This is a genomic window from Stenotrophomonas sp. 112478_Sma, from assembly GCF_056479905.1.
The window spans coordinates 2,692,663-2,806,016 of sequence record NZ_CM151072.1 but is presented as its reverse complement, the minus strand read 5'-3'; the positions used below and the strand labels follow the sequence as shown (position 1 = coordinate 2,806,016).

General features: G+C 66.7%; 102 protein-coding genes, 1 tRNA gene and 1 pseudogene (2 of these 104 only partly in view). 48 read left to right on the top strand and 56 right to left on the bottom strand.

Annotated features, from left to right (window positions below; genetic code table 11):
- The 5 genes in view from ACZK08_RS12835 to ACZK08_RS12815 are tightly spaced (at most 30 nt apart) and all read right to left on the bottom strand, a layout consistent with a single transcriptional unit that may run on beyond the window.
- On the bottom strand, positions 1-553 hold the 5' portion of the coding sequence (locus tag ACZK08_RS12835) for a YggN family protein (RefSeq protein WP_065182912.1). It extends 59 nt beyond the left edge of the window; 553 of the gene's 612 nt are visible here — the first part of the coding sequence; it begins with the start codon at positions 551-553; its stop codon lies off the left edge, out of view.
- A gap of 30 nt (positions 554-583) precedes the next feature.
- Positions 584-1,468: a DUF4097 family beta strand repeat-containing protein gene (locus ACZK08_RS12830; RefSeq protein ID WP_065182911.1), complete on the bottom strand. Its 885-nt coding sequence runs from the start codon at positions 1,466-1,468 to the stop codon at positions 584-586.
- Positions 1,469-1,490: 22 nt separating this feature from the next.
- Positions 1,491-2,516 (bottom strand): ABC-2 transporter permease, encoded by a 1,026-nt coding sequence (locus ACZK08_RS12825; RefSeq protein ID WP_065176060.1) that lies wholly within the window; start codon positions 2,514-2,516, stop codon positions 1,491-1,493.
- On the bottom strand, positions 2,513-3,403 hold the full coding sequence (locus ACZK08_RS12820) for an ABC transporter ATP-binding protein (RefSeq protein ID WP_065176059.1): 891 nt from the start codon (positions 3,401-3,403) through the stop codon (positions 2,513-2,515). Before ACZK08_RS12820 ends, ACZK08_RS12825 begins: the two co-directional genes overlap by 4 nt.
- Entirely contained in the window at positions 3,403-3,762 is a 360-nt protein-coding gene (locus ACZK08_RS12815; RefSeq protein ID WP_053515392.1) for a GntR family transcriptional regulator, read from the bottom strand. Before ACZK08_RS12815 ends, ACZK08_RS12820 begins: the two co-directional genes overlap by 1 nt.
- Before the next feature lie 614 nt (positions 3,763-4,376).
- Here ACZK08_RS12815 and ACZK08_RS12810 point away from each other — a divergent pair.
- From ACZK08_RS12810 to ACZK08_RS12790, 5 genes are all read left to right on the top strand, one after another.
- Positions 4,377-4,964, top strand: coding sequence for a glutathione peroxidase (locus tag ACZK08_RS12810; RefSeq protein WP_053515396.1), 588 nt, complete (start codon positions 4,377-4,379; stop codon positions 4,962-4,964).
- 96 nt (positions 4,965-5,060) lie between these two features.
- A complete protein-coding gene (locus tag ACZK08_RS12805) occupies positions 5,061-6,038 on the top strand; it encodes an FKBP-type peptidyl-prolyl cis-trans isomerase N-terminal domain-containing protein (protein ID WP_065182910.1) in 978 nt (325 codons plus the stop codon).
- Positions 6,039-6,061: 23 nt separating this feature from the next.
- A complete protein-coding gene (locus ACZK08_RS12800; protein WP_065182909.1) occupies positions 6,062-7,411 on the top strand; it encodes a UDP-glucose dehydrogenase family protein in 1,350 nt (449 codons plus the stop codon).
- Positions 7,404-7,643 (top strand): SlyX family protein, encoded by a 240-nt coding sequence (locus tag ACZK08_RS12795; protein WP_053515402.1) that lies wholly within the window; start codon positions 7,404-7,406, stop codon positions 7,641-7,643. Before ACZK08_RS12800 ends, ACZK08_RS12795 begins: the two co-directional genes overlap by 8 nt.
- 15 nt (positions 7,644-7,658) lie before the next feature.
- On the top strand, positions 7,659-8,327 hold the full coding sequence (locus ACZK08_RS12790) for a DUF2058 domain-containing protein (RefSeq protein ID WP_053515404.1): 669 nt from the start codon (positions 7,659-7,661) through the stop codon (positions 8,325-8,327).
- Between the two features lie 60 nt (positions 8,328-8,387).
- On the opposite strand, the gene metH is transcribed toward ACZK08_RS12790, so the two are convergent.
- From metH to ACZK08_RS12775, 3 genes are read right to left on the bottom strand one after another with little or no spacing between them, the layout of a single operon-like run.
- Positions 8,388-11,072 (bottom strand): methionine synthase, encoded by a 2,685-nt coding sequence (gene metH, locus ACZK08_RS12785; protein ID WP_065182908.1) that lies wholly within the window; start codon positions 11,070-11,072, stop codon positions 8,388-8,390.
- A gap of 57 nt (positions 11,073-11,129) precedes the next feature.
- A complete protein-coding gene (locus ACZK08_RS12780) occupies positions 11,130-12,221 on the bottom strand; it encodes a homocysteine S-methyltransferase family protein (protein ID WP_065176054.1) in 1,092 nt (363 codons plus the stop codon).
- 13 nt (positions 12,222-12,234) lie between these two features.
- Positions 12,235-13,164 carry an ArsR/SmtB family transcription factor gene (locus ACZK08_RS12775; protein WP_053515410.1) on the bottom strand — a complete coding sequence of 310 codons (930 nt, stop codon included), beginning with the start codon at positions 13,162-13,164 and terminating at the stop codon, positions 12,235-12,237.
- A gap of 152 nt (positions 13,165-13,316) precedes the next feature.
- Here ACZK08_RS12775 and ACZK08_RS12770 point away from each other — a divergent pair, with 152 nt between their 5' ends.
- Both ACZK08_RS12770 and ACZK08_RS12765 read left to right on the top strand, forming a co-directional pair.
- Complete coding sequence (locus ACZK08_RS12770) at positions 13,317-14,465, top strand: acyl-CoA dehydrogenase family protein (protein WP_053515412.1); 1,149 nt, start codon at positions 13,317-13,319, stop codon at positions 14,463-14,465.
- Between the two features lie 126 nt (positions 14,466-14,591).
- A complete protein-coding gene (locus ACZK08_RS12765; protein WP_053515414.1) occupies positions 14,592-14,879 on the top strand; it encodes a hypothetical protein in 288 nt (95 codons plus the stop codon).
- Positions 14,880-14,958: 79 nt separating this feature from the next.
- Here ACZK08_RS12765 and ACZK08_RS12760 read toward each other — a convergent pair whose 3' ends face one another.
- From ACZK08_RS12760 to ACZK08_RS12750, 3 genes are read right to left on the bottom strand one after another with little or no spacing between them, the layout of a single operon-like run.
- Complete coding sequence (locus ACZK08_RS12760) at positions 14,959-18,132, bottom strand: multidrug efflux RND transporter permease subunit (protein ID WP_053515416.1); 3,174 nt, start codon at positions 18,130-18,132, stop codon at positions 14,959-14,961.
- 15 nt (positions 18,133-18,147) lie between these two features.
- Positions 18,148-19,407 (bottom strand): efflux RND transporter periplasmic adaptor subunit, encoded by a 1,260-nt coding sequence (locus ACZK08_RS12755; RefSeq protein ID WP_053515418.1) that lies wholly within the window; start codon positions 19,405-19,407, stop codon positions 18,148-18,150.
- Complete coding sequence (locus tag ACZK08_RS12750) at positions 19,407-20,063, bottom strand: TetR/AcrR family transcriptional regulator (protein ID WP_053515419.1); 657 nt, start codon at positions 20,061-20,063, stop codon at positions 19,407-19,409. Before ACZK08_RS12750 ends, ACZK08_RS12755 begins: the two co-directional genes overlap by 1 nt.
- A 251-nt stretch (positions 20,064-20,314) precedes the next feature.
- Between ACZK08_RS12750 and ACZK08_RS12745 the strand changes: the two genes are divergently transcribed.
- The 3 genes from ACZK08_RS12745 to ACZK08_RS12735 all read left to right on the top strand — a co-directional run bounded on the left by ACZK08_RS12745 (position 20,315) and on the right by ACZK08_RS12735 (position 27,261).
- Positions 20,315-25,291: an NAD-glutamate dehydrogenase gene (locus tag ACZK08_RS12745; protein ID WP_065182907.1), complete on the top strand. Its 4,977-nt coding sequence runs from the start codon at positions 20,315-20,317 to the stop codon at positions 25,289-25,291.
- Positions 25,292-25,496: 205 nt separating this feature from the next.
- Positions 25,497-26,270: an NAD kinase gene (locus ACZK08_RS12740; RefSeq protein ID WP_053515423.1), complete on the top strand. Its 774-nt coding sequence runs from the start codon at positions 25,497-25,499 to the stop codon at positions 26,268-26,270.
- A 46-nt stretch (positions 26,271-26,316) separates the two neighbouring features.
- The gene (locus ACZK08_RS12735; protein WP_053515425.1) at positions 26,317-27,261 is read left to right on the top strand and encodes a 5'-nucleotidase; all 945 of its coding nucleotides are present in this window, start codon (positions 26,317-26,319) and stop codon (positions 27,259-27,261) included.
- 75 nt (positions 27,262-27,336) lie between these two features.
- On the opposite strand, the gene ACZK08_RS12730 is transcribed toward ACZK08_RS12735, so the two are convergent.
- From ACZK08_RS12730 to asnS, 12 genes are all read right to left on the bottom strand, one after another.
- A complete protein-coding gene (locus ACZK08_RS12730; RefSeq protein WP_053515427.1) occupies positions 27,337-27,888 on the bottom strand; it encodes a DUF2939 domain-containing protein in 552 nt (183 codons plus the stop codon).
- 41 nt (positions 27,889-27,929) lie between these two features.
- Positions 27,930-28,910, bottom strand: coding sequence for an aldo/keto reductase (locus tag ACZK08_RS12725; protein WP_053515428.1), 981 nt, complete (start codon positions 28,908-28,910; stop codon positions 27,930-27,932).
- Complete coding sequence (locus ACZK08_RS12720) at positions 28,910-29,596, bottom strand: DUF2461 domain-containing protein (protein WP_053515430.1); 687 nt, start codon at positions 29,594-29,596, stop codon at positions 28,910-28,912. Before ACZK08_RS12720 ends, ACZK08_RS12725 begins: the two co-directional genes overlap by 1 nt.
- Positions 29,593-31,032 carry an exodeoxyribonuclease I gene (gene sbcB / locus ACZK08_RS12715; protein WP_065176050.1) on the bottom strand — a complete coding sequence of 480 codons (1,440 nt, stop codon included), beginning with the start codon at positions 31,030-31,032 and terminating at the stop codon, positions 29,593-29,595. The genes ACZK08_RS12720 and sbcB overlap by 4 nt, the downstream gene beginning before the upstream one ends.
- Positions 31,032-32,399, bottom strand: a complete 1,368-nt coding sequence (locus ACZK08_RS12710) for an FAD-dependent oxidoreductase (protein WP_065182905.1) — start codon at positions 32,397-32,399, stop codon at positions 31,032-31,034. Before ACZK08_RS12710 ends, sbcB begins: the two co-directional genes overlap by 1 nt.
- 31 nt (positions 32,400-32,430) lie before the next feature.
- Positions 32,431-33,705 carry a kynureninase gene (kynU, locus tag ACZK08_RS12705; protein ID WP_053515435.1) on the bottom strand — a complete coding sequence of 425 codons (1,275 nt, stop codon included), beginning with the start codon at positions 33,703-33,705 and terminating at the stop codon, positions 32,431-32,433.
- A gap of 170 nt (positions 33,706-33,875) precedes the next feature.
- Positions 33,876-34,397, bottom strand: a complete 522-nt coding sequence (locus ACZK08_RS12700) for a 3-hydroxyanthranilate 3,4-dioxygenase (protein ID WP_065182904.1) — start codon at positions 34,395-34,397, stop codon at positions 33,876-33,878.
- A gap of 19 nt (positions 34,398-34,416) precedes the next feature.
- Complete coding sequence (can, locus tag ACZK08_RS12695) at positions 34,417-35,079, bottom strand: carbonate dehydratase (RefSeq protein ID WP_053515439.1); 663 nt, start codon at positions 35,077-35,079, stop codon at positions 34,417-34,419.
- Positions 35,080-35,149: 70 nt separating this feature from the next.
- Complete coding sequence (locus ACZK08_RS12690; RefSeq protein WP_065182903.1) at positions 35,150-35,788, bottom strand: FMN-binding negative transcriptional regulator; 639 nt, start codon at positions 35,786-35,788, stop codon at positions 35,150-35,152.
- 10 nt (positions 35,789-35,798) lie between these two features.
- Complete coding sequence (locus ACZK08_RS12685) at positions 35,799-36,113, bottom strand: hypothetical protein (protein ID WP_053515443.1); 315 nt, start codon at positions 36,111-36,113, stop codon at positions 35,799-35,801.
- Between the two features lie 7 nt (positions 36,114-36,120).
- A complete protein-coding gene (locus ACZK08_RS12680) occupies positions 36,121-36,420 on the bottom strand; it encodes a hypothetical protein (RefSeq protein WP_053515445.1) in 300 nt (99 codons plus the stop codon).
- A 32-nt stretch (positions 36,421-36,452) separates the two neighbouring features.
- On the bottom strand, positions 36,453-37,847 hold the full coding sequence (asnS, locus tag ACZK08_RS12675) for an asparagine--tRNA ligase (protein ID WP_065182902.1): 1,395 nt from the start codon (positions 37,845-37,847) through the stop codon (positions 36,453-36,455).
- A 127-nt stretch (positions 37,848-37,974) separates the two neighbouring features.
- Here asnS and ACZK08_RS12670 point away from each other — a divergent pair, with 127 nt between their 5' ends.
- From ACZK08_RS12670 to zipA, 6 genes are all read left to right on the top strand, one after another.
- Positions 37,975-38,313 carry a HesB/IscA family protein gene (locus tag ACZK08_RS12670; protein ID WP_053515449.1) on the top strand — a complete coding sequence of 113 codons (339 nt, stop codon included), beginning with the start codon at positions 37,975-37,977 and terminating at the stop codon, positions 38,311-38,313.
- Between the two features lie 205 nt (positions 38,314-38,518).
- Positions 38,519-38,956 carry a 30S ribosomal protein S6 gene (rpsF, locus tag ACZK08_RS12665; RefSeq protein WP_053515451.1) on the top strand — a complete coding sequence of 146 codons (438 nt, stop codon included), beginning with the start codon at positions 38,519-38,521 and terminating at the stop codon, positions 38,954-38,956.
- Positions 38,957-38,967: 11 nt separating this feature from the next.
- The gene (rpsR, locus tag ACZK08_RS12660) at positions 38,968-39,198 is read left to right on the top strand and encodes a 30S ribosomal protein S18 (RefSeq protein ID WP_002804494.1); all 231 of its coding nucleotides are present in this window, start codon (positions 38,968-38,970) and stop codon (positions 39,196-39,198) included.
- Positions 39,199-39,302: 104 nt separating this feature from the next.
- Positions 39,303-39,752 carry a 50S ribosomal protein L9 gene (gene rplI, locus ACZK08_RS12655; protein WP_053515452.1) on the top strand — a complete coding sequence of 150 codons (450 nt, stop codon included), beginning with the start codon at positions 39,303-39,305 and terminating at the stop codon, positions 39,750-39,752.
- Positions 39,753-39,987: 235 nt separating this feature from the next.
- A complete protein-coding gene (gene smc, locus ACZK08_RS12650) occupies positions 39,988-43,491 on the top strand; it encodes a chromosome segregation protein SMC (protein ID WP_065182901.1) in 3,504 nt (1,167 codons plus the stop codon).
- A gap of 46 nt (positions 43,492-43,537) precedes the next feature.
- On the top strand, positions 43,538-44,278 hold the full coding sequence (gene zipA / locus ACZK08_RS12645) for a cell division protein ZipA (RefSeq protein ID WP_053515456.1): 741 nt from the start codon (positions 43,538-43,540) through the stop codon (positions 44,276-44,278).
- A 76-nt stretch (positions 44,279-44,354) separates the two neighbouring features.
- Here zipA and ACZK08_RS12640 read toward each other — a convergent pair whose 3' ends face one another.
- Entirely contained in the window at positions 44,355-45,485 is a 1,131-nt protein-coding gene (locus ACZK08_RS12640; RefSeq protein ID WP_065182900.1) for a pyridoxal phosphate-dependent aminotransferase, read from the bottom strand.
- A 192-nt stretch (positions 45,486-45,677) separates the two neighbouring features.
- Here ACZK08_RS12640 and ligA point away from each other — a divergent pair, with 192 nt between their 5' ends.
- From ligA to ACZK08_RS12600, 8 genes and pseudogenes are all read left to right on the top strand, one after another.
- Positions 45,678-48,116 carry an NAD-dependent DNA ligase LigA gene (gene ligA / locus ACZK08_RS12635; RefSeq protein ID WP_478452217.1) on the top strand — a complete coding sequence of 813 codons (2,439 nt, stop codon included), beginning with the start codon at positions 45,678-45,680 and terminating at the stop codon, positions 48,114-48,116.
- Between the two features lie 52 nt (positions 48,117-48,168).
- The gene (locus tag ACZK08_RS12630; RefSeq protein WP_053515463.1) at positions 48,169-48,654 is read left to right on the top strand and encodes a GNAT family N-acetyltransferase; all 486 of its coding nucleotides are present in this window, start codon (positions 48,169-48,171) and stop codon (positions 48,652-48,654) included.
- Complete coding sequence (gene epmA / locus ACZK08_RS12625; RefSeq protein ID WP_065182898.1) at positions 48,651-49,607, top strand: EF-P lysine aminoacylase EpmA; 957 nt, start codon at positions 48,651-48,653, stop codon at positions 49,605-49,607. Before ACZK08_RS12630 ends, epmA begins: the two co-directional genes overlap by 4 nt.
- Positions 49,608-49,746: 139 nt before the next feature.
- Positions 49,747-50,475 (top strand): DUF3011 domain-containing protein, encoded by a 729-nt coding sequence (locus ACZK08_RS12620; RefSeq protein WP_081284455.1) that lies wholly within the window; start codon positions 49,747-49,749, stop codon positions 50,473-50,475.
- Between the two features lie 47 nt (positions 50,476-50,522).
- Positions 50,523-51,587, top strand: coding sequence for an S-methyl-5-thioribose-1-phosphate isomerase (gene mtnA / locus ACZK08_RS12615; RefSeq protein WP_065176042.1), 1,065 nt, complete (start codon positions 50,523-50,525; stop codon positions 51,585-51,587).
- A 247-nt stretch (positions 51,588-51,834) separates the two neighbouring features.
- Positions 51,835-54,549, top strand: coding sequence for a DNA gyrase subunit A (gyrA, locus tag ACZK08_RS12610; protein ID WP_065182897.1), 2,715 nt, complete (start codon positions 51,835-51,837; stop codon positions 54,547-54,549).
- Between the two features lie 132 nt (positions 54,550-54,681).
- Positions 54,682-57,206, top strand: a pseudogene (locus tag ACZK08_RS12605) (membrane-bound PQQ-dependent dehydrogenase, glucose/quinate/shikimate family).
- Positions 57,207-57,294: 88 nt separating this feature from the next.
- Positions 57,295-57,789, top strand: coding sequence for an REP-associated tyrosine transposase (locus ACZK08_RS12600; RefSeq protein ID WP_231107798.1), 495 nt, complete (start codon positions 57,295-57,297; stop codon positions 57,787-57,789).
- Between the two features lie 15 nt (positions 57,790-57,804).
- On the opposite strand, the gene ACZK08_RS12595 is transcribed toward ACZK08_RS12600, so the two are convergent.
- Positions 57,805-58,197: a DUF3037 domain-containing protein gene (locus ACZK08_RS12595; protein WP_065176040.1), complete on the bottom strand. Its 393-nt coding sequence runs from the start codon at positions 58,195-58,197 to the stop codon at positions 57,805-57,807.
- Positions 58,175-58,951 carry a HipA family kinase gene (locus tag ACZK08_RS12590; protein WP_065182894.1) on the bottom strand — a complete coding sequence of 259 codons (777 nt, stop codon included), beginning with the start codon at positions 58,949-58,951 and terminating at the stop codon, positions 58,175-58,177. Before ACZK08_RS12590 ends, ACZK08_RS12595 begins: the two co-directional genes overlap by 23 nt.
- Positions 58,952-59,172: 221 nt before the next feature.
- Between ACZK08_RS12590 and ACZK08_RS12585 the strand changes: the two genes are divergently transcribed.
- The 3 genes from ACZK08_RS12585 to ACZK08_RS12575 all read left to right on the top strand — a co-directional run bounded on the left by ACZK08_RS12585 (position 59,173) and on the right by ACZK08_RS12575 (position 62,947).
- On the top strand, positions 59,173-59,502 hold the full coding sequence (locus tag ACZK08_RS12585) for a hypothetical protein (RefSeq protein WP_065176039.1): 330 nt from the start codon (positions 59,173-59,175) through the stop codon (positions 59,500-59,502).
- 125 nt (positions 59,503-59,627) lie between these two features.
- A complete protein-coding gene (locus ACZK08_RS12580) occupies positions 59,628-62,090 on the top strand; it encodes a S9 family peptidase (RefSeq protein WP_065182893.1) in 2,463 nt (820 codons plus the stop codon).
- 101 nt (positions 62,091-62,191) lie between these two features.
- Positions 62,192-62,947, top strand: coding sequence for a hypothetical protein (locus tag ACZK08_RS12575; protein ID WP_231107797.1), 756 nt, complete (start codon positions 62,192-62,194; stop codon positions 62,945-62,947).
- A 123-nt stretch (positions 62,948-63,070) separates the two neighbouring features.
- Here the strand turns inward: ACZK08_RS12575 and ACZK08_RS12570 are convergent, their stop codons facing one another.
- Complete coding sequence (locus ACZK08_RS12570; protein WP_065182916.1) at positions 63,071-64,054, bottom strand: hypothetical protein; 984 nt, start codon at positions 64,052-64,054, stop codon at positions 63,071-63,073.
- A 138-nt stretch (positions 64,055-64,192) separates the two neighbouring features.
- Here ACZK08_RS12570 and ACZK08_RS12565 point away from each other — a divergent pair, with 138 nt between their 5' ends.
- Together ACZK08_RS12565 and ACZK08_RS12560 are read left to right on the top strand one after the other, a co-directional pair.
- Positions 64,193-65,155: a DUF2268 domain-containing putative Zn-dependent protease gene (locus ACZK08_RS12565; protein WP_065182891.1), complete on the top strand. Its 963-nt coding sequence runs from the start codon at positions 64,193-64,195 to the stop codon at positions 65,153-65,155.
- Positions 65,156-65,185: 30 nt separating this feature from the next.
- Complete coding sequence (locus tag ACZK08_RS12560) at positions 65,186-65,977, top strand: SGNH/GDSL hydrolase family protein (protein WP_478452214.1); 792 nt, start codon at positions 65,186-65,188, stop codon at positions 65,975-65,977.
- 45 nt (positions 65,978-66,022) lie between these two features.
- Here ACZK08_RS12560 and ACZK08_RS12555 read toward each other — a convergent pair whose 3' ends face one another.
- Complete coding sequence (locus ACZK08_RS12555; RefSeq protein ID WP_065176034.1) at positions 66,023-66,568, bottom strand: thioesterase family protein; 546 nt, start codon at positions 66,566-66,568, stop codon at positions 66,023-66,025.
- A gap of 68 nt (positions 66,569-66,636) precedes the next feature.
- Between ACZK08_RS12555 and ACZK08_RS12550 the strand changes: the two genes are divergently transcribed.
- Both ACZK08_RS12550 and ACZK08_RS12545 read left to right on the top strand, forming a co-directional pair.
- Entirely contained in the window at positions 66,637-67,218 is a 582-nt protein-coding gene (locus ACZK08_RS12550) for a TetR/AcrR family transcriptional regulator (protein WP_065182889.1), read from the top strand.
- Between the two features lie 44 nt (positions 67,219-67,262).
- Complete coding sequence (locus ACZK08_RS12545) at positions 67,263-67,643, top strand: VOC family protein (protein WP_065182888.1); 381 nt, start codon at positions 67,263-67,265, stop codon at positions 67,641-67,643.
- Between the two features lie 154 nt (positions 67,644-67,797).
- Here the strand turns inward: ACZK08_RS12545 and ACZK08_RS12540 are convergent, their stop codons facing one another.
- The 6 genes from ACZK08_RS12540 to hutI form a co-directional block, all read right to left on the bottom strand.
- On the bottom strand, positions 67,798-69,906 hold the full coding sequence (locus tag ACZK08_RS12540) for a TonB-dependent receptor family protein (RefSeq protein ID WP_065182887.1): 2,109 nt from the start codon (positions 69,904-69,906) through the stop codon (positions 67,798-67,800).
- Between the two features lie 154 nt (positions 69,907-70,060).
- On the bottom strand, positions 70,061-71,494 hold the full coding sequence (locus ACZK08_RS12535) for a serine hydrolase domain-containing protein (RefSeq protein ID WP_065182886.1): 1,434 nt from the start codon (positions 71,492-71,494) through the stop codon (positions 70,061-70,063).
- A 139-nt stretch (positions 71,495-71,633) separates the two neighbouring features.
- On the bottom strand, positions 71,634-73,301 hold the full coding sequence (hutU, locus tag ACZK08_RS12530) for a urocanate hydratase (RefSeq protein WP_478452212.1): 1,668 nt from the start codon (positions 73,299-73,301) through the stop codon (positions 71,634-71,636).
- The gene (hutG, locus tag ACZK08_RS12525; protein ID WP_065176028.1) at positions 73,298-74,152 is read right to left on the bottom strand and encodes an N-formylglutamate deformylase; all 855 of its coding nucleotides are present in this window, start codon (positions 74,150-74,152) and stop codon (positions 73,298-73,300) included. Before hutG ends, hutU begins: the two co-directional genes overlap by 4 nt.
- Positions 74,149-75,690, bottom strand: a complete 1,542-nt coding sequence (hutH, locus tag ACZK08_RS12520) for a histidine ammonia-lyase (protein WP_065182884.1) — start codon at positions 75,688-75,690, stop codon at positions 74,149-74,151. The genes hutG and hutH overlap by 4 nt, the downstream gene beginning before the upstream one ends.
- Positions 75,687-76,910 (bottom strand): imidazolonepropionase, encoded by a 1,224-nt coding sequence (gene hutI / locus ACZK08_RS12515; protein ID WP_065176027.1) that lies wholly within the window; start codon positions 76,908-76,910, stop codon positions 75,687-75,689. The genes hutH and hutI overlap by 4 nt, the downstream gene beginning before the upstream one ends.
- Positions 76,911-76,977: 67 nt before the next feature.
- On the opposite strand from hutI, the gene ACZK08_RS12510 reads away from it, so the two are divergent.
- Both ACZK08_RS12510 and hutC read left to right on the top strand, forming a co-directional pair.
- Complete coding sequence (locus ACZK08_RS12510; RefSeq protein ID WP_065182883.1) at positions 76,978-78,348, top strand: formimidoylglutamate deiminase; 1,371 nt, start codon at positions 76,978-76,980, stop codon at positions 78,346-78,348.
- A gap of 27 nt (positions 78,349-78,375) precedes the next feature.
- Positions 78,376-79,104: a histidine utilization repressor gene (gene hutC, locus ACZK08_RS12505; protein WP_053515504.1), complete on the top strand. Its 729-nt coding sequence runs from the start codon at positions 78,376-78,378 to the stop codon at positions 79,102-79,104.
- A 24-nt stretch (positions 79,105-79,128) separates the two neighbouring features.
- Here hutC and ACZK08_RS12500 read toward each other — a convergent pair whose 3' ends face one another.
- The 3 genes from ACZK08_RS12500 to ACZK08_RS12490 all read right to left on the bottom strand — a co-directional run bounded on the left by ACZK08_RS12500 (position 79,129) and on the right by ACZK08_RS12490 (position 81,218).
- Complete coding sequence (locus ACZK08_RS12500) at positions 79,129-80,133, bottom strand: restriction endonuclease (RefSeq protein ID WP_053515506.1); 1,005 nt, start codon at positions 80,131-80,133, stop codon at positions 79,129-79,131.
- A gap of 237 nt (positions 80,134-80,370) precedes the next feature.
- The gene (locus ACZK08_RS12495; protein ID WP_053515508.1) at positions 80,371-80,862 is read right to left on the bottom strand and encodes a phasin family protein; all 492 of its coding nucleotides are present in this window, start codon (positions 80,860-80,862) and stop codon (positions 80,371-80,373) included.
- A gap of 80 nt (positions 80,863-80,942) precedes the next feature.
- A complete protein-coding gene (locus ACZK08_RS12490; protein ID WP_053515509.1) occupies positions 80,943-81,218 on the bottom strand; it encodes a polyhydroxyalkanoic acid system family protein in 276 nt (91 codons plus the stop codon).
- A 124-nt stretch (positions 81,219-81,342) separates the two neighbouring features.
- On the opposite strand from ACZK08_RS12490, the gene ACZK08_RS12485 reads away from it, so the two are divergent.
- From ACZK08_RS12485 to aroA, 4 genes are all read left to right on the top strand, one after another.
- On the top strand, positions 81,343-82,146 hold the full coding sequence (locus ACZK08_RS12485; protein WP_065176024.1) for an FHA domain-containing protein: 804 nt from the start codon (positions 81,343-81,345) through the stop codon (positions 82,144-82,146).
- Positions 82,147-82,308: 162 nt separating this feature from the next.
- Positions 82,309-83,394 (top strand): 3-phosphoserine/phosphohydroxythreonine transaminase, encoded by a 1,086-nt coding sequence (serC, locus tag ACZK08_RS12480; RefSeq protein ID WP_053515512.1) that lies wholly within the window; start codon positions 82,309-82,311, stop codon positions 83,392-83,394.
- A 52-nt stretch (positions 83,395-83,446) separates the two neighbouring features.
- Positions 83,447-84,643: a prephenate dehydratase gene (gene pheA, locus ACZK08_RS12475; RefSeq protein ID WP_065182882.1), complete on the top strand. Its 1,197-nt coding sequence runs from the start codon at positions 83,447-83,449 to the stop codon at positions 84,641-84,643.
- A 75-nt stretch (positions 84,644-84,718) separates the two neighbouring features.
- Entirely contained in the window at positions 84,719-86,035 is a 1,317-nt protein-coding gene (gene aroA, locus ACZK08_RS12470) for a 3-phosphoshikimate 1-carboxyvinyltransferase (RefSeq protein ID WP_053515516.1), read from the top strand.
- A gap of 122 nt (positions 86,036-86,157) precedes the next feature.
- On the opposite strand, the gene ACZK08_RS12465 is transcribed toward aroA, so the two are convergent.
- On the bottom strand, positions 86,158-86,727 hold the full coding sequence (locus ACZK08_RS12465) for an energy transducer TonB (RefSeq protein WP_065182881.1): 570 nt from the start codon (positions 86,725-86,727) through the stop codon (positions 86,158-86,160).
- A 119-nt stretch (positions 86,728-86,846) separates the two neighbouring features.
- Positions 86,847-87,485 carry an energy transducer TonB gene (locus ACZK08_RS12460; protein ID WP_053515537.1) on the bottom strand — a complete coding sequence of 213 codons (639 nt, stop codon included), beginning with the start codon at positions 87,483-87,485 and terminating at the stop codon, positions 86,847-86,849.
- A gap of 113 nt (positions 87,486-87,598) precedes the next feature.
- On the opposite strand from ACZK08_RS12460, the gene serS reads away from it, so the two are divergent.
- On the top strand, positions 87,599-88,879 hold the full coding sequence (serS, locus tag ACZK08_RS12455; RefSeq protein WP_065176021.1) for a serine--tRNA ligase: 1,281 nt from the start codon (positions 87,599-87,601) through the stop codon (positions 88,877-88,879).
- Positions 88,880-88,982: 103 nt separating this feature from the next.
- On the opposite strand, the gene ACZK08_RS12450 is transcribed toward serS, so the two are convergent.
- A complete protein-coding gene (locus ACZK08_RS12450) occupies positions 88,983-89,333 on the bottom strand; it encodes a ligand-binding protein SH3 (RefSeq protein ID WP_065182880.1) in 351 nt (116 codons plus the stop codon).
- A 237-nt stretch (positions 89,334-89,570) separates the two neighbouring features.
- Positions 89,571-90,158 carry an FMN-dependent NADH-azoreductase gene (locus ACZK08_RS12445; protein ID WP_053520354.1) on the bottom strand — a complete coding sequence of 196 codons (588 nt, stop codon included), beginning with the start codon at positions 90,156-90,158 and terminating at the stop codon, positions 89,571-89,573.
- Between the two features lie 126 nt (positions 90,159-90,284).
- On the opposite strand from ACZK08_RS12445, the gene ACZK08_RS12440 reads away from it, so the two are divergent.
- Positions 90,285-91,277, top strand: a complete 993-nt coding sequence (locus ACZK08_RS12440; RefSeq protein ID WP_053520355.1) for a LysR family transcriptional regulator — start codon at positions 90,285-90,287, stop codon at positions 91,275-91,277.
- Positions 91,278-91,382: 105 nt separating this feature from the next.
- A tRNA-Ser gene (locus ACZK08_RS12435) sits at positions 91,383-91,472 on the top strand.
- A gap of 5 nt (positions 91,473-91,477) precedes the next feature.
- On the opposite strand, the gene ACZK08_RS12430 is transcribed toward ACZK08_RS12435, so the two are convergent.
- A complete protein-coding gene (locus ACZK08_RS12430) occupies positions 91,478-91,705 on the bottom strand; it encodes a hypothetical protein (RefSeq protein WP_081284464.1) in 228 nt (75 codons plus the stop codon).
- Between the two features lie 84 nt (positions 91,706-91,789).
- Between ACZK08_RS12430 and ACZK08_RS12425 the strand changes: the two genes are divergently transcribed.
- Positions 91,790-92,188, top strand: a complete 399-nt coding sequence (locus tag ACZK08_RS12425) for a hypothetical protein (protein WP_065183054.1) — start codon at positions 91,790-91,792, stop codon at positions 92,186-92,188.
- A gap of 233 nt (positions 92,189-92,421) precedes the next feature.
- Here the strand turns inward: ACZK08_RS12425 and ACZK08_RS12420 are convergent, their stop codons facing one another.
- Genes ACZK08_RS12420 through ACZK08_RS12410 form a run of 3 tightly spaced genes read right to left on the bottom strand, consistent with a single transcriptional unit; the run spans position 92,422 to position 94,665 of the window.
- On the bottom strand, positions 92,422-92,937 hold the full coding sequence (locus tag ACZK08_RS12420; RefSeq protein ID WP_155761068.1) for a hypothetical protein: 516 nt from the start codon (positions 92,935-92,937) through the stop codon (positions 92,422-92,424).
- A gap of 13 nt (positions 92,938-92,950) precedes the next feature.
- Positions 92,951-93,478, bottom strand: coding sequence for a hypothetical protein (locus tag ACZK08_RS12415; protein ID WP_128989615.1), 528 nt, complete (start codon positions 93,476-93,478; stop codon positions 92,951-92,953).
- A complete protein-coding gene (locus ACZK08_RS12410; RefSeq protein WP_478452208.1) occupies positions 93,475-94,665 on the bottom strand; it encodes a PAAR domain-containing protein in 1,191 nt (396 codons plus the stop codon). The genes ACZK08_RS12415 and ACZK08_RS12410 overlap by 4 nt, the downstream gene beginning before the upstream one ends.
- A 516-nt stretch (positions 94,666-95,181) precedes the next feature.
- Here ACZK08_RS12410 and ACZK08_RS12405 point away from each other — a divergent pair.
- The gene (locus ACZK08_RS12405) at positions 95,182-95,589 is read left to right on the top strand and encodes a hypothetical protein (RefSeq protein WP_065183051.1); all 408 of its coding nucleotides are present in this window, start codon (positions 95,182-95,184) and stop codon (positions 95,587-95,589) included.
- A gap of 109 nt (positions 95,590-95,698) precedes the next feature.
- Positions 95,699-96,130 carry a hypothetical protein gene (locus ACZK08_RS12400; protein ID WP_196768769.1) on the top strand — a complete coding sequence of 144 codons (432 nt, stop codon included), beginning with the start codon at positions 95,699-95,701 and terminating at the stop codon, positions 96,128-96,130.
- Here the strand turns inward: ACZK08_RS12400 and ACZK08_RS12395 are convergent.
- On the bottom strand, positions 96,127-96,771 hold the full coding sequence (locus tag ACZK08_RS12395; protein WP_065183049.1) for a hypothetical protein: 645 nt from the start codon (positions 96,769-96,771) through the stop codon (positions 96,127-96,129). The genes ACZK08_RS12400 and ACZK08_RS12395 overlap by 4 nt on opposite strands.
- A gap of 169 nt (positions 96,772-96,940) precedes the next feature.
- Between ACZK08_RS12395 and ACZK08_RS12390 the strand changes: the two genes are divergently transcribed.
- Genes ACZK08_RS12390 through ACZK08_RS12380 form a run of 3 tightly spaced genes read left to right on the top strand, consistent with a single transcriptional unit; the run spans position 96,941 to position 101,021 of the window.
- The gene (locus ACZK08_RS12390) at positions 96,941-97,993 is read left to right on the top strand and encodes a DUF6932 family protein (RefSeq protein WP_065183048.1); all 1,053 of its coding nucleotides are present in this window, start codon (positions 96,941-96,943) and stop codon (positions 97,991-97,993) included.
- Between the two features lie 59 nt (positions 97,994-98,052).
- Positions 98,053-98,817, top strand: coding sequence for a Fic family protein (locus ACZK08_RS12385; RefSeq protein WP_065183047.1), 765 nt, complete (start codon positions 98,053-98,055; stop codon positions 98,815-98,817).
- The gene (locus ACZK08_RS12380) at positions 98,817-101,021 is read left to right on the top strand and encodes a peptidase domain-containing ABC transporter (protein ID WP_065176244.1); all 2,205 of its coding nucleotides are present in this window, start codon (positions 98,817-98,819) and stop codon (positions 101,019-101,021) included. The genes ACZK08_RS12385 and ACZK08_RS12380 overlap by 1 nt, the downstream gene beginning before the upstream one ends.
- A 111-nt stretch (positions 101,022-101,132) precedes the next feature.
- On the opposite strand, the gene ACZK08_RS12375 is transcribed toward ACZK08_RS12380, so the two are convergent.
- The 6 genes from ACZK08_RS12375 to ACZK08_RS12350 all read right to left on the bottom strand — a co-directional run bounded on the left by ACZK08_RS12375 (position 101,133) and on the right by ACZK08_RS12350 (position 107,662).
- Positions 101,133-101,690: a hypothetical protein gene (locus ACZK08_RS12375; protein ID WP_065183046.1), complete on the bottom strand. Its 558-nt coding sequence runs from the start codon at positions 101,688-101,690 to the stop codon at positions 101,133-101,135.
- 107 nt (positions 101,691-101,797) lie between these two features.
- Positions 101,798-103,075, bottom strand: a complete 1,278-nt coding sequence (locus ACZK08_RS12370) for an HlyD family secretion protein (protein ID WP_080375280.1) — start codon at positions 103,073-103,075, stop codon at positions 101,798-101,800.
- Between the two features lie 48 nt (positions 103,076-103,123).
- Positions 103,124-104,413, bottom strand: a complete 1,290-nt coding sequence (locus tag ACZK08_RS12365; RefSeq protein ID WP_461288420.1) for a retropepsin-like aspartic protease — start codon at positions 104,411-104,413, stop codon at positions 103,124-103,126.
- A gap of 68 nt (positions 104,414-104,481) precedes the next feature.
- Positions 104,482-105,036: a hypothetical protein gene (locus ACZK08_RS12360; protein ID WP_478452207.1), complete on the bottom strand. Its 555-nt coding sequence runs from the start codon at positions 105,034-105,036 to the stop codon at positions 104,482-104,484.
- Positions 105,037-105,672: 636 nt separating this feature from the next.
- Positions 105,673-106,992 carry a retropepsin-like aspartic protease gene (locus ACZK08_RS12355; protein ID WP_081284461.1) on the bottom strand — a complete coding sequence of 440 codons (1,320 nt, stop codon included), beginning with the start codon at positions 106,990-106,992 and terminating at the stop codon, positions 105,673-105,675.
- A 49-nt stretch (positions 106,993-107,041) separates the two neighbouring features.
- Entirely contained in the window at positions 107,042-107,662 is a 621-nt protein-coding gene (locus ACZK08_RS12350; protein ID WP_053517857.1) for a hypothetical protein, read from the bottom strand.
- A gap of 268 nt (positions 107,663-107,930) precedes the next feature.
- On the opposite strand from ACZK08_RS12350, the gene ACZK08_RS12345 reads away from it, so the two are divergent.
- Together ACZK08_RS12345 and ACZK08_RS12340 are read left to right on the top strand one after the other, a co-directional pair.
- On the top strand, positions 107,931-108,620 hold the full coding sequence (locus ACZK08_RS12345; protein WP_065183042.1) for a hypothetical protein: 690 nt from the start codon (positions 107,931-107,933) through the stop codon (positions 108,618-108,620).
- Complete coding sequence (locus ACZK08_RS12340) at positions 108,617-109,039, top strand: hypothetical protein (protein ID WP_053517859.1); 423 nt, start codon at positions 108,617-108,619, stop codon at positions 109,037-109,039. Before ACZK08_RS12345 ends, ACZK08_RS12340 begins: the two co-directional genes overlap by 4 nt.
- 54 nt (positions 109,040-109,093) lie before the next feature.
- Here ACZK08_RS12340 and ACZK08_RS12335 read toward each other — a convergent pair whose 3' ends face one another.
- The 4 genes from ACZK08_RS12335 to ACZK08_RS12320 form a co-directional block, all read right to left on the bottom strand.
- Complete coding sequence (locus ACZK08_RS12335; protein WP_065183041.1) at positions 109,094-111,235, bottom strand: TonB-dependent siderophore receptor; 2,142 nt, start codon at positions 111,233-111,235, stop codon at positions 109,094-109,096.
- A 102-nt stretch (positions 111,236-111,337) separates the two neighbouring features.
- On the bottom strand, positions 111,338-113,041 hold the full coding sequence (locus ACZK08_RS12330) for an ATP-binding protein (RefSeq protein ID WP_065183052.1): 1,704 nt from the start codon (positions 113,039-113,041) through the stop codon (positions 111,338-111,340).
- A gap of 89 nt (positions 113,042-113,130) precedes the next feature.
- Positions 113,131-113,316 (bottom strand): hypothetical protein, encoded by a 186-nt coding sequence (locus ACZK08_RS12325; protein WP_065176251.1) that lies wholly within the window; start codon positions 113,314-113,316, stop codon positions 113,131-113,133.
- A gap of 4 nt (positions 113,317-113,320) precedes the next feature.
- A protein-coding gene (locus ACZK08_RS12320) for a hypothetical protein (protein ID WP_053517863.1) crosses the window boundary here: on the bottom strand, positions 113,321-113,354 show its final stretch. The gene runs 206 nt beyond the window's last position; only the last 34 of its 240 coding nucleotides appear in the window; its start codon lies off the right edge, out of view; the stop codon is at positions 113,321-113,323.

Below are 113,354 nucleotides of genomic sequence, written 5' to 3'. Positions count from 1 at the left end.
TGCTGGCGTAGGGCTTGAAGGCCGGCAGTTCGCGGGCAAGCGCCTGCTGGCTGGCCAGCATCGCCGGCAGGCGGTCGCAGATGCGCTTGGCCTGCGCTTCGATCTTGGCGGCCTCGGCGTTGATCCGCTTCTCCACGCCTTCGCTGTCACCGCTGAAGATACCCTTGAGCGCTTCACCGGCAGCGCTGGCACCGAGCTTGGCACCGGCCAGGCCGACATTCATCCCGTCCGTCGCGATGGCGACCACGTGACCGCGGTACTCCAGCAGCTGGCGGCGCTGCGCGTCGTTGGTCGGCACATCCTTGCCGCCGATCAGCAGCTGTCCGTCCGGCGTGATCTCCGCGCGCGGCTGATTGTCGGCGGAGATCTTGATGTTGCCCTCAGTGATCTCCCTGCGGGCCTCATCCATGGCTTCCTGGACTTTTCTGCCAACGCCGCTGGAGGTTTCGGCGACGCTCTTGCCGACACTGGTGTCGGGCGCGGAAGACGTGCCACCGCAGGCGATCAGCGGCAGGCACAGCAGGGTGGCAGGCAGCAGGCGCATCAGGTTCATGGCATTCCCCTCGAATCGGTGGGTTGGGATTTACTTGTTGCGGGGCAGGGTGACCCTGCCGCTGACGTTGCGGTGCACGACGTCGCCGCTGCCGCTGTGATCGACGGTCAGGTTGCCGCGCACGCCATCGACCTCGACGTCGCCGGAGCCATGGCTGCGCACGTGCACATCGCCGCCGATGTCACCCAGGTCGATGCCCCCCGAGCCCACCACGCCGATCTGCACGCTGCCCTGCACGCGCTTGAAGTCGACGTCGCCCGATCCGACCGTGTCCAGACGTGCGTTGCCACGCACGTCGCTGATCGTGAGGTCGCCGGATCCGACCGTGCCGATGATCGCGTCGCCCCCGATGTTGCGCGCCTTGACGTCACCCGAGCCGAGCGACAGCAGGTTCAGTGCGCTGCCACCGTCGATCTCAAGGTCGCCGGAGCCGACGGAGGCATGGATGGTGCCGCGGGTGCCGCGCGCAACGGCGTCGCCGGAGCCGACATCCACGCTCAGTGACTGCGCGTTGTCGATGCTGGCGTCGCCGGAGCCGACCTTGAACTGCAACGGCAGGTTGTCCGGCACGCTGCCGCGGATGTCCAGCCAGGCGTAGAAGTTGCCCAGGTTCAGGCCGGCACGGCTTGCGCGGCGCAGGCTGACCACCAGCTTGTCGCCTTCCCGGCGCTGGTCCAGCACCAGCTGGTCCAGCAGATCCTGGCTGGACGCGCAGGCACGGCCGTCGAGCTGACCGCCTCCACTGCGGGCGGTCACCTTCAGATCGAACTGGTTCACCTCGAACACCACCGCCTTGGCACCGGCCGCGTCCAGCTTCAACGTGCGTGCAGCGGTGAACTTGCAGTTGGGTGCATCGGCGGCCAGGGCCGACAGCGGCATCAGCAACAACGCGGTACAGGCGAGCAGGGAACGCATGGGTGGTGGCTCCGGTAAGGGGTCAGATTTCGCCGGCGCGGCGGCGCAGGCGGATGGCAAGGAAGATGAAAAGCGCGCCGAACGCAGCGCCGATCCACAGTCCCGGCATCGCCAGCGACTTCAGCTGCGCGACCGGGCCCATCAGCGCGGTGACCGATTCCAGGTCCGCACGCGAATCCTGCAGGCCGGTGCGGTAGATCAGGTCCATGCCGGGTACGCCACTGAGCAGCAGGCGACCGACGACGTTCTGCCAGAACCAGCCGCTGGTGAGCCCGAACAGGGTCATGACCTTGGTAGTGGAGACGATGATCCCGGCGAACAGCGGCAGCATCACTGCCCACAGGAACGGCTTGGACTTGGCCCAGGCCGAGCACAGCAGCAGCCAGCCGGCGGTCGGCAGCGCCCACAGGACATAGACCGGAATCCAGGACAGGTGGCCGGCGGCCAGGGTCAGCGGGCTGGCCGGTCCCCAGATCAGGTTCATCGGGCTGCCACCGTGCAGCGCGGCCACCAGGCTGATGATGGCGAGGAAGCCGAACATGGTCAGGATGCCCGCGACCACTGCGATCAGCGGGGCGATCACCAACGCGCTGATCACCTTGGAAAGCACGGTCTGGGTATCGGACAGTGGCAGCGATTTCCAGAACAGGATGCTGCGATCGCGGCGATCGTCATACAGCGCGCCAAGGCAGTAGAAGAACATCACGAACGCCAGCACCAGGAATGGCCAGGCCGAACTGAGCACCAGGGTCAGGTCGAGGCCGTTGCCCAGGTCGGCCATGTCCTTGGCACTGATGTTGCGGGTCAGCAGCGCCAGGTCCAGGCCGTTGATGTTCACGTCCTCGCCATCGATGTGCAGATTGCCGTCGCGCGCAGCCCGATGCAGGGCGAACAGGCCGAAGGCGATGCCCACACCGCTCATCAGCAGCGACACCACGCCGGCAATCAGCGGCGCATAGAGGAACCCGCCACGGTTCTCCCAGTACTCACGCTTGAGCAGCCAGCGCAGCGTGCCGGCGGGGCCGACGGGATGATTGACGGCGTTCATGCGTAGGTCCCCTTCATGACAGCGACGAACAGATCAGCCAGGCCCGGGCTGCGGGTCTCGCCGAGGGAGGTGAGCTGGTCACGCGGCACGCCGTCATACAGCAGCACGGTCTTGCCGAAGGCCAGGGCGCGCTCGTCGATCGGCTTGAGCGCACGCGCGGTATCGAGCTGCTCGGCGTTGACCAGCAGCTCGGTGTAGCGTTGGCCGACATCGTCCATCTCTGCGTCGAGCACGATGCGGCCGTCGCGGATGAACATGACGTCGCTGAGGATATGCTCGATCTCTTCGACCTGGTGGGTGGTGACGATGATCGTCTTCTGCTCGTCGAAGTAGTCCTCCAGCAGGCGCTGGTAGAACTCCTTGCGGTACAGGATGTCCAGGCCCAGGGTCGGCTCGTCGAGCACCAGCACGCGGGCGTCGATGGCCATCACCAGGGCCAGGTGCAGCTGCACGATCATGCCTTTGGACAGTTCGCGCACGCGCTGCTTCGGCTGCAGCTTGGTGTTGGCCAGGAAGCGCTCGCAGCGGGCGCGATCGAAGCGTGGATGCACGCCGGCGACGAAGTCGATGGCCTCGCGCACCTTCAGCCAGCGGGGCAGCACCGCGACGTCGGCGATGAAGCAGATGTCCTTCATCAGCTCATCCCGATGCAGGCGCGGGTCGCGGCCGAGCACGCTGAGGTCGCCTTCCACCGTGGTCAGGCCGAGGATGGCCTTCAACGCGGTGGTCTTGCCGGCACCGTTGGGTCCGATCAGGCCGATGATCCGGCCCGCCGGAATGGTGAAGCTGGCATTGTCGAGCGCGACCGTGCTCTTGTAGGCCTTGCGCAGGCCGCGGGCGGTGATGACCGCGTCGCTTGCAGCGGTACTGGTGAGGCTGGCATTCATCAGACTTTCCCCTGGGTCAGCAATTCGTCGAGGCTCAGCCCCAGGCGCTGGATGCGCTCCAGGACGGCCGGCCATTCTTCATTGAGGAAGCGCTCGCGCTCGCTGCTGCGCAGCTGCGTGGCCGCCTGCTCGGTCATGAACATGCCCAGGCCCCGGCGCTTCTCGACCAGGCCTTCGTCAGCCAGTTCCTGGTAGGCGCGCGAAACGGTGATGGGGTTGAGCTGGTAGTCGGCGGCCACCTGGCGCACCGAAGGCAGGGCATCGCCCGGCTTGAGGATTCCGTCGAGCATCATGGCGATCACGCGCTCCTTCAGCTGGCGGTAGATGGGAGCGCCGTCGCTCCACTGGATGTCGCTCATGGTCAGCTCCGTGGGGTCAGCGGCTGTGCGAACGAGAAATACGGCATGGACAGGGAGCTGTGCAGCCGACGCGGGGGGGAGGGTGAAGCTTCCGGCGTCCCGGCCGTGGGAGTGGGCGCGTCCTGCGGGGTATCGGACAAGGAGGGGGCAGTGGGCGCGCGTGGCGAAGCCAGCCACGCCATCACGAGCAGGGTCGAAACGGCGGTGATCGCGGGAGCGGTGACGTTGCGATGCATCCGGGTGTTCATGGCATTCCCCCTGTCTCAGGTGACTGGTGTTGTATGCAACTATAACACCGGCACGCCGACGTGCAACCCCCGACATGACCCAACTGATGGCAGGGGGTGTCATGGCACAGACGAAATCCCGCAATTCATTGATTTTATTGCTAAATGATGCTTGGTGGGTGCGGGGCCATTGCGTCATTTCCATTCAGCTGCGTCGATGCTATGTCAAGCAACGGGCAGCGTCTTGCCCCGTGGGCGTTGTCGCCAATCCGCGCAAAGCGCCGGGGCGGTCGCACGGCCGGGTGCCCCCGGGGCCGGTGCTATAGTTCGGCCGATTCCCGGCCGCTCCCGGCCGGGCCCTGTGAATGGCCACCGCGGACCGCTCCGATGCCCCTGCCGACCGTCTTCCCGCGCCGCCTGCGCGGTCTTTCCCTGCTGACCCTGCTGGCCGGGCTGGCCCTTCCCGGCCTCACCCTGGCCGCCGATCTGCTGGATGTGGACTACCGGCCCCTGGCCGGCAAGCAGCAGGTCAACCTGCAGCAGCGCTATCACGGCCAGGTGCTGCTGGTGGTCAATACCGCCAGCAAGTGCGGGTACACGCCGCAGTACGAAGGCCTGGAAGCGCTGCAGCAGCGCTATGCACGCCGCGGGTTCGCGGTCCTCGGCTTCCCGTCCAACGATTTCAAGGGCCAGGAACCCGGTGACGAAGCGCAGATCCAGGAATTCTGCACGCTGACCTACGGCGTCAAGTTCCCTATGTTCGAGAAGGTCCACGTGGTCGGCGCGCAGGCCACCCCGCTGTACCAGCGCCTGACCGCGGCAACCGGCGTGGCGCCGGGCTGGAACTTCCACAAGTACCTGGTCGGCCGCGACGGCAGGGTCATCGCCCAGTTCGCCAGCAAGGTCACGCCGGATGATCCGCAGTTGATCGCGGCCATCGACAAGGCACTGGCCGCGCCCGCCGCCACGCGTTGATATCCGGCACGGATGCCTCGACATCGACGGTATGCGTGCGACAATGTTTCTTTTCGCGCCGACGTCGGCGCCCAGTCACTTCCAGGAATGCAGCGAATGAAGATGGGAATGCGCGGCGCAGCGGCGTCGGTTCTGATTCTGGCGATGGGCACTTCGGGTGTCGCTCTGTCGCAACAACCGGCGGCCCCCGCAGCCGCCAAGGAGACCGCAACCTTGAATTCCCCCAAGCAGAAGCTCGGTTACGCCATCGGCCTGGATGTCGCCAAGTCGTTCACCCCGATCGCCGATGAAATCGACGTCGCTGCCCTGCGCACGGCCGTGGAGCGTTCGTTCGAAGGCCTGCAGCCGCAGATCACCCAGGAGCAGGCCAAGGCCACCGATGCCGCCCTGCGCCAGGTCGTGATGGCCCGCAGCGGCCAGCAGGTGCCGGGCGTTGCGCCGGGCTCGCAGCCGCCGAAGGTCGATCGGGTGAAGGTCGCACAGATGATCGGTTCCTACTCGGTGGGTCCGTCGCTGGCACAGCTGAAGGACGACATTGACGTTGCGTCGCTGTTTGACGCAATCAGCACTGGTCTGAGCAAGGGCCAGCCGAAGATGACCGAGGCTGACGCCACGGCCACCATCCAGGCGTTCATGGGCACCAAGCAGGCCGAAATGCAGGCCAAGGCCGCCCAGGCTGCACAGACCAACCGTCAGGAAGGCAATGCATTCCTGGCCAAGAACAAGACCCAGCCGGGCGTGGTGACCACGGCCTCGGGGCTGCAGTACCAGGTGATCCGCCCGGGCAGCGGCGAGCGTCCGCTGCCGACCAGCAAGGTGCGCGTGAACTACGAAGGCAAGCTGCTCGACGGCACCGTCTTTGACAGCTCCGCCAGCCGTGGCCCGGCCGAGTTCGGCCTGGACCAGGTGATCAAGGGCTGGACCGAAGGCGTCGCGCTGATGCCGGTCGGCTCCAAGTACCGCTTCTGGATCCCGGGCGAGCTGGCCTACGGTGAGAACGGCACCCCGGGCGGCCCGATCGGTCCGAACGCCACGCTGACCTTCGACGTCGAACTGCTGGGCGTCCTGCCGTAAGCCACCACGGAGCCTGCACGGACATGCGCGTTGCGATTTTCGGTACCGGTTACGTCGGCCTGGTGACGGGCACCTGCCTGGCCGATGTCGGCCACCAGGTGATCTGCGTCGATATCGACCAGAGCAAGGTCGATGGCCTGAACCAGGGCATCATCCCGATCTATGAGCCGGGCCTGGAGCCGATGGTGAAGGCCAACCACGCTGCGGCGCGGCTGGCGTTCACCACTGATGCGGCCGCGGCGATCGCGCATGGCCAGGTGGTGTTCATCGCCGTGGGCACACCGCCGGACGAGGATGGCAGCGCCGACCTGCAGTACGTGCTGGCCGTGGCCCGCACCATCGGCCGGCACATGAGCGTGCCGACCGTGGTGGTCAACAAGTCGACGGTGCCGGTCGGCACCGCCGACAAGGTCCGTGCAGCGATCACCGACGAACTCGCGGCGCGCGGCGCCGACATCGCCTTCGATGTGGTCTCCAACCCGGAGTTCCTGAAGGAAGGCGACGCGGTCGCCGACTGCATGCGACCGGACCGCATCATCATCGGTGCCACCAGCGACGAGTCGGTGGCGGTGATGCGTCGCCTGTATGCACCGTTCAACCGCAACCACGACCGCGTGGTGGAGATGGACGTACGCTCGGCCGAGCTGACCAAGTACGCCGCCAACGCGATGCTGGCGACCAAGATTTCGTTCATGAACGAGATTGCCAACATTGCCGAGCGTGTCGGCGCCGACGTCGAGCAGGTCCGCCAGGGGATCGGCTCGGACCCGCGCATCGGCTGGCATTTCATCTATCCGGGCGCCGGTTACGGTGGCTCGTGTTTCCCCAAGGATGTGCAGGCGCTGGCCCGCACCGCCCAGCAGAGCGGCCTGGAGCCGAAGCTGCTGAACGCGGTGGAAGCGGTCAACGATGCGCAGAAGGGCCACCTGTTCGCCCTGGTCCAGCGCCACTACGACAAGGGCGAGGACGAGGGCGTGCGCGGCAGGACGTTCGCCGTGTGGGGGCTGGCCTTCAAGCCGAATACCGACGACATGCGCGAGGCCTCCAGCCGCCGCCTGCTGGCGCAGCTGTGGGAGGGTGGGGCGACCGTACGTGCGTTCGACCCCGAAGCCATGCACGAAGCCCAGCGCATCTTCGGTGAGCGCGATGATCTGGTGTTCTGTGACAGCGCCGATGACGCGCTGCAGGGCGCCGATGCGTTGATCGTGGTGACCGAATGGAAGCAGTTCCGCAGCCCTGATTTTTCGATGCTGCGCGAACGGCTGAAGGACGCGGTCGTGTTCGACGGCCGCAACCTGTACGACCCCGCCGAGGTCGAAGCGGCGGGCCTGGCGTACTACGGCATCGGCCGGGGGCGTTCACTGCATGTCTGAGCTGCCGACCGAACGCGAGCAGGCGCTGGAAGCGCGCCTGGTCGAGCTGGAGATGCGTGTGTCCTTCCAGGAACACGCGCTGGCCGAACTGAGCGACGCACTGGCCGATGCCCGGATGCAGGGCACCCGCAACGCCGATGTGCTGCGCGTGCTGCTGGAAGACCTGGGCAAGGTCCGCAACGCACTGAATTCCTCCGATCCGGCGAGCGAACCGCCGCCGCCGCACTACTGATCCATACCCTTATCTATGAGCGATACCCTCCGCGACCAGTTGCTGGGCCTGGGCTTCAAGCCCGCGCCCAAGCCCGAGCGCAAGAATGATGGCCCCCGCCGTGATGGCCGCCCGCAGGGCAAGGGCGGCAACGGCAATGGAAAGCCGCAGGGCGCAGGCAAGGGCGAGCACACGCCCGGTGAGCGTCGCGGTCCCGGTGGTGCGCCGGGCAAGCCGGGGCAGCACCGTGGACAGGGCCCGCGCAGGCCGCGCAGTGCCGAGGAGATGGATCTGGCCAAGGCCTATGCCATCCGTGCCCAGAAGGAGAAGGAAGAGCGCATCGAAGCCGAGCGCCTGAAGCAGGAGGAAGCGCGCCAGCGCCGCGAGGCGAAGGCGAAGCTGGAAGAACTGCTGAAGGACAAGGGCCTGAATGACGAGGCGGCCGACATCGCGCGGCACTTCCCGTATGGCGGCAAGATCAAGCGGATCTATGTCACCGCGGCACAGCTGACCGCGCTCAATGCCGGCGAGCTGGGCGTGGTGCAGCTCAATGGCCGCTATCTGCTGGTCACCGCCGAGGTGCTGAACCAGGCCGAAGCCGTGTTCGCGGCCTCGGTGGCGCTGAAGGTCGATCCGGATGCCCCGGCCGAGGACGATCCCTACGCCGATCCGCAGTACCAGGTGCCGGATGACCTGGTCTGGTAAGCCTGCACCGCAGTGATCGGAAACGCCGGGCAATGCCCGGCGTTGCTGTTTCTGCGCGGTCTATTCGGGATCGTAGTCGAGGTTGGATGCAAGCCAGCGCTCGGCCTGGGCGCGATCCACGCCCTTGCGCCGCGCGTAGTCGCCCACCTGTTCGCGGCTGAGGCGGCCGACCACGAAGTACTGGCTCTGTGGATGGCTGAAGTAGTAGCCGGAGACGGCCGCGGTGGGCAGCATCGCGAAGCTCTCGGTCAGCGTCATGCCCGCGTTGGCTTCCGCCTGCAGCAGATCGAACAGGCGGCGCTTCTCGCTGTGCTCCGGGCACGCTGGATAGCCGGGGGCGGGCCGGATGCCGCGATACTTCTCGTCGATCAGCGCATCGTTGTCCAGCGCTTCGGTGCGGTCATAGCCCCAGAACTCGGTGCGCACCCGCTGGTGCAGGCGTTCGGCCAGTGCTTCGGCGAAGCGGTCGGCCAGGGCCTTGAGCAGGATCGCGTTGTAATCGTCGTGCTCGGCTTCAAAGCGCGCGACATGGGCATCGATGCCGATACCGGCGGTGACCGCGAACGCACCGATCCAGTCCTGTCGCCCGCTGTCGGCCGGTGCGATGAAATCGGCCAGGCAGAAGTCGGGGCGCTCGGCCGGCTTGTCGACCTGCTGGCGAAGGAAGTGCAGGGTGGTCTCGCCCTGTGGATGCTGCACGCGGACATCGTCACCGACACTGTTGGCCGGCCACAGGCCGAACACCGCCTTGGCGGTCAGCCACTTCTCCGCGACGATGCACGCCAGCATCGCCCGGGCGTCGCGGTACAGCTCGCTGGCCTGGGTGCCGACGATCTCGTCAGTGAGGATGGCCGGAAACTTGCCAGCCAGTTCCCAGGCCTGGAAGAACGGCGTCCAGTCGATGTAATCGACCAGTTCCGACAGGGGATAGTCTTCGAACACATGCAGGCCGGGCTGGTTCGGAACCGGGGGCACATAACTGTCCCAGCCGCCCTGGAATTTCTGGCCGCGCGCGTGCTCCAGCGAGACCAGCCGCTTGGCATCGCCACGGTTGCGGTGACGGGCGCGGATCTCGGCGTAGTCGGCTTCATTGGCAGCAACGAAGCCCGCGCGCAGGTCGCGCGAGATCAGCGACTGGGCCACGCCCACCGCGCGCGAGGCATCCTTCACCCACACCGTAGGGGCATGGTAGTGCGGGTCGATCTTCAACGCCGTGTGCGCGCGCGAGGTGGTGGCGCCGCCGATCAGCAATGGCAGGTCGAATCCCTGGCGCTGCATCTCGCGGGCGACATGGCTCATTTCCTCCAGTGACGGCGTGATCAGCCCGGACAGGCCGATCAGGTCGGCCTTATGCTCGCGGGCCGCATCGAGAATCTTCTGCGCCGGCACCATCACGCCCAGATCGACCACCTCGAAGTTGTTGCAGGCAAGGACCACGCCGACGATGTTCTTGCCGATGTCGTGCACATCGCCTTTCACGGTGGCCATGATGATGCGGCCGTTGCTCTTGGCGGTGTCACCGCTGCGGGCCTTCTCCGCCTCGATATAGGGCAGCAGGTAGGCCACCGCCTTTTTCATCACGCGGGCCGACTTCACCACCTGCGGCAGGAACATCTTGCCGGCACCGAACAGGTCGCCGACGACGTTCATGCCATCCATCAACGGCCCTTCGATCACGTCCAGTGGACGGCTGGAGGCCTGCCGTGCCAGTTCGGTGTCCTCTTCCACGAACGCATCCAGCCCGTGCACCAGGGCGTGGGCCAGACGCTGCTCGACCGGCTTGGCGCGCCAGGCCATGTCTTCGCTTTTCACCTTGCCCTTGCTGCCCTTGTAGCGTTCGGCAATCTCCAGCAGGCGCTCGGTGGCGTCGGGGCGGCGGTTGAGGATCACGTCCTCCACGCGCTCGCGCAGGTCCGGCTCCAGTTCGTCATAGATCGGCATGGCACCGGCGTTGACGATGCCCATGTCCATGCCGGCGGCGATGGCGTGGTACAGGAAGACCGAATGGATCGCCTGGCGCACCGTTTCGTTGCCACGGAACGAGAACGACACGTTGGAAACGCCGCCGGAGACGTGGCAGTGCGGCAGGGTCTGCTTGATGATGCGCGTGGCTTCGATGAAGTCCACCGCGTAGTTGTCGTGCTCCTCGATGCCGGTGGCGACAGCGAAGATGTTCGGGTCGAAGATGATGTCCTGTGGCGGGAAGCCGATCTCATCGACCAGAATGCGGTAGGCGCGCGTACAGATCTCGACCTTGCGCGCACAGGTGTCGGCCTGGCCGCTTTCGTCGAACGCCATCACCACCGCTGCCGCGCCGTAACGCAGCACCTTGCGCGCGTGTTCGCGGAACAGGGCCTCGCCTTCCTTCAGCGAGATCGAATTGACCACGCTCTTGCCCTGCAGGCATTTCAGGCCGGCTTCGATCACGCTCCATTTGGACGAGTCGACCATCACCGGAATGCGGGCGATGTCGGGCTCGGACATGATCAGGTTGAGGTAGCGGGTCATCGCCGCCTCGGAGTCGATCAGGCCCTCGTCCATGTTGACGTCGAGGATCTGCGCGCCACTGGCCACTTGTTGCCGGGCCACGTCCACGGCCTCCTCGTAGCGGCCTTCCTTGATCAGCTTGCGGAACTGCGCGCTGCCGGTGACGTTGGTGCGCTCGCCGACGTTGACGAACAGCAGGTCCGGGGTGATGACCAGCGGTTCCAGGCCGGACAGGCGGGTGGGGCGGACAGGCGTCATGGCAGGCAGTGGCTCAGCAACGGCAGGGCGGGAAGTGCGGAACGGTGGCGGCGACGTTCATGCCGCCTGGTCCTGGCGGTCCGGCAGGACACGCGGTGGCAGGCCGGCCACCGCCTGGGCGATGGCACGGATGTGGTCGGGGGTGGACCCGCAGCAGCCGCCGACCAGGTTGAGCAGGCCATCGCGGGCGAAACCGCGCAGGGTCGCCGCCATTTCTTCGGGGGTCTCGTCATACTCGCCGAAGGCATTGGGCAGGCCGGCATTGGGATGCGCGCTGACATGGCAGTCGGCAACCTGCGACAGCGTTTCGACATGCGGGCGCATCGCATCGGCACCCAGCGCGCAGTTCAGGCCGATCGACAGGGGCCGCGCGTGTGCCAGCGAGGCGTGGAAGGCTTCGGCGGTCTGGCCGGACAGGGTGCGGCCGGAGGCATCGGTGATCGTGCCGGAGATCATCACCGGCAGGCGCGCACCGCGCGCATCGAAGGCTTCCTCCACCGCATACAGCGCCGCCTTGGCGTTGAGCGTGTCGAAGATGGTTTCGACCATGAGGGTGTCCGCGCCGCCGTCGATCAGGCCATCGATGGCTTCGCGGTAGGTGTCGCGCAGCTCATCGAAACTGGTGTTGCGGAAGCCCGGATCGTTGACGTCGGGACTGATCGATGCGGTGCGGCTGGTGGGGCCAAGCACGCCGATCACGAAGCGCGGCTTGCCGGGCGTGGTGGCTTCAACGGCATCACAGCAGGCGCGGGCCACGGCGGCGCCGGCCTTGTTCAGTTCGTACACCAGATGCTCGAGGTGGTAGTCGGCCTGGCTGACCGAGGTGGCGTTGAAGGTATTGGTTTCCACCAGGTCCGCGCCGGCTTCCAGGTAGGCGGTGTGGATGTCGGCGATGACCTGCGGCCGGGTGAGCAGCAACAGGTCGTTGTTGCCCTTCAGATCGTGGCCCTGCGGCGCGGCGTGGTCGCAGCCCGGCCCGTGCAGGTGATCGTAGCCATCGGCGAAACGCTCACCGCGGTAGTCGCCTTCCTGCAGGCCATGGCGCTGGATCATCGTGCCCATCGCTCCGTCGATGATCAGGATCCGCTCGCGCAGCGCGCCCAGCAGGGCATTGGCACGTTCGGGGTGCAACCAGGGCAGGACGGGCATGATGATTCCGGACTTAGGGCTTGTTGGCGATCAGCGAGATCACTTCGAAGTGCGGCGGCCGCTTCTCGCGGGTGACCGTCTCCAGGCTGGAAACCTGCAGGCCGGCCTTGTCGACGAACTTCTTCAGTTCCTTGTCGCTGAAGCCCAGGTTGACGTGACCATAGGCTTCCACCGCTGCCTTGTGTTCGTGGCGCGCCAGGCTGCACAGCAGCAGGCGGCCGCCCGGGCGCAGCACGCGCGCGGCTTCGGTGACGGCCTGCGCCGGCTTGCTGGCATAGGTCAGTGCGTGCATCAGCACCACCAGGTCGAAGCTGCGGTCCTTGAAGGGCAGGGCATGCATGTCACCCTCGCGCACTTCCACATTGGGCAGGCGGCGCAGGCGTTCACTGGCAGCGGCCACCACGCGCGCGCTGGTGTCGATGCAGATGTAGCGCTTGGCATGCGGTGCCACCAGTTCGGCCAGCACGCCGTCGCCGGACGCGATATCGAGCACGTCGCCGGTTTCCAGCAGGGGCAGGGCGGTACGCGCCAGCGCCTCCCAGGTGCGGCCCGGAGAATAGTGACGTTCCATGTCGCCGGCCACGCTGTCGGCCCAGTTCTGGTCCGCGGCGCGGCTGGCCAGCACGGCGGCGACCCGTTCAGCGTCCTGTCGCAGCAGTGGATCGTCGCTTCCGTTGCTCAAGGCATGCCACAATGCGCGCTGCGCCGGATCCAGCTGCGCTTCGTCGAAGCGGTAGTAGGCCGACACGCCGGCGCGGCGGTCGCGGACCAGGCCCGCTTCCTTCAGGCGCGCCAGGTGAGTGGACACGCGCGGCTGGGCCAGCCGGGTGATCGCCGAAAGCTCGGCCACGGTCAGCTCTTCCTGCTCCAGCAGCGCCAGCAGGCGCACCCGCGTCGCATCGGCGAACACCTTCAGGCGGGTTGACCAGTCTTCCAGATCCATGAATATCTACCTATCGCGATATAGAGATATATTCGCTGGATCGGCCGCCGTGGTCAAGTCGGTGGCGTATGGAAACTCCCCGGGCCCCGGTACAATCGGCACACCTGGGCGCGCGCTGCGCGCCCATAACCTCATGTACCCGGGAGGGTGTTGTGGATTTCAGCTTTACTGAAGAGCAGTTGATGCTGCAGGACGTGGCGCGGCGCATCGCGCAGGAGAAGATCGCCCCGAGCGCGGAGCATCATGACCGTACCGGCGAGTTCCCGCTGGAGAACATCCGCCTGCTGGGCGAGAACGGCCTGATGGGCATCGAGGTACCGACCGAATACGGCGGCGCCGGCATGGATCCGATCGCGTATGTGCTGGCGATGGTGGAGGTCGCCGCTGGCGACGCGGCCCATTCGACCATCATGTCGGTCAACAATTCGCTGTTCTGCAACGGCATCCTGACCCACGGCAGCGAGGAGCAGAAGCAGAAGTACGTGCGCGCCATCGCGGAGGGCGAGGCCATCGGTGCATTCGCCCTGACCGAGCCGCAGTCCGGTTCGGATGCGACCGCCATGCGTTGCCGCGCGGTCAAGCAGGCCGACGGCACCTACGTCATCAACGGCAAGAAGAGCTGGATCACCTCCGGCCCGGTGGCCCGGTACATCGTGTTGTTCGCGATGAGCGAGCCGGACAAGGGCGCGCGTGGCATCACGGCTTTCCTGGTCGACACCGAAAAGGCCGGCTTCGGCCGTGGCAAGACCGAGCCGAAGCTGGGCATCCGTGCCTCGGCGACCTGCGAGATCGAATTCAACGATTACGTCGCCCAGCCGGAAGACGTGCTGGGCCAGGAGGGCGAGGGCTTCAAGATCGCCATGGGCGTGCTCGATGCCGGGCGCATCGGCATCGCATCGCAGGCCATCGGCATCGCCCGTGCCGCTTATGAAGCGACGCTGGAGTATGTGAAGGAGCGCAAGGCGTTTGGCGCGCCGATCGGTACTTTCCAGATGACCCAGGCCAAGATCGCCGACATGAAGTGCAAGCTGGACGCAGCCCTGCTGCTGACGCTGCGCGCGGCATGGGTGAAGGGCCAGGGCAAGCGTTTCAGCAATGAAGCGGCCATCGCCAAGCTGACGGCGTCGGAAGCGGCGATGTGGATCACCCACCAGGCCGTGCAGATCCATGGTGGCATGGGCTACTCCAAGGAAATGCCGCTGGAGCGCTACTTCCGCGATGCCAAGATCACCGAGATCTACGAGGGCACCTCGGAGATCCAGCGCCTGGTGATCGCCCGCAACGAGACCGGGCTGCGCTGAGTCGAAACGGCTGCGCCGCTGCAACAGCGGCGCAGCCGGTAGATCCATGCCCTGCATGCACGGGCCTGTTGGTCGGGCGATGCCGATCTGTTCCAATGCAGGGCCTTTTTTACAGGTTCTGCAGAGATGATCTATCGAGGTTGGGGAATCCTGACACTGGTGACGCCGATCGCAGCGATCCTGCTGCTGGCTTACCTCTTCCCGCACGATGGCCCCCGGGGCAACATCCCGCTGCCCCAGGTGCTGCTGGGGGCAGGCATTGGTGCAACCGTGAACGTGCTGCTGGGCTTGTGGCTCAACCGTACTCCCCGGCAGAAAGGGGAAACTGCGCCCCACCACTTCTTCTTCGTACCCATGCAATGGGCCGCGCTGGTTCTGCTGGCGGTGTGCGTGGCGGTCGCGCTGCTGCGCTGATCTGCTCTGGCATCCCCCCGCGATAAACAAAAAAGGCCCCGGATCGCTCCGGGGCCTTTTCGTTGCAGCGCAGGGTGGATCAGCGATCCGGACGATGCGCTGCTTCACCCTCACGCTGGCGGCTGAGGAATTCCTTCGACGGCTCGTCCAGCTTGTCGCCGAGCATGCGCCGCACGACCACGAAGAACACCGGGATCATCAGCAGGCCGAGCAGGGTGGCGAACAGCATGCCGCCGATCACGCCGGTACCGATGGCGTGACGGGAGTTGGCGCCGGCGCCGCTGGAGATCGCCATCGGGATCACGCCCATGATGAACGCGAAGGACGTCATCAGGATCGGGCGGAAGCGCAGGCGTGCCGCCTCGATGGTGGCATCGCGCAGGTTCTTGCCCGCCGCACGCTGCTCCACCGCGAACTCCACGATCAGGATCGCGTTCTTCGCCGCCAGGCCGATAACGGTGATGAGGCCGATCTTGAAGAACAGGTCGTTCGGCAGGCCACGCATCATCGACAGGCCGATGGCACCGAGCACGCCCAGTGGCACCACCAGCAGCACCGCCACCGGGATCGACCAGCTTTCATACAGCGCCGCCAGGCACAGGAACACCACCACGATGGACAGTACCAGCAGCAGCGTCGCTGCGTTGCCGGCCAGGATTTCCTGGTAGGACATGCCCGACCAGTCGTAGCCGAAGCCGGCCGGCAGGTCGTTGTTGACGATGCTCTCCATGGTCTGCATCGCCTCACCCGAGCTGGTGCCCGGCGCCTGCGAGCCGACGATGTTGATCGCCGAATAGCCGTTGTAGCGGCTCAGTGACGGCGATGCGGACACCCATTCGGACTTGACCACGGTGCTCAGCGGGATCATCGCGTTGGTGCCGTCGGCGTTGGTGGTCAGGCTGGAGGGGCTGTAGAAGCTCTTCAGCGACTCCTGGCCGGTGCGGTACGGGCCATCGGCCTGCATGGTCACGCGCTTGATGCGGCCTTCGTAGAAGAAGTCGTTGACGTACACCGGCGCCAGCATCAGCTGGATGGTGCTGTACACGTCCGACACCGACATGCCCATCGACTGCGCCTGCACGCGATCCACGTGCAGCTGCAGCTGCGGAGCGTTCTCCAGGCCGTTCGGACGCACGCCAACCAGTGCTTCAGGCTTCTGCGCCGCCTGGCCAAGCAGGATGTTGCGGGCCTGCGTCAGCTGCTCGTAGCCGGCACCACTACGGTCCTGCAGCCACATGTCGAAGCCACCGAACTGGCCCAGGCCCTGCACTGTCGGCAGGTTGACCACGAAGATCTGCGCTTCCTTGATGCCGTAGAACGCGCCGTTCATGTTCTGGATGAACTCCGGCGCGGTGAACTCGCGTTCTTCCCACGGCTTCAGGCGGATGAAGCCCATGCCCACGTTCTCGCCGGAACCGACGAAGCTGAAGCCGGCCACCTGCAGCATGCCTTCAAAGCCATCCTGCTTTTCCAGAATGCCGCGCATCTGCGCGAACACCTCGTTGGTCTGGCCCTTGGTCGAGCCCGGGGGCAGCTGCACGATTGCCAGCGCATAGCCCTGGTCTTCTTCCGGCAGGAAGCTGCCCGGCATGCGCGTGAACAGGAAGCCGCACAGCGCGGTCAGTACCACGAACAGGATCATCCAGCGCGGGGCATGGCGCACCGCCGAGGTGATGTGGCCCACGTAGGTGTGGCTGATCTTGTCGTAGTACTTGTTGAAGGTGCGGTAGACGATGTTCGGGTTGTCGTTGTGCGTCGGCTTCAGGAAGGTCGCGCACAGCGCCGGGGTGAAGCCCAGCGCCAGGAAGGCCGAGAACGCCATCGAGATGGCGATGGTCAGCGCGAACTGCTTGTAGATTTCGCCGGCGGCACCGCCCTGCAGTGCGGACGGGATGAACACCGCTGCCAGCACGACGGTGATCGCCACCACTGCGCCGGTGATCTGGGTCATCGCCTTCTGCGTGGCCGGCTTCGGTGCCAGGCCTTCCTCGCTCATGATGCGTTCGACGTTCTCGATCACCACGATGGCGTCGTCGACCACGATGCCGATCGCCAGCACCATCGCGAACAGGGTCAGCTGGTTGATCGTGAATCCGATCATCCACATGCCCAGGAAGGTACCCAGCAGGGCGACCGGGATGACCAGGGTCGGGATCAGGGTGGCGCGGAAGTTCTGCAGGAAGATCAGCATCACCAGGAACACCAGCAGCACCGCTTCGAACAGCGTCTTGACCACTTCCTGGATCGAGATCTTGACGAAGGTCGTGCTGTCGTACGGCGAGAACCAGGTCACGCCGGCCGGGAAGCTGGGCTGCAGTTCGTCCATCTTGGCGCGCACCGCATCGGCCACGTTCAGGGCGTTGGCGCCCGGCAGCAGCTGGATGGCGAAGGCACCGGTCGGCTTGCCGTTGTACTGGGTGTCGAAGCCGTAGTTGTTGGCACCGAAGGCGACGCGGGCGATGTCCTTGAGCAGCACGCGCGAGCCATCGGCATTGGCGCGCAGGATGATGTTCTCGAACTCCTGCGGCGAGCTGAAACGTCCCTCAGCCGACACGGTGGCGGTGAAGTGCTGGCCTTCCGGCGACGGGTCCGAGCCCAGCGCACCGGCGGCGAACTGCACGTTCTGCGCACGCACGGCAGCCAGGACCTGGCTGGCCGAGAGACCATAACCCTGCATCTTCTCCGGGTTCAGCCAGATGTTCATGGCGTACTCGGAACCGAACTGCTGGGTGCTGCCGACGCCGGGAATGCGCGAGACCTGGTCGAGCACGCGCGAACCGACGATGTCGTTCAGCGCGTCACGGTTGATCGCCGCCGTATCCGACTGCAGGGCCACGACCATCAGGAAGCCGGCATTGGCCTTGGCCACCACCACGCCCTGCTGGGTCACCTCCGACGGCAGTCGTGGCGTCGCCAGCGACACCTTGTTCTGCACCTGCACCTGGGCGATGTCCGGATCGGTACCGGTCTCGAAGGTGAGGGTGATCTGCGCGCGGCCATTGGACGAGGACGAAGAGCTGAAGTACAGCAGGTGATCGATACCGGTCAGCTGCTGCTCGATCACCTGGGTGACCGATTTTTCGGTGGTGTCCGCGCTGGCGCCCGGATAGGTGGCCGAGACGGTCACCTGTGGCGGAGCGATGTTGGGATAGGACTCCACGCCCAGGTTGAGGATCGCGATCACGCCGCTGAGCGAGATCAGGATCGCTACCACCCAGGCGAAGACTGGATGTTCGATGAAAAATTTAGGCATGACGGAAGGTTCCCGTTACTGCTTGTTCGAGTCGGTGGCGGCCGGCGCGGCCTTGTCGGCTGCGTCGGTCTGGGCCGGAGCCTTGTCGGCGGCAGCGGCGGGTGCGGCCGGGCCGGCACCGCCGGCCGCGGGCTTGCCGGCGGCGTCCTGCCCCGGGGTCCAGGGCTTGGCGACGGCCGGGCTGCCTTCCTTGACCTTCTGCACGCCGGCCACGATCACCTTGTCGCCGGCGGCCAGGCCATCGCTGACCAGCCAGTTGCCGCCCTGTGCGCCTTCGGTCTTGACGTTCTTGCGCGCCACCTTGCCATCGGCACCGACCACCATCACGTAGCCGCCCGTGGTGTCGCGCAGCAGCGCCTGCTGCGGCACCAGGTAGGCATTGTTGCGCTCGCCGAGGTTGGCCTGGAAGCTGACGAAGGCTCCCGGCAGCAGGATCTGCTGCGGATTGGGCAGCAGCGCACGCAGCGACACCGCGCCGGTGGCCGGGTCGACCGTAGTCGAGGAGAAGTCGAGGGTTCCCGGCTCGCTGTAGGTGCTGCCATCGGCCAGCTTCACGTTGACGGTGGCCTTGCCGTCGCCGGCCAGGGCCAGGGCGCCCTTGGCCTGCTGCGCGCGCAGCTGGGTCAGCTCGTCCACGCTGAGCGAGAAGTTGACGTACAGCGGATCGAGCTGGTCAACGGTGGTCAGCAGGGTCACGTCGCCCTGGCCGACCAGTGCGCCCTCGGTCACCTGCTGCTTGTTGGCCACGCCGCTGATCGGCGCGGTCACTTCGGCGTAGCCCAGGTTGATCCGCGAGGAGGTCACCGCCGCTTCGGCCTGCTTGACCGCGGCCAGCGCAGTGCGCTCGGCCGATTCGGCGTTGTCCAGGTCGGACTTGGAGACGAACTGCTGCGGTGCCAGCGAGCGGGCACGATCGGCCGCCACCTTGGCGTTGGCGTAGGTGGCGCGCGCCGACGCCAGCTGGGCCTCGGACGCGTTCAGCGAGGCGCGCAGCGGTGCCGGGTCGATCAGGAACAGGGTCTGCCCCTGCTTGACCTGGGAGCCTTCCTGGTAGACGCGCTTGAGCAGCACGCCCGGCACGCGTGCGCGGACATCGGCACTGCGGAACGGCGACAGGCGGCCGACCAGCTCGCGCTGCAGCGGCAGGGTCTGCGGCTTCGCATCGATCACGCCCACCTCCGGCGGCGGGGGTGTCTGCTGTTCCGGTTTCTTGCAGGCAGCCAGCGCGACAGCAACGGCGCACGTCAAGGCAAGGGTGCGGAGTGGGGCGGTCATCAGGAGGAACTCCGGGGTTGGTTTGTAGACGGGGCCGGCGACGGTTGCGGCGCAAACGCGCGCAGGAAGCTGTCGACGGAGAACTCTGCCCAGCGCCGACGCAGGAGCGCGTCATCACGATGGGGGGTATGGAAGCGCTGTTTGTCGAAATCCTGACCGGCGATCATGCTCAGCAGCAGTTCGGCCATGAAGTGCGGGTCGTCATGCCGGAGCAGGCCACGCCTGCAAACGGTTTCAATCCATTCAGAAAGATGAAGTGTCAGCGCGCCAGCACCATGCCGGTACAGCGCCCGGGCCTCTTCGGGGAACTGGGCGGCATCTGCAGCGATCAGCCGGCAGGCCTGGCCGACATGCGGTTGGTTGAAATGCTCCAGGAAGTCGATGGCGAACTGCAACAGGCTGGCACGCAGGTCGTCACTGCGGAGTGCACGCAGCATTGCCCCCGTCGCGTGTCCCACATGCCGCTGCATCACCCGCCGCAGCAGTTCCTGCTTGCTGCCATAGCGCGAGTACAGGGTCTGCTTGGAGCAGCCGGCCTGCTGGGCCACCGCATCCATGCTCATCTGCATGCCCTGCCGGGCCAGCAGTTCGCGCACGGCATCGAACACGCGCTCATCGCGCGCATCGAGGGCAACGGGGAAGTAGGCCGGGTTCACGCGGTGGACTATACCGTCCAGTTCAGGATTGTGGAATCGAAACGACGTTCCCGCGTGTGTCTTCCGGTAACACGCTTTGCCGATCCTGTCGGCAAGGCGGCCGCCCCCCGCTCGCTCCGTACCTGGGCGAACTGAATAGGCGTCTAAACCGCAGCAAACCCGAATCTGCTTATTCCGTCCTGCAGCAAGGCCTTTTCGCGCGGGAGGGCTACAATTTCATTTTCCCAACTGAGCAAGCGCATCGCTCTGCCATGAAACCGCAAAAAACCGCAGCCAAGACCGTGAAAAACAAGACCAAACCAGCTGAGTCGGAGGTCGCAGTGACCGCTGGTTTCTCCCTGGAGCCGGTATACACGGCCTTGCGCAAGCGTTACCCGGCGGCCGCCCAGGCCGAAGCAGTGGCGTTTGCCGCTGACTTCTACAAGCGCATGGAGGCGGACGAGTTCCCGCACCACAGCGCTGAAGAGTGGGCCGCGCTCGCGGCCGAGACGCTGGAGTTCGCCCGTGCCCGCAAGGCCGGCAAGGCCAACGTGCGCGTGTTCAATCCGACGGTGAAGGCGAACGGTTGGGAATCGCCGCACACCGTGCTGCAGATCATCAACGACGACATGCCGTTCCTGGTCGATACCGTGACCATGTCACTGGCCGAACAGGGCGTGGGCGTGCACGTGCTCGGCCACCCGGTGCTGCGCTTCACCCGCGACAAGGCCGGCAAGCTGGTCAAGGTCGGCGAGGGCGAGGCCGAATCGGTGATGCTGCTGGAGATCGACCGCCAGCCGGCCGATGCCATGGCCGCCATCGAGCAGGCCATCGGCAAGGCGCTGGACGAAGTGCGGGCGATCGTGCGCGATTGGCAGCCGATGAAGGACAAGGCACTGGCACTGGCCGACGATCTGGGCAGCCGTGCGCTGCCGGTCGACGATGCCTCGCGCAGGGAAGCGCAGGAGTTCCTGCGCTGGGCCGCCGACAACCACTTCACCTTCTTCGGCTACCGCGAGTACCGCGTCGAGAAGCAGGGCAAGGAAGACGTGCTGGCGCCGCTGAACGAGACCGGCCTGGGCCTGATGCGCGGCAAGGACAAGTCCGCCGCACGCCCGGTCAAGACGCTCGCCGCCCAGGGCCTCAACGCCACGTCGGGGCTGAAGGACGCGCTGATCCTGACCAAGACCAATGCGCGCTCCCGCGTGCACCGCGCCGGCTACATGGACTACATCGGCGTGCTGGAATTCGACGCCAAGGGCAGGATCATCGGCGAGCAGCGCTTCCTCGGCCTGTTCACCTCCAGTGCCTACAACCGCCGTCCGTGGGAAATCCCGCTGGTGCGCCAGCGCCACGAATACGTGATGAAGCAGTCCGGCCTGGCCGCGTCCAGCCACAGCGGCAAGGCCCTGCGCCACATCCTGGAAACCCTGCCGCGCGAAGAACTGTTCCAGTCCAGCGAGGACGAACTGTTCCGCACCGCGATGGGCGTTCTGGGCCTGCAGGAGCGCGTGCGCAGCCGCCTGTTCCTGCGCCGTGACAAGTACAGCCGCTTCATCTCCGCGCTGGTCTACCTGCCGCGCGAGCGCTTCAACACCGACGTGCGCCTGCGCATCGAGGCGATGCTGAAGGAAGCGCTGCATGGCGAGTACGTCGACAGCTCGGTGGTGCTGGGTGAATCGCCGCTGGCGCAGGTGCATCTGATCGTGCGCCCGAAGCCCGGCGAGATGCTTGACGTGGATACCGCCGAACTGGAGCGCAAGCTCGCCCAGGTGCTGCGCAACTGGCAGGACGACCTGCGCGAAGCGCTGGTGGCCCGTCATGGCGAAAGCGAAGGCCTGCGCATCGCGGCCCGCATCGGCAAGGCACTGCCGGCCGGCTACATCGAAGACAACAGCACCGCAGTTGCCGCCAACGACGTCAGCCAGCTCGACGCGCTGACCGGTCCGGACGATCTGCGCCTGAGCCTGCAGGCGGTGCCGCGCGAAAGCGGCGATGGCCTGCGCCTGAAGCTGTACCGCCAGCTGGACGACATTCCGCTGTCCGACGCGCTGCCGATGATGGAGAACATGGGCCTGCGCGTGATCGCCGAGCGCCCGTACCGCCTGTCGGTCGACAACGCTCCGGTATACGTGCAGGACTTCGAGGTCGAATCGACGGCCGGTGCGATCGATGCCGCCAGCGTCGACGAAGCATTCGGCGAAACCTTTGCCCGCGTCTGGCACGGTGATGCCGAGAACGATGGCTTCAACCGCCTGGTGCTGGCCGCCGGCCTGCACTGGCGCCAGGTCGCCATGCTGCGCGGCTACTGCAAGTATCTGCTGCAGACCGGCGTGCCGTTCTCGCAGGCGTACGTGGAAGGCACGTTCGCCCGCTATCCGCTGCTGGCGCGCCTGCTGGTCGAACTGTTCGAAGCGCGCTTCGATCCGGCCACCGGCCACGAGAGCAAGGACGACATCGCGGCCGGCCAGGCCCAGCTGAAGGCCCACTTCGATGTGCTGGCCGCCGGCGACGAGGCCACCCTGAAGGTGCTCAAGACTGTGGTCGATGCCCGCAAGGGTGACCGCGACGCGCAGATGCAGGCCGCGCGCGATGCGCTGCTGAAGCTGATGGACCGCGTGTCGAGCCTGGACGAAGACCGCATCCTGCGTTCGTTCATGGGCGTGATCGATGCCACCCTGCGTACCAGCTACTACCAGACCGACGCCAATGGCCAGCACGGCCATGTGATCAGCTTCAAGTTCGACTCGGCGCTGGTGCCGGACCTGCCGAAGCCGCGTCCGTACCGCGAGATCTTCGTCTACGGTCCGCGCGTGGAAGGTACCCACCTGCGCTTCGGCGCGGTGGCCCGTGGCGGCCTGCGCTGGTCGGACCGTCGCGAAGACTTCCGTACCGAAGTGCTGGGTCTGGTCAAGGCGCAGATGGTCAAGAACACCGTCATCGTGCCGGTCGGTGCGAAGGGCGGCTTCTTCGCCAAGACCCCGCCGGTGAACGGCGACCGCGACGCGATCTTCGCCAACGGCGTGGCCTGCTACAAGCTGTTCATCCAGGGCCTGCTGGACATCACCGACAACATCGTCAACAACAAGATCGTGCCGCCGGTGGATGTCGTGCGGCACGACATGGACGATCCGTACCTGGTGGTGGCCGCCGACAAGGGCACGGCGACCTTCTCCGATATCGCCAACGGCCTGGCCATCGCGCACGGCTTCTGGATGGGCGATGCGTTCGCCTCCGGTGGTTCGGTGGGGTACGACCACAAGGGCATGGGCATCACCGCGCGCGGTGCATGGGAGTCGGTCAAGCGCCACTTCCGTGCGCTCGGCCGTGACAGCCAGAGCCAGGACTTCACCGCGGTCGGCGTCGGCGACATGTCCGGCGATGTGTTCGGCAACGGCATGCTGCTGTCGCGCCACATCCGTCTCGTCGCGGCATTCGACCACCGCCATATCTTCCTTGACCCGAACCCGGACGCGGCGACCTCGTTCGTCGAGCGCGAGCGCATGTTCACCGTGCCGCGTTCGAGCTGGGCAGACTACGACGCCAAGCTGATCAGCAAGGGCGGCGGCGTGTACCCGCGCAGCCTGAAGTCGATCGAGATCACCCCCCAGGTGCGTGAAGCGCTGGGCCTGGACGAGAACGTCAAGGCGCTGTCGCCGAACGACCTGATGAGCGCGATCCTGAAGGCACCGGTGGACCTGCTGTGGAACGGCGGCATCGGCACCTACGTGAAGGCCGCCAGCGAGCAGCACAGCGATGTCGGCGACCGTGCCAACAACGCACTGCGCGTGAACGGTGGCGAGCTGCGCTGCAAGGTGGTGGGCGAGGGCGGCAACCTCGGCATGACCCAGCTGGGCCGTATCGAGGCCGCGCAGGCCGGCGTGCTGCTCAACACGGACTTCATCGACAACTCGGCCGGCGTGGATACGTCGGACCATGAAGTCAACATCAAGATCCTGCTCAATGATGTGGTGCGGGCGAAGAAGCTGACGGTCGACCAGCGCAACAAGCTGCTGGCCTCGATGACCGATGAAGTCGCGGACCTGGTGCTCAACGACAACTATCGCCAGAACCAGGCGCTGAGCCTCATGGAGCGGATGGCGGTCAAGCGCCTGGGTTCCAAGCAGCACTTCATCCGCACCCTGGAACAGCAGGGGCTGCTGGATCGGCAGATCGAGTTCCTGCCGTCCGATGCCGAGCTGTCCCAGCGCAAGGCGCGCGGCCAGGGCCTGACCCGTCCGGAGCTGTCGGTGCTGCTGTCCTACTCCAAGCTGGTGGCGTTCAACCAGCTGCTGGAGTCGGATATTCCGGAAGATCCGTACCTCTCCAAGGAGCTGCTGCGCTACTTCCCCACACCGCTGCAGAAGAAGTACGCCGATGCGATGGAGCGTCACCGCCTGAAGCGCGAGATCATCGCCACGGCGGTGACCAACCAGACCATCAACCGCATGGGCGCAACGTTCCTGATGCGCATGCAGGAAGACACCGGCCGCTCCATCGCCGAGGTCGCCAAGGCCTACACCATCAGCCGCGAGACGCTGGATGCGCGCGCGCTGTGGGCGCAGATCGACGCCCTCGACGGCAAGGTGCCGGAGTCGGTGCAGATCGACGCGCTGGAGGTGATCTGGAAGCTGCAGCGTTCGTTCGTGCGCTGGCTGCTGTCGCGTCCGGGTGCGATGCCGGGCATCACTGAAGCGGTCAACCGCTATCAGGGCCCGTTCAACGACATCCGTGTCGCGTCGGGTGTGCTGCCGGACTCGCAGCGTCCGACCTACGAGGCGCTGGTGGCCGAGTGGAAGGAGAAGGGCCTGCCGTCCGCGCTGGCACAGCAGCTGTCCGAGCTGCACTTCCTGGAACCGGCGTTCGACATCATCGAACTGGCCCGTACCCGCAAGCTGAAGCCGGTGGACGTGTCCAAGGTGCACTTCCGCCTGGGCGATGCCCTGCAGCTGCCGTGGCTGTTCGAGCAGGTCGATGCACTGGAAGTCAACGGCCGTTGGCATGCGGTGGCACGCGGCGTGCTGCGCGACGAGCTGGCCGCCAACCATCGCAACCTGGCCGGTCAGGTGCTCGCCACCAAGGGCGGCAGTGCCGAGGCCAAGGTGGCTGCATGGATGGGCCGCGATGACAACAGCCTGCGCTTCACCCTGGCAATGCTGGCGGAACTGGCCGAGCAGAAGACCCTGGACTACCCGACCGTCTCGGTCGCGGTCCAGCGCCTGGGCCAGCTGGCCGCACACGGTGCGTGACTGATGTAGTGCCGGGCCACGCCCGGCCTGCGTGAAACGGAGCGGCCCCGCGAAAGCGGGGCCGTTCTGTTTCTGGCCATTGGCGATTCGCCGGGCATGGCCCGGCGCTACCGGGGGCGCGGAACTGGGTAGCGCCGGGCCATGCCCGGCGAGCGTAGCGGCGCTCGGTTATGCTCTCCCTCACGCCTTCCCCCCGGATCCACCGATGAGCGACACCCCCCGCATCGCTTTCCTGGCAAGCACCACCGAAGCTGCGCAGATGGCCCGCGCGGCCATGGTCGCGCGCTTTGGCGACCATGCCCCCGAGCAGGCCGACGTGCTCTGCCCGCTGGGCGGTGATGGCTTCATGCTGCAGACGCTGCATCGTCATGGCCACCTGGGAAAACCGGTGTTCGGCATGAAGCTGGGCACCGTAGGTTTCCTCATGAACCAGTACCGGGGCGACGACGACGTCAATGCACGCATCGCCCGCGCGGAACCGGCCAACCTGCGTCCGCTGGAGATGGTGGCGCTGACCGAATCGGGCACCAGCACCGGTTCGCTGGCGTACAACGACGTGTCCCTGCTGCGGCAGACCCGCCAAGCTGCGCACATCGGCATCGACCTCAATGGGCAGGAGCGGGTGGCCGAACTGATCGGCGACGGCGTGCTGGTTGCCACGCCCGCAGGCAGCACCGCCTACAACTATTCGGCCCACGGACCCGTGCTGCCCTTGGGCTCGCACACCATCGCGCTGACGCCATTGGCACCGTATCGCCCGCGACGCTGGCGTGGTGCCATTCTCAAGGCGGATACGGAGGTGCGCTTCCGCGTGCTGGACCCCTACAAGCGACCGGTCAGCGTGACCGCCGATTCGCACGAGACGCGCGACGTGGTCGAGGTGACCATCCGCGAGTCGCGCGACCGCCGGGTGACATTGCTGTTCGACCCGGAACACAATCTGGAAGACCGGATCCTGAGCGAACAGTTCGTTTTTTGAGGACAATAGGTTGCCGGTCGCGTCGACCGCCAGAAGGACCCCACCGATGGGTGACAACTCCCCCCGTTTGCTGACCGTCGCGGTGACCTCGCGCGCCCTGTTCGATCTCGAGGAAAGCCACGCGCTGTTCGAGACCGATGGCGTGGCGGCCTATGCGGAGTACCAGCGCCAGCACGAGGACGACATCCTCGGTCCCGGCGTGGCCTTCCCGGTGGTGCGCAAACTGTTGGCGCTGAACCAGGGCGCCAGCCCGGAGAACCCGCGCGTCGAGGTGATCCTGCTGTCGCGCAATTCGGCCGATACCGGCCTGCGCATCTTCAATTCGATCCAGCACTACGGCCTGGGCATCATCCGTGCCACCTTCACCGCCGGTGAGCCGACCTGGCCCTACGTGAAACCGTTCGGCACCGATCTGTTCCTGTCGGCCAATCCGGAGTCGGTCCGCAGTGCGCTGCGCCACGGAATCGCCGCTGCGACGATCCTGCCCAAGCCACCCGGCGAGACCGCTGCGGCCGCCGCGGACCAGATCGACACCGGCCGACCGTCCGGCCAGCTGCGCATTGCCTTTGACGGTGATGCGGTGATCTTCGGTGATGAAAGCGAGCGCATCTCGCGTGAACAGGGGGTCGAGGCATTCGGCCGCCACGAGCGCGAACGTGCGCGCGAACCGCTCAGCGGTGGCCCGTTCCGCGGCTTCCTGTCCGCGCTGCACACGCTGCAGGAGGTGTTCCCGGCCGGTGACAGTGCGCCGATCCGCACGGCGCTGGTCACCGCCCGCTCTGCGCCCGCGCACGAGCGGGTGATCCGCACGCTGCGCGAATGGGGCGTGCGCCTGGACGAGGCGCTGTTCCTGGGCGGCCGCCACAAGGGGCCGTTCCTGCAGGCCTTCGGTGCCGACATCTTCTTCGATGATTCGCAGCACAACATCGACAGTGCCCGCGAACACGTTGCCGCGGGCCATGTGCCGCACGGTGTCGCCAACGAGGGATGACGCGGTAGCGCCGGGCCACGCCCGGCGAGCGTAGCGGCACCTGTAGGAACGCCGGGCCACGCCCGGCGTTCTGCATCATGGGGTGCCGGCCATTCCCAACTGCACGTCAACCACTTTCCAGCGCAGCCCTTGCGGTTCCAGCACGACCTTCAACGGTGGTTGGCCCGGGCCGCGATCAACGTCGACGACGAAGCGGTCGAACGCTTCGAAACGGTGGCGGGCGTTCTTCAAAGGCCGTGCCGGTTCGGTCGCCGCGAAGGCATCTCCGCCCTGCAGCTCGTTGCGCCCACGCTTCCACAGCACATGGCCCTGCAGCATCGCACCGATGCCGGTCGGGGTCATCAGGGTGTCCACCGCTGCGCCCCCAAGCTGGTCGCCCAGGCCGTAGAGCAGGGCGCCGAACGGACTGCTGGCCACATCGGGGCCGGCCTGGCGCACGAGGTAATCATTGAGTTGCGCACGCAGGCTGACGCGCACGCGCGGAAAGTCGACGTAGCGTTCCAGTGCGGCGGTATCGCGCTGTTCGATGGCCTTGGACAGACCGTGTATGGTCAGGTAGGGGCCGCCGAACCACACGCCGGCCAGGGCAATCACCAACAGGACCACGATCGCAGTGAGCTTCTTCATGCCGCCAGACTGCCGCAAGTGCGGCCGGGCGGGGTGAAGACTCAATGACTGGGCGAACCGCTGCCGTCGCCATAGGCCGCGACCAGGCGTTGCCGGTCGGCGGGGCGCAGTGCTTCGGGTCGCGTGGCCAGCACCTCCTCCAGACTGCCGACGCGGGTAGTGCCCAGGATGCCGGCGGCCACGCCGGGGTGGCCCAGAACGTAGGCAAACGCAGTCTGGGCCGGACGCTGGCTGTCGATCGCCGCAATGGCCCGGCGCATCGCACGTGCGCTGCGCATCAGACGGCGGCTGCTGGGCTTGAGCCACGCGCGCGCCAGGTACCAGGCATCGGCCAATCTCGGCCGGCGAGGCTGGCTGGGCAGCAGGTGGCCCTGTGCGAGCACGGTGCCTGCCAGTACGCCGATTCCGGCCGCATGCAGCTGGTCGATCAGCGGCGCACGATCCTGCTGCAGCGCGTTGTAGTCCAGCAGGACCACGTCGAATGCCTGTGGATGCGCAAGCATCCAGTGCAGCGTCGAGGCTGAGTGGGTGTTGATGCCGGTGGCGCGGATCAGGCCACGTTCGCGCAGGCGCTGCAGCGCATCGAGCAGATCGTCGTTGATGTCGTGCGCGGTGGCGCCATGCAGCTGGTAGATGTCCAGGTAATCCAGGCCAAGGTTGCGCAGCGAGGCTTCGCAGCTGGCGGTGATGGCCGCAGGCGAGAAATCGCGCTGTTCTGCGCCACTGATGCCGGCCTGTCCGGTCAGTGTGCCGCCCTTGCTGGAGATGACCAGTGACTCACGCGGGTAGCGGGCCAGCAGCGGTCGCAGGATGCGGCCCAGGCGCGGTTCGGCATGGAAGCCGGAGTAGTTGTGGCCGGTGTCGAACAGGTTCACGCCCTGGGCCAGCGCGTGCTCGACGATCGCTGCGGCGGCATGCTCGGCAAAGCGGCGATGGCCCCAGAAGCCCGAGCAGCCCAGCCCGACCGGCGATACGGACAGGCCGGTGCGGCCGAGCGGGCGGCGTTGCCGGGCCAGTGGCATCAGAACTCCAGATCCAGTGCTGCGCACAGATAGTCGACGAAGGGGCCGAGCGCGGCCAGGTCCTTGCCGAGCGTGGACAGCAGGCGCGGCCCGGTCATCGTCTCATCGTCCAGCGAGCGCCACATCACCCAGTTGCGATGCTTGAGATCGTCGATGAACTCGAAATCGGCGGGGAAGCCACGCGGCGGCCTGACCAGCTTCTCGCTCTGCTCGAAATCGAAACGCCGGCGCAGGGCGGGTGCATGCGCTGCGGCCTTCCAGCTGCCGGGGTTGTCCAGGATGAAATGGCGCACGCGGCGCTGGGTGTCCGGTTCGGGGTGCCACAGGCCGGCACCGACGAAGCTCTCGCCCGGCTGCAGATGCACGTAGAACGACGGAGCGGCCACTTCGCGGCGGCGTTCATGGAACAGGCGTGCGCCCTGCCAGGTCTTGTACGGCGATTTGTCGTTTGAAAAGCGCGCATCGCGATGGATGCGGAACAGCGAACCACCGACGCCACGGGTATCGGCACGGAAATGCGCGCTGACCTCGGCCAGCGCGGGCTGCAGGTCGCCCAGCAGGCGCAGGAACGGCTGCCGTACATGGTCTTCGTACTGCTGGCGATGGTCGTTGAACCAGGCCTTTTCATTGTGCCGCGCAAGGCTGCGCAGGAACCTGAAACTGGCGTCGCTGAAATAGGTGCTCACAAGCTCTCCTGCAGATGCTGGCCCCAGTCGCGCAGCGATTGCAGCAGGGCCAGGCGGCGATCGTCGTCCGGCGCCTCGGCGGCCAGTGCATCGAGCTGCTGCTGGTACTGGGGCAGGTTGAGTTCGCCCAGGCGGCCGTCACCGAGCAGGCGCTGGCGGCGGTAGTCCTGCCAGCGCTGGCGCTCGGCCGGTGCCAGGGTGTCGGGATGGTTGCGGGCGCGATAGCGGAACAGCAGTTCGGGCAGGCGCGGATCGCGGAAGCGGCCTTCCAGCGCAGCCAGCTCTGCGGGCGGCGTGGTCCGCGCCAGGGCCAGCAGTGGCTTGTCGCCATTGCCGAGGAAGCCGTCGTACAGCGAAGCATCGACGTCGGCCACGACGGCGTCCCGTGGTTGGTTGTACACCTGCCGTGCCTTCTCGGCCAGTTGCGGCGCGAATGCACGCAGCCGCTCGACCTTGGCTTCGATGGCGGCGACATCCAGGCCCAGGCGGGCGTGATCGTCGGGCCGCAGGTGGTTCCAGGCGACCAGCGCCGGGACCTTGTTCAGATGTACTTCCTTCAGCGGCACCCGGGCGACGCCTTCGGGCAGTTCGCTGGCGCGCAGGTAGAGCCGCTCGGCGATCGTCTCGGCTGGCAGCTGCAGCAGGTCGTCGATGTCACCTTCCAGATCGAACACGATCACCCGGTTGTTGATCGTCGGGTGCACCGCCAGCGGCAGCACCGGAGCCGCGCACAGCCGGCTGGCCGGGTATCGCATGGAAATGTGCAGCACCGGCTTCAGTGCGCCGACGTCCAGCAGGCTGCCGACGAAACGCTTGTCGCGCAGTTTCAACGCGTACTCCCACAACCGCGGCTGCGACTGCTTGAACAGGCGTGCCATGCCGATCGTGGCGCGCACGTCCGACAGCGCCTCGTGCGCATCGCCATCGCGCACATTGTTGGCTTCGGCCAGGTGCTCGAGCTTGAACGACGTGGCGCCGTCCTCGCGCAGTGGCCAGTGGATGCCTTCGGGACGCAGGGCGCGCATCAGCCGCAGCATGTCCAGCAGGTCCCAGCGCGAGTTGCCGTTGCGCCACTCGCGCTCGTAGGGGTCATGGAAGTTGCGGAACAGACCGTAGCGGATGAATTCGTCGTCGAAGCGCAGGGTGTTGTAGCCCAGGGCACAGGTACCCGGGCGCGACAGCTGTTCGTTGATGCGGTCGAACGCTTCGGCTTCGCTGATGCCTTCAGCCAGTGCCCGCTGCGGCGTGATGCCGGTGACCAGGGTGGCCATCGGCGAGGGCAGCAGATCGTCGGCGGGACGCACGAAGAAACTCACCGGCGTGTCGATCTCGTTCAGATCGGCATCGGTGCGGATCGCCGCGAACTGGGAGATGCGCGTTCGCCGTGGGTCCTGGCCGAAGGTTTCCAGGTCGTAGAACAGGAAGCTGTCAGCCATCAGTGTGCGCCCTCCAGAACCGGCAGCCGGGCATGGATCTGTGCCTCCAGAGCCGCCCAGTCGATGTTCTCCAGCGACGTATGGCCGATCGTGGCGGCCACCAGCATGTCGCGCTGGATGTCGGTCCGGCGCAGTGCCTCCGCGTAGGGCGTGTGCAGGAACGTGACCATGGTGTAGTGCGGTACGAAGCGGGTCGGCCAGCGACGCTGAAGCGCCTGCTCCAGCTCGCGCTGCAGCAGGAAGGCCGGGTCGGCGACGCGATCACGCATCTCCAGGTAGTTCTCCAGGGCCATCTGCTGGATCGCATGCGCGTTCGGCTTGCGTTCTTCCTCGAAGGCCGCGAACGCGCTCTGCAGGTCGTCGGCTTCCATCAGATGGCGGGCCAGTGCCACGCAGTCCTCGAACGCGCAGTTCATGCCCTGCCCGTGGAAGGGCACCATCGCATGCGCGGCATCACCGATCAGCACGGCCTGGCCCTGCTGGTGCCAGCGCTCCAGCGTCAGCGTGCCGAGCAGGCCGGGCGGATGCTGCTCCCAGTCCGTGCGCAGGTCGGGGATCAGCGGCAACGCATCGGCGAACTCGCGCGCGAACAGGGCTTCGGCCTGGGCGCCGGTATTGACGGTGGCGAAGCTGGGCTCGCCCTGGTTGGGCAGGAACAGGGTGACCGTGAACGTGCCTTCGTGATTGGGCAGGGCGATGCACATGAAGTGGCCCCGTGGCCAGATGTGCAATGCGTTGCGTTCGATGCGGAAGCCACCATCACGGTCCGGTGGAATCTCCAGTTCCTTGTAGGAGTGATCGAGGAAGGCGATGTCCTCGCCCAGCGGCGCGCGCCGGTTCATCGCCGCGCGCAGCGCCGAGCCGGCGCCGTCAGCGCCGATCAGGCTGTCGAAGTGGATATCGTGCGGGCTGTCGTCGCGATCGTCGATGAAGCGCGCATGGCCGGCATCGAAATCGACGGTATGCAGCCGGCGGTGGAAATTTACGGTGGCACCTGCCTGCTCGGCCAGTGTCAGCAGCGTGGTGTTCAGGTCCCTGCGATGGATCGACCAGATCACTTCGCTGTCGTCGCGGCCATAGCGCTGCAGCTGCGCGGCGCCTTCGCGCGGATGCACCATGCGTCCACGCATCATCACCGCGCGGGCCATCACCTCGTCCTCCACGCCGGCCTGCCGCAGCGCGTTGCGCCCGCGCTCGGCCAGCGCCAGGTTGATCGAGCGGCCGCTTTCGTAGTCGGCCACGCGTGGGTCACCACGGCGTTCGTACAGCGTGATCCGCCAGCCCTGCCGCGACAGCAGGATGGCGAGCAGGGATCCGGCCAGGCCGGCACCAATGATGCTCAACGAGCGGGAGGCATGTGCGATCAACGAACTGTCCAGCAGGAGGGGAGGTGCCGGCTCAGAGGCCGGCCCAGGCTTCCACTTCCTCGACGAAATGGTGGACGTCCAGGTAGCGGTTGTAGAGCGGGGTGGGGGAGATGCGGATCACATCCGGCTCGCGCCAGTCGCCGAGCACGCCGACCGAGCGCAGGTGCTCGAACAGGGCGCGGCCACGCTCGCGGCCGGCGATCACCCGCAGCGAGAGCTGGCAGCCGCGCCGGTCCGGCTCGGCCGGGGTGACGATGTCGAGCACGTTGGCCAGGCGCGCGCGCACCAGGGCTTCGAGCATGCCGGTCAGTGCCAGCGACTTGCTGCGCAGGGCGTCCATGCCGGCCCGTTCGAACAGGTCCAGTGAAGCGCGCAGCGGCGCCAGGCCGAGGATCGGCGGATTGCTCAGCTGCCAGCCTTCGGCGCCGGTGGCGGGCGTGAACTGCGGGGACATCTGGAAGCGGGTGGCTTCGTCATGGCCCCACCAGCCGGCGAAGCGTGGCAGGGTGCTGTCACGGTGGTGACGCTCGTGCACGAACGCCCCGGCGACGGCCCCCGGGCCGCTGTTGAGGTACTTGTAATGGCACCACACGGCAAAGTCCGGCGCCACATCGTGCAGGCGCAGGGGCAGGTTGCCGACCGAATGCGCCAGGTCGAAGCCGATGCGCGCGCCCTGCAGGCGTGCGGCGCGGGTGATCGCATCGAGGTCGAAGGCCTGGCCGGTGCGGTACTGCACGCCTGGCCACAGCACCAGAGCCAGGCGAGGGCCATGCGTGGCGATCGCGCGTTCGATCGCGGTCATCGAGATCGTGCCGCTGGCTTCGTCCGGCTGCACCTCCACCAGGCAGTCGGCCGGGTCGAAGCCATGGAAACGGATCTGCGCTTCCACCGCGTGACGGTCCGTCGGGAAGGCGCCGGCTTCCATCAGGATCACCGGTCGTTCCCGGGTCGGCCGGTAGAAGCTGACCATCATCAGGTGCAGGTTCACGCTCAGCGTGTTCATCGCCACCACTTCGCTGGGCAGCGCACCGACCACCCGCGCCAGCTGCGTGCTGACCAGGCGGTGGTAGGACAGCCATTGGGTGGGGCCGGTGAAGTGGCCTTCCACTGCCAGTTCAGCCCACTGCTTCATCACTTCCTGCACCGCCGCCTGTGCGCCGCGCGGCTGCAGTCCCAGCGAGTTGCCCACGAAGTAGGTCTGCTCGCCACCGCCGTGGCGCGGAATCAGGAATTCACTGCGCAGCGGACGCAACGGATCTGCGGCGTCGAGAGCGATGGCATGGGTGCGGTTCAGCAGGTCGGACATGGTCGGGCAACAGGCTGCAACGGGGCTGCCAGTGTAGCGCCTGGGGCCTGCGTGATGCCGCGCAGTACGCTCGCCGGGCATGGCCCGGCGCTACCCGGAGATCACGCGCATCGGCCATGGCCGGGCCATGCCCGGCGGATGCATCAGCAATCGCCATACCCGGCGATCGATCAGTCCGCCGCCGGTGCCGGCAACGGGTCGATGTGGCCGCATTTGCTGCAGGTACGCAGTTCCAGGCTGGCGTGGTAACGCGCGAAGACCTTGGGCAGGTCGGTTTCGATGTTCTGCAGCGCGAAGAACTCCTCATGCAGCTTGTGGTTGCAGCGCTCGCAATGCCAGATCACACCGTCCACCTCGTGCGGCAGCCGCCTGCGCTCCACGACCAGCCCGACGCCGCCCGGTGGCCGGCGCGGCGAGTGCGGCACCTTCGCCGGCAGCAGGAAGATCTCGCCGGCACGGATCGGGATGTCGCGGACCGCGCCATCCTCCTGGACCTTCAGCACCATCTCGCCTTCGAGCTGGTAGAACCACTCGGGCCCTTCGTCGTAGTGATAATCGGTGCGCGAGTTCGGCCCGCCGACCACCATGACGATGAAGTCGCCGTTGTCGATCATCTTGTTGCCCACCGGCGGTTTCAGCAGGTGACGATGTTCTTCGATCCAGGCGTGCAGGTTGATCGGCGAGGCGAGCATGGTCGGGCTCCGTGGGGGATCAGTCGCGCTTGCCCTTGCGGGGGACATAGGAAAGCGCTTTCTCGTAAGCCGGCTGCAGATCTTCCGGCGAGCCCACATCGATGCCCATTTCGCGCACGCGGCCATCCTTCAGGCTGTAGACCCAGCCATGCACCATCAGCTTCTGGCCGCGTGCCCAGGCGTCCTGCACGATGGTCGAGCGGCACAGGTTGGCGACCTGCTCGATGACATTCAGCTCGCACAGGCGGGCATGACGCAGCTCGTCGGTCTCCAGCGCATCGATGATCGCCGCGTGCTTCTGCATCACGTCGCCGACGTGGCGCAGCCAGTTGTCCGCCAGGCCGACGCGGGTGTTGTGCAGGCAGGCATGCACGCCGCCGCAACCGTAGTGGCCCACGATGAGGATGTGCTTCACCTTCAGCTGGTCCACCGCGTACTGCACCACGCTCAGGCAGTTCAGGTCGGTGTGGGCGACCACGTTGGCGACGTTGCGATGCACGAACACTTCGCCCGGTGCCATGCCGATGATCTGGTTGGCCGGCACGCGCGAATCGGAGCAGCCGATCCACAGGTATTCCGGGTGCTGCTGCTTGGCCAGCTGATGGAAGAACTCGGGATCTTCCTTCTCGATGCGGTCGGCCCAGTCGCGGTTGTTCTGCAGCAGCTTGTGGATGTCTTTCATGTTCGGGTCCCTGACCTCGGTGGGGGCAAGTCGCGGCTGTCCGGCCGCGTCGTCGCGGGAGTCGGTGCGTTCAGCCGCCGGCGGCGGCCTCATCGCGGAACCAGCGCATCCACTGCGCCAGTTCGGTGGAAGGAGGGGTGTGCAGGCGATCCAACGCGTCGATCACCGCCTGCTGGTTGGCATCAGGATGGTTCTGGCTGAGCTTCAGTTTCAGCTGTACCTGTTCGACGTGGAAGTGGAACCCGACGATGGCGCGCAGCTCCGGGCCGTGTTCGGGACGGTCAGCCTCGAACCGCCACTGCTGGCCGACGCTGGCCTCAAAGCGGTCGCTAATGTCGCCGACCAGCTGGGCCAGCGCATCGGTGCCGTCGAACGGCTGCAGCTGTCCGCGCAGCTCGGCAGCGGCATAGTTCCAGGTCGGAACGCGTGCCGCCGGTTCCTTGTCCGGATACCAGCTGGCCGAGACGTAGCCATGCGGGCCATCGACCAGCACCTTGGCGGTGCCTTCGCGACGCGACTGCGGGTTGGCCCGCGCCCAGTGGCCGCGCAGTTCGATGCGCTGGCCATCACGCCGGTACAGCACCGGCACGCGGGTCAGCTCGGGCAGGCCGTCGTCACCGGTGGTGAGCACGGTGACGAACGGATCGCGCGCCAGCAGGCGGTCCAGCCAGATCAGATCGGTCTCGGCGAAGGCGCGCGGAGTGAACATCGGCCTGGGCTCAGGCGCGCCCGCCCAGCGATTGCACCATGCGGCCACGCAGGCCCTCGTCGCTGTCGGCGTGCGGTGGCTGCACCTCATGCAGGCTGAAGCCGCGCACCAGCGCGTCTTCTTCGTCCAGGCCGTCGAATTCGACGAAATCGGCGTCGAACAGCTGCGCGCGGGCAGTGTCCTCGCTGTCGTAGCTGAGGGTGTTGCCATCACTGTCGAGCACTTCGGCCGTGCCGGCCGGGCGCACGCGCAGGCGGGCCCAGATCAGGGTGTTGCCGAGGCTGGCCAGCCACCAGCTGTCGTGCGGGGCGGAGAGATCGTTCATGTATGCGTTACCAGAGCGAAGCCAGCCAGAGCAGGGCGGCCATGCCCAGTCCGGCCAGCAGGGTCAGCAGCGAAACCCAGGCGGGCGTGGCCAACCCGGACAGCGAGCGATCCGGCTGCTGCCGGTAGTCGCGGCGCAGCAGCCAGGCCAGGGCATCGGGCTTGAGGAAGGCGCCGCTGCCGAAGCGCTGTGCCAGCGCCGGATGGCGGTCACGCACGTGCACCAGGGTCAGCGGCCAGAAGATCACGAAGGCACTGAACCCGGCCACTGCGACGCCGACAAAGCAGAGGGCGAAGAACAGGGTCATGGGGGCAGTACCTCCGTGGTCGGTGGTGGGGCTTAGAAGTCCGCGCTGCCGGGAGCGCGCGGGTAAGGAATCGCATCGCGGATGTTGGACAGGCCGCAGACATACACCACCAGGCGCTCGAAGCCCAGGCCGAAGCCGGCGTGCGGCACCGAGCCGTAGCGACGGAAATCGCGGTACCAGCTGTAATGCTCACGGTCCAGGCCGAACTGGGCCATGCGCGCGTCCAGCACGTCCAGGCGCTCTTCGCGCTGGCTGCCACCGATGATCTCGCCGATGCCCGGCGCCAGCACGTCCATCGCGGCGACCGTCTTGCCGTCGTCGTTCAGGCGCATGTAGAACGCCTTGATGTGCTCGGGGTAGTTGGTCACCACCACCGGGCGGCCGACGTGTTCCTCGGTCAGCCAGCGCTCGTGTTCGGTCTGCAGGTCCAGGCCCCATTCGACCGGGAAGTCGAACTTCCGGCCAGACTTCTGCAGCAGGCTGACCGCATCGGTGTAGTCGATGCGCTCGAACGGCGCGTTGATGAAGTCTTCCAGCTTGGTGATCGCGTTCTTGTCCACGCGTTCGGCGATGAAGGCCAGATCATCGCTGCGCTCGTTCAGCACCGCGCGGAACAGGTACTTGAGGAACTCCTCGGCCAGGCGCGCATCTTCGGCCAGGTCGGCGAAGGCGATCTCCGGCTCGATCATCCAGAACTCCGCCAGATGGCGGGTGGTGTGGCTGTTCTCGGCGCGGAAGGTCGGGCCGAAGGTATACACCTTGCTCAGGGCCAGGCAGTAGGCCTCGACGTTCAGCTGGCCGGACACGGTCAGGAACGTCTCCTTGCCGAAGAAGTCGCGGCTGAAATCGATCGCGCCCTTCTCATCGCGCGGCAGGTTCACCATGTCCAGCGTGGACACACGGAACATCTGGCCGGCGCCTTCGGCGTCGGAGGTGGTGATGATCGGGGTGCTGATCCAGTTGAAACCGTTCTCGTGGAAGAAGCGGTGCACGGCCTGGGCCAGGCAGTTGCGGATGCGGGTGACCGCGCCGAACAGGTTGGTGCGCGGGCGCAGGTGCGCCACTTCACGCAGGAACTCCGGCGTCATCGGCTTGGGCTGGATCGGGTAGGTGAGCGGGTCTTCGACCCAGCCGACCACTTCGACCGCACTGGCCTGGATCTCGAACGACTGGCCCTTGCCCTGCGATTTCACCAGGATGCCGGTGGCCACCAGCGAGCAGCCGGTGGTGAGGCGCTTGATCTCGTCGAAGTTGACCAGGGTGTCGTTGGCTACGACCTGGATCGGGGCGAAGCAGGAGCCGTCGGTCACATTCACGAAGGCCAGATTCGCTGAACCGCGCACCGTGCGCACCCATCCGCGTACCGTGACTTCGCCGCCTTCCGGGATCTTCCCGGCAAGCGCATGTTCAACGCTGACCACCGTCATGACTTGAATCCTCTGCTGATCGACTCGATCTGTGAACACGGGAGTTTACCGGTTGCAGCGTTCTGCTTGCGAGGCATTTCTGCGGCCCAACCTCCCTATAATGTCCCTGTTCCTCTGGAGTAGTCCCATGGCTGTCAGCCTGACCCCCATTGCCTTCGAGCGCGTGCAGCGCTTCGTCGCCCAGACCCCGGGCGCGCTGGGCCTGCGCTTCGGCGTGACCAAGACCGGCTGCTCCGGCTGGGGCCACGTGACCGACCTGGCCCGTGACGAGCGCGAGGGCGATACGGTCTTCGACCAGGACGGCGTGAAGATCTACGTCGATGCACAGAGCCTGGCCCTGGTCGACGGCACCGTGATCGACTTCGGCAAGCACGGCCTGAGCGAGACCTTCACGTTCAGCAACCCGAACGCGACCGCCGAGTGCGGCTGCGGCGAGAGCTTCACCACCGACGCCGACAAGGCCTGAGGGCCGCTTCCCCGGGGGCCTGCCGGCCGGTCCTCGGGCAGGTCCCGGTGCTGCCGGGTTCAGGTTCGGCCACGGTTGCCCGGCCGCCCCATCTGCGCCATAATGCGCGGCTTCCTGCCTTCCTGGCGGGAACCCTTGCCCCACCGCGGTCTCAACGGCGGGGGGCTGTCCGGCCGCAAGGCCACATCCGAAAGGTAGAAAAAACATGAGTCGTCATTACGAAATCGTGTTCATGGTCCACCCGGACCAGAGCGAGCAGGTCCCGGCCATGATCGAGCGCTACAAGTCGCTGGTCGAGAACGGCAACGGCACCATCCACCGTCTGGAAGACTGGGGCCGCCGCCAGCTGGCATACCCGATCCAGAACCTGGTGAAGGCGCACTACGTGCTGCTGAACATCGAAGCCGACCAGGCCGTGCTGAACGAGCTGACCGAAAGCTTCCGCTTCAACGACGCCGTGCTGCGCAACCTGGTCATCAAGCGTGACGAGGCTGACACCGAGCAGTCGCTGATCATGAAGAGCAAGGACGAGAAGGGTGACAAGCCGGAGCGCGGTGAGCGCCGTCGTCGTGACGACGAAGAAGGCGAGTCCACCACCACCGCTGACAACGAAGCCGGCGAAGACGCCGCTTCCGCCGCCTAAGGAGCCTTCCCATGTCCAAGTTCTTCCGTCGCCGCAAGTTCTGCAAGTTCACGGCTGAAGGTGTCAAGGAGATCGACTACAAGGATCTCAACACCCTGCGCCAGTACCTGACCGAGAACGGCAAGATCGTGCCGAGCCGCGTCACCGGTACCAAGTCGAAGTACCAGCGTCAGCTGGCGACCGCCGTCAAGCGCGCTCGCTTCCTGGCCCTGATTCCGTACACCGACAACCACGACGTCTGATGCCCGGCGGGGTGGCCCCGTGCCGCCCCGTTGTGCCAGCTATTCGGACAGCCTTTGTTGCGGGGCATCGCCTCGCTAACGAATAACTTATCTGGAGTAAAACCATGCAGCTGATCCTCCTGCAGAAGGTCACCAACCTCGGCAACCTGGGTGACCTGGTCACCGTCAAGCCGGGCTACGGCCGCAACTTCCTCGTGCCGCAGGGCAAGGCCGTGCCGGCCACCGAGAGCAACAAGGCAGAGTTCGAAGCCAAGCGCGCCGAGTACGAAGCCAAGGCCCAGTCCATCCACGCCGAGGCTGAAGCCCGCAAGGCGAAGCTGGAAGGCGCGAGCGTCACCATCGCCGCCAATGCTTCGACCGAAGGCAAGCTGTACGGCTCGGTCGGCCCGCGCGACATCGCCGAGGCCTTCACCGCCGCCGGCCTGCCGCTGGAAAAGAGCGAAGTCATCCTGGGCGAAGGCGCGTTCCGCAACATCGGCGAGTACGACGTGCTGATCCACCTGCACGCCGACGTCGAGACCACCGTCAAGGTCGTCGTCGAAGCCGAAGCCTGATCCCACGCCGCAAGGCCTGGCATCACCGCAGAACGGGCGCCCGCGAGGGTGCCCGTTTTGTTTTGTCGGCCCGCCCGGCAGGCGCGCGGGCCCCGATGTTCCACGCCCATTCGTAGAACACGGCCACATCGGTATACTCAGGGCGTCACACCCGTTCCACGGTCGGCGATCCCAGCAGGATCAATGACTTGGAGGGTAAACGCAGGCCGCTTGCCGGCCCCAGTCCGGAACCCCTATGCGTCTTTCCACGATCAAGCTGTCCGGCTTCAAGTCTTTCGTCGATCCGACCACCCTGCATCTGCCGACCAACATGACCGGCGTGGTGGGGCCCAATGGCTGCGGCAAGTCGAACATCATCGACGCCGTGCGCTGGGTCATGGGCGAGAGTTCGGCCAGCCGCCTGCGCGGCGACTCGCTGACCGACGTGATCTTCTCCGGTTCCAACGCCCGCAAGCCCGTCTCGCAGGCCACGGTCGAGCTGATCTTCGACAACTCCGACCACACCATCTCCGGCGAGTACGCCTCGTTCAACGAGATCTCGGTCAAGCGCACGGTCAGCCGCGACGGCACCAGCAACTACTACCTCAACGGCACCAAGTGCCGCCGCCGCGACATCACCGATCTTTTCCTGGGGACCGGCCTGGGCCCGCGCAGCTACTCGATCATCGAACAGGGCATGATCAGCCAGATCATCGAGGCGCGTCCCGAGGATCTGCGCGTCTACCTGGAAGAGGCGGCCGGAATCTCCAAGTACAAGGAGCGGCGCAAGGAAACCGAAACCCGCATCCGCCACACCCGCGAGAACCTTGATCGCCTGGGCGACCTGCGTGAGGAGATCAGCAAGCAGCTCGAGCACCTCAAGCGCCAGGCCCGGCAGGCGGAGCAGTACCAGGCGTTGCAGGAAGAGCGCAGGGTCAAGGATGCCGAGTGGAAGGCGCTGGAGTTCCGAGGCCTCGATGGGCGCCTGTCGAAGCTTCGCGAGGGCCTGTCGCAGGAAGAAACCCGGCTTCAGCAGCTGATCGCGGACCAGCGCGACGCCGAGGCCCGCATCGAGACCTCGCGCATGCGCCGCGAGGAAGCGGCCGACGCACTCAATACCGCGCAGGCCGCGGTCTACCAGGTCGGTAGTACCTTGGCCCGACTGGAGCAGCAGATCCAGCACCAGCGCGAGCTGTCGCAGCGCCTGCACAAGGCCCGCGACGAGACGCGGCAGGCATTGGCCGAGCTGGGCCAGCACATCAGTGGCGACGAGGCCAAGCTGATGGTGCTGCGCGAGGCGGTGGACGCCGCGACCCCGCAGCTGGAGGCGCTGCAGGAAGAGAACGAGATCAAGCAGGAAAGCCTGCGCGAGGCCGAAGCCCGCCTGGCCGACTGGCAGCACCGCTGGGAACAGCACACATCACAGAGTTCCGAAGCCTCGCGCGCCGGCGATGTCGAGCGCACCCGCGTGGACTACCTGGACCAGCAGATCCTCGATGCCGACCGGCGTCGCGAGGCGCTGGCCGCCGAGCGTGCCGGGCTGGACGTGGACGCGCTGGAAGAAGCCTTCGAGCAGCTGCACCTGCAGCACGACACGCAGAAGACCGCACTGGACGAGCTGAGCGAACAGGTCGAGCAGCGCAAGCAGGGCGTGGCCACCGTGCAGGAACAGCAGCGCAACGGTCAGAACGAACTGGCCGAACTGCGCAAGCAGGTCAATGGCCTGCGCGGTCGCCTGGCATCGCTGGAAACCCTGCAGCAGGCCGCACTCGGCCAGGAGCAGGGCGCCGCGGTTGCCTGGTTGAAGGCGCGCGGGCTGGATTCGGCCGCGCGCGTGGGCGAGCGCCTGGATGTCGATGCCGGTTGGGAAAATGCAGTGGAAAGCGCCCTCGGCCAGCTGATCGAAGGCGTGCTGGTGGACGACCCGGCAGGCCTGGTCGATGCGCTGGGCGAACTGGGCGAAGGCCGCATCGCACTGGTGTCTGACGATGCCAGTGATCTGGACGTCGCCGCGACATCGCTGGCCGCGCGCGTGCGCGGACCGACGGCGATCCGACGCCTGCTGGCGCATCTGCATGGCGCGCGGGATCTGGACGAGGCCCGTGCCCTGCAGGCCCGGCTGCCCGCCGGTGATTCGATCATCACCCAGCGCGGCGAGCGTCTCGGCCAGGGCTGGGTGCGCGTGTCGCGCTCCGGTGCGGCCAAGCAGGGTGCGCTGCTGCGCGAGCGCGAGATCAATGAGCTGCGCGAGCAGATCGAACAGCTGCAGAACCGCGAGGTCGAGCTGGAAGATCAGCTGTCCGGCTTCCGCGAGCAGCTGCTGGCCGCCGAACAGCAACGCGAAGATGCGCAACGGGCGCTGTACCTCGCGCATCGTGCGGTATCCGAGCTGGCGGGTCAGCTTCAGGGCCAGCAGGGAAAGGTGGAGGCCGCACGCACGCGCATCGATCGCATCGAAGGAGAGCTGAGCCAACTGCTGGAGACCCTCGAGGTCAACCGTGAGCAGGCGCGCGAGGCACGTTCGCGGCTGGAGAGTGCCGTCAGCAGCATGGGCGACCTGGAATCGACCCGGCAGGCCCTGGAAAGCGAACGCCGGCAGCTGGCCGAAGCACGCGACCTCGCCCGCGAAGCCGCACGGGCGGTGCGCGAACGCTCGCATTCGCTGGCACTGACCCTGGAATCGCAGCGCGCACAGGTGGCATCGCTGAGCCAGGCGCTGGAGCGCATGAGCACCCAGCGCGGGCAGCTGGATTCGCGCCTGGGCGAACTGCATTCGCAGCTGGACGAGGGTGATTCGCCGGTCGAATCGCTGCAGGCCGAGCACCAGAATGCGCTGGAAGAGCGCGTGCGTGCCGACCGTGTGCTGGCCGAAGCGCGTACTCTGCTTGATGGCATCGACGCCGAGCTGCGCAATTTCGAACAGACGCGCCACCAGCGTGATGAGCAGGCGCTGGCGCAGCGCGAGCGTATTTCCCAGCGGAAGCTGGACCAGCAGGCCCTGGTGCTCAGTGCTGACACCCTGCAGGCTGCGGTGGAGAAGGCCGGCTTCGTGATGGCGGACCTGCTCAACGCATTGCCCGAGGACGCCCGCCTGGGAGACTGGGAGCAGGCCGTGCACCAGATCGACGGTCGCATGCGCCGGCTGGAGCCGGTCAACCTGGCGGCGATCCACGAGTATGGCGAGGCATCGCAGCGGTCGGAGTATCTCGATTCGCAGCATGTGGACCTGACCACGGCGCTGGAGACCCTGGAAGACGCCATCCGCAAGATCGACCGCGAAACCCGCGGCCGATTCAAGGATACGTTCGACCGGGTCAACGCCGGTGTGCAGGCCCTCTATCCGCGCCTGTTCGGCGGTGGCCATGCCTATCTGGAACTGACCGGTGAAGATCTGCTCGACACCGGCGTGACCATCATGGCGCGTCCGCCGGGCAAGCGCGTATCCAGCATCTCGCTGCTGTCCGGCGGCGAGAAGGCGATGACCGCGGTGGCGCTGGTGTTCGCGATCTTCCAGCTCAATCCGGCGCCGTTCTGCCTGCTGGACGAAGTGGACGCACCGCTGGACGAGGCCAACGTGGGCCGCCTGGCCAACATGGTCAAGGAAATGAGCGAGAAGGTGCAGTTCCTGTTCGTCAGCCACAACAAGGCGACGATGGAAGCCGCGCAGCAGCTGTCGGGCGTGACCATGCGCGAGCCGGGCGTCAGCCGCCTGGTCAGCGTGGACCTGGAAGAGGCCGCGCGATTGGCGGGCGCGGCCTGACGTGCCATCCTAGTTACCTGAATGAACTAGCCGGAGAACCTATCGAATGTCCGACACGGCACTGTTGCGCATCGGCATCCTGGCCGCCGGCCTGCTGTTGATCGCCGCGATCTTCCTGTTTGGCCGTCCGAAGAAGAAGCCCCAGGGCCGCCGCGTGGAAGGCACCGAACCGACCAGCAGCGAGCGCCGCGAACCGGTCCTGGGCGAGGACGGCGTACCGTTGGCTGATACCCGCCTCGATCCGGCACTGGGCGAAGAGGGTCAACAGGCCGAACTGGGCCTGGCCGACACCGAAGCCGGCGCGGCCAGCGACCTGGGCAAGCGCGCCACCCAGGATTTCGACAAGATCGTCTCGCTGTTCGTGGCCGCACGGGCCGGCGAGCAGCTGCGGGGCGAGGACATCGTCGTGGCGGCCGAGAAAACCGGTCTGGTGTTCGGCCACATGAACGTGTTCCATCGTCTGGTGGAGGGCCATCCGGAACGGGGGCCGATCTTCTCGATGGCCAGCATCATGAAGCCGGGCAGTTTCGACATGGCCAACATCCGTGCCATGGAGACACCGGCCATCGCCTTCTTCCTGACCCTGCCGGCGCCGCTGACCGCGCTCGATGCCTGGGAGAAGATGCTGCCGACCGTGCAGCGCATGGCCGAGCTGCTGGATGGCGTGGTGCTGGACGACAGCCGCAACGCGCTCGGCCGCCAGCGCATCGCCCACATCCGTGACGAGCTGCGTGCCTATGACCGCCAGCACCAGGCGCCGCCCCTGACCAAGACCCCGCGCTGGTAAGCGCGGTCATCCCGGGTATGCCGACCCACGGTCGGCACCCACCACGACAGCAGATCCATCGCCTGCGTGGATGAGGTCAGGAAGGCACCCCGGCGACCTGGGCGAACGCAGCGCGGAACGCTGCCATCTCCTCCTCGGTGCCAACGGTCACACGGACACGCTGTGGCCAGATCGGCCAGCTGCGGCCGATCACCACGCCCTGCGCGGCCATCGCCCTGGCAAAGGCGGCACCGTCGCGCTGGACGTCCACCACGAAACAGTTCGCTTCCGACGGCAGGCAGCTGAAGCCACGCTTGCCCAGCCAGGCGATGGTCGCCTGCCGGATCTTCGCGTTCTGCAGACGGCGCTGCGGAACCAGCTGCGGATCGTGCAGGCTGGCCAGAGCGGCCGCCAGCGCCGGCACCGGCAACGGGTTGTCGCCGAGGCTGCCCAGCTCGCGCAGGCGATCGGGATGGGCCGCTGCCGCGCCCAGGCGCAGTCCGGCCATGCCATACAGCTTGGAGAAGGTGCGCAGCACGATCAGGTCATCGCGCTCGGCCACCTGCGCGATCAGGCTCGGCTGGTCGCTGTACTGCAGGTACGCTTCGTCCACCAGCACCCGGGTTCCGGCGGGCTTGCTGGCCAGCAGCCAGGCGAGCTCGGCGGGCGGGCTGATCGAACCCGTGGGGTTGTTGGGGTTGCACACATACATCAGCCCGGTCGGGCGCGCGTGCGCGGCAGCCACCATCGCGCGCACATCGTGCGCGCCGTCGCTGCGCAGAGGCACTCGGCTGACGTGTGCGCCCCGCGCGGCGGCCACGTCGCCAATCGCCTCGAAGGTCGGATCAGCCACGACCAGGCCCTGCTGCGGGCCGGTCCAGATTGCGGCGGCGCGGTTCAGGGGCTCGCTGGAGCCCGGGTACAGGCGCAGGTGATCGGCACTGACGCCGCTGTGTTCGACGAATGCATCACGGACCTGTGCCGCCAGCTCGAAGCGGTAGCGGCCGCAGCGCGCGATGCTGTCGCGAGCGGCCGATTGCGCAGCGGCGGAAGGCCCATACGGGCATTCATTGAAGTTCAGCAGCACCGGCCCATCGGCGCGCGGCGACGCGGGAGCCGCAGCCGGGGCGGTTTGCGCGTATCCCAGGCCCGGCAGGCCACTGCCGGCGACGGCGAGGCCGGCACCGGCCAGCTGCAGGAAGCGACGACGGGAGGCAGGCAGGGTCATGGGCAGGTTTCCGGAGGGCGGCCGATGCACGCTAGCGCTGCCGGTGGAGGGCGGCAAGCCCGTCTTTCGCGGAGTGGGGCCCGGCACTGCCGGGGCGGGGACGTTACAGGGCATGATGGCCGGGCGCGGTAGAATCCCCAGCCGCCCCAGAATCACCGATCACGATGAGCCCCAGCCCCGCCGAACGCGTCGATGAAGCTCCGCCGGCAGATCGCCCAGGCCAACCGCGCTTATCACGAGCTGGATGCGCCGGAAATCCCCGACGTCGATTACGACCGGCTGGTGCGCGAGCTGGAAGCACTGGAACGTGCGCACCCCGAACTGGCCCGCGCGGACAGCCCGACCCAGCAGGTCGGCGCGCGTCCCTCCGGGCGTTTCGCTGAAGTCCGCCACGCGGTGCCGATGCTGTCGTTGTCCAATGCCTTCAGCGATGAGGAGGTGACCGACTTCGTGCGCCGCATCGACGAACGCCTGCGACGCGGTGCCGCGCGCTTTTCGGCGGAGCCGAAGATGGACGGGCTGGCGATCAGCCTGCGCTACGAGGATGGACATTTCGTTCTGGGTGCGACCCGCGGCGATGGCACGACCGGCGAAGACGTCACGGCCAACCTGCGCGAGATCGGCGACATCCCCCGGCGTCTGCACGGCAAGGGCTGGCCGGACGTGCTGGAAGTGCGCGGTGAGGTCTACATGGCCCGTGCCGACTTTGAAGCCTACAACGATCGCGCGCGGCTGCATGGCGGCAAGGTACTGGCCAACCCGCGCAATGCGGCGGCCGGGTCGCTGCGGCAGCTCGACCCGAAGATCAGCGCACAGCGCAAGCTCAGCTTCTTCGCCTACGGCACCGGAGAAGTGCAGGGCGGCGAACTGCCCGATACCCATTCGGGCACGCTCGCGCAGCTGGGTGCCTGGGGCTTCCCGGTCAGCGATCTGTGCAGGGTGGTGGAAGGCGCCGATGGGTTGCTGGCCTACTACCGCGATATCGGCGCACGCCGCGATGGCCTGCCCTTCGACATCGATGGCGTGGTCTACAAGCTGGACGACCGCGCTGGCCAGCAGGCGATGGGTTTCGTCTCGCGCGCACCGCGCTGGGCCATCGCGCACAAGTTCCCGGCGCAGGAACAGAGCACCACGCTGGAAGCGATCGAGATCCAGATCGGCCGCACCGGCGCTGCCACTCCGGTCGCGCGCCTGGCGCCGGTCGCCGTGGCCGGCGTGATCGTCTCCAACGCAACCCTGCACAATGCGGACCAGATCGAGCGCCTGGACGTGCGGGTGGGTGACAGCGTGATCGTGCGCCGTGCCGGCGACGTGATTCCCGAAGTGGTCAGCGTCATCCTCGACCGCCGGCCGCCGGGCACCACACCGTGGCAGATGCCCACGCGCTGCCCGGTCTGTGGCTCGGAGATCGTGCGCGAAGAGGGCGCGGCCGCGTGGCGCTGCTCCGGTGAGTTGTCGTGCCCGGCGCAGCGCAAGGAGGCCATCGCCCATTTCGCTTCACGTCGCGCGATGGATATCGATGGCCTGGGTGACAAGTACATCGAAACCCTGGTGGATGCCGGCATCGTCAAGGGCGTGGCGGACCTGTACCGGCTCACCCGCGACCAGCTGCTGCACCTGAAGCTGGTGCTCGACGCGGAAGATCCGTCCGCGCTGGCCGCCAGCCTGGCGCCGCACCTGCCGGCCGAAGGCAGCGGCACCGTGCTCAATGCCGTGCTTAGGCTCGATGGCAACGATGTAGCCTGGCGCGCGAAGGCACTGGCGCAGCCGGCCAGCTTCGAGTGGAACACGAAGAAGATCGCGACCCGCTGGGCCGACAACCTGATCGCCGCGATCGACACCAGTCGTGCCACCACGCTGGAACGGCTGTTGTTCGCGCTGGGCATCGAACATGTCGGCGAAAGCACGGCCAAGGCGTTGGCGCAGTGGTTCGGTGATCTGGCCTTGATCCGACGGCTGCCCTGGCCGCTGTTCAAGCGCGTGCCGGACATCGGTGGCGAAGTGGCACGTTCGCTCGGTCACTTCTTCGAGCAGCAGGGCAACCAGCAGGCCATCGACGATCTGCTGCAGGTCGGCCAGGTGCGCATCAGCGACGTGCATCCGCCCAGTGCGAAGCTGCGTGAGGGGCTGGATCTGGCTCAGCTGCTGGTGGAATCGGAGATCCCCGGCATCACCCGGCTGCGCGCGGAAAAGCTGGTGGCGGTGCTGCCCAGCGCGCAGGCCGTGCTCGATGCCGAGCATGGCCAGTTCGTCAATGCCGGATTGCCCGAGGACACCGCGCGCGGCCTTGCCCAGTGGCTGGAAGCGGACAGCCATGGCGTGATGCTGCTGGCTGCCGAGGAGGCGATGCAGCAGATCCTGGCCAAGGCGCCCGCGCTGACCGAAATCGTCGCCGGTCCGCTCGACGGGCAGACCGTGGTCCTGACCGGCACCCTGGCCCAGCTCACCCGCGATGTGGCCAAGGAGCGACTGGAGGCGCTGGGAGCCAAGGTGTCCGGCAGCGTGTCGAAGAAGACCCACTTCGTGGTGGCGGGTACCGAAGCCGGCTCCAAGCTGGACAAGGCGCTGGCCCTGGGAGTGCCGGTGTGGGACGAAGCGCGTCTGCTGGCCTTCCTCGCCGACCACGAATGATGACCCCGCCGGGCGTGACATGCGCCCGGCCCGAAACAGCAAAGGATTCCCGATGCAGACTGCCCCGCTGGACTTCCGCCTGGCCACCCGCGCCGACGAGGAACTGCTGATCTCGCTGATGCGCGCGTTCTACGCCGAGGACAGGATCGAGTTCGACGACGTGCGCGTGCGCCGCGGTGTCGATGCACTGCTGGCCGATCCGCGCAACGGCGAAGTACTGCTGTGGCTGGACGAAGCCGGTCAGGTGGTCGGCTATGCGGTGATCGCGATGGGCTTCAGCCTGGAGCAGGGCGGACATTTCATGCTGCTTGACGAGCTCTATCTGGGGCCGCGGGCACGCGGCCGTGGCCGGGGCAAGCAGGCGCTGGCCATCTGCGAACAGCGTGCGCGCGGACGCGGGGTCAGCCGCCTGCGCCTGGAGGTGAACCACCACAACGAACTGGCGCGTCGGCTGTACCTGGCCAGTGGCTACATCGATGACACCCGCGACCTGCTGACCCTGCCGCTGGATCACCCGCGCCCGGAGGGCATCCTGTGAGCGACGCCCTGCGGCGCAAACTGCAGCAGCGTGCCGCGCTGAACGCGCTGGTGCGCCGCTTCTTCGCAGAGCGTGACGTGCTGGAGGTGGAGACACCGATCCTGTCGGTGGCCGGTAATACCGAGCCCAACATCGACAGCTTCCATACCGACTTCAGCGGCCATGTCGACGCCGGCGGCCGCCGTCGCTGGCTGCGCACCTCGCCGGAGTACCCGCTCAAGCGGCTGCTCGCTGCCGGTGTCGGCGACTGCTACGAACTGGGGCGGGTGTTCCGCAACGGCGAGGCCGGCGGGCGCCATAACCCGGAGTTCACCCTGCTGGAGTGGTACCGGGTTGGCTGGGACCATCACCGGCTGGTGCAGGAAACCGCGGAGCTGGTCCGCCTGGCTCTGGGCCTGGTCGGACGCAGCGCCAGCCTGCGTGTGCTGAGCTACCGCGAGCTGTTCCAGCAGCAGGTGGGCGTGGATCCGTTCCAGACCGATGAGGCCGGGCTGCGCGCTGCGCTGGGTGACGTGCATATCGACCCGGTCGGGCTGACCCGCGACGACTGGCTGGATCTGCTGATGACCCATCGCATCCAACCGCATTTCGATGACGCAGTCATGACCGTTGTCCACGACTGGCCGGCGAGCCAGGCAGCACTGGCCCGCGTCCGCCCTGGTACGCCGCCGCTGGCCGAGCGGTTCGAGCTGTACCTGGGGGCCGTGGAGCTGGCCAACGGCTATCACGAACTGAACGATGCCGACGAACAACGGGCGCGTTTCCAGCACGACCTGCAGCGCCGCCATGCGCGCGGGCAGGTGCAGCCGGCGCTGGACGAGGCACTGCTGGCGGCGCTGCCCACGATGCCCGCGTGTGCGGGTGTCGCGGTCGGCATCGATCGCCTGTTGATGGCGATGAACCGCACGCCCCGCATCGCCGACGTGCTGGCCTTTGATTTCGCCGACGCCTGAGCACACGCGGCTTTCTGAACCAGACAGACTGAACGGATTGCCGCGTCCGCGTGCTTGATTCAGCAAGCACGATGATGCTCTCATCACTCCAGATGCCAGACACTGGCATGGCAGTTCGTCCAGTCCTATGGGGAAGGCTTTGGTCAAGTGGTTTGCGGTTGTGGCGGCACCGGTCTACTCCATCGCGATGTGGGGAGTGCTGACGCCGTTGCCGGCATCGGCGCAGCAGGCCGGCTACGACGGCGAAGTCGTCACCTGCGAGTCACGCGACATGGCCTGGGTGCACTGCGATATCGATGTCCGCAACGGCGTCGATCTGGTCCGCCAGTTGTCCAGCAACAGCTGTATCCGTGGCAGCGAATGGGGCACCGACCGCAGCGGCGTGTGGGTCACGCTCGGCTGCCGTGCCGAGTTCCGGGCGCGCCCGGCGCAGGGAGGGGCTGCGGCCGAGCCAGGCAGCAAGCGCAAGGTGCGCCGCGTGGTCCGCTGTGAATCCAATGGCCGTCCGCAGAGTTGTCCGGTGCGTCTGGACGGCGCACCGGTGCGCCTGCTGCGGCAGCTGTCGGTGCTGCCCTGCCGGGAAGGGCAGGGCTGGGGTTACAAGCGCAACGAGGTGTGGACCAGCCGTGGCTGCCAGGGCGATTTCGAGGTGGCCGATGAGGATGGCCGTTTCGTCGACGTGCCGCGCCGGCTGACCTGCGAATCAAAATCGAAGAAGCGCCGATTCTGCGGCGCCAGCATCTCCGTCGGTGCCGCGGTGCGACAGCAGCTGTCCAGCACCGAGTGCGTGGAGGGCAGCACCTGGGGCTGGAGCCGCAACGGCATCTGGGTGGACGGCGGTTGCCGCGCCGAATTCTCGGTGAATTGAATCCGGCCGGGTGCCTGCGCGAGGGGGCGTGGCCCTACAATGGGCCCATGAACACTGCCACCGACCTCGATTACGCCCGCTACGACCACATCCGCCCGATCCTGTGGACCGGCGATGCCCTGCAACTGCTGGACCAGCGCAAGCTGCCGTTCGTGGTCGAGCATGTGGTATGCCGGGACAGCGATGAAGTCGCCGCGGCCATCCACGCCCTGACCGTACGTGGCGCCCCGGCCATCGGCATCGCGGCTGCCTGGGGCGTGGTGCTGGCGGCGCGTGAGGTGCAGGCTGCCGATGGCCCGCTCGCCCTGCAGCAGCTTGAGCCGGCGCTGCAGCGGCTGAACGCCTCACGCCCGACCGCCGTCAACCTGGCCTGGGCACTGGCGCGGATGCGTCGTTGCCTGGGCAGCGCCGGTGCGGACTGGAAGACGCTGCTTGAAGCGGAAGCGCGGGCCATCGCCGAGGAAGACCTGGCCGCCAACCGCCACATGGGGGCGCTCGGCGCCGGCCTGATCGATGCCGGCAGCGGCGTGCTGACCCACTGCAATACCGGCTCGCTGGCCACCGCCGGCTTCGGCACCGCGCTGGGCGTGATCCGCGCCGGCATGGCCCAGCACCGGATCGCCCGCGTGTTCGCCGGCGAGACCCGTCCGTGGCTGCAGGGCGCGCGCCTGACCGTCTGGGAACTGCAGCAGGATGGCATCGACGCCACCCTGATCGCCGATTCGGCCGCCTCGCACCTGATGAAGACCGGGGCCGTGCAGTGGGTGATCGTCGGCGCCGACCGCATCTGCGCCAATGGCGATACCGCCAACAAGATCGGCACCTACCAGCTGGCCATCGCCGCGCGCCACCATGGCGTGAAATTCATGGTCGTGGCGCCGTCCTCAACGGTCGACATGGAGACCGTCGACGGCAGCCAGATCGAGATCGAACAGCGCGATCCGGGCGAGCTGTACGGCGTGGGCGGGACGCGCACGGTGGCCGAAGGCATCGCCGCCTGGAACCCGGTGTTCGACGTCACCCCGGGCGAGCTGATCGACGCCATCGTGACCGAGCGCGGCGTGATCCTGAACCCGACCGTGGAGAACATGCGCGCCGCCTTCGGCGGTTGAGACGCACAGGCGGTCTGCGCCGCGGGAGCCGGGCGCATCTTCCGGGTTCGCCGCGGCCAGCCCCGGGCGTGGCCCGATGGGCCCCGTCCTGCCCCTAAGTTCCTGATTTGTGCCGGTAAAACCCCTGTAAACACAGGCGGGGAATGGTCCGATGTGGTAGTATCCACAGGTTGAATCGAGGTTCCGGCATGGTCACCCCCGCAGGTGTCCGCGCCGGACTGGACCGCTACCAGACAACGGAACCCGAATGGCAGAAACCGCCAAGGAAATCATCCAGGTCAACCTGGAAGACGAGATGCGCAAGAGCTACCTCGATTACGCCATGAGCGTGATCGTGGGCCGCGCGCTCCCGGATGCGCGCGATGGCCTCAAGCCGGTGCATCGCCGCGTGCTGTACGCGATGAACGAGCTCAACGCGCACAGCAACAAGCCCTACTTCAAGTCGGCGCGTATCGTCGGTGACGTCATCGGTAAGTACCATCCGCATGGCGATCAGTCGGTGTACGACACGCTGGTGCGCCTGGCCCAGCCGTTCTCGCTGCGTTACATGCTGGTCGATGGCCAGGGTAACTTCGGTTCGATCGACGGTGACTCCGCCGCGGCGATGCGATACACCGAAGCGCGCATGTCGCGCCTCGCGCATGAGCTGATGGCCGACATCGACAAGGAAACCGTCGATTTCCAGCCCAACTACGACGAGAAGGAACTGGAGCCGACGGTCATGCCGACCCGGTTCCCGAACCTGCTGGTCAACGGTTCGGCCGGTATCGCGGTGGGCATGGCGACCAACATCCCGCCGCACAACCTGAGCGAATCGATCAATGCCTGCATCGCGCTGATCGACAACCCGGAAATCGACGTCGACGGCCTGATGGAGTACATCCCGGGCCCGGATTTCCCGACTGCGGGCATCATCAACGGCACCGCCGGCATCGTCGCCGGCTACCGTACCGGCCGTGGCCGCGTGCGCATCCGCGCCAAGGCGGATATCGAAGTGGCCGACAACGGCCGCGAATCGATCATCGTCACTGAAATTCCTTACCAGGTGAACAAGGCGCGTCTGATCGAGAAGATCGCCGAGCTGGTCAAGGAAAAGAAGATCGAAGGCATCAGCGAGCTGCGCGATGAGTCCGACAAGGACGGCATGCGCATCTACATCGAGATCAAGCGCGGTGAATCTGCCGAGGTTGTGCTGAACAACCTGTACCAGCAGACTCAGATGGAATCGGTGTTCGGCATCAACATGGTGGCGCTGGTCGACGGCCGCCCGCAGTTGATGAACCTCAAGCAGATGCTGGAGGCATTCGTCCGCCACCGTCGCGAGGTGGTCACCCGCCGCACCGTGTTCGAGCTGCGCAAGGCGCGTGCCCGTGCCCACGTGCTGGAAGGCCTGACCGTCGCGCTGGCCAACATCGACGAGATGATCGAGCTGATCAAGACCTCGCCCAATCCCAACGAGGCGCGCGAACGCATGCTCGCCCGCCTGTGGGAGCCGGGCCTGGTCGGGGCCATGCTGGGCGCCGCCGGTGCCGAGGCCTCGCGTCCGGAAGACCTGCCCAAGGGCGTGGGCCTGATCGAGGGCGGCTACCAGCTGACCGAGATCCAGGCCACCCAGATCCTGGAAATGCGCCTGCACCGCCTGACCGGGCTGGAGCAGGACCGCCTGACCGACGAGTACAAGCAGCTGCTGGAAGTGATCGCCGGTCTGATCCACATCCTGGAAGATCCCGATCGCCTGCTGCAGGTGATCCGCGAGGAGCTGGTCAGCGTCAAGGCCGAGTTCGGCGACGAGCGTCGCACCGAGATCCGCCACAGCGAAGAAGACCTGGACATCCTCGACCTGATCGCCCCGGAAGACGTGGTGGTCACCCTGTCGCACGCCGGCTACGTCAAGCGCCAGCCGGTCAGCGCCTACCGTGCCCAGCGTCGCGGCGGCCGTGGCCGCAGCGCGGCAGCGACCAAGGAAGAGGATTTCATTGAACAGCTGTGGCTGGTCAACACGCACGACACCCTGTTGACCTTCACCAGTTCAGGCAAGGTGTTCTGGCTGCCGGTGTACCAGCTGCCCGAAGCGGGCTCCAACGCACGCGGCCGGCCGATCATCAACTGGATTCCGCTGGAACCGGGTGAGCGCGTACAGGCCGTGTTGCCGGTGCGCGAATACGCCGATGGCCAGTTCGTGTTCTTCGCCACGAAGAACGGCACGGTCAAGAAGACCCCGCTGGGCGAATTCGCCTTCCGTCTGGCCCGCGGCAAGATCGCGATCAACCTTGATGAGGGCGATGCGCTGGTTGGCGTCGGCCTGACCGATGGCGAGCGTGACATCCTGCTGTTCGCCTCCAACGGCAAGACCGTGCGTTTCGGCGAGGACAAGGTCCGCTCGATGGGCCGTACCGCCACCGGCGTGCGCGGCATCAGGATGCCGCCCGGCGAGGAAGTAGTCAGCCTGATCGTGGCCGAGAGTGCCGGTGGTGCCGAGGACGAGAACGAGGACGACAACGGTATCGAGGAAGCGGTCGCCAATGGCGATGCGGTGATCGACGGTGCCGACGACGCCAACCTGCAGTACATCCTCACCGCCACCGAGAATGGTTACGGCAAGCGCACCCCGCTGCCGGACTATCCGCGCAAGGGGCGTGGTACCCAGGGCGTGATCGGCATCCAGACCACCGAGCGCAACGGCAAGCTGGTCGCCGCGGTGCTGATGGGCTCCAGCGATGAAGTGCTGCTGATCTCCGATGGCGGCACGCTGGTGCGCACGCGCGGTTCGGAAATCAGCCGCGTGGGCCGCAACACCCAGGGCGTCACCCTGATCCGCCTGTCCAAGGACGAGAAGCTGCAGGCGGTGGAGCGCATGGATGCCTCGATCGACGAGGACGAGGACGAGGTGGCCGCGGTCGCCCCGGCCACGGCCGAAGGCGCCCCGGCTGCCACCGGCAGCGAGGATGCCGCGCAGGAGTGATCCGGTCGCGCTGACGAGGTACCCGACGACGCCGGCCCCGTGCCGGCGTCGTCGTATGCGGGAGCATGGAATACGCACGCGCTTCACGGCGGCGGTGGGATAAGGGCAGCATGCTGCTCCCGGAGATCGCCGATGTCCGCCACGCCGCAGTCCGCGCCGGCGCCTGTGCGCCGCCACCCCCTGGTCACGGTCCTGTCGCTGCTGCTGGTCATCCTGGGCCTGGTGATCGGCGGGCTGGGTGCATGGCTGTTCCAGCTGGGTGGCTCGGCCTATTACCTCATCGCCGGCTGTGGCCTGCTGGCCAGCGGCATTCTGCTGTGGCTCAACCGTCGCAGCGGTGCGCTGCTGTACGCGCTGGTGTTCGTCGGCACGCTGCTGTGGACGGGGTGGGAATCGGGCAGCGATTACTGGCGCTGGGTGCCACGGCTGGGGCTGGTCACCGCGCTGGGCATCGTTCTGGCGCTGCTGACGCCGACGTTGCGCGCGCCGCTGTCCAAACGGCTGTCGCGCAGCATCGCCGCCGTGTTGCTGCTGGTGTTCGTCGGCGCATTTGCCCTGGCGTTCAGTCCGCACGGCAGCGTGGACGGCCATGCGCCGTTCCCGGAAGCAGCGTTCAGCGCAGGGCTGGAGCCGACCCGCGACACCACCGGCCTGCAGCCGGCCGACCAGCCCGCCGAGGGTGACTGGCCCGCCTGGGGCCGCAGCAACGCCGCCACCCGCTTCTCGCCGCTGCAGCAGATCACGCCCGCCAACGTGGCTACCCTGCAACTGGCCTGGCAGTTCCGCACCGGCGACCTGCCGAAGAGGCGCTGGGGGGCCGAGACCACGCCGTTGAAGATCGGCGAGCGGCTGTACCTGTGCACGGCACGCAACCGCCTGATCGCCCTCGAGGCCAGCACCGGCAAGGCGCTGTGGCAGTTCGATCCAAAGGTGAAAGACGCCTCCATTCCGTACACCGCCGCCTGCCGTGGGGTGTCCTACTACGAGCAGCCCGCCGTGCCGGTGTTCGCCGATGCGGCATTGGCGGATGTGGCTGCCGATCTCGCCTTGCCCCTGCCACCTCCCAGCGTTCGACCGGGCGCGGCGGCGGGCGCGCGGCCTGCCTGCTGGGCGCGCGTCATCGAAGGCACGCTGGACGGACGCATCATCGCAGTGGATGCCGACAGCGGTCGGCCGTGCGTCAATTTCGGCAACAACGGCCAGATCGACATCACCCTCGACATGGGCGAGGTGCCGCCGGGCTATGTCTCGATCACCTCGCCGCCGGCCATCGTGCGCGGCGTGATCGTCACCGGCCACCAGGTGCTGGACGGGCAGCGCCGTGACGCGCCTTCCGGCGTGATCCAGGCCTATGACGCGATCACCGGCAAGCTGCGCTGGGCGTGGGACATGGAGCGGCCCGAGCGCACCGGTCCGCCCCCCGCGAGCAGGTCTATACCCGGGGTACGCCGAACATGTGGACCACCGCCACCGGCGATGAACAACTGGGCCTGGTCTACCTGCCGTTGGGCAATGCCGCCGGCGACTACTGGAGCGGCTCGCGCAGCGAGCAACAGAACCGCTATGCCACCTCGCTGGTGGCACTCGACGTGGCCACCGGCAAGCCGGTCTGGCATTTCCAGGCCGTACGCAAGGATGTCTGGGACTACGACCTCGGTTCGCAGGCCAGCCTGATCGATTTTCCGACCGCGGCAGGCAAGGTGCCCGCGATCCTGCTGCCGACCAAGCAGGGTGACCTGTACATCCTCGACCGGCGCAACGGCCGGCTGCTGACACCCGCGGAAGAGCGCAGGGTTCCGCAGGGCGGCGTGGAACCGGAGCAGCGCTCGCCAACGCAGCTGTTCTCGCTCTATCACACCCTGCGGCGCGAGCAGCCGCTGACCGAGCGTGACATGTGGGGCATCACGCCGATCGATCAGCTGGTCTGCCGCATCCAGTTCCGCAGGGCGCACTACCAGGGCTTCTACACGCCGCCCACCAGTGATCGCCATTCCATCGAGTATCCCGGTTACAACGGTGGCTCGGACTGGGGTGGCGTGGCCATCGATACCCGCCGGGGCGTGATCGTGGCCAACTACAACGACATGCCCAACTACAATCGGCTGGTACCGCGTGCCGAGGCCGACCGGCGGGGATGGCTGCCGCGTGAGCAGATCCGCGCCGACCGCGGCGCTGGCGAAGGGGCAGGCGACCCGCAGGTGGGTACGCCGTATGCCATCGACGTCAATGCAGGATGGCGGCTGCCATTGACCGGCCTGTCGTGCAAACAGCCGCCGTATGGCGGCATCCGCGCGATCGATCTGCGCACGGGCACGCTGCTGTGGGACCGGCCGTTCGGAAGCGCGCGCGGCAACGGCCCATTCGGCATCCGCTCCGGCCTGCCGATCGAGATCGGAACGCCCAACAATGGCGGTGCGGTGATCACTGCCAGCGGCCTGGTGTTCATCGCCGCCGCGACCGACGATCTGCTGCGCGCCATCGATCTGAAGACGGGCCGGGAACTGTGGCATGCCAGGCTGCCTGCCGGGGGCCAGGCCACCCCGATGATCTACGAGCAGGGGGGACGCCAGTACGTGGTGATCGTCGCGGCAGGCCATCACTTCATGGAGACCCGTCCCGGCGATTACGTGATGGCGTTTGCCCTGCCCGAACATTGAGCATCGTTCGCGGCGGGGCCTGTCCGCCGATTCCCGGAAGCGGCCATTTCCCACCCGATGACGTGGTGTCCACCGATGCAGTAGCGGTGTGCCGGCGGGCACGCTGTTGCGTATGACCAGCCTGTCGAACCCTGTCAGCCGCGAGCCCATCATGGGCAATGTCCATCTGCTCACCTTGACCTGCTGCAATCGGCAGCGCCTGTTCGAGAACGCGGCGCATGCGGATGTCGCGATGCAGCTGTTGGCTGCGATGGACCGCGAGGGGCTGACCACCTCGCTGGCCTGGCTTGTCATGCCCGACCACGTGCGATGGCTGGCGCAGCTGCGTGGCTATCCACCCGGATACTGCGTACAGCGCTTCAAGGCGCGCAGCAGCTTCCTGATCAACCGCCATCGCGGCCGCAACGGAGCGGTCTGGCAGGCCGGCTATTTCGATCAGGTGATCGACAATGATGCTTCGTTGCCTGTGCGGGCCCGGCAGGTGCTCGCTCACCCGGTCAGTGCGGGGCTGGCCGGGAAGGTGGGCGAGTATCCCCATGGCTGGTGTCGCTGGCCGCTGCAGGACGCCGCGATTGCGCGGTAGTGGCGGGCTGCCGTGTTACTGCGGCACCCGTACCATCCTCGTCATCAAGTGTTCGACCACACCTGCCGGATTGGCTGTGCGGCCCACATGCGTGCTGGACATCTGCACGATCGAGCTGCGTTTGGCGGTGAGGAAATGGAAGCGTGCGCGTGCCGGAAGCTGCGCGATGGGGCCGGCGGTGGCATCGCCGCGGCAGATGGCCACGATGGCATCCAGCCACGGTTGCAGCGCCTGCTGGTCCAGCGCCGGTGCGAACGCCTGCAGGCGTGCCGGGTCGATCTCGATGGCCGCTTCCAGATGACGCGCACCGGGACAGGACACGATCACCCCGACGTTGATGAATTCCTCGCGCTCCACCCGCGGTACAACGCGGATGACCGCATAGTCATACGTGTGTAGCGTGGGCACGGATGGCCTCCTGCACGAACACCGCACGCACCTTCAGGCGATGCTTGAGATAGTCGATGTAGCCCTGGCGGTAGGCCTGAGGGCTGTCGAACGCCGGCTCGTTGACCAGCCAGCTGTCTGGCACGAGGCCGACGATCCGCTCGATCTCGGCATCGGTCAGGCGAGCCGCCAGCTCGGCATCCACCTCGGCGATGCGGCTGGCGAACGACAGCAGCACGTGGTCGCGGATCAGCACGAACGGCCTTTCGCACGCATCGCCGGCGTTGGCCCAGTCGTGGTGGAAATACATCGCTGCACCGTGGTCGATCAGGTACAGCTGGCGGTGCCACACCATCAGGTTCGGGTTGCGCGTGGTGCGATCGACATTGCTGGTGAATGCATCGAACCAGACGATGCGCGACGCCAGGTCGGCGTCCACCGGCATGGCCGCCGGGTCGTAGTTGATCGCGCCGGGCAGGTAATCCAGGCCCAGATTCAGGCCCTCGCTGGCGCGGATCAGTTCCTGGATCTCCGGATCCGGTTCGGTACGCGCGAACTCGCTGTCCAGTTCGACGAACAGCAGTTCGGGAATCGGCAGGCCCAGGGTACGGGCCATTTCACCTGCGATCAGTTCGGCGATCAGGGCCTTGGGCCCCTGGCCCGCACCCCGGAACTTGAGTACGGCCATGCCGTCGTCGTCGGTCTCGACCACGGCCGGCAGGGAGCCGCCCTCCCGCAGGGGCGTAATGTAACGAAGAGCATTCACGGTGCGCATGCACGCATTCTAGCGTGGCACACGGTGCTGCATCGCATGCGCCGCAGAGCACACGCCGCGCATGCCGACGCAACGCAGGCAATGCTGAATGCACGCTGCGCAATGTGCCGCGCTTCACACGATCCTCCGGACGGCGCGGGCAACATGCTGTCCATGGCGTTCGCGGAAACGCCGCGCGGATCCTGCTCCACGATGTCTCCACCAGATGCGGAGGTACAGGGATGAGCGACCAACTGAATGCGGCACTGCCGCCTCTGGATGATGCCAAGGCCGAAGAAATGATCGGCAAGGTAGTGCTGGTGGGCGTCACCCGTTACGGCGGTGACGGGCAGGTTCAAGGGCTGGAGCAGTATGCCGGCACGGTGCTGCGCATCAGCGCGTTCGAAGGCGTGGTGCTTGCCGACGAAAACGATGGGCACGAGCGCTACCTGCCGCCCATGCTCGACCAGTACCTGCCAGCCCAGCCGGGCGAGTACTGCATGCGCTCCAACGGGATGATCGTGGTGGACCCGGACTATCTGGCCACCTGGGACCTGCACGCCCGGCAGTAGTGACCCGGCCTGCGCTTTGCCTTATCCGGTGACTAGCCCATCCGGCCCATTGAACGCGGGCCGGGCGGTGCTAGATTCGGCGCATGCCCGCTTCGCGGGCAGCCCGACACTACCAGGGGATAAGGATGCTCATCCGTCGTACCTCTCTGGCGGCTGCCATTGCCGTCGTTGCCGTCACGCTGTTGTCTGCAGGCCCGGCATGGGCCGACTATGCCAAGCCGCCGGAGCATCTGCTGAAGGTGCTGAAGGCACCGCCGCCGCCAATGCCGAACGTGGACCCCAGTGGCCAGCGTCTGTTGCTGACCACCGCGCAGACCTATCCGTCGATCAGCCGGGTGGCGCAGCCCTACCTGAAGCTGGCCGGCGTGCGCCTGGAGCCGAAGAACCGCAGCCGTCATGACACGCCCGGAGGCTATGGCATACCGGCCTGCGTGGCCGACTTCACCCTGGTCGAGATCGGCAGCGGCAAGGAGACCAAGGTCAACCTGCCGCAGGGCTGCGCCGGTGGCGCGCTGTGGTCGGCCGACGGCAGCCACTTCGCGTTCCAGAATGCAGTCGAGACCAGCGTGCAGCTGTGGGTGGGCGATGCCGCCACCGGTCAGGTCAAGCAGGTACCGAACGTCCAGCTGAACCCGATTTTCGGCAGCACCGTGCAGTGGCTGGGTGGCACCCAGACACTGCTGGTGAAGCTGGTACCGGCCAACCAGGGGCCGGCACCCTCCAATGGCGGCGTGCCGACCGGACCCGATGCACAGGAGTCGCTCGGCAGCAGTGGCGAGAGCAGCACCTATGAGGCACGCGACACGCTGACCAGCGTGCATGATGAAGCGTTGTTCGCCTACTACGGGGCCTCGCAGCTGGCGGTGGTGGATACCGCGGCGGGCACCGTGCGAACGGTCGGCCAGCCGGCCATCTACAACGATGTCAGTGCGGCGCCAGACGGCGTGCATGTGCTGACCGAGTCGATCAAGCCACCGTTCTCGCATGCGGTTACCTACCAGCGTTTCGCCAACGACGTCGCGGTACTGGATGTCAGCAGTGGGCGCACGACCCCCATCGCCCGCCTGCCGTTGGCCGACCGCGTGCCGGTGCACGGCGTGCCGGAGGGGCCGCGCGGTTTCGACTGGCGCTCCACCGATCCGGCGACGCTGGTGTATGCCGAAGCACTGGACAAGGGCGACTGGAAAGTGAGTGTGCCGCACCGTGACCGCGTGCTCATGCTCAAGGCGCCGTTCACGGGCAAGCCGGTGGAGATCGCGCGTACCGCGCAGCGCTTCGAAGGCATTGCCTGGACGGCGGACCCGGCCGTGTCGTTCCAGTTCGAGAATGACGAGAACCGGCACTGGGTGCAGACCCGCATCGTCGATGTGGACAAGCCCCGGCAGGAGGGCCGCCTGTTGTGGGACATGTCCAGCGACGAGCTGTACGGCGATCCGGGCAACCTGGTGTTCAAGCGCCTGCCCAATGGCGCACCGGTGGTGCGGCAGGAAGGGACGTACGTGTTCCTGCGCGGGCAGGGCGCTTCGCCGCAGGGGGATCGCCCGTTCCTGGACCGTCTGGATCTGGCCACACTGAAGAGTGAGCGCCTGTTCCGCAGCGATGCCGATGCCTACGAGCAGTTCCTGGGCTTCAGCAATACGCCCGGCCGCTACCTGACGTGGCACCAGTCGGTGATGGACCCGCCGAACGCCTTCCTGCGCCAGCAGGGCGATGCTGTGGCGGACGCCAAGCAGGGCGAGGCGCAGTACACCTCCACCGCGACGGCCCTGACGAAGCTGGTCGACCCCACGCCTGAAGTGCGGCAGATCAAGAAGCAGCTGGTGACCTACAAGCGCGCCGACGGCGTGGACCTGTCGTTCACCCTGTACACGCCGCCCGGCTACCGGGAAGGCCAGCGCGTGCCGGCCATCCTCTACGCCTATCCGGCAGACTTCGCCAATGCCGCGCAGGCCGGGCAGGTCTCCGGTTCGCAGCAGACGTTCACCCGCCTGCAGCCGTACCGCCTGATGCTGCTGGCCGGCTACGCGATCATCGACAATGCCTCGTTCCCGATTGTCGGTGATCCCAGGAACGCCTACGACACCTACCTGGAGCAGTTGGAAGCCGATGCCAAGGCGGCCGTGGACAAGGCCGTCGACATGGGCGTGGTGGATCGCAACCGGATCGGCGTCACCGGCCACAGCCACGGCGGCCTGATGACCGCGAACCTGATCGCGCATACCACCCTGTTCAAGGCGGGCGTGGCGACCAGCGGCTCCTACAACAAGACCTTCACTCCGTTCGGATTCCAGAACGAGCGGCGTTCGGTCTGGCAGGCACAGGATGTCTACCTGAAGGCATCGCCGTTCTTCTACGCCGACAAGATCAAGCTGCCGTTGCTGCTGGTGCATGGCGAGGACGATGCCAATCCGGGTACCGAGCCGTTCCAGTCGCGCAAGCTGTACCAGGCGATCCGTGGCAACGGCGGCACCACCCGCCTGGTGATGCTGCCGAACGAGCCGCACTGGTATACGGCGCTGGAGTCGAACGAGCAGCTGGTGGCGGAGATGCTCAACTGGTTCGACACCTACGTGAAGAACGCCAAGTGAGGAATGGAAAGGCCGCCCTTGGGCGGCCTTCCTGCATCCTGTGGAGCCGGGCCATGGTGGCTGCTGTAGTACAGAGTCGGGGAAGTCACATGAAGGCATGGATGTTGGCGCTCGCTCCGCTGTTGGTTTCTCCTGTGGCCACGGCGGTCCAGCGGCCGATGAGCGTGCACGTCACGTACGACTGGTCTGGCTGGGGTTCCGTATCTGAGCGCTGGGTCATCCGGCGCGATGCCTACGGCGTGACCACCCGCGTACAGGTGGTTGACGCGCCCGACGTGCAACCGCGGGTGCCGGAGCTGCTGCCGTTCGGCGCGATGTCAGCGTTCGAGGCTGCGCTGCAGGCAGCGCCGTTGACCCGCGACGCCACGGTGGATCTGATCGCTTCGCGGCTGGACCGGTCCACCATGCTGACGCTGGATCCACAGCTGCGCAGCACGCCGCCGGCCAGATGCTCGTTCGCCCAGCAGCAGGCCTGGGCACGCCGGGCGGTGGCCGGGCAAGGTCTGCGGGAGCGCGTTGCAGCGCATTTCCGCGGCCTCTGGACTGACGACCATCCCAGCATGACCGTGGTCGTAAGCCGTCCGGGCCGCCCGGACACCGTGCTGGTGTCCACTTCCCAGTACGCAATGATGCTGCCATGGAAGCGCGTGTCATCGACGAACTTCGACCAGCACGTTCTGGCAGGCGCGCAGGAGCAGTGGCGTCCGGCGTTGAGCGATGCACTGATGGCGCTGCTGCCTGCGGGGGAACCCAGCCGCGAACGTTTCAGGATCGGCTGGTTGCAGAACAGATTACGAGACGACATTGCCCAGGAGGCGCTGCGTTGTGGGGCGCTGCGCAAGGAAACCGCAGATTGATCATCCACGGATGCTCTGCGATCAACGTTGCAGACTCGACAGCGACAGGTCGATCGCGGTGCGGCCGGACAGGCGCCCCAGCAGGGAAGTTGTCCGTGGAGAGCGCTGCCTGGGCATCCGCGCTCACGCCAGTGGCAGGCGGTCCTGCGCGTGCGAAAGGCGATCATGCAGGTCGCGCACATGCTCGGCCCTGGCATGTACCCGGGTGGTGTCGCCGAAGCTGCGCAGATAGGCGCAGGCAGCGAAGCCGTCACTCTTGCTTTCATACTCCGTAATCCAGGCCAGTCGGTCCGGATTGTCGGCCTGCTCGGCCGACCACGCGGCGGCGGGCGGGCGGATGCGGTACTTCAGGCCGACACGCCATGGTTTGGGTGTCAGCCGGGCCCGGAAGCAGTGCTGCAGCCGGCACATGCGCGCGTACAGCGTGTCGGTGCCCAGTGCGTTGAAGAACGCCTGCAGCGCCTCGTCGCCGGGGGAGAACGTGGCATGCATGGCCAGTATCCGCAGCCCGGCCGGCGTCCGGTACGCGCGCAGATGCCAGTCCGGGTGCTGCCTGCTGAAGTCCGCAACCCGCTGCAGGGCCACGCCCTCGGCGCCACCGGCAGCGGCCAGGCGACGCCTGCGTTGCATCAGCATCGCGGTATTCACCAGAGCCACGGCTGCCACGCCCAGTACCAGCCCCACCAGCCAGTGCCAGAGCAGGGTGCCGATGAGGGCAACGGCAGGCAGCAGGGTTGCCGTGATGACGACGGGCATCACACATCCTGCCGGTGGTTGCGGGTGGTCAATGTCGGCGAACAGGACGTCCGGAGTGTTCAGGCACAGCGCACCGTAGCTGTTGCGGGTGATCACCACGCCGCCATCGCGCTGCACGATCTGCTCGCGGATCGGCACGCCTTCCACGCCGTAGTTGCTGCGGACCTCGCGGCGCGGCAGTGCCTGCCCGGCGAGGATGGCATTGAGCGCTTCGTTGGCCCGGCGCTCGGCGTGTGCCTGAGCGTCGGCAGGGCTTGTGTCGGACCATCCGAAGCGACGCACGACCACCGGCCGGCCGCGGAAACGGGCCTGCAGGCGGGCTTCGGCCCAGTACGCGGGAACGATCATCATCGTGCGGTGCGCCATCATCCATGGCAGATGCCGAGGTGAGTCTGGCACAGGGGCGTAACGGCCGCACCCGCCTGCTGCGGCGAAGGGGGCGCAGTGATAGATTGCCTGCCTGGCATTGTCTCCACCAAGGACGGATCGATGTTCGTTTCCCTGCGTGGCCTGCTTGCCCTGGCGCTGGCCGGGACGGCCGGCGTGGCCCATGGTGCAGCGCCAGGGCCGGAGATCCTGATTTCCGACGCCAGCCGCTTCTATGCCCTTTACGACACAACCGATGGCCAGCCCAGCGTGGCGCAGCTGGCGCAGTACCTGGCCGAAGGGACCCCCAGCCTGGGCGAGTTCGCGAGCCGGCGACGGGTCACCGCCGAGCGCATCGCCGACGCCATGCGTCGCGACCCGGCGATGTACGCCAATGGCCGGACCTGCCTGGATGAACTGCCTGCGGTACGCCAGCGGCTGGTGCAGGTGTTTGCCAATCTGCAGGCGATCTATCCGCAGGCGAGGTTTCCACCGGTCGCGATCATGGTCGGGCGCGGTCGCCCGGTCGGCCTGACCCATCCGGGGGGCGTGCTGATCGGGCTGGAAGCCCTTTGCGCGGCTGACTTCATGAACCCCAATGTGCAGGACCGCTTCGTGCATGTGATCGCGCACGAGTACGTGCACATCCAGCAGACCGGTGCGATCGATTTCGAGCAGGGCGATCCGCGTGCGACGGTGCTGCGCCTGTCACTGGCCGAAGGCGTGGCCGAGTTCATCACCGAACTGGTTTCCGGCAACGTCGGCAACGGACGCCACGCGGCATGGACGCGGGGCAGGGAAGTGCACATCGAAAGTGCATTCGCGCTGGACCTGGACAGTACCGACCTTTCGCCCTGGCTGTACAACTACACGCCCGGTTCCGACGCGCCCTACGATCTGGGCTACTGGGTGGGCTACCGCATCGCCAAGGCGTACTACCTCCAGGCCAGGGACAAGCGCGAAGCGGTGCGCGCGCTGATCGAACAGGACGAGCCGAAGGCGATCCTGGCGGCCAGTGGCTGGACGCCGGGCATGTGGATGCCGGCGAAGGTGACTGGCGTGGCCGCACGCGCTGCGGCACGCTGAGTGCGGAACAGAACGCTACGGGAGATCGGCATGCGCATTCCTGCTTTGACGGCCGGCGCCATCGCGCTGGCATTGGCGATGACCGGCGGCGTGAGCGCGGCCGATGCACCCGCCATCAACCCGCTGCTGACACGGCCAGTGGAGCAGCTGCGGCCGGACGAAGTCCGTTTCATGCAGCAGCGTCTGGCGGATTGGCCACAGCTGCAGCGCTATCGTGACGCCAACGCAGCACTGCCTGCTGCCCGGCCCGGACAGCCACGCGTGGTGTTCTACGGCGACTCGATCACCGAGGGCTGGGGGGCTGAGGGCAGTGCCGCCTTCTTCCCCGGCAAGGGGTATCTCAATCGTGGCATCGGGGGCCAGACCACGGCGCAGATGCTGGTTCGCTTCCCGCAGGATGTGCTTGCGCTGCATCCCCAGGTGGTGGTGATCCTGGCCGGCACCAACGATATCGCCGGCAATACCGGCCAGGCCACGCAGGCGATGATCGAAGACAACGTGCAGGCGATGGTGGCGCTGGCGAAAGCGCAGGGCATCAGCGTGGTGCTGGCCTCGGTGCTGCCGGTCAGCGAGTACCCCTGGATGCCTGGTATCGAGCCCGCCGCGAAGGTGCGCGCATTGAACCGTGCACTGAAACGCCATGCCGACGAACAACAGCTGGTCTACCTGGATTACCACACGCCGTTGGCCAACGCGCAGGGCGGTCTGGATGCCGACCTGGCCGGCGACGGCGTGCATCCCACCACGAAAGGCTACGCGGTGATGGCACCGCTGGCCGAGGCTGCGATCAACCAGGCACTGGCGAGGCGCGCCGCCCGGTGATGGTCGGCAGGACCATGCCGCAGGTCGGGCTGTGCTGGTGGGAACTCAGTCGTCGTCGCGCTTCAGCGCAGCGTCGGCAGCCAGCAGAGCTTCGGCGGCGGCGCTGAGTGCGGGGGAGGGCGGCAGCGGCGAACCGATGGCGTCCATCATCTGCTGCATGCCCACGAATGCACGCGCGCGGCGATCATAGATACCGGTGACCAGCAGGGCGCGCGTGGCGATCTTCTGGCCGTCGCCGACCAGCACGCGCTGCTCCATGATCACGCGCGTGCCGACCCAGCCGGCCAGGCGTGTTTCCAGGGTGAAGCGCTGGAATGGCCGGAGCTCGCGGCGGAACTGGATGGTGCCGGCGCCGACGATCGGCGCCCATTTCTCGCGCAGCGCCACCTTGCCCAGGCCCATGCGCAGGATCAGGTCCAACCGGCCCAGATCGAAGATGTTCCAGTAGCGGCCGTTGGTCATGTGCAGGTTGCTGTCCAGATCGTTGGGCAGCACCCGGAACTGCAGCCGCGACACGCCGAAAGGCGCCTCCAGCCTGGGCCGGAACAGACTGCACAGCAGCAGATGGAGCAGGCGGAACCAGAGATTCATGATTATTACGAGTGTTATAGAATCGACGGTACGCTAGTCTATGGCGACTGTCTTAGCAAGGCGCAGCCATGAGTCCGCGAACGTCCGACGCTCCCCAGCGCGTGATCGATGCCGCCGCGCAGATGCTGGCTCGGGTCGGGCTGAATGCAACCAGCATCCGTGAAGTGACCAAGCTGGCCGACGCGCCGCTGGGTTCCACCTACCATCACTTTCCCGGCGGCAAGCAGGAGCTGCTGGCGCGAGCCACGCTTATGGCCGGCGACAAGGTGGAAGCGCTGCTGGTGGCGCTGCTGAACGGCGGCGCAGTGCAGGGCCTGCAGCAGTTTCTGGCGATGTGGCGCGAGCGCCTGCTGCGCTCCGGGTTCCGCGCGGGTTGCCCGGTGCTGGCCGCTGCCGTTGAGGAGCCGATGGACGCAGTGCCGAGCCAGCCCCGCGCGGCAGCTGCCGAGGTGTTCGTGCGCTGGCACGATCATCTCGCCACGGCGCTCGTCGCCGAAGGACATGCGCCAGCCGCTGCGGGTGAGCTGGCCAGCCTGGTGATTGCCAGCGTGGAAGGCGCGGTGGCGATGTGCCGCGCGCTGCAGGATATCGCTCCGTTTGACCAGGTCGCCGCGCAGCTGCTCAGGGCTGTCGCGCCACCTGCGCGCTAGAATCAACGCGAACGCGCTGCTGCGTGCCCGGCAAGGACGTCCCCATGTTGCACCACCTCTCCCTCGGCGTCCGTGACCTCGATGCCGCAGGCCGCTTTTACGATGCCGCACTCGCCACGCTTGGGTTTCGCCGGGTCTTCGAGGACGAGACCGCGATCGGTTATGGGGTGGTCGATGATGAGGATGCGCTGTGCCTGAAGCTGCGTGATGACGCCGCAGCGCCGGGTCCCGGTTTCCACGTAGCGTTTGCCGCGGACTCGGCAGCGGCCGTGGATGCCTTCCACGCAGCCGCCGTGGCCAACGGGGGCGCTGACAACGGTGCGCCCGGGCCGCGCCCCGATTACGGAGACTTCTACTACGCGGCGTTCGTGGTCGACCCCGATGGCCATCGCATCGAAGCGGTGACCAAGGCGCGGCCGGAGTGACGCAGCCAGGTGTTTCGGCGCCCGCACGCTGACAAGCACAAGCGCACGCAGCAGCTCACGCCAGCGATGGTTCGCGCGGTGGGACGCTGCCGAGTACGTCGTCGAAGTGGCTGAAACGACGACGCCGGATCACACCCGGCGCCGCCCGGGGCGATCAATCGAAACGCCAGCGCACGCCTGCATAGATGCCCCGGCCTTCGCCAGGCGTGGAGCGGGCGACATCCTTGCCGGCGTCGTCGTAGCCCGGCGTGACCGTGGCCGCGTAGTGGCGGTTACCGAGGTTGCGCATCTCCGCCCACGCCTGCCAGCGCCCACCGGGTGCGTCGTAGCCGATGCGGCTGCCGAAGATCACGTGGCTGTCGGCCCAGTAGCTGTTGGCGTAGTCCACCGCGATGCGCGAGGCGTATTCGGTGTTCAGCGCGGCGTACAGGCCGGAGGCATGATCGAAGCGCAGCTCGGCCTGGTAGCTGTGGCGCGGCAGGCCCGGCAGGCGGTTGCTGCCGAAGCGCGCGTCGTGGCGGTAACGGAAATCACTGAAGGTGTACGCTTGGCGCAACGACAGGCGCCCCGGCGCGGCCTGCCACAGCGTGCTGTCCAAACCGGCTTCGATGCCGCGGTGAACGGTGGGGCTGGCGTTGTTTTCTGCGATGAACAGGTTCGGCACCGGTTGCAACTCCACGCTCAGCAGCTCGTGGTTCACGTGCGCGTAGTAGCCGGTCAGTTCCCAGCGACCCAGCGCCGCGTTACCGCGCGCGCCCAGTTCCAGCGTGGTGGCGGTCTGGTTCTGCATCGGCACCGGCGCGCGCTGGCGCCCGCTGGACGGTCCGTTGCCCGGCCCGAAGTATTGGTTCGAGCCCCAGATCATCGACCATGGATGCGGCGCTTCCACCGAGCGGCTGAGGTTGCCGAACCACTGGGTCTGCGCGCTGTGCTGCCAGGTCAAGCCCAGTCGCGGTGCGTAGTCCCAGTCGTGGTCGCGCAGGCGGCCGCCACTGCTCGGCCAGGTCACCTGCACATCGCGGCGGGTGTTGATCAACGCCAGCCCGGTCTGCATGCGCAGGCGGTCATTGAAGGCGAGGGTATTGCTGACGTGCAGTGTGCTGTCGGTGCCGTGGTGGCGGAAGTCACGCGTGCGCGTACCGGCGGCATAGCCGTTGCTGGCAAAGCGCAGCGACTCGCGCACATCGGCGTCCAGATCGTGGGTGACGCGCAGACCGATCGTGGTTTGGCTGTCCAGGCCGAACAGCCGGTGGCGGTGGTGGTAGTCCAGCGTGGCGTTGAGGTTGGCGTAGTCCAGCTGCTGGCGGTACAGGCTCTCGTTCAAGTCCATCGGATACGTGTGATAGACCAGCCCGGCCTGCAGCGAAGAATCCTCGTCGATCTGCAGCGTGGTGACATTACCGACCCAGGTACTGCCCGGCTGCGGGCGGCGCGCATCGATGGCCAGGTTGGCCGCGTTCGCCGCATGCGGATCGTTGCGGATCTGATCGCGGGTCAAGCGACCGGGCGTTTCGTGATTGGTTTCGCGGTAGCGAACGAAGAAACGCGTCTGCAGGTCGGGCGTGATCTGCCAGCCGATGTTGGCCATCGCGCCCTTGCCGTCGCCGCGCGCATGGCGCTGATAACCATCGAACTCGGTATCGGTGTAGGCCAGGAAGTAATCGAGATCTCCGTTGACACCGCCCCAGCTGATGCCGCGTTTCTGGTAGCCACGGCTGCCCGCTTCGTAGTGCAGCTGCACGCCGGCCGAATCACGGCCGCTGCGGCTTACATAGTCGATGGCACCGCCCAGCGCCAGCGCGCCGCGCTCGAAGCCGTTGGCCCCGCGCAGCACCTCTACCCGCGACAGCCACAGCGGTTCCAGCAGTTCGTAGGGCGTGCCGCCGGGGCCGGTCAACGGCAGGCCGTCGAGGGACACGGCAATGCCCGAGGCATGCGCGCCCGGGCCGCGATTGATGCCCGAGCCACGGATCGAGACCTTGGTGCCTTCGTTGCCGGCCGATTGCGCACTGATGCCCGGCTGGAAGGCGAGTACATCGGCACTGCTGGCCAGTCGGCTGTCGGCCTTGGCCACGTCGATGACGTTGCTGGCGCCGGGTACGCGCTTCAGCGCCTCGCGGGCCTGGGCGCTGGCATCGGCCGCAGTGACCTGCACGGCATCAAGGGTAGTGGCCTGCGGGGCCGCGGCGGCGGTGGAGGAAAGGCCGAGGGAAACGGCCAGGAACAACAGCGACGGGATGGGGCGGTACGACGAGAGGGGCATGCGGAAATGCTGTAAACCACGAAAGTGGCGCGCAAGTTAACAGGTCGACGGCGCCACGTCACCCATCACCGGCGTATGGGGCAGGTGCACCTGTAGAGCCGAGCCCATGCTCGGCTGCTTTTTTTTACGGAGCCGACCGAGCATCGGCTCGGCTCTACAAAGACGGTTTCGCCAGCGCCTTCGATTTCGCATACAGCCGCTCTGCGACATCCTTCTCACCCAATGCCGCATGACACTCGGCCAGGCTGTCCCACACATTGGCCGAATCCGGATACAGCTCGGTGTTGAGGGCGAATACCTTCAACGCGCTGCGCGCACCGAAGTTCGCGAAGATGGCGTAGCCATCGGTGTTGATCGCGCGTTCCAGTTCGTTGGCAGCGATGCCGCTGCTGTCGCGCAACCATGTGCGCAGGGCCGGTGCAGCGCCTGCATCATCTTCCAGCGCATAGGCAATCAAGCGTTCGGACAACACCGCATGCGGAAATTCCTTCGGTGCGGCCACCGCCATCGTGCTTTCCACCAGCGTGCTCGACCACACGTTGCGCGCGCTGCCGTTGGTCAGATACACGAACACCCAGTAGCCGCTGGCCAGCGTGCCCTTGTAGGCCAATCGCGCACGTACACGGGTGCCACCATCGTGACCGACCTGGGTGTAGCCGTCGCTGCGGGTGGTATCCCAGCCGGTGGAGAAGAAATTGCTGCGGCCATCGGTCAGCCTCTGCGGCTGCCAGAGCTTTTCCAGTGTTGCCGTACGCAGCAGCTTGCCGGTGGCCAGCGCCTGCAGGAAACGGTTCATGTCGCCCACGCTGGTCTGCAGATCGGCATGGCCCCAGCCGTAGTCCGGCCACGGGTCTTCGTTGGCCGGTTGCAGCTGCCCATCCTTGCCGATGTACGGCACGGCCGCGCGCTGGGCTGGCACGCTGGCGACACCCCACGAGGTGCTGGCCATCTTCAACGGCTGCAGGATGCGTTCGCGGGCGATCGCCGGGTAGGGCCTGCCGTAATGCGTTTGCAGCAATGCGGTCAGCACCAGATAGTTGGCCTGCGTGTACTGCACGCGGCTGCCGGTGGCGAACTGCATCGGTGCCGAACCAGCGACCTTCAGTGCGGCGGCGAGATCGGGTGCGAGACCGTTGTAGCCGTTGCTCACCCAGCGGTTGTTCACCCGCTCGTAGTACTCGCCGATACCGGAGCTGTGGTTGAGGAAATCACGCACACGGATCGCCTGCCATGCTGCGGGCAAGTCCGGCACGTAGCGGCTGGCGGGTGCATCCAGATCCACCTTGCCCTCATCGACCAGCTGCATCACCAGCGTGCTGGTCAGCAGCTTGGCCATCGACTGCGCGGCGAAGATGGTATCGACGGTGGCCGGTGAATGGGTAGCGGGATCACGTTCACCGCTGGCGCCCTGGTACAGCACCTGGCCGTTGTGTGCGACCAGTACCGCCTGGCCGGCGATGCCATAGCGTTCGCGGTTGGCCTGCAACTGCGCATCCATCCGGGCCGGAAGATCGTTGCGAACATCCCCCGCCAGAGCAGGCAGGGCAACGGTCAAGGCACAGAAGAGCGCGGCAAGGGCGCGGTACATCGCGATGATCCGTCAGTGGCGATGGCGCATCTTGGTCAGCGGCGGGGGCGGGGTCAAGCGCATGGCGCCGGGCCATGCCCGGCATCGCAGGTACCGCGCCGGGAGCGCCGGGCCATGCCCGGCGACACCCGGGTCACGATCAGCCCAGAATTCCCGGCAGATCCAGCCGCTTCTCCTTCGCGCACTCGATCGCGATGTCATACCCCGCATCGGCGTGGCGCATCACGCCGGTGGCCGGGTCGTTCCACAGCACACGACCGATGCGCTTGGCGGCCGCCTCGGTGCCATCGCAGACGATGACCATGCCGGCGTGCTGCGAGAAGCCCATGCCCACGCCGCCGCCGTGGTGCAGCGATACCCAGGTCGCACCGCTGGCGGTGTTGAGCAGCGCGTTCAGCAGCGGCCAGTCGGAGACTGCGTCGGAACCGTCGGCCATGGCTTCGGTTTCGCGGTTCGGCGAAGCGACGCTGCCGCTGTCCAGGTGGTCGCGGCCGATCACCACCGGCGCCTTCAGCTCACCGTTGGCGACCATTTCGTTGAAGGCCAGCCCCAGCCGATCACGGTCACCCAGGCCCACCCAGCAGATGCGCGCCGGCAGACCCTGGAACTTGATCTTCTCGGCGGCCATGTCCAGCCAGCGGTGCAGGTGCGGGTTGTCCGGAATCAGCTCCTTCACCTTGGCATCGGTCTTGGCGATGTCTTCCGGATCGCCACTCAGCGCGGCCCAGCGGAACGGGCCGATGCCGCGGCAGAACAGCGGACGGATGTAGGCCGGGACGAAGCCGGGGAAATCGAAGGCATTGGCCACGCCTTCTTCCAGCGCCATCTGCCGCAGGTTATTGCCGTAATCGACGGTCGGCACGCCCAGTGCGTGGAAGCCGAGCATGGCGCGGATGTGGTTGGCCATCGAGGCACGCGCGGCCTTTTCCACTTCCTTCGGCGCGGAAACCCGCTTCTCGTCCCATTGTTCGACGGTCCAGCCCTGCGGCAGGTAGCCGTTCACCGGGTCGTGCGCGGAGGTCTGGTCGGTCAGCAGGTCCGGCTTCACGCCGCGCTTGAGCAGTTCGGCCAGCACATCGGCAACGTTGCCGAGCAGGCCCACCGATTTCGGCGTGCCCGCCTTGCAGGCTTCATCGATCAGGCGCAGGGCTTCGTCCAGGTTGTCGGTCCAGGTGTCCAGGTAGCCGGTGCGCAGGCGCATGTCGATGCTGCTCCTGCGGCACTCGACCGCCAGGCAGGACGCACCCGCCATCACTGCCGCCAGCGGCTGAGCGCCGCCCATGCCGCCCAGGCCGCCGGTGAACAACCACTTGCCGGTGAGATCGCCGCCGAAGTGCTGGCGGCCCATTTCCACGAACGTCTCGTAGGTGCCCTGCACGATGCCCTGGGCGCCGATGTAGATCCAGCTGCCGGCGGTCATCTGGCCGTACATGGCCAGGCCCTTCTTATCCAGCTCGTTGAAGTGGTCCCAGTTGGCCCAGCGCGGCACCAGGTTGGAGTTGGCGATCAGCACGCGCGGCGCATCGGCATGCGTGCGGAACACGCCCACCGGCTTGCCCGACTGCACCAGCAGGGTCTGGTCATCGTCCAGGCGCTTGAGCGTTTCGACGATGGCATCGAAGCTCTCCCAGTCGCGCGCGGCGCGGCCGATGCCGCCGTACACCACCAGTTCCTGCGGCCGTTCGGCCACGTCCGGATGCAGGTTGTTCATCAGCATGCGCAGCGGTGCTTCGGTCAGCCAGCTCTTGGCGTTGAGCGTGGTGCCGGTCGGTGCGGCAAGGGTGCGGGACGGGTCGTTGCGGGTCATGCGGCGCTCCGGTTCGTAGCAAATTCAAGGCAGGCATTGAGCACCTGCGCCAGGGTGTGGCGCAGCGGTGCGGCGTGGTCGGGATCGAGCGGGGTGGGCCAGCTGTGCTCGTCCACCTGGTCCGGCAGGGGTTCGTGCATGTAGCCGCGACAGGCCAGTTCCATCTGCAGGCTGTGCACGCCGCCGGCCACGTTGCTGTAGTGGCGGGTGATCCAGCCGCCCTTGAAGCGGCCGTTGCGCACCTGGCTCATGCCGCTGATCTTCAGCAGGTTCTCCACCACGTCGCTCAGTGCGTTGTCGCAGGAGGTATCCGGTGCGCCGGACGGACCGGCGGTGCCGAGATTGAACTGCGGCAGTTCACCGTCGAACAGGTGTGGAATGTGCGAGCGGATCGAGTGCGCGTCATACACCACCACCGTGCCGTGACGTGCGCGCAGCCGCGCGATCTGCGCGGCCAGCGCGTCGTGGTAAGGCGCGAAATAGGTGTCCCGACGGCGCGCGATCTCCGCTTCGTCCGGCTCGCGCCCGGCGTGGTACAGCGGCTGGTTGTCGAAGGTGGTCAGCGGGCACAGGCCGGTGGTGTTCTGGCCCGGGTACAGCGATACCCCGCTGGGATCGCGGTTGAGATCGATCACCGAACGCGAGATCGCCGACCGCACGGTGGTCGCGCCCATGCCGCGTGCGAAGTCGTACAGTTCGTGCACCCACCAGTCGGCGTCGCGACGCGCCAGCCATGGCGAGTGATAGTCGCCGATCAGATCGTGCGGCAGCTCGCTGCCGGTATGCGGGAAGCTGACGATCAGCGGGGCATCGCCCTCGTGCACCGTCAGCCATTCGGGGTGGGCATTCATGCCTGCGGCTCCACGGTCGGAAGGACAGCTTCCAGGCCCCGTGCCAGCGCGCCGCTGCGCACGAGCGAGGTGGCAACCACCATGTCCGGGTGGAAGTAGCGGTCGTCCTGCAGGGTCGGCACCTGCGCGCGCAGGGTGGCGCGTACGTTCTCCAGTGCAGCGCTGGAGCGCAGCGGCGCATGGAAGTCACAGCCCTGTGCGGCGGCGAGCAGTTCGATGCCGATCACATTGGCCGCGTTCTCGGCCATCTGCATCAGCCGGCGCGCACCGTGCGCGGCCATGGACACGTGGTCTTCCTGGTTGGCCGAGGTCGGGATCGAATCCACACTGGCCGGATAGGCCCGCTGCTTGTTCTCGGACACCAGCGCGGCGGCGGTCACCTGCGGAATCATGAAGCCGGAATTCAGGCCGGGGCGCGGGGTCAGGAAAGCCGGCAGGCCGGACAGTGCCGGATCCACCAGCATGGCCAGGCGGCGTTCGCTGATCGAACCGATCTCGCACACCGCCATCGCCAGCATGTCGGCCGCGAAGGCCACCGGCTCGGCGTGGAAGTTGCCGCCGGACAGCGCCTCGCCGGTGTCGGTGAACACCAGCGGATTGTCGGACACGCCGTTGGCTTCGATTTCCAGCGTGGTGGCGGCCTGGCGCAGGATGTCCAGTGCCGCACCCATCACCTGCGGCTGGCAGCGCAGGCAATACGGATCCTGCACCCGCACGTCGTTGTCGCGATGCGATTCACGGATGCCCGAGTCCTGCATCAGCGTGCGCAGCGTGGCGGCCGTGGCAATCTGTCCGCGCTGGCCACGAATGGCATGGATGCGCGGATCGAACGGTGTATCCGATCCCTTCGCCGCTTCCACCGACAGTGCGCCGGTGACCAGCGCGGCCTGGAACACGGTCTCGATCTCGAACAGGCCGGCCAGTGCATAGGCGGTGGAGAACTGGGTGCCATTGAGCAGGGCCAGGCCTTCCTTCGCGCCCAGTTCAACCGGCTGCAGGCTGGCCCGCGCCAGTGCGTCCCGGGCCGGCAGCCGCTCATCGCCGATGAAGGCTTCGCCCACGCCCAGCATCACGCTGGCCAGGTGCGAAAGCGGTGCGAGGTCACCCGATGCGCCGACCGAGCCCTGCGCCGGCACCACCGGCAACACGCCCTTGACCAGCATCGCCTCCAGCAGCAGCAGCGTCTCCTCGCGCACACCGGAAGCCCCCTGGGCCAGGCTGACCAGCTTCAGCGCCATCATCAGCCGCACCACGCTGGCGGGCATCGGCTCACCCACGCCTGCGGCGTGCGAAAGAACGATGTTCCGCTGCAGCGTGGCCAGGTCCTCGCGCTCGATGCGCACGCTGGCCAGCTTGCCGAAGCCGGTATTGATGCCGTACACCGGCGCACCCTTGGCGACGATGGCAGCCACGGCGGCGGCACTGGCGCGTACCACCGGCAGCGCCGCCGGATCCAGCGCAAGCGGCGCACCGCGATAGACCTGTCGCCACTGGGCGAGGGTGACATGGCCGGGGCGAAGAACCAGGGTGTTGCTCATGTGTTGCTCCAGGAGGCAGGCAGGTCGGGCTGACCGCGCACCACGCGCGCGTGCAGCGGGTTGAATCCAATGCGGTAGACCAGGTCGGCGGGCGCGTCGATGTCCCAGATCGCCAGGTCGCAGTCCATGCCCACGGCCAGGCGCCCGATGCGGTCGCCATGGCCCAGCGCACGCGCTGCTTCGCGGGTGAAGCCGGCGATGCACTCGTCCACCGTCAGGCGGAACAGGGTCGCGCCCATGTTCATCGCCAGCAGCGGGCTGGTCAGCGGCGAGGTGCCCGGGTTGCTGTCGGTGGCCAGTGCCAGCGGCACACCCGCTGCACGCAGCGCGGCAATCGGCGGCGGGGTGGTATCGCGGGTGAAATAGAACGCGCCCGGCAGCAGCACGGCAACGGTGCCGGCCGCCGCCATCGCGGCGATGCCGGCGTCATCCAGATGTTCGATGTGATCGGCCGACAGCGCGCCGAAGCCGGCGGCAAGCTCTGCGCCGTGCTGGTTGCTCAACTGCTCGGCATGGATCTTCACCGCCAGTCCGTTCGCGCGTGCGGCGTCGAACACCTGCCGCGCCTGCGCAGGGGAGAATGCGATGTTCTCGCAGAACACGTCCACGGCTTCGGCCAGGCTCTCGGCCGCGATGGCCGGAATCATCACGTCGCAGACCTCGTCGATGTACTCCTGCGCCTGGCGGCCCGGGGGAACCGCATGGGCGCCCAGGAAGGTCGGCACCACATTCACCCGGCATTCCTCGCCCAGCGCGCGTGCGACCTGCAGCTGCTTGCGCTCGTCGTCCAGGGTCAGGCCGTAGCCGGACTTGATCTCGATCGTGGTCACGCCCTCGGCGCGCATCGCCAGCAGGCGAGGACGGCTCTCGGCGGCAAGCTGGGCTGGCGTTGCGGCGCGGGTGGCGCGCACGGTGGAGACAATGCCGCCGCCCGCGCGGGCGATGTCGGCATAGCTCACACCTTGCAGGCGCTGCTCGAATTCGTTGGCGCGGTTGCCGGCGTAGACCAGGTGGGTGTGGCAGTCGATCAGGCCGGGCGAGACCCAGCGGCCTTCGCCGTCGATGCGGGTGGTCGGCTGCAGATGGGCATCGCTGCCGGCCGGGCCGACGTGGACGATGCGGCCGCCCGCGCAGGCCAGCACGCCGTCACGGAGGACACCCAGGCCCTCACCGTCGAGGGTGATCAGATGGACGTTGGACCAGAGGATATCGACATGCATGGCATCCACACTGCGGCTGTGCTTATATGTCTATACAATATAGGTGTCCATTTCGGGTTGTCCAGCCATGTCCGATTCGCGTTCCCCGTCCTGTTTCCATGCCGCCCACGCCCTGCTGGCCGATGGCTGGGCCCGCGATGTCCGCCTGCAGGTGCAGGCGGGGCGCATCGCCGCGATCGATGTGGGGCAGCCCGCGCAGGATGGGGATGCCCGGGTCGGCATCCTGGTGCCGGGCCTGCCGAACCTGCACAGCCATGCGTTCCAGCGCGGCATGGCCGGCCTGACCGAGATCGGGGGCGGCGACGGCGACAGTTTCTGGAGCTGGCGCGAACTGATGTACCGCTTCCTTGCCCGCCTGCGCCCGGACGCAGTGCAGGCCATCGCTGCCCAGGCATACATGGAGATGCTGGAAAGCGGCTTCACCCGTGTCGGCGAGTTCCATTACCTGCACCACGATACGGAGGGGCGGCCCTACGCCGACCGGGCCGAGATGAGTGCGCGGATCGCGGCGGCGGCCGACCAGACCGGTATCGGCCTGACCCTGCTGCCGGTGTTCTATGCACATGCCGATTTCGGTGGCGCGCCGCCGAATCCGGCGCAGCGTCGCCTGATCCACGACGTGGACGGTTTCGCGCAGCTGCTGGACGCCGCCAAGCCGGCACTGGCCGCGCTGCCGGACGCGGTGCTCGGCATCGCGCCGCACAGCCTGCGTGCAGTCACCGGCGAGGAATTGAGTGCGTTGCTGCCGCTGACCGACGGCCCGGTGCACATCCACATCGCCGAGCAGGTGCGCGAAGTCGACGCCTGCCTGGCGTGGAGTGGACAGCGTCCCGTGCAGTGGCTGTACGCGCACGCCGAGGTGGACGCGCGCTGGTGCCTGGTGCACGCCACCCACATATCCGATGACGAGCGCGCCTCCATCGTCGCCAGCCGGGCCGTCGCCGGCCTGTGCCCGATCACCGAAGCCAATCTGGGCGATGGCCTGTTCCCGATGCAGGCGTTCGTACGCGAAGGCGGGCGCTTCGGCGTGGGGTCCGATTCCAACGTGCTGATCGATGCGGCCGAGGAACTGCGCCTGCTCGAATACGGCCAACGCCTGGCGCTGCGTGGGCGCAACGTGCTGGCTGCCGATGCCAGCCGCAGCAGCGGCAGATTCCTGTTCGAGGGCGCGCTGCACGGCGGCGCACAGGCATTGGGCGTGGCCGCAGGTCTGCAGGTCGGGGCCAGTGCCGACCTGCTCGAACTGGACGCCGCACACCCCGCGCTGCAGGCGCGACGGGATGACGCATGGCTTGACAGCTGGGTGTTCGCCGCACGTAATGGCGCGCTGCGATCGGTCTGGCGCAATGGCCGCCAATGCGTGGCCGAAGGCCGCCACCTCCAGCGCGAGGCGATCACCACCGCCTTCGCTACCGCCCTGCGCGGCGTGCTGGGCTGATCGCTTCCCGCCATCGAGACCTGTCACGTGAAGGCCAGCAAGTCCGCCACGCTCAACCAGCGCATCCGCAGCGACCTGGAAAGCCGCATTCTCAGCGGAGAGTGGGCGCCGGGTTTCCGCATCCCCTATGAGCACGAACTGATGGAGCAGTACGGCTGCTCGCGGATGACCGTCAACAAGGTGCTGACCGCGCTGGCCGAGAGCGGCATGATCGAGCGTCGCCGCCGGGCCGGTTCGTTCGTCGCCCGGCAGCCACCGCATCTGGAACAGGTGGCGCTGGAGATTCCGGACATCGCGATGGAGGTCGGCTCGCGTGGCCACCAGTACGGGTACCGGCTGCTGCAGCGCGAGCTGCGCCTGGCCGACGCCGGCAATGCCGGTGAAGTGGAGCTGGCCGGCAGTGAAATGCTGCTGGCGATGCGCTGCCTGCATCTTGCCGACGGCCGCCCGCTGGCGCTGGAGCACCGGTTGATCAGCCCGGTGGGTGTACCGGAGGTGCTGGAGGTGGACTTCAGCACCACCGCGCCGGGCAGCTGGCTGTTGCAGAACGTGTCCTGGACCCGGGCGCAGCACCGCATCAGCGCGTGGGGTGCGGACACGGCGTCTGCCCGCCTGCTGGACGTGAAGCCGGGCACCGCCTGCCTGGTGATCGAACGCCTGACCTGGCGGGGCGAACAGCCCATCACCCGCGTGCGCCAGGTGTTCCTCGGCGATGCCTGGGATCTGGTGGCCCGCTTCGCGCCCGGCGCGCGCTAGCGCGCACGCTTCCGCGCGTTCAGATCAATACGTCGCGCACTGCCGCCAGCGCACCGGCTCATCCACGCCGGGGCGGGCATTGAGCTGCACGCGCACCGTGCGCAGCGCGGGGTAGCGCAGGACCTGCGTGCAGACGCGCGGCCATACATCGTCAAGTTCGCCGGTGCGGTTGATCGCCAGGGTCTGCCGGGTCAGCCAGACGCCGCTGGCAATGCCGGGCTGGCCAGCCAGCGCCCGGGCCAGATCCGCCTGGTAACGGTCAAGGGTCGCCATATCCGGGTTGGGATCGCTGTGGCCATCGTCTGCCGGCGTGGAAACGGCAGCAGCAGGCGCCGCCGCTGCCGGTGCGGGCGCCTGGGAGACAGCGGCAGGCGCCGCGGCGGCGATGTCGGCGGAGGCAGGGGCGGTCACCGCCTGCGGCGCCGGTGACGCCAGGTGCAGGCCCTGCAGGCCGAGGCCGACCAGCAGGCCGACGGTTACCGAGGCCAACGCGGCAATGGCGATGCGACGCAGGGCCTCGTGGCGCGCAGTGGCGCGCACGCGCGCATCGATGTCGGCCGGCAGATAGGGCTGCAGCAATGGCCACAGGCGCGGGCCGTCCAGCACCTCCACGGCCTGCAGCTCGGCGGCACTGCGGCCATCGCGCTGGATCCGGCCTTCGGTGATCAGCACGCCGCCCTTGGCCCCGGCCAGCCGCGCTGCCGCGCCCAGTTCGTTCACCGCAGCGGTACCGATGCGATAGGCCAAGCCATGCTTGCAGGACACCCGCCAGGTATTGGGGCCATCGCTGAGCAGGAAATCGCTGCTGGGCTCGCGGGCATCCTCGGCAGGAACCTCCAGTTCGCGCAGGCCGCGCTGCTCGCGCAGCATCCGCTTGACCAGCGCGGAGAACTCCCGCCAGTGCATGCCGGCCAAGGCCTGCAGGCCCAGTTGCATCTCCTTCTGCCGCCGCTTGATCCACCACAGGTGAACGACGGCCAGGGAACAGATAAGCAGGGCCGACAGCAGGGCCAGAATCCAGGGAAGCATGCAGGGAGAGCGCGGAAGGGGCGAAAACGGAAGCAGACAGTGTAAAGCGCGCACTGCCTGGCAGGGTCAGGACGTTCCCCACAGCAAGCGTGATGGAACGCTCAGATCGGCGTTCCTCAGGCACGAAAAACCCGCCAATCCTGAAGCCGTGAGGGGAGGGAACAAACGGCAGGCGAAGCGATTGGCGGGTTGCTCGCGATTGTCAGGCAAATTTTATTGCATTGCAACAATCCATCGTCAGGGCACGCTGCCCGGCGACTGGTGGCTGCCCGGGGCCGGCGCATCGCTGCCCGAGGCCGCCCGCGTCTCCAGCTTGGCCAGGCGCGCATGCAGGGCGTCCAGGCGTGCCTCCAGCGCGGTGAGCTCGTCGGCGGTGGGCACATGCAGGCGCTTGAGCACGCCCTGCACCTGGTCGTCGAAGGCCTTTTCGACCTTGTTCCAGGTGCCCGAGGCCTTCTCGCGCGCCTCATCCAGCGAGGACTCGACGTTGTCACGCCATCCCGGGCCCTGCTCGCTGGCGCGCTCGCGGCGGCGGGCCTCCCAGGCCTCGCCTTCCTTCACCAGCCCATCGAAGAAACGGCTGCCTTCGGCCTGTGCCCGGCCCAGCGCACCCAGTCCGGCCAGCCAGACCTGCTGGGCCGAATCGCTCAGCTTGCGTGAGAAGCGTCCGGCCTGTTCACCAAAGGTGGCGTCGTCGTCGCGGCGGTCGTCGTTTTCGTAGCGGTTCATCGCACTTCCCGTGGGAGTTGGACCTGCCCCGAGAGTAGCGCGCGCCGCCGTTGCAGGGCCGTGACGGCCGCTGTCGTGGTTCAGCCCAGCTTTTCCTTCAGCACGCGCTGGATTTCGCTTTCGACCATGCCTTTCATTGCCGACAGCAGGAAGCCGAGCTTGGCGGTCACCCGCACGGCGCCCGGCTGCAGCTCGATCGCGCCGTCCACGCCGCTGCCGGAGAAATTCAGCACATCGGCGCTCCACGAGGACTTCAGGCCAAAGCGCTCGGCCAGCTTGGCGGCAACCTGTTCGATCGCCTCGCGCGCCTGTGCGTCGGGCAGGGCGTGGGCGTGGCGGACATCGATGGTGGACATGCAGGCTCCTGGCGCAGGGCGGGGTGATCAGAGAGGGCGAGCATTGTGCGCATCGATCGCGTCCGCGCCAAGCGCTCATCCGGGGTTCTTCTTCGATGCCGGCCAACCTGCTAGGCTGCGCCGCGTGCAGAACCTGCTTGTTCACTTCAGTCAACAACAACAGCCCGACCAGCCGCTGCGGCCCGGGGTGCAACGCATCGTGCGCCATGCCAACGGCAGCGTGCGGCTGGGCGAAGCAGGCAACGGCGCGTTGCTGCTGGCGCAGTTCTGCATGGATGATCGCGGCCTCTGGCTCCAGGTCGGCAACGGCATCCGCGGCATCCATGTCAACGGCCGTCCGGTACGGCGCATGGCGCTGCTGCGCGCCGGCGATGCGGTGTATGTCGATGGCGTGGAAATGGTCCTGCGGGGCGAAGCCGAGAGCCTACTGCAGGCGCCGTCACCGGACGGCGAGGATGCCGGCGACGAGCAGCGCCTGCTGCGGGGCGTCGGTGGCCTGCACCATGGCCGCAGTTTCACCTTGTCGCGCGCCCGCGTGATCGGCCGCGGCACCGAGGCCGACATCGCCATCGACGATCCGGCGTTCGCCGAACAGCACGCGCGCGTGGAAGTGCACGGCGATCGCGTCCTGCTGCGTGACCTGGGCAGCGCCGATGGCACCTGCGTCAACGGCGTGGCCGTGCGCCACTGCTGGCTGCAACCGGGCGACCAGGTGGTATTCGATGGCCAGCACCGTTTCGTGCTGGAAGTGCCGCGTGATCCGCGCCGGCGGCCGCTGGCGGCCGAGGATGAGTCCAGCCACGAGGCCGAACGGGCGCCTGCCGAGCCCCTTCCTCCGCGCCGGGTCCGCCGCTGGCCGTGGCTGCTGGTCAGCGCACTGCTGCTGGCTGCGCTGCTCAGCCTGCTGCTCTGGTTCGGCGCGCGCTGAGCCTGTCGTCTCCGTGCTTCGGGCAGGCGCCGGCCCAGGTCGGCGACTACCGGTGCAGTGCCGCGGGCGATGGATTCCGATGAAACCAAATTTCCCTTGCCGCGCAAGGCCGCAAGGCTGGTGCACTGCGGCATACTAGGGATCTTGCCCCACAGGTGTGACATGACGCGCGCGTTCAACTTCAGTGCCGGCCCTGCAACCTTGCCGGAATCGGTCCTGCGCCAGGCGCAGGCGGAAATGCTGGACTGGCACGGTACCGGCGCCTCGATCGTGGAAATGAGCCATCGCGGTGCGGAATTCATGTCCGTCGCCGCCGAGGCCGAGGCGGACCTGCGCCGCCTGCTCGACATTCCCGAGGACTACGCCGTGCTGTTCCTGTCCGGCGGCGCCACCACCCAGCAGGCGTTGATCCCGCTGAATTTCGCAAGCCCCGGCCAGCGTGCCGACTACGTGGTCAGCGGCCACTGGGGCAGGACGGCGGTCAAGCAGGCCGGCCCCTATGTGGACGTCAACATCGCTGGCAGCAGCGAGGACGGGGGCTACCGCGAGCTGCCCGCGCGCAGCAGCTGGCAGCTTTCGCCCGATGCGGCCTATGTGCACATCACCGCCAACGAGACCATCCACGGCGTCGAGTTCCGTGACGTGCCCGATACCGGCGATGTGCCGCTGGTGGCCGATTTCAGTTCGTCCATCGCCAGCGAACCGCTGGATGTGCGCCGCTACGGCGTCATCTACGCGGGCGCACAGAAGAACCTGGGCCCGGTCGGCATCGCGGTGATGATCATCCGTCGCGACCTGCTGGAGCGCAGTGGCCAGCCGCGCGCGGACATCTTCGACTACCGCTCGCACGTGGCGCGCGACTCGATGCTCAACACCCCGCCCACCTGGAACTGGTACCTGGCCGGGCTGGTGTTCAAGTGGATGCTGGCCGAAGGTGGCGTGGCCGAGTTCGCCCGGCGCAATGCGGCCAAGGCCGCGCTGGTGTACGGCGCCATTGATGCGTCCGGCGGCTTCTATCGCAATGAAGTCGCGCACGCGGCGCGCTCGCGGATGAACATCCCGTTCTTCCTGCCCAACGCCGACCTCGATGCGCGTTTCGTCGCCGAGGCCAAGGCCGCCGGGCTGCTGGCGCTGAAGGGTCACAAGGTGGTCGGCGGCATCCGTGCTTCGCTGTACAACGCCATGCCGCTGGCGGGTGCGGAGGCGCTGGTCGCCTTCATGGCCGACTTCCAGCAGCGCTACGGCTGAGCAATGAACGGCGCGCACCGTCGGGTGCGTGCCCACGCAACAGGGAATTCCGATGGCAAGCAAATCCAGCAAGAACGCGCCGAAGCAGGCCGCACCGGCCAAGGACAGCGCTGCGTCCAAGGGCACGTCCAAGGCCAGGGCTGCATCGACGCCGGCCCCCACCCAGGCGCCGCTGGCACTGGCCGACGTGCGTTCGAAGATCGACCAGATCGACCGCGACATCCAGCGCCTGATCGCCGAGCGCGCGCAGTTCGCCCACCAGGTCGGCAAGGCCAAGGGCAAGCTTGCCGCCGCCGTCGATTACTACCGCCCCGAGCGTGAAGCACAGGTGCTGCGCATGGTGGTGGACCGCAATGAAGGCCCGCTCAGCGATGAAGTGCTGGTGCACGTCTATCGCGAGATCATGTCGGCCTGCCTGGCCCAGCAGGAGCCATTGAAGATCGGCTACCTCGGCCCGGAAGGCACCTTCAGCCAGCAGGCCGTGCTCAAGCATTTCGGTCGCTCGGCGCTGGGCCTGCCGTTGGCCAGCATCGAAGAAGTCTTCCAGGAAGTGGAAGCGGGCAACGCCGATTTCGGCGTGGTGCCGGTGGAGAACTCGGGGCAGGGCACCATCCAGATCACCCTGGACATGTTCCTGACCTCCAACCTGAAGATCTGCGGCGAAGTGGAACTGCGCGTGCAGCAGTACCTGATGTCGCGCAGCGGCCGCATCGAGGACATCGAACGCGTCTACGGCCACCCGCAGTCGTTCATGCAGACCTCGGCGTGGATGCGCGCCAACCTGCCCAAGGCCGAGAAGATTCCGGTCTCCAGCAACGCCGAAGGCGCACGCCGCGCGCGCAACGCCGACGATGCGGCGGCCATCGGTGGCGAAAGTGCCGGCCACGTGTACGGCCTGAAGAAGGTGGTGACCAAGCCGATCCAGAACGATGCCGACAACACCACCCGTTTCCTGGTGGTGGGCCGCAACATCTTCCCGACCTCCGGCCATGACCGTACCTCGGTGCTGGTCTTCATCCATGACAAGCCGGGTGCGCTGTTCGACGTGCTCAGTCCGTTCGCGCGGCACGGCATCAGCATGAACCGCATCGAGTCGCGGCCTTCGCACCACGGCAAGTGGGAGTACGGCTTCTTCATCGACCTGGCCGGCCACATCGACGACGCGCCGATGCAGGCCGCGCTGGCCGAACTGGAAGCACACTCGGCGCAGATCAAGGTCCTCGGCTCCTATCCGGTGGCCGTGCCCTGATGCCTGCCGCGGTGGCCGCGGCCACCGCCCCTTGATGCACCGCCGGCCCGCCGGCGTCTACGGAATGATCGAACGATGAGCAACGCGCAACACTGGATCGCCCGCAAGGGCCAGCCGCTGCAGGGCAGCCTCACCATTCCCGGCGACAAGTCGGTTTCGCACCGTTCGGTGATGTTTGCCGCGCTGGCTGACGGCACCTCTCACATCGAGGGTTTCCTGGAAGGCGAAGACACCCGCGCCACCGCGCGCATCTTCAGCCAGCTGGGCGTGCGCATCGAAACCCCCAGCCCGTCGCAGCGCATCGTCCACGGCGTCGGCATCGATGGCCTGCAGGCGCCCAGCGCAGCGCTGGACTGCGGCAACGCCGGCACCGGCATGCGCCTGCTGGCGGGCCTGCTGGCCGGGCAGTCGTTCGACTGCACCCTGATCGGCGACGAATCGCTGTCCGGCCGGCCGATGCGCCGTGTCACCGGCCCGCTGTCGCAGATGGGGGCGAAGATCGATACCCAGGACGATGGCACGCCGCCGCTGCACGTGCACGGTGGCCAGGCACTGCACGGCATCGCGTTCACCTCGCCGGTGGCCAGCGCGCAGATCAAGTCGGCCGTGCTGCTGGCAGGCCTGTACGCACAGGGCGAAACCAGCGTCGTCGAACCGCACCCCACCCGCGACTACACCGAGCGCATGCTGTCCGCGTTCGGCGTGCAGATCGAGTTCTCGCCGGGCAAGGCGCGCCTGCACGGTGGCCAGCGCCTGCGTGCCACCAACATCGCGGTGCCTGCCGATTTTTCCTCGGCAGCGTTCTTCCTGGTGGCCGCCAGCATCATTCCCGGCTCCGAGCTGCGCCTGAAGCAGGTTGGCCTGAACCCGCGTCGCACCGGCCTGCTGCATGCACTGCGGCTGATGGGGGCGGACATCACCGAAGAAAATCCAGCCGAGCAGGGCGGCGAGCCGGTCGCTGACCTGGTGGTGCGCTACGCGCCGCTGAAGGGCGCGCGCATTCCCGAAGCGCTGGTGCCGGACATGATCGATGAATTCCCGGCCCTGTTCGTCGCCGCCGCCGCCGCCGAAGGCCAGACCGTGGTGAGCGGCGCAGCAGAGCTGCGGGTGAAGGAATCGGATCGCCTGGCAGCGATGGCCACCGGCCTGCGCGCGCTGGGCATGCAGGTGGATGAAACCGAAGACGGTGCGACCCTGCATGGCGGCACGCGTCTGGGCAGCGGCACCATCGAAAGCCACGGCGACCATCGCATCGCCATGGCCTTTGCCATTGCCGGCCAGATCAGCGACGGCGAAGTACGGATCAACGACATCGCCAACGTGGCCACCTCGTTTCCCGACTTCGACGGCCTGGCACGCAGCGCCGGATTCAACCTCTCAGATCATCGGTAGTGCCCGGCCAGGCCCGCCGAATCGGTAGCGCCGGGCCATGCCCGGCGAGCAGGCATCAGACGTGCAGATAAAATGACGGAGGCCGAAGCCTCCGTCGAACATCACGAACCCCTCGTCCGCGATCAACGCTGCTCGGTACGGAAATCCACCGGGACCCGCACCACACTGGCCACAGCACGGCCATCCTGCATGGCCGGCTGGAACTTCCAGTTCTGCACCGTGCGCAGGACCGCACGATCCAGGTCACGGCTGCGTTCGCCACTGCGCGACACGATCGCGGCATTGGTGACGTTGCCGCGGGTATCCACATCAAGGCTGGCGATCACGCTGCCCTGCACACCGTTACGAAGCGCAGCTGCCGGATAGTCCGGCTTGCTGTTGCTGGCGAGCGGGCGCGCCTCGCGGTTGCGCACCGCCGGCACTGCCTTGCGCTCGCTCGTGGCCGGCGTGGCCTGTCGTGCGGCAGGCGGTGCCGTTTCGGCAACAGGCGTCTGTTCGGTGGCTGGCAGCATGCGCTCGCCGACCGGTGCAGGCGCCACCTCATCCGGTCCGAAATAGCGCAGCCAGAGCAGCGCGGCCGCGAACATCGCCACGATCAGCGCGACCCACAGCCAAGGCGATGTGGCCCGGCGCGGCGTACCGTCCTGCTGCATCTGCGGCGAATGAAGGTCTTCATGGGTGGTGACAGTCATCGCAAACTCCTTACGTCGGTTGACGACGTGCCGAGTGTTGCCCGAGGCCACGAAGAAAAGTGTCAGTGTTGCGTCAACGCAACCGGGAGGGTTCAGTTTGCCTTCCGGTATGCGTTCAGTTACTGCGTCTTGAAGTCGAACGGCACTTCAATGGTGCCCGGCACCGCCTGCCCGTTGCTCTGCGCCGGGGTGAAGCGCCAGCGGCGCACCGCGTCGGTCGCTGCGCGGTCCAGGTCACGCGAGCCGCTGCGCTGGATGACGGTGACGTTGTTCGGATAGCCCGTAGCGTCCACCTCTACCCGCACCACCACACTGCCGGTTTCGCCCGCACGCAGTGCGGCGGCTGGATAGGCCGGCGGCGGCGATTGGCCCGCGATCGGCATGGGCTGGCTGCCGCCACCGGCGACCGGCACGGTGCCGGGCGCAGCGGGTGCCGGTTCAGCCATTGCAGGCGGCGGGGGCGGAGCGGTTTCCACCAGCTTCGGGGCGTCTTCCGGTGCCGGCGCCGGCTTGGCGTCGGGCATGTCGCTGGACCCGGCTGCCGCCGGCAGGGGTTCCGGCAGAGGCTCCACCTGGGCGGTTTCCTGCGGCGTCTGTGCCGCAGGGTCGGCGCGGAAGAATTCCTTGTCGCGGCCGGTCAGCCAGACCACCACGAACAGCAGCACCCCCACGCCGAAAGCGATGCCGGCGATCTTCAGGGCGTTGCGCGGAATATGCACAGTGAACGACTTGGCGGACGACGAGCGGGGTGCAGACATGGACCGGACCAGTACGGAATAGCCCGATTCTGCCACGGCCCGAATGAACCGGGCGGCAGAAATCCGCATAACAGGCGATAATCCCGGTCCTGACACCCACCACGACACCTGCCATGCTTGATCCAGCCCTGCTCCGCCACCAGCCCGCCGACCTCGCCGAACGCCTGCGCACCAGCCGCGGCTTCGAGCTCGACGTGTCTGCCCTGGAGTCCCTGGAGGCCGATCGCAAGCGCATCCAGGTGCGGACCCAGGAGCTGCAGAGCCTGCGCAACAGCCGCTCCAAGGCCATCGGCCAGGCCAAGGCCAAGGGCGAGGACGTCTCGGCCATCATGGCCGAGGTCGCCGCCTTCGCCGACGAACTGAAGGCGTCGGAAGTGGCGCTGGACGAGCTGCGCGAGAAGATCGAAGCAATCTCGCTGGGTATTCCGAACATTCCGGCCGACGACGTACCGGCCGGTGCCGACGAGAACGACAACGTCGAGCAGGCGCGCTGGGGTACCCCGCGCCAGTTCGATTTCAAGGTGCTGGACCACGTCGAACTGGGCGCCCGCAACGGCTGGCTGGATGGCGAAACCGCCGCCAAGCTGTCCGGTTCGCGCTTCACCGTGCTGCGCGGCCCGATCGCGCGCCTGCACCGTGCGCTGGCCCAGTTCATGGTCGATCTGCACACGGGCGAACACGGCTACGAGGAAACCAACGTACCGCTGCTGGTCAACGCCGAATCGCTGCGCGGCACCAGCCAGCTGCCGAAGTTCGAGGATGACCTGTTCAAGACGGCCGTCGGCGAGTCCACGCGCTACCTGATCCCCACCTCGGAAGTGCCGCTGACCAACATCGTGCGCGACGAGATCATCGACGCCGAGCGCCTGCCGCTGCGCATGACCGCGCATTCGATGTGCTTCCGTGCCGAGGCCGGCAGCGGCGGCCGCGACGTGCGCGGCATGATCCGCCAGCATCAGTTCGAGAAGGTCGAGCTGGTCTCGATCTGCCAGCCGGAAGACAGCGAGGCCGAGCACCAGCGCATGACCCGCTGTGCGGAAGTCGTGCTGGAAAAGCTGGGTCTGCCGTACCGCAAGGTGCTGCTGTGCACCGGCGACATGGGCTTCGCGGCGGTGAAAACCTACGATCTGGAAGTCTGGCTGCCGTCGCAGGAAACCTACCGCGAGATCTCCTCGTGCTCGAACTGTGGTGACTTCCAGGCCCGCCGCATGCAGGCGCGCTGGCGCAATCCGGCCACCGGCAAGCCCGAGCTGGTGCACACCCTGAACGGCTCGGGCGTAGCGGTCGGCCGCGCGATGATCGCGGTGATGGAGAACTACCAGAACGCCGACGGCAGCATCACCGTGCCGGAAGCGCTGCGCCCGTACATGGGTGGGCTGGAAACCATCGCCTGACAACCGGCTCAGGTGGGTGCCATGCTTGCATGGCACCGAATCCACGCATGGCGTGGATCTGCAATGCGGCTACATCCACGCCTTGCGTGGATGAGCCCCGCGATCACTCCACAACCCGCACCTTCTCCAACGGCACCCATCCCGCTTCGCCCGCCTCGGGCATGCACCACGCCCAACCATTCAGTGTGCGCAGCCCGCGCAGCCTCTGCCCCGGATTCACATCCAGCTCCCGCGCGCAGTAATCCGCGGTGGCAAACGCGTCACCCTGCGTATCGCGACCGATCACCGGTGCCGGCACGAATCCAGGCTGCTGCCCCTCGGCCTGGCACAGGAACCCGTCCTCCCAGCCCTCCGGGCCTTCATAGCGCTCGCCTACCACCAGCGCCTGGCCGCGGAGCAGGGTGATCGGGTGTGGGAATTCGCTGCGGTGCGTGGTCGTCACGATGTAGTTCATGGCCCACTGTACCGTCTCCGCCGGGCATGGCCCGGCGCTATCACACCGTTCGGGTACGGCCCGGCGTCAGCACACCGATCGGGTAGCGCCGGGCCATGCCCGGCGGGCGGGAACCGGGCCACAAAAAAACGGCCCCGCATTGCGGGGCCGCCGGGGTGGGCCGGGAGGGGGGAGGGGAATCCCGGCCCGCGTTCAACGCCCAGACGAGGAGAGAGGGGCGCTGAACGCTGGAACGCGTTACGCCGCTGCCGCTTCCGCCGCCTCATGCGAGGGCAGCGCAGCCAGTGCACCGGCAATGGCATCTTCGCGGTGCTGCGGCGAGTAGGCGATGCCCTCGGCACGCACGAACTCGACCTCATCGATGCCCATGAAGGCGAACACCTGGCGCAGGAACGGCTCCTGGAAGTCGGCCGGCGAATCGGTGTAGATGCCGCCACGGCTGCTGGCGATGATCACCCGCTTGCCACCGGCCAGACCCACCGGGCCATTCTCGGTGTACTTGAAGGTGCGGCCGGCCACGGCCACGCGGTCGATCCAGGCCTTCAGGGTGGACGGGATGCTGAAGTTATACATCGGCGCGCCGATCACCACGACATCGGCATCGAGGAACTGCTGCATCACCTGTTCAGCATCGGTCGCCTCGGCCGCATCGGTCTTGGCCAGCGAGCTGCTGCGCAGATGCGGTACCGGATTGGCGTCAAGATCGCGATAATCGACCTGCAGGCCGTCGATCTGGTCCTTGAACCGGGCCACCACCGCCGCCGACAGCTGGCGGGAGACGGAATTGTCGCCAAGCACGCTGGCGTCGAGATGCAGAAGCTTCATGGCAGTCACCTATGTTCTGGAAGTAGGGGGCGGGGTTTGCCGCCGACGGAGAGAACGATAGGTTGTTGCAAAGGCGGAATAAAGATGGTTGAATGCCACGTATTGTTCTAGATATGGAACTCGGGCATGCATGACCTGAATGATCTGTACTACTTCGCGATGGTGGTCGACCACGGCGGGTTCGCCGCGGCCGAGCGCGCCCTGGGCATCCCCAAGTCGCGCCTGAGCCGCCGCATCAGCCAGCTGGAGACCGACCTGGGCGTGCGCCTGCTGCAGCGCTCCACGCGCCGCTTCGCGGTCACCGACGTCGGCACCAGCGTGCACCGTCACGCCCAGACCATGCTGGCCGAAGCACAGGCCGCACGCGAAGTGGTGGACCGCCTCAGCGCGGAGCCGCGCGGCGTGGTCCGGGCCAGCGTGCCGGTGTCGTTGGCGCAGATGCAGCTGCCCAAGCTGCTGCCCAAGTTCCTGGAGCAGTACCCGAAGGTGCGGCTGCAGCTGAACATCAGCAACCGCCGCGTGGACATCATCAACGAAGGCTACGACGTGGCCCTGCGCGTGCGCTCGCGCCTGGACGACGACGGCAGCCTGGTGATGCGCAGCTTCGGCCAGGTGCAGGAACTGCTGGTGGCCAGCCCGAAGTATCTGGACCGCGCCGGCCGCCCGAAGGAGCCGGAAGAGCTGACCCAGCACGTCACCCTCAGCATCAGCGAGGACGAGGCGCGCCAGCGCTGGGAACTGCATGGCCCGGAAGGCGAAGTGCGCCGGGTGGACCTGCAGCCGCGCGTGGCCGGCTTCGACTTCCCGCTGCTGCAGAGCATGGTGAAGGACGGCTTCGGCATCACCATGCTGCCGGAAACCGTGTGCGCCGATGCCGTGCGCAATGGCGAACTGGAGGTGGTGTTGCCGGACTGGTCGCTGCCGCAGGGCGTGTGCCACGCCGTGTTTGCCTCGCGTCGGGGCCTGCTGCCGGCGGTGCGCGTGTTCATCGATTTCCTGGCCGAGCACCTGCCGCCGCAGCTGGAGGCCTCGCGCCTGCATTGCGATGGCGCCTGCGAGAAGGCCAAGGAGCGCATCAAGGCCAGCGCGCTGGGTGCGCTGGCGGTGGATGCGGGCTGAGCCTGGGGCGGTAACGCCGGGCCAGCCCCGGCCGCGACGACGGTCTTGGGCAAATCGCCCGGCCGTGCGAGAATGCGTGCCCGGCCAGCAGTGCCGGGCCGATACGGAGAGATGGCCGAGCGGTTTAAGGCACCGGTCTTGAAAACCGGCGAAGGGTTAAACCTTCCGTGGGTTCGAATCCCACTCTCTCCGCCAATCGCTCAAAAAAGCCCCTGGAAACAGGGGCTTTTTTTTGCATCCAGCATGCGCGATTTTCTACGAACCCAGCATTGCACCTCGGACTGGATCCATAGAGCGCGGCGACCGATGCGGAAGCGACCGGCCTTGATCTCGCCATAGGTGAAGGTCGTGCTCATGCCGGTCATCTGGCGCACGAGATAGGCAAGCGCAGCTTTTCCCGTTTGCCATCGCGGTTGTGATTCGGCCATCACCGGGGGCGATCCTCTTGCGTCTCAAGATTTGGAGCCGCCGGCCGATAACGGCTCAACCCCGTCTAGAAATGGTGCCTCAGAATGAGGGAAAGCAGCGACGTACTCTGGGTGGCAGGTGCACTAGCTATCCCTTTGGCATTGTTCACCTGGTGGCTGTCGGTCAAGTCCGGTCTGAATTTCGAAGTGATCTTGACGGCGTTGGTGAGAGTGCTCGGAGTGCTGGTGCTCTATGGGTTGGCATCGTGGCTCGCCAGCTCATTGGGGTATAGCAATCCGTGGCAATTCCTTGTCCCGGGGCTGTGGTTTGCATCGTGGCCGGCGTTGATTGCCAAAGGCACCAGCGCTCCGGAATTCTTCGTACTGCGAGGCGCAGACCCTGCGTTGGACTGGTGGGCGACGCCCGCATTCTTGTGGGGGATGCTGGCGGCCCTGGTAGTCGGAGCGAGTTGGCTCTACATCAAGGCCAACCGCTACCGGTAGACCTCCACATGATCACGCGTTGCGGAATCTGGGCGTGATTGAATTGCACCATGTGCCATTCCGCCCAGATCACCGCCGCGTATCCGAGGCTGGACCCGGTGACCGGCGCCACGTCGTCATTGCAGGCGTTTGCCGCGCTCTAACCACTCCGCCGTACCAGCATACGCTGGCGGCGCAGACGCAGTTAAATTATCAGTGGGCAAAATGGACTCGCCTTGTCCGTAGGAGCCTCGCTAATCTTCGCGGACCGTTGGCGGTCCCGCCGAGACCACGGTCGCGCAGTCCGAAATGACGGGTTTCATGCCATTACCGGCCACGTCCACCATATGAAAGCAGGCACTGAACACACGCGCCTGTGCTTCACCCTTCCTGCCCGGCTTGCCGGGTGTGCGCCCCCATATTTCCACGTGGTAGCGCTTGCCCGGCCGCAGCGCGGGGGCGGACGCCGCGCCCTCGCCATAAGTGAGGCACTGGCTGGGGGGCAGCGCGGGTTCGGTTGTCCCTTCGCGCAGAAAATCGTGTTCCCACAGCGGGATGCCACCGGTGCCCACTTCCATCACTGAAACGCCGGTGACAAGGGGAGCGTTGACGCGCGTCTCACGGGTATCGGGTACGCCGAAGCAGGGCACGCCGTCACGGTCCTGTATCGTCGCCTGCTGGTAGCGACCGGCTGGCGATGAGCCGATGGCCATCATGGGCAGCAGCAGGCCCAGCAAGGTCAGCGGCAGTCTCGTCATGGCGTCGTCCACGAAGAGGCATCCGCTACTTGCCGGCTGGCTGCGCAGATCGTAGTGCGGAAGAGGACGCCGTTGCGCAGTCCGAAACGACAGGCTTCACCGCGCCTTTGCCGGCGACGTCCTCAACATGGAAGCAGGCGTTGAAGACGCGCTTCTGCGCCTCGCCCTCCCTGCCTGGTGCGCCGGGTGTGTAACCCGAGAGAACCACCTGGTAATACTTGCCCACCCCCAGTGCCGGGGCGGCTGTCTTGCCTGCGCCATACGTCAAGCACTGGTCTGGAGGCATCGCAGGTTCGGGAGCCCCTTCGCGCAGGAAAATGCGCTGCCATACAGGCTGATTTCCTTTACCCACTTCCGTTACTGTCACGCCGGCGATGAGCGGCGGGGCGTCACGCGTTTCACGCGTGTCGGGCACACCAAAACAGAGTGTGCCTTCTCTCTCCTGGATCGTTGCGCGCTGATAGGTTCCTCGCGGCTGCGAGCAACTGGCCATCATCGGCAGCAGCAGACCCAGCAGACCAAACAGGGCTACCGGCAATCGCACGCGCATCATCGGGTCGTCCTCGGCAGGTTGTCCTTGCTGCTGCGGTCGGCAAGGAACTGGGAGAGGGCGCGTTCCAGCTGCGCGCCGATATCAGCTGTCGCGCGATAACGGACATTGTTCATGCGCCACTGGGAGTCACGGAAGGTGACCAGGAAGTAATCTGCCAGCATATTGCCCTGTGCCTCCATGTTGTACTCATGGAACAGGCGCGTTTCGTCGAGCAGATAGTCGTAGCTCATGTTCGGCCGGGGCGCCCGTACCAGTTTGACGTTGTAGCCGAGCTGATACTGCCAGACGTGGGTCATCTCGTGGATGAAGAACTGCTGGAAATCGATGTCGTCGGCGGAGTAATCCTCCCGATAGATACCCTTCGGGAAATACATCTGCCCGTTGGGCGTCACGGCAGTGTCCTTGTCCTGGAAGCCAAAGAACATCCAGTAGCCGTGGTTATGGACCTTCACGGTGCTGTAGTCGACTGCATCGCCGAACACCAGGCGTGCCATCTCGATCTCGCCGGCGGTCATGGCGCGTTCGTGGCCAGGCGCACTTACCGGTACCACGGAGGTGCCCATGCCCTCGGCGGTGGTCACCACACCGTCCACATCGAACACTTCTGCTTCGTCGGTGCTGGCCGGTGCCGTGCGCGCACAGCAGCCGGTCGGCTGTGTCGGCGGGCGCAGTTCGGCACGCACGATGGCCTGGCTCTGCGCGGTCGATACCCGCGCCGTCTCGCCCTGCGCATTGGTGGTGCCGGAAAGGGTCTGCCCATCGGCCAGATGCAGCGTGTACGGCACCTCGGCCAACGGTGCGCCCTGCACGCCGAGAAAACGGATGGCCTGATCGAACGCGGTGGGCAGTGCGCGCGCCAGCTGTGCGGCCGTGCTGGCGACCGCGGCCGCCTTGCCGGCACCGCCTGCGGCCCCGCCGCCACCACCACCCCCTCCGCCCCCCGTGACATGCACCACGGCCTGTTGGCTGGACAACACCCGGCAGCCGCAGGCCAGCGCGCTGCCGTGCAACGCCACAGGCTGGCCGTCCACCATCAAGGTGGCATCGCCTTCGACAATCGGAAAGACGCCTTTATGCAGGGTAGGGCAGGTCGCCTTGTCGCTGACCCGCGCGACGCCGATGCCGCCGATGTCGGTTTCACTTGAGGCCGTGATGACCCGTCCGCCGCTGGAGGTCGGGTCCCCCATCACAATCCAGTTCCGTCCCATGGTTCGCTTCCATTGCAGACCAGGGCTCCATGATGCGCCGGTTCAGGTCGGGTTGGCTGAATAGGCGGCGAGGCCGATGGCGGGGCCGCTGTGTGTCGCGACCCGCCGTGGTGCTGCGGGTTCTGGATCAACGCAGGCGTGCCTCGGTCAGCGACGTCGAGTGAAAGCGGTCACAAGTTGATGTTTCACTCGCGGCGCTCTGTCGCGTGCTGCGCCAAATGCCGCATCTGCCTCTTTTCCAGAGGCCGCGCAGGGCAAACGATGGCCGCGCCAAGGCACCCGCCCTGGCCGGGATTGGCGTCCCGAACATACGTTGTCCGTCGAGTCGCGGTTGCACCTCCCATTGCAATCACGACAATGCACCGTCTGCCAGTTCATGGCGGACGGTGTGTGGGGATCTTTTGATCCGCCGGCATTGGACAATGTATCCGGCACGCCAACCCGCACCGTCCGCCACCTTGCCTTTGCGGGTGGCCCACCTGTGAGGTTGCCGCCATGCCTGATCTGCGCCCCGACTATCCCCGCCTGCACGCCCTGCTCGGCGATGCGCTGCGTGATCTTCCCAACACCCTTGCTGAAAAGATGGAGGACGCCCTCAGCGATGCCGCCGCGTCCTCGCCACCGTCCGCGTTCTTCACCCATCTGCTGGGCCATGGCAGGAACCTGCGCGCGGATGGCCAGCCCTGGACCGAAACCCGTCTCAGCCCGGGGCGTGCGTTCGATCTGGCCCTGGCGACCCGATGCGCATCCGGCATCACCGCGCTGACGGCGGTGCTGCAGGCGTCCCACGTGGCCCGGGAAAACGATGATCCGGACGGTTATCCCTCGGCGGCGCTGGTCCATGGCATGTTCGATGCCTGCCATGCGCTGTCGCTGCAGATCGAGCGCTGCCTCGTTCCCTGAGCCGCCTGTTGTCCCTCACGCCTCGTTTGCATTTCCGCCGTCCGCCATTGCTAAGGTCGCTGCGCACCCCGAACAGGAACCTGCAATGACCCGGATGTCCTCGCTCACGCTGCTCGCACTCTGCCTCGCCCCCACGCTGGCCTGCGCCCAGTCCGATCGCGAGGTGGCCGAACACATGGTCACCCGCGCTGCCAATGTCTGCCCCGGCCACAGCGCCGAGCGCACCACGCCCACGGTGAAGAAGGTCCCGGTCGGCGCGCTGCGGGTGATGCTCGATCGTGGCCTGGTGATGTGCCCGGACCGGCGCCTGGACGCCAGCGCGCCGGCCGTGTTCCACGGCCGGGTAGGTGTGTTCGGCTGGAACCCGGACGTTCCAGCGGCAGCGACCGTGGTCATCGGCCAGATCGACGCGATGACGCGCAAGGACGAGTACCCGGTGGAAACCCTGGTGTGGGATGCCCAGGGCAGGGCGCTGAGCCAGCAGACCGTGCCGGCCTTCGAGCCGCGCCCTGGCGCCGCGGTGCTGTACAAGGTCCGCTAGGGCGCCATCGGAGGCGCGGTGTCCGGCACCAGCGTGAACCGGTAGCGGTTCTCGTAAAGCTTCACTTCCAGCTGTGTCCGGCCGCGCCGTTCGAGGGTGTACAGCTTGCCGGCCCAGGGGCTGCCCAGGGCCGTGATCGGATTGATGTTGCCCAGCCGGCTGGCGTCCAGATGCACCACGACGCGGTCGTCCAGGTACGCCACCTTCACCGTGCTGAAGAACGTGGCGTACTGGCCGCTGGTCATCGCGGCATAGCCGGACAGCTCCGGGTGCGCCACCAGGAAGGCGAACTGCGTGCTGAAGTCGATACCGGAAAGATCCGGCGCGCGGTACTGCGATTGCCGGGCCCACGCAGCGTCGGTGCTGTCCAGCGCATCGGCGGAGGTGATGGGGAAGAACTGGAGATCCATGTAACCGGGGCCGTTGCCATCGACGCGGGCCTGCCCGCCTTCCACCGAGGCCGACGAGACCAGGTTCGGGTAGGCCAGCGCCGGCAGCCCGCTGACACGGAACTCGCTGTGCGCCTGCACCTCCTGCGGCGGGTTGAAGAACTCGCCGACCTTCTCGCTCTGGCACGCCGAGAGCAGGGCCAGCAGGGCCAGCGGCAACGCGCGTCCGAGCGCGGAACGGGGGTGGATCATGCGATGTGCCTCATCCTTGGGGGGCGACAGTAGACCACGCTCTGCGGCAGCGGTGCCGGTCCGACGCGTTGCGCTGCCTGTTCAGGCATGAATTTACGGGGCTGCGTGCACAAGCCCGACGCCTGGATATGCTAGCGTTGAGACGTTCCACCGTTGGCCTGGATGCCTGATGAACTACGCTGAATGGATTCGCGAACAGCACGCGCGCAGTGTGGCGGCCGAGCAGATCGCCGAGGCCGCGCTGGCAGGGCCGGCACTATGTGCTGGCGACACCGAAAGCCTTGCGCCGCTGCTGCGGGGAGTGAGCCAGCTGCTGGCGGTACCGGTGGCCGATGTGCAGATTGTCGGCTCGGCCCGATTCGGCTTTTCGCTGCGCGATGGCGCGGCATTCGATCCCGCGTTTTCCGATCTGGACCTGGCCATCGTCAACGCCGGGTTGTATCAGCGATGCTCGGCGCCGACGGCGGCGTCGGCCGATGCCGCCCGCTTCCCGGAGCGCGATTTCCCTGCCGACGAGCGCATCGCAGTGCGCAAGGCATTCGATGCGCTTTCACTTTCAGTGGCCGACCGCTTCGCCTACGTCTCGGTCGCGGTGTTCCCGGACCAGGCCGCGCTGGTGCGCGCACAGGCAGGGCGTATCCGTGCCTACCTGGGCGTTGCGGGCCCGGCGCCCGCTGCCCGGTCGGCCGGTGCCGTGCCCGCCAGCGCCGTGGAAACCCCCTTCCAGCACATCGTGGATGCGGGCCTGCCGCAGTACCTGCTGCCCATCGCCGCCAGTACGCCGGGCAATGCCTCGCCCTGGCTGGCCGACCGTGCGGCCTTCGAGCGCGCGTTCGGCGGCAGCAGCCTGCGCCAGGTGCGGCTTGCGGCGCTGGGGCGCGCACTCGCCGATCTGGCGCAGGTGGTACAGGTGCACTGCTGCCTGGTGGGCGGCAGCTTCGTGGACATCTCCAATGCCGTGCCGAACGATCTGGACATCGTGGTGTTCTACAGTGCGCGGCCAGACGTCCGCTTCGAGCCGGGGCGTGCCCTGCAGCGGCTGACCCGCAAATTCCTGCTTGAACACATCGACATGCGTTTCGTGCCGTGCGACGCCGAGCCGTGGCTGATGGTCAAGCTGACCTCGTACTTCACCCAGTTGTATCAGTCGCGCCGGCCGGGCACGGACGCGCGCGAACATGGCCTGGTGCTGTTGCTGCCGGGTAACGGGGCGGGGCAGTGATGACCGCACGCTTGGCCACCACACCCACAGGTGCCCCCGTTGCCACGGAACGGGTACTGATGCCGCTGCCGCCGCCGCAGCCGTCCTTGGCGCTGGAGGGTCGGCTGCAGGCGTGCGACCTCAGGCTGCCCGCGTTGCTGCCCTGCGCGCAGCCCTGCGAAACGCTGTGGTCCCATCGCGGTCATCCGCGGTTGCGGGCGGCGGTGCAGCAGCTGCGCCATCCGCTGTCGGCGCACATGCAGATGCCGGCGTTCGATCTGGCCGCGCTGGCTGCGGCTGAAGCTGCCGAGGCCGACGTCTATCGGCAGTGGCACCGCACCGTGCAGGGGCCGCTGTCGATGGCCGATGTACAGCGCTTCGTCTCGCTCAGCACCGGCGGTGACGGCGCGCTGCGCAGCGGGCCGGTATGGATCCGCGCCCATGATGGGCGCGCGCAGCTGCCGATGGTGCCGGCCCTGCAGGGGGCCGCGCGTTGGGACGAGCTGCTGCGGCAACGGGCCGCGCCCGATCCGGCTGAGGGCCTGCGGTCTGCGGTGCAGCTGCTGGCGCTGGCCAACAATGCGCATGCCTTTGCCGACGGCAATGGCCGGCTGGGGCGCGCGCTGTTCAATTTCTGCCTGCACCGCGCCGGGCTTCCGCAGGCCTGCTTCATCCCGCTGAAGGTGCTGACGGTGCTGTCCCGTGGCGGCTACGAAGTGCGCCTGCGCGAGGCGGAACTGTACGGTCGCTGGGAAGGGCTGTACGCCTGGCACTGCACGGCAATCGAGTTGTATGCATGGCTGGGACAGCAGCCGGCCATGCCCGACCGGAACGAGGATGTCTGATGTTCAACAAGCGCTATTGGCGGGTGCAGTCTGAAGTGAGCGAATGCGGGCTGGCATGCCTGGCGATCTGCTCGTCCATGCTGGGCGCTGATCTGGAAATGAGCGAGCTGCGGCGCAAGTACCACAACTCCCAGCGCGGTGTGGACCTGAACCAGCTGATCGCGCTGGCCAGCGCGCTGGACATGCAGTGCCGGCCGGTGCGCTGCGAGCCCAGCGATCTGCAGCATCTGGGCACGCCGGCCATCCTGCACTGGAAGCTCAATCATTTCGTGGTGCTGGAGAAGGTCTCACGCGGCCGCTACCACATCATCGACCCGGCCCATGGATCGCTGTCCTTCAGCGAAGCGGAGCTGTCCCAGGCCTTCACCGGCATCGCGGTGGAGGTCAGTTCCTCGCCCAGCTTCCGGCCGCGCAAGCAGCGTTCGCCGCTCAACATCTGGTCGATGATCCGCTTCAAGGGCGGCGTCGGCACCGCGCTGTTCCATACGCTGGTCTATACGCTGCTGCTGCAGGGCTTCGTGCTGTTGTCACCGTTCTTCATGCAGCTGGCGGTGGACGAGGGTGTGCTGCGCGGCGACCGCGGCTTCCTGATGGCGCTCGCGCTGGGGTTCGGTGCGGTGGCCGTGTTCAACAGCCTGGCCGAGGCGCTGCGCGGGGTCACGCTGCAGCGGGCGTCGGCGTTGATGGGCTGGGACATGAGCCGGCGCCTGTTCCATCATCTGGTCAGCCTGCCGCTGACCTGGTTCCATCGACGCCGTCTGGCCGATGCGCTGTCGCGGATGGAGTCGATCGACCCGATCCGCCAGCTGATCGCCAACGGGCTCATCGGCGCACTGCTGGACGGTGTGCTGGCGCTGGGCATCATCGTGCTGATGTTCGTCTACTCGCCGCTGATGAGTCTGGTCGCACTGACTGCGTTGGGGCTGTACGTACTGATGCGGGTGGCCGCCATCCCGATGTCGATGAAGATGGGCATGGCCAGTCTGCAGGCGAACATCGCCGAGCGCGGGACGCGCATCGAAACGCTGCGCGCGATGCAGTCGATCAAGACCATGGGCGGCGAGTTCTCGCGCGAATCGATCTGGGCCAACAAGTACGCCGATCTGGTGCGTGCTTCGTTGAACAGCGCCAACCTGCAGATTGGCATCGGCGCGGGGCGCACCCTGCTTGATGGCCTCAGCCTGGTGGCCATCGTCTACATCGGCGCCCAGGCGGTACTGGCCAACACGCTGACAGTAGGCGCGCTGTATGCCTTCGTGGCCTACCGGCAGCAGCTGAGCAACCGGCTGACCACGCTGGTGGACCAGTGCATCGCCTGGCGCCTGACCGAGCTGCATTCGGACCGCATTGCCGATATTGCCCTCAGTCCCAGCGAAGAGGGCTTCAGCAAGGATCCTTCGGCGTCGGACAGCATGGAGGGGCACATCCAGCTGCGTTCGGTATACTTCCAGTACTCGGCACAGGAAGCGCCGGCGCTGAAGGACATCAACCTGGCCATTGCGCCGGGCGAGTTCGTGGCCATCACCGGCCCATCCGGCTGTGGCAAGAGCACGCTGGTGAAAGTGCTGACCGGGCTGTACCCGCCCAGCGCCGGCGAGCTGCTCTATGACGGGCTGAACATCGCCAGCTGGGGGCCGCGCGTGGTCCGTCAGCGGATGGGCGTGGTGATGCAGGATGATGAGCTGTTGACCGGTTCGATCGTGGAGAACGTGACCTTCTTCGCCGAGCGCCCGGACATCGCGCTGGTCTGGCAGTGCCTGGAAATGGCGGCGGTGAAGGAGGATGTGCAGCGCATGCCGATGCAGCTGGAAACGCTGGTGGGCGACATGGGCTCGACCCTCTCCGGTGGCCAGAAGCAGCGCCTGCTGCTGGCCCGCGCGCTGTACCGCAAGCCCAGCATCCTGGTGCTGGATGAGGCCACCGCGAACCTGGACGTGGCGCGCGAGAGCCGCATCTACCAGGCGCTGGCGCAGCTGGATATCACCCGCATCCTGATCACCCACCGACCCGACACCATGCGCCTGGCCGACCGTCTGGTGCGCATCGACCAGGGCAGGGTGGTGGGCGATACCCGCAAGCCCACCGCAGCGGCGCCCACAGCAGCGCCGACCGTCAACCTCATTCCTGCCGTCGTTTCGCCGCCAGCAGTGGCTCCAGCAGCCAGTCCAGCAGCGAACGCTTCTCCAGAACCAGACAGGCTTTGAGGCGTGCTACAGCCAGGAATGAAACCACGCCGATGCGGGCATCCAACCAGAATTACCGGGCGCCCAGCGCCCGACAATCGCCATCCTTCACTGCACGGTGGGGCGCATATCCTAGCGTGCGGCGCGATAGAAGCTGAGCAGGCACTCGTCGCGGGATCCATCGGTAGTGAAGTGCAGGACAGTCCCGTTGGAACGAAGCTCGTAAGCAGATTCCCTGCTCACTCGTTCAGCGGCTGCATTGTGCGGGCTCGGCGGATACATGAACTGCTCAAGCGCGTACTTTTCCTTCAAGGACGCAGCGGGATAGCAATGACCCTGTTCCAGCTTGGCATAGAAGAAACTGATTCCCTGCACCAGGCGCGGATGGATCCGGAACTCGGTATAGGCGATCCGGTAACCATCGCGGGCCTCGATCGGGCTTGACCTGAAAACGACGGGGTCGGTATTGCTGTTGCCCTGCTGCATGAATTCACGTGCGCCCATGCTTTGGAAGAAATCGAAGCCCAGCGGCCAAGGGGCATCGGCAAGCTTCTGAATCACGTCTTCAAGTGAATTCTCGTTGCTGTCCCTTCCTCGGGCGCCGTCTTCAGCAGATGCCTGGAATGCGAGTGACAGGGTCAACGCCAACAGCGGCAGCAGGAAAGGCTTCCGGGAGAGATTGAGGTTCATCGTTCCTGTTCCTGGAGATGGCCGCCAAGTCGCCACATGGAAGCCACCTCATCGTCAGGCCTGCGCGGAGCGTGGGCATTGCAGTTCCGCGACGGCGACCGTCAATCTCATTCCTGCCGTCGTTTGGCCGCCAGCAGCGGTTCCAGCAGCCAGTCCAGCAGCGAACGCTTCTCCAGAACCAGATCGGCTTTGAGGCGCATGCCCGGGGTCAGTGCCAGTGCCTTGCCATAGGCCTGCATCTGCTGGTCGTCCAGCGCGGCCAGCAGGCGGTACTGGCTTTCCACGGCCTGCAGGTCGGCGGGCAGTTCCTCTGGTGATGTCGGTGAGCGCGCGATCTTGACGATCCGGGCGCGGCCGACGCCGAACTTCTGGTAGGGGAAGGCGTCGTACATCAGCCGCACGTCGGTGCCGACATTGACGAAGGCGATGGCCGAGGAGGGCACCCACAGCTCGGCGAACAGCTGCGAGCCTTCCGGCATCATCACCCCGAGCGTGCGCCCGGCGGTGACCGTGGCGCCCGGTTTGGCCTGCAGCCAGGTGACCTGCCCGGCGGACTGCGCCACCAGATTGAACTGCGTGCCCAGCTTGTAGTTGATCGCCTTCTCGCGTGCGCCCAGCAGTTCGGACAGCGCGGTGGCGCGGTTGGCGTCACGCTCGGCCTTGAGGCGGCCCAGCTCGTGCCGCATCTGCTCGTGCTCCTGTTCCAGCTGGGCAATGCGCGTCTGCACTTCGGCCACCGATTGGCGCACGTTCAGTACCCGCACCTCCGCGTCGCGGTACTGCAGTTCGGATACCAGCTTGTCCGCGCGCAGGCGGCCCAGGTCGTGCACGGTCTTCTCGGCGATGGCCTGCTGTTGCTGGTACAGCGTGACGTTGTCACGCAGTACCGAAAGCTGGCGGGTGGTGCCCAGCATGCGCTCGCGGATGCCGGCCTCCTGGCTTTCCAGGGATGCTTCGGTGGCGCGTTCGCGATCGACCGAAGCCTGGGTGAGGCGCTCGGCCATGCCGGACAGGGTGGCGCCGGTGCTTTCGCCGGTGTCGATCACCGAATCCACCGAGACGCTGACGATGGGGTCGCCTTGGCGGACCTTCGCGCCTTCCTCCACATGCACGTTGCTGACGATGCCCGAACGCTGGCTGATGATCGGCAACAGGCCGCGCGAGGGGACCAGCGCACCGGATACGGTTTCCTTGCGCGGGAACGAGGTGGTCACCAGGAACAGTACCGCCAGGCCCAGCAGCGCAACCACGAAGCCTGTGGCCAGCCACATGCCGACACCCGGTGCCTGCACCGGTGAGCCGAAGCGCTGCGTGGCGGCCTCGATCGCTTCGTTGCGGAACAGCGGAATCACATCCGCCGTCTCATCCTTCCTGGCTGGTTCCATGTGGCCTGCGGTGCCGCGTCGTTGCGGAGAGTGGGATGGGTAGGGACATCATCGCGCGGTTCGGGGCGCAAGGCAGCCACGGCCACCGGCCACGTCCACGTAGTAGTCGTAATCGTCGCGCAGGCCGAAGCCCACCCGCCAGGAGATCGGGAACACGTTGGCGGGCTGGTCGGAGACCTGGGTCTGCAGGGTGACCGTGCGGCCATTGAACGTGACCGGTGCGGTGGCCTCGGCGTAGCGGACCGGTTGCAGGCCGTGCATCGTCCAGCGGCGTCGCTGCACCAGGCTGGCCTGTGGGTAGGTGGACAGGTTCACGCCGGAGGCTTCCAGTGCGACATCGGTGCCGGTGTCGAGCAGGACGAGCTCGTCGCGCTTGCCGATGCGCATCGGCAGGCGCAGCGAGTACTGGCCGCCCCACAGTGCAGAGGTGGTTGCCAGGGGTTGCCGGCAGGTATCGGCAGGCAGTGCCTTCAACAGCTCCAGCTCGGTGGGCCGCAGCACCAGCGGACCCAGCCGATACAGCAGGTCCAGGCCGATGATGTTGAACTCGATCTGGTCGGTGACCGTAAAGGCGACGTTGCTGAAGTGCAGATCGCCCAGCTGCACATCGACCGGAGCGGCCAGGCCGATCGCCACGGTCTGCCCGGGCCGCGAATTGTCGGTGGCGAAGTTGTCGGTCACCGCCAGGCCCATCGCCTGTGCGGCCTTGCGGCTGATATGCGAACGGGTGGCGCCGGTGTCGATGATGAAATCGGAGTCGATGTCGCGCTGCTTTCCATCCTGGCCGCCCCGGATCTTGCCGCGGATGACAGGGACACCGGCCTTGGCCGACAGCGGCAGGCGGGTTCCGGCAGGCGGCGGTGCGGCCAGCGTGGCCGATCGCGGCCATTGGCTGAAGGACTCGAACGCGGGGGCGGTGATGCCGCTTACTTCCTCGCCTGCACGCAGCGACGGCGCGACATGCTGTTGATAGAGCGCGCGGACCTTCTGCATGTCCGCGGCCCAGCCGGCGATGTCGCCTTCCAGCAGACGGTTGCCAGCACGCAGGCTCCGGCACAGGTACATGACCCCCTGGCTCTTTTCGGCCACCACGGCAGCGTCGGCGATACAGGTGTCGGCCCAGCGATTGGACTGGGCGATTTCGCCACGCGTGCGGTGGTAGCCGGCACGTGCGGCCAGCCGTGCCGTGGTATTGGATTTGCCGATCCGCTCCAGGGCCGCGCTGTTGCCCTGCATCACCGCTACGGTGATGCCATGGCTGTCTTCAGCGACCACATCGCGGGCCCCGGCGGGGGCGGCCACGCCCAGTGCGATCACTGCGGACATCAGGAATTTCATTGCCTCAGCTCCTCTGTGACACGTATCGGCCGCCCGGTCTCCCGGGCGGCCGATGTTCCGGTGCAGCGTCAGAACCCGCTGATGACCAGGTTGAACTGGCCGGTGAACGAGTTGGTGTTCGGATCGAACGTCAGGCCGATGTTGAACGACACACCGTTACCGAAGTCCTGGTTGAAGCTGGCGTTGTAGTTGCTCACATTGAAGTGATCGGTGGTCAGGCCCAGGGTGTAGGTCTGGCCTGCATACTGGAAGCTGCCGTTACCGGCCAGGCCCCAGTTGCCATTGGTCAGATTCAGGTTCTCGGTCAGGTTGAAGGTCAGGTTGTAGTCCTGCAAGACCCATGTCTGGGTCGCGCTGGCTACACCGTTGCCATCAATGCTGGCGTTGGAACTGAAGGTGGTCTCGCCACCGCCGTCGCCACCACCACCGCCGCCACCACCACCGCCACCGCCGCCATCGCCCGGATCCCACGGATCGGTCCAGTCCGGCGGATCCGGGTTGGGACCCCAGTCGTCCGGCGGGGTCACATCGACCGGCGGCAGATCGGTGGTGTCCACCTGTGCGCCACCGGAGACCAGTGCACGTTCTTCGGGGCAGAGATCACGAATTCCACTTGCAGACATCTCACAACTCCTTGTTTGTCCGATGCTGAGTACGGATGCGTCGTTGCCGCCTTCATGCGGCGCTCCGACATTTATCACACGAAGTGGACAGTGCTCTGTCAGAAAAATCTGATTCGGACAGAAGGGTGATAAACGACAAAAATGAACGCGCCCTGCGCTTGCTTTCGTTAAGCGGCCGCTTGCTGCGACACGCTAGCCCCCACCGCAGGCACTCAGGCAGCGGTCGCGTATTTCCCCGCACTTGATGTCCGGAAGGCGATTCCGGCAGAAATCCACGCTCGCCTGGCATGATCGACGAAGATCCCTGTCCTGGATTTCTTCGCAGTTGCCACCCCATTGGGATGCCGAGCCCAGGCAGCCGCTATTGCTTCCGGCGGAATGACAGCTGGCATAGTGGTCCCGACACTGGTCCATGCATTGGCGTGCAGCCGTGGTTTCACGAGCCCCCTGCGCCAGATAGGCGTCGCCATGGCTGCTGCAGGATGCCATTGCAACGACAGCCACGAATACGAGTAGTTTGCTCTGCACTGCAGCAGACCCTTTCAATTGACCGTATCAGGCTCCTCATCATCAGCCGGCCGATTCCATTTGGCCTGGGTGGCTGTGCTGATGCGGAGATTCAAACAGGATGCGATATCACTGTGCCGACTGGGTGGACCCCGAAGACATCAGGCAGGCCTTGTTTGTGATGAAATCCAGATAGATGGAGACCTTGCGCAGGCTGCCGCCGCCCAGCACATAGCGCGTCTTGCTTGGATGGTTTCCAGTGGATGTGCTGATCTGCAATTCTGCAGAGCCGTCCAAGGTCTGCACAACGGCTTCGCGCGCGACCGATGCTCTTCGCTGCTGTCCTTGTACGCCTTGAACAACACTGTGTTGAACTGAACCTGGTGGCAGAGCCACACCGATTGGCAGGGCTTCCATCAACTCGCCACTGTTACCAGTATCCAGCATTGCTTCCTGGCGCTTGCCGTCAACAGTAATGAACAACCTTGGGACGGTCTGCGTACCGCTCAGGTCTGCCGCCGAGAACATCGGGGCGTCGCAGGCCGGAGCGGCAGATCCCTCCGCGAGCACCTGCAGGCCATCCTTGCCGATCAGGACTCGGCCGAGACGAGATAGAACATCGAGGCCAAGAAGGTTCGCAGGAATGCGTTCGCTGACGGATACCAATGGCTGCGAGATGATCAAGGGACCAAACTGGAGGGTCTGTGGCTGGGCGATCCTGCTGCGCTGTTGTGAGTCGCCCAGCACGCCGGAAAGCGTGAATCCCTCCATGAGCGGGGGCGCAGTTATCGCCGCGGGATGCACTATGGTCAGTGCCGAGCCTGTGTCGACCAAGACCTCAACAGTCTTACCGTCAATCTGCAGTTGCGCCATGTTGGGATAAGCGACACGGCCGCCGTCATGATCCTGGCTGGACGCTACCGTAACCGTTCCTGTGTGCATGGCGATGCGTCCTTTGCCAGATGAATCGACTTTGGGAGCGGGCCGACCGGCCATCGCGGCGTAGTCTGGAATGCGGGTGAATACATCGACGTTTCCCAATGTTTTGCCCCGCTTCTCCGCAGCGGCCCGAACGCGCTCCCGCGCCTGCATCGACAGGCGTGCCCATGCAGGCAGGTCACCCGCTACCACCTCGACGCCAGCTCGCAGTGCTCCGCAGACAGTCAGCCCGGCCAGATGCGTAGTCTGCTGCGCCATCTGGATACATTCATCTGACGCTTCGCGGGCTCCAGGAACGTCCAGCAGAACGCGGCGTTCGGCGGCCCTGGCCATCTTCTTTACGACGGTATTGGTTGCATTGACCTGCAGCTGCCGTAGTGCAGCGACATCACCTTGAGCCAGCGCTTGGCTGACCGGCGTGGGGTCGTTGAATATCTGCGTGACGCGGGTTGTCTCAGCGGCACCAGCACAGGATGAAACGAGCAGCAATGCAAGTAAAAGGGGACGCATGGGACTCCAGATGGATGCCGCGTCCGCGAACGCGGCATCCCAAGAGGGATCAAGGACTCTTGTTGTAGAGGAACTGGGCTTCGCCCTTTATGTCGTTGTCCGCTGAGTTGTAGATCAGGTTGATCTGAAAGCCGAAGCCTGCGCCGATATCCCAGTAGTAACCACCATTGACGGTGGAGGTCCAGGAACCTTCGTTCAGCTGCCACTTGAGAAGACTGCCATCGTTGCCGACGAAATCCAATGTGCCCTTGCCGTCCTTGAAGGTGCCGTCGGTGTTGAACTTCAGCTCGGTGCTGACCGTCCACTGGCCGAATTCATTGGGAATCGGGTAGGTCAACACCGCTTTGTTGAAGCCCGGCTCGCCATTCTCGCCCGGCGTGTAGGTCAGCTTGCTTTCAAAAGGCTTGACATCGATGAAGGTGAAGTCTGGCTGTCCATCGCCGTCACCACCGCCGTCGCCACCACCTCCATCACCGCCGCCACCGCCACCGCCGCCGCCGCCATCTCCCGGATCCCACGGATCGGGCCAGTCCGGCGGATCCGGGTTGGGACCCCAGTCGTCCGGTGGGGTCACATCGACCGGCGGCAGATCGGTGGTGTCCACCTGCGCGCCACCGGAGACCAGTGCACGTTCTTCGGGGGAGAGATCACGAACTCCACTTGCAGACATCTCACAACTCCTTGTTTGTCCGATGCAGATTACGGATGCGTCGTTGCCGCCTTCATGCGGCCCTCGGACATTTATCACACGAAGTGGACAGTGCTCTGTCAGAAAAGTCTGATTTGGACGGAAGGGTGATAGACGACAAAAATGAACGCGCATCGCACTTGCGCCACGACGATTCTTCATCTTGAAGTAATGCGAATGTGCTATTTGACCTTCACGCAGTTGCTGCGCTAAACACCACACCTCACGCTCGAAGCAAGGAGTTGCACGCATGCAGGAAAATGGAATTCGCGAGCTGTCGTTGGAAGAGCTCGCGCTGGTTTCTGGCGGTGCGCAGATGGACACCACCGATCTGCCTCCGGTGGATGCGTTGCCGCCCGATGACGGCGGCTGGCCGGATATCGATCCGCCAGACTGGACCGATCCGTGGGACCCGGGCGATGGCGGCGGTGGTGGCGGCGGTGGCGGTGGCGAAGCGCCGCCGAGCGCGTATGAGCAGGTCGATGGACAGGCTGACACCATCGCGCGTGAGGTGGAGGCACTGATCAAGGCCGATCCGGGTTATCAGAGCCAGGAGCTGGGCACGGTGATCTACCGCGACGCAGTGACCGGTGAAATCAAGACCAGCCCACTGGCGCGCGGTGATGCCAGCAATCCCGGGGCCATCAGCTATCCGCTGCTGGAGTGGGGCATCTCGCCGGGCCAGGTGGTGGGCATCATCCATTCCCATCCAGCCGGGGTCTTCCCGTCGGAGACGCATGAGGTCAACAAGTACCCGTCCGACAACCGCACCGTTGGCGGCGTGGCCTATGAGGGCGGGGACTGGGGTGTGGCCGATCTGCTGCGCGACAACGGCATGAATGCCGAAGAGTTCCGCTACTACATCATCGGGCCCGATGGTGTGACCCGTGAGTATGATTTCAACGACCGCGATGCGGAAACGCTGGGTACGACGCTATGAAGATAGAGGCCGCATGGGCGGTGGCCGTTCTGGCGGTGGGCGCAGCAGCCTGTGCGCCGGTGGCGCGTGCCGATTCGCCAGGGCTGGCGGTGCTGCGCAGCGAAGATGGGCTGCCTGCGAACCGCTACACCTCGCAGCACCAGATGAGTTGTGGCAGCCGCGTGTTCGAGCTCGTGGTGGAATCGCCGGGTCCGGTCAGGTTGACTGGCCTGAAGGTGGATGGCGTCGCGGTTCCTGCCGCGCAGCTGCAGGCCATCAATGCACAGGTACCGGAGCGCTCCTGGTTCCAGGGCATCGCCTCGTCCTGCACGTCGGCCCGCCAGTCGCTGACCCTTCAGCTGTCATCGCCGCAGGGGGCGGTGACCATCCCGCTTTCGTTCAAGGATGGCGTGCTGGTGCCGGCGGCACCCGCCCGGTAACGCAGGTGCTGCAGGCTGCCGGCCCCTGCGCGGGGCCGGCAGCACGACCGCCCGTCAGAAGCGGTAGGCCGCCTGCACGTACACCCGGCGCGGTTCCCCGGGGAAGTGGCCGTTGCGGGCGATGAAGCCGCTGGCCGCATACACCTTGTCGAACAGGTTCTTGACGTTGGCCTGGAACTGCCACTGCTTCCACGTGGTCTTCCAGCTCATGTCGAACACGGTGTAGGCCTTCACGCTCTGTCCGTCCAGGCTGATGCGCTCGCCGACATGGTCGGCACCGAAACCAATGGCCGAATTCAGCGCAGGCAGGTCGTAACGCGTCCACAGGCCGAGCGTGTTGCGCGGTGCATTGGCGAAGCGGTCTCCGGAGGCGTTGGTGATGCCGTTCGGGCCCGCATCCTTCACCCGTGCGTCGTTGTACGCGTAGGTGAGGTTCACCACCCAGCGATCGGTCACATCGGCCAGCAGATCGAGTTCCATGCCGGTGCTGCGCACCAGGCCCAGCGCGGCGAGCTGGTTCACGCCTGCGATCACTTCGCCGGTGGCCTGCACGATGTTGCTGCGGTCGATGCGGTAGGCCGCCATGTTCAGGGTCACACGCTCGGCCAGCAGCGACTTCATGCCTATCTCCCACTGTTTGCTGCGTTCAGCGTCGAACGGGCCGCCGGCAGCACGGTCCTGGTTGGCCGCGCTCTGTGGCACGAATCCGCTGGCCACGTTCGCGTACAGGTTCAGCCCCTCGCGCACAGTGAAAGTGCTGCCCAGCCGCCAGCTGAGGTCGTGCCCATCCACGCTGCTGCCGCCGAGGCGATCTTCGTCCTTGAAGCCATCCCAGCGCAGGCCGGCCAGCACATGCCAGCGCGTGCCCAGCGCAAGTTCGTCCTGCAGGTAGCCGCCGTAGCGTGTGCTGCGCGTGGAGGTGCTGCGCCAGGGCAGGGTAGCCAGAGCGTAGTCGTGCCAGGTGCTGGCGCCATACACTGGATTGAACAGGTCGATGCCACGCACCGGCCCCGCACCGCGCGCGAGGTCGGCACTGTTGGCGGTCTGCGCGGTGAAGTCGGCATCGAGCTGGTACACGTCAGCGCCGAACAGCACTTTATGCTCGATGCGGCCGGTACTGACCCGCCACACGGCATTGCCGTTGACAGTAAACGCCTCGTTGTCGCGGATCTGGTTGCGCAGCTGGCGCGTCATCCACTCGGCCACGCCATCGCGATCGCGGTCGATCAGCCCCATCGGCTCGTGATACATCTGATGCTCGTTGTTGGTGAACCAGCGCGCGGCGAAATCCACATCCAGATTCGAGGCCGGCGCAAAGCGATACTGCGCCAGAGCGACCTTCGCGCGCATGTCGAGGAAGTCGCTGGCCTCGTTGTGGTTCCAGCGGCGATCGGTCAGGAACGTACCTGCGTCATTCACCGGTACACCCCGCAGGCGGTTGCCGCCCAGGTTCTGGGTGATGTCGGTGAACTGCAGGGTCAGCTCGCCGGTATCGCCCACATCGAAGGCCAACGATGCATCGCCGATCACGCTTTCGCTGTCGGTGTTCCAGCGCACACCCTGCTCGGTGTCGCCGTACAGACCGGCGCGGTAGCGCACGCGGCCGGCCGCATCCAGGGGGCCGGTGGCCTCGACCGAGCCGGCGCGGAAATCCTCGTTGCCCAGCTGGACTTCGATGCGGCGCTCAGCCGTGGCCCGGGGTTTGCGGGTCACATAATTGATGACGCCGCCGGCATCACCACCGCCATACAGTGCGCCGGCCGGACCCTTCAGCACCTCCACCCGCTCGATGTTGAACAGCTGGGGCACCGCGAAGCCCGCATACGGGTCGCCGCGCAGACCGTCATAGAGCACGTTTTCCTGGCGGAAGCCACGCAGCGTCACGCCCGCATAGCTGAAGAAACTGATGCCGCTGATGCTGCGGTACAGGTCGGTCACCTGGCGCGCCGCCTGGTCGTCGATCAACTCGCGCGGCACCACCTGCACCGATTGCGGCACCAGCTCCAGCGGAGTATCGGTGCGGGTGCCAACCGCGGCGTCGTCAACCCGGTACAGCGTCTGTGCGCGGCCACGCACTTCGACCTTGTCGAGCTCGGTGGTTGCGGTGGTGGGCGGTGCAGCGGCCTGTGCCAGGGGTGCCAGGGGCAGGGCAAGGGCCGCGCACAGCGCGCGGCGGCGGAGCGGGAATAGGGTCATGGGAGGGGATTGGCAACCGCAAATGAGAAAGATTAGCATTTGCAGTGATGCTGTGCCTATTCCCTGATGGCGCGATGGACATCGGGGCCCGCGCTGAGATCGTTACGCCCGCACCGCCGCTACGTCCCTTTGACCTGCGGCCTCGGTCATCACGACGGCGAGCTGCTTGAGCGAGTAGGGCTTGCGCAGCAGGGTGAAGCCGTGGCCGGGGTCGCGTGCCAGCAGCTCGCTGTAGCCGCTGGTCAGGATGATGGGCAGATCCGGAAAGCGATCGCGCACGTGCCGGGCCAGTTCCAGGCCGTTGGTGCCGGGCATCACCACGTCGCTGAACATCACATGGAACCGCGTGGCGTCCTGTTCCAGTTCGGCAAGAGCCTCATTGGCATTGCGGGCCAGTACCACCTCATAGTCGAGTTCGCGCAGGGCTCCGACCGCGAACTCGGCCACATCCACGTTGTCCTCCACCACCAGCACGCACAGCCCGTGCCCGTGCAGCAGGCCCGGCTGTGCCGCCGGCCGCACCACCGTCTCGCTGGAACGGGTGAGCGGCAGATACAGCGTGAACCGGGTACCGACGCCAGCCTCGCTCTTCACGTCCACCTCGCCTTCGGACTGCTTGACGAAACCGAATACCTGGCTGAGGCCCAGGCCGGTGCCGGCACCAATGCCTTTGGTGGTGAAGAAGGGTTCGAAGATGCGATCCACCACGCCCGGGTCGATGCCAGAGCCGGTATCGGTCACGCTGATGGCGGCGAAGTCACCTTTCAGCGGTGCCGCGAAGCGGACCGAAGGCACCGCCGTAACCTGCTCGACGTCGATGGTGACCGTGCCGTGGCCGTCGATCGCATCGCGCGCATTGACGGCGATGTTGATCAGCGCGGTGTCCAGCTGGGTGCGGTCCAGCAGCACCGGCAGCGGGCGATCAGGCAGGTTGACCGACACCTGGATGCGTGCCCCCAGTACCGTGGTGATGATGTCCGACAGGGCCTGCACGCTCTCGCACAGGTCGAACACCTCCGGTGACAGGCTCTGCCGGCGCGAGAAGGCCAGCAGCTGCGCCGTCAGCCGTGTGGCCCGGTCCGACGCATTGCCGATCGCCTGCACGTAGCGGCGTCGCGGATCTTCCGCCGGCCAGGTATGCAGCAGCATGTCCACCGAGCCGGTGATGACCTGCAGCAGGTTGTTGAAGTCGTGCGCGACGCCTCCGGTGAGCTGGCCGATGGCTTCCAGCTTCTGCGACTGCCTGAGCTGCTCACGGGCCCGCACCAGTTCCAGGTGCGCCTCGCGCGCCTGTTCGGTGATCGCGGCCACCTGGCGGCTGTGCAGGTCGCGCTCGATCACGCGTTCGGTCTGCTCGCTGACCACGCAGATGATCCCGGCGACGGCACCGCTGGCATCGCGCAGAGGCGAATAGGAGAAGGTCCAGAAGGTCTCGCGCAGCGTGCCGTCGCGGTCCATCATCAGCGGCAGGTTCTTGAAGCTGCGGCTGCGGCCCGCGAACGCCGCATCGATGGCATGCTCCACATCGGCCCAGACGTCAGACCACACCACGTCCAGGCGGTTGCCCATGGCGCCGTGCAGCTTGTCACCCAGCATCGGCAGGTAGGCATCGTTGAAGAAGAATGCCTTTTCGCTCAGGCCCCAGGCGATCCACAGAGGTTCCGGAGAGTCGAGGATCATCGCAAGCAGCGTGCGCAGCTCGCAGGGCGCCTGTGCCGCCGCCGGCGAGCGTGCCCAGTCGCTGTCCTGCAGCAGGCGATAGGCAAGCTGGTCGGGTGCGGAGACGGGAAGGGGGAAAGGATGCATGGCCGTCGGCGCGGGAAGGTGCGGCAGCATAGCCGAACCGATGTCAGCAGGGCCTGCACATCGCCAATGGGTCGGGGCAACCGCAGCGGCTAGCCTGGCTCCTGGCCTGGTTGCCCGGCCAGGGCGTGCCGGCCTGCCGGCGTCAGGTCGATGTCCGCATCCTCGGCCTGCACCGCAAAGCCCGCATTCACTGCCCAGGTCGCAGCGTCACCGCGCACCGGCTGCGCGTCGGCGATGTCCTGCAGGATCCTGATCTGCGCTGCGGTCAGCCCCATCGCCTCATACCCCCAGCAGCGACGGGAGCTGCCACTCA

Bases quoted from the DNA above. Each gene is read 5' to 3' on its own strand.
- ACZK08_RS12545 (WP_065182888.1), top strand. From the start codon at position 67,263: ATGTTGCACCACCTCTCCCTCGGCGTCCGTGACCTCGATGCCGCAGGC.
- metH (WP_065182908.1), bottom strand. From the start codon at position 11,072: ATGACGCCTGTCCGCCCCACCCGCCTGTCCGGCCTGGAACCGCTGGTC.
- ACZK08_RS12725 (WP_053515428.1), bottom strand. From the start codon at position 28,910: ATGCCACTGGCCCGGCAACGCCGCCCGCTCGGCCGCACCGGCCTGTCC.
- ACZK08_RS12445 (WP_053520354.1), bottom strand. From the start codon at position 90,158: ATGAAGCTTCTGCATCTCGACGCCAGCGTGCTTGGCGACAATTCCGTC.
- ACZK08_RS12755 (WP_053515418.1), bottom strand. From the start codon at position 19,407: ATGACCGCCCCACTCCGCACCCTTGCCTTGACGTGCGCCGTTGCTGTC.
- smc (WP_065182901.1), top strand. From the start codon at position 39,988: ATGCGTCTTTCCACGATCAAGCTGTCCGGCTTCAAGTCTTTCGTCGAT.
- mtnA (WP_065176042.1), top strand. From the start codon at position 50,523: ATGAACACTGCCACCGACCTCGATTACGCCCGCTACGACCACATCCGC.
- ACZK08_RS12590 (WP_065182894.1), bottom strand. From the start codon at position 58,951: ATGCGCACCGTGAATGCTCTTCGTTACATTACGCCCCTGCGGGAGGGC.
- ACZK08_RS12780 (WP_065176054.1), bottom strand. From the start codon at position 12,221: ATGCCCGTCCTGCCCTGGTTGCACCCCGAACGTGCCAATGCCCTGCTG.
- asnS (WP_065182902.1), bottom strand. From the start codon at position 37,847: ATGACGGTGGTCAGCGTTGAACATGCGCTTGCCGGGAAGATCCCGGAA.
- ACZK08_RS12640 (WP_065182900.1), bottom strand. From the start codon at position 45,485: ATGACCCTGCCTGCCTCCCGTCGTCGCTTCCTGCAGCTGGCCGGTGCC.
- ACZK08_RS12825 (WP_065176060.1), bottom strand. From the start codon at position 2,516: ATGAACGCCGTCAATCATCCCGTCGGCCCCGCCGGCACGCTGCGCTGG.
- ACZK08_RS12810 (WP_053515396.1), top strand. From the start codon at position 4,377: ATGCCCCTGCCGACCGTCTTCCCGCGCCGCCTGCGCGGTCTTTCCCTG.
- ACZK08_RS12465 (WP_065182881.1), bottom strand. From the start codon at position 86,727: ATGACTGTCACCACCCATGAAGACCTTCATTCGCCGCAGATGCAGCAG.
- ACZK08_RS12335 (WP_065183041.1), bottom strand. From the start codon at position 111,235: ATGACCCTATTCCCGCTCCGCCGCCGCGCGCTGTGCGCGGCCCTTGCC.
- ACZK08_RS12535 (WP_065182886.1), bottom strand. From the start codon at position 71,494: ATGTACCGCGCCCTTGCCGCGCTCTTCTGTGCCTTGACCGTTGCCCTG.
- ACZK08_RS12380 (WP_065176244.1), top strand. From the start codon at position 98,817: ATGTTCAACAAGCGCTATTGGCGGGTGCAGTCTGAAGTGAGCGAATGC.
- ACZK08_RS12330 (WP_065183052.1), bottom strand. From the start codon at position 113,041: ATGCATCCTTTCCCCCTTCCCGTCTCCGCACCCGACCAGCTTGCCTAT.
- ACZK08_RS12355 (WP_081284461.1), bottom strand. From the start codon at position 106,992: ATGCGTCCCCTTTTACTTGCATTGCTGCTCGTTTCATCCTGTGCTGGT.
- ACZK08_RS12805 (WP_065182910.1), top strand. From the start codon at position 5,061: ATGAAGATGGGAATGCGCGGCGCAGCGGCGTCGGTTCTGATTCTGGCG.
- ACZK08_RS12540 (WP_065182887.1), bottom strand. From the start codon at position 69,906: ATGCCCCTCTCGTCGTACCGCCCCATCCCGTCGCTGTTGTTCCTGGCC.
- ACZK08_RS12690 (WP_065182903.1), bottom strand. From the start codon at position 35,788: ATGTTCACTCCGCGCGCCTTCGCCGAGACCGATCTGATCTGGCTGGAC.
- hutI (WP_065176027.1), bottom strand. From the start codon at position 76,910: ATGCATGTCGATATCCTCTGGTCCAACGTCCATCTGATCACCCTCGAC.
- ACZK08_RS12630 (WP_053515463.1), top strand. From the start codon at position 48,169: ATGCAGACTGCCCCGCTGGACTTCCGCCTGGCCACCCGCGCCGACGAG.
- aroA (WP_053515516.1), top strand. From the start codon at position 84,719: ATGAGCAACGCGCAACACTGGATCGCCCGCAAGGGCCAGCCGCTGCAG.
- ACZK08_RS12560 (WP_478452214.1), top strand. From the start codon at position 65,186: ATGCGCATTCCTGCTTTGACGGCCGGCGCCATCGCGCTGGCATTGGCG.
- ACZK08_RS12740 (WP_053515423.1), top strand. From the start codon at position 25,497: ATGAGCGACACCCCCCGCATCGCTTTCCTGGCAAGCACCACCGAAGCT.
- ACZK08_RS12325 (WP_065176251.1), bottom strand. From the start codon at position 113,316: ATGGGGCTGACCGCAGCGCAGATCAGGATCCTGCAGGACATCGCCGAC.
- ACZK08_RS12585 (WP_065176039.1), top strand. From the start codon at position 59,173: ATGAGCGACCAACTGAATGCGGCACTGCCGCCTCTGGATGATGCCAAG.
- ACZK08_RS12370 (WP_080375280.1), bottom strand. From the start codon at position 103,075: ATGGAACCAGCCAGGAAGGATGAGACGGCGGATGTGATTCCGCTGTTC.
- can (WP_053515439.1), bottom strand. From the start codon at position 35,079: ATGAAAGACATCCACAAGCTGCTGCAGAACAACCGCGACTGGGCCGAC.
- hutH (WP_065182884.1), bottom strand. From the start codon at position 75,690: ATGAGCAACACCCTGGTTCTTCGCCCCGGCCATGTCACCCTCGCCCAG.
- zipA (WP_053515456.1), top strand. From the start codon at position 43,538: ATGTCCGACACGGCACTGTTGCGCATCGGCATCCTGGCCGCCGGCCTG.
- ACZK08_RS12765 (WP_053515414.1), top strand. From the start codon at position 14,592: ATGATCTATCGAGGTTGGGGAATCCTGACACTGGTGACGCCGATCGCA.
- hutG (WP_065176028.1), bottom strand. From the start codon at position 74,152: ATGAATGCCCACCCCGAATGGCTGACGGTGCACGAGGGCGATGCCCCG.
- ACZK08_RS12375 (WP_065183046.1), bottom strand. From the start codon at position 101,690: ATGAACCTCAATCTCTCCCGGAAGCCTTTCCTGCTGCCGCTGTTGGCG.
- ACZK08_RS12345 (WP_065183042.1), top strand. From the start codon at position 107,931: ATGCAGGAAAATGGAATTCGCGAGCTGTCGTTGGAAGAGCTCGCGCTG.
- ACZK08_RS12800 (WP_065182909.1), top strand. From the start codon at position 6,062: ATGCGCGTTGCGATTTTCGGTACCGGTTACGTCGGCCTGGTGACGGGC.
- ACZK08_RS12565 (WP_065182891.1), top strand. From the start codon at position 64,193: ATGTTCGTTTCCCTGCGTGGCCTGCTTGCCCTGGCGCTGGCCGGGACG.
- rplI (WP_053515452.1), top strand. From the start codon at position 39,303: ATGCAGCTGATCCTCCTGCAGAAGGTCACCAACCTCGGCAACCTGGGT.
- ACZK08_RS12415 (WP_128989615.1), bottom strand. From the start codon at position 93,478: ATGATGCGCGTGCGATTGCCGGTAGCCCTGTTTGGTCTGCTGGGTCTG.
- ACZK08_RS12830 (WP_065182911.1), bottom strand. From the start codon at position 1,468: ATGCGTTCCCTGCTCGCCTGTACCGCGTTGTTGCTGATGCCGCTGTCG.
- ACZK08_RS12735 (WP_053515425.1), top strand. From the start codon at position 26,317: ATGGGTGACAACTCCCCCCGTTTGCTGACCGTCGCGGTGACCTCGCGC.
- ACZK08_RS12815 (WP_053515392.1), bottom strand. From the start codon at position 3,762: ATGAGCGACATCCAGTGGAGCGACGGCGCTCCCATCTACCGCCAGCTG.
- ACZK08_RS12365 (WP_461288420.1), bottom strand. From the start codon at position 104,413: ATGAAATTCCTGATGTCCGCAGTGATCGCACTGGGCGTGGCCGCCCCC.
- ACZK08_RS12425 (WP_065183054.1), top strand. From the start codon at position 91,790: ATGAGGGAAAGCAGCGACGTACTCTGGGTGGCAGGTGCACTAGCTATC.
- ACZK08_RS12340 (WP_053517859.1), top strand. From the start codon at position 108,617: ATGAAGATAGAGGCCGCATGGGCGGTGGCCGTTCTGGCGGTGGGCGCA.
- ACZK08_RS12570 (WP_065182916.1), bottom strand. From the start codon at position 64,054: ATGATGATCGTTCCCGCGTACTGGGCCGAAGCCCGCCTGCAGGCCCGT.
- rpsR (WP_002804494.1), top strand. From the start codon at position 38,968: ATGTCCAAGTTCTTCCGTCGCCGCAAGTTCTGCAAGTTCACGGCTGAA.
- ACZK08_RS12385 (WP_065183047.1), top strand. From the start codon at position 98,053: ATGCCGCTGCCGCCGCCGCAGCCGTCCTTGGCGCTGGAGGGTCGGCTG.
- sbcB (WP_065176050.1), bottom strand. From the start codon at position 31,032: ATGGCTGACAGCTTCCTGTTCTACGACCTGGAAACCTTCGGCCAGGAC.
- ACZK08_RS12730 (WP_053515427.1), bottom strand. From the start codon at position 27,888: ATGAAGAAGCTCACTGCGATCGTGGTCCTGTTGGTGATTGCCCTGGCC.
- ACZK08_RS12490 (WP_053515509.1), bottom strand. From the start codon at position 81,218: ATGTCCACCATCGATGTCCGCCACGCCCACGCCCTGCCCGACGCACAG.
- serS (WP_065176021.1), top strand. From the start codon at position 87,599: ATGCTTGATCCAGCCCTGCTCCGCCACCAGCCCGCCGACCTCGCCGAA.
- ACZK08_RS12390 (WP_065183048.1), top strand. From the start codon at position 96,941: ATGAACTACGCTGAATGGATTCGCGAACAGCACGCGCGCAGTGTGGCG.
- ACZK08_RS12760 (WP_053515416.1), bottom strand. From the start codon at position 18,132: ATGCCTAAATTTTTCATCGAACATCCAGTCTTCGCCTGGGTGGTAGCG.
- ACZK08_RS12745 (WP_065182907.1), top strand. From the start codon at position 20,315: ATGAAACCGCAAAAAACCGCAGCCAAGACCGTGAAAAACAAGACCAAA.
- ACZK08_RS12790 (WP_053515404.1), top strand. From the start codon at position 7,659: ATGAGCGATACCCTCCGCGACCAGTTGCTGGGCCTGGGCTTCAAGCCC.
- ACZK08_RS12670 (WP_053515449.1), top strand. From the start codon at position 37,975: ATGGCTGTCAGCCTGACCCCCATTGCCTTCGAGCGCGTGCAGCGCTTC.
- pheA (WP_065182882.1), top strand. From the start codon at position 83,447: ATGGCAAGCAAATCCAGCAAGAACGCGCCGAAGCAGGCCGCACCGGCC.
- ACZK08_RS12510 (WP_065182883.1), top strand. From the start codon at position 76,978: ATGTCCGATTCGCGTTCCCCGTCCTGTTTCCATGCCGCCCACGCCCTG.
- ACZK08_RS12555 (WP_065176034.1), bottom strand. From the start codon at position 66,568: ATGAATCTCTGGTTCCGCCTGCTCCATCTGCTGCTGTGCAGTCTGTTC.
- ACZK08_RS12405 (WP_065183051.1), top strand. From the start codon at position 95,182: ATGCCTGATCTGCGCCCCGACTATCCCCGCCTGCACGCCCTGCTCGGC.
- hutU (WP_478452212.1), bottom strand. From the start codon at position 73,301: ATGACCCGCAACGACCCGTCCCGCACCCTTGCCGCACCGACCGGCACC.
- ACZK08_RS12820 (WP_065176059.1), bottom strand. From the start codon at position 3,403: ATGAATGCCAGCCTCACCAGTACCGCTGCAAGCGACGCGGTCATCACC.
- ACZK08_RS12360 (WP_478452207.1), bottom strand. From the start codon at position 105,036: ATGTCTGCAAGTGGAATTCGTGATCTCTGCCCCGAAGAACGTGCACTG.
- kynU (WP_053515435.1), bottom strand. From the start codon at position 33,705: ATGTCCGACCTGCTGAACCGCACCCATGCCATCGCTCTCGACGCCGCA.
- ACZK08_RS12410 (WP_478452208.1), bottom strand. From the start codon at position 94,665: ATGGGGGACCCGACCTCCAGCGGCGGACGGGTCATCACGGCCTCAAGT.
- ACZK08_RS12580 (WP_065182893.1), top strand. From the start codon at position 59,628: ATGCTCATCCGTCGTACCTCTCTGGCGGCTGCCATTGCCGTCGTTGCC.
- ACZK08_RS12450 (WP_065182880.1), bottom strand. From the start codon at position 89,333: ATGAACTACATCGTGACGACCACGCACCGCAGCGAATTCCCACACCCG.
- ACZK08_RS12460 (WP_053515537.1), bottom strand. From the start codon at position 87,485: ATGTCTGCACCCCGCTCGTCGTCCGCCAAGTCGTTCACTGTGCATATT.
- ligA (WP_478452217.1), top strand. From the start codon at position 45,678: ATGAAGCTCCGCCGGCAGATCGCCCAGGCCAACCGCGCTTATCACGAG.
- serC (WP_053515512.1), top strand. From the start codon at position 82,309: ATGACGCGCGCGTTCAACTTCAGTGCCGGCCCTGCAACCTTGCCGGAA.
- gyrA (WP_065182897.1), top strand. From the start codon at position 51,835: ATGGCAGAAACCGCCAAGGAAATCATCCAGGTCAACCTGGAAGACGAG.
- ACZK08_RS12550 (WP_065182889.1), top strand. From the start codon at position 66,637: ATGAGTCCGCGAACGTCCGACGCTCCCCAGCGCGTGATCGATGCCGCC.
- ACZK08_RS12350 (WP_053517857.1), bottom strand. From the start codon at position 107,662: ATGTCTGCAAGTGGAGTTCGTGATCTCTCCCCCGAAGAACGTGCACTG.
- ACZK08_RS12430 (WP_081284464.1), bottom strand. From the start codon at position 91,705: ATGGCCGAATCACAACCGCGATGGCAAACGGGAAAAGCTGCGCTTGCC.
- ACZK08_RS12795 (WP_053515402.1), top strand. From the start codon at position 7,404: ATGTCTGAGCTGCCGACCGAACGCGAGCAGGCGCTGGAAGCGCGCCTG.
- rpsF (WP_053515451.1), top strand. From the start codon at position 38,519: ATGAGTCGTCATTACGAAATCGTGTTCATGGTCCACCCGGACCAGAGC.
- ACZK08_RS12575 (WP_231107797.1), top strand. From the start codon at position 62,192: ATGTTGGCGCTCGCTCCGCTGTTGGTTTCTCCTGTGGCCACGGCGGTC.
- ACZK08_RS12685 (WP_053515443.1), bottom strand. From the start codon at position 36,113: ATGAACGATCTCTCCGCCCCGCACGACAGCTGGTGGCTGGCCAGCCTC.
- ACZK08_RS12500 (WP_053515506.1), bottom strand. From the start codon at position 80,133: ATGCTTCCCTGGATTCTGGCCCTGCTGTCGGCCCTGCTTATCTGTTCC.
- ACZK08_RS12700 (WP_065182904.1), bottom strand. From the start codon at position 34,397: ATGCTCGCCTCGCCGATCAACCTGCACGCCTGGATCGAAGAACATCGT.
- ACZK08_RS12440 (WP_053520355.1), top strand. From the start codon at position 90,285: ATGCATGACCTGAATGATCTGTACTACTTCGCGATGGTGGTCGACCAC.
- ACZK08_RS12775 (WP_053515410.1), bottom strand. From the start codon at position 13,164: ATGGATCTGGAAGACTGGTCAACCCGCCTGAAGGTGTTCGCCGATGCG.
- ACZK08_RS12395 (WP_065183049.1), bottom strand. From the start codon at position 96,771: ATGATCCACCCCCGTTCCGCGCTCGGACGCGCGTTGCCGCTGGCCCTG.
- ACZK08_RS12495 (WP_053515508.1), bottom strand. From the start codon at position 80,862: ATGAACCGCTACGAAAACGACGACCGCCGCGACGACGACGCCACCTTT.
- ACZK08_RS12680 (WP_053515445.1), bottom strand. From the start codon at position 36,420: ATGACCCTGTTCTTCGCCCTCTGCTTTGTCGGCGTCGCAGTGGCCGGG.